Consider the following 115343-nt stretch of genomic DNA (forward strand, 5'->3'; position numbering starts at 1 on the left):
CGCAAGGAGAGCCGGAACTTCCTGCAGCCGCTTATTGGAGCGATTCTGGAGCAGCGCAGCATCCGGACGGTATACCACTCGCAGTCACGCAACGCCACTACAGCGCGGAAGATTGATCCTTATTATCTGATCCCGCGGGATCAGCGCTTTTATCTGATTGGCTATTGCCATCTGAAGGGCGCAATTCGTACGTTCCGGATCAGCCGGTTTGAGCAGGTCGAGATGACGGCTTCCACTTTTGATAAGGGAAATTTCAATATTAAAAAATATCTGAAAAATACCTGGTCGATCAACCGGGGGACCCGGAATGTCACGTTCAAGGTACGGTTCGATCCGGAGGTGGCGCGTTACATTAAGGAAGAGGAGCTGTTCGTACAGCCGCGGATGAGCGAAGAATGCGATGGAACGCTGCTGTTCGAAGTCACCGTTAATAATGAGAAGGAGTTCATCAAGTGGATTCTGCAGTATGGCCCGAATGCTGAGATTCTGGAGCCGGAGTCGGCCAGGGAGCGCTTGAAGGAGCAGCTGGAGCAGTGGCTGGATGTGTATCAGCAGTAGCCGCAGACTACAATATTACATAATATGGAATAAAAATGTCGAAAAGGTTAGATTGAATAGCTCAACTGGAGAATAAAGGCTTTTTTAGAGATATATATGTCGGGAATGAATTGACCGGAGCGGTGAAGCAGGTTATTATTGGAATATAATGGAATGATAGGAGGCAAGATAGAAATTGCTGGAACTGGATGGGATGAATGAAGACTCTTTGACAGACATGCTTAAAGTCTCGTTCTCATGGGAGAACTGGACGGCAATTCTCGAGATTTCAGACAAGCTCTTTGAACTTGCAGTTCTAACCTACGGCTCCCATCGACAGGGTGCAAAGAAGTATTATTTGAAAAAAAATATAGCGTATTATCTCGGCTACAGTGCGTGCATGAAGGGGATTGCCTATCAAAAGCTCGGTAACCTCGCTGAATCAAGAAAGTGTATAGGCTTGTATTCGGATTTGAGCTGGATCACGGATGTGGATCAGGAAGCTGCCGTAGAAGTGGAATACTACAGGAACATTGCGATTGCCAACACCTTCGTCATTGATCTGCTGGAAGGAAAGGTAGAAGTTCTCCCTGATTATGTTGAATTCATTCGTACAGGGGACCAGGAGGAACTGCTTGCCTGCTTGATTACTGTGCTGGAATCGGCCATTAAGTACAACTTTTCTATCGACTGGGTACTGGATGAATTCAATGAGCCATTGAAGGAACTAAGCTGCAGAGAGAAGCAGGAAGATATCAGATACTACATAGACTACATGCATCTTAGTGCAATTTATTTGTATAAAAGGGAGAAAATTCATGATGCAATTAATCTGACTCTCTATATTTTGGTAATAAGTAGTAAACTTTATGACGGGACAGGCTTTAGGAAGATTGTGTCGTTTTATGAACATATCCGAAGCCATGCGACCGCAGAACAACAAGAATCTTATCAAAATGTAATGAAAAATATCTTAGAGAGGGAGTTTTTAAAAGATGAAAAAGGCGATCTCGTTATTAACAGCCGTATTGCTGATTAGTGCAAGCGTAGTGGTAACAACGGCAAGCGCAGGCGGCCACTTATCCGCATCCTCTGGCAATATCTCTATTAACAATCACGGAGCAGGCCACTAGTCTAAAATCTCTCTGTCTCATGAATCTGGAAATATAAGCTGCATATCATGCAAAAAAGGGGTAAGCGACGATGCTTATCCCTTTTTTGCTGTGGATAGAGGTTACTCTGTTACAGCCAAACCCAGTCCTTCTGCAATTCGCCGGCCAAACTCCGGATCGGCTCGGTAGAAGTGGCCAATCTGGCGGAGCTTGATCTCCTCGGACTCCACTGGAGTCATCGCGCCGACAATATTGCTCACGAGCCGGGCACGCTCCTCTTCACTGAGCAGACGGTACAGGTCACCCGGCTGAGTGTAGTGATCGTCATGGTCATAAGACACGCTGTCCGCCTGGCCGGAGACTTCAAAAGCAGCCGCTTTATGCGGCGCTGACTCGGTAGCCCCGCCGGCGCTGTTGGGCTCGTAGTAGACGGAGCCTCCCCCGTTATTCGTAGCATTCATCGCGCCGTCGCGCTGATTATTGTTGACCTCTGCGATAGGCCGGTTAATCGGCAGGTGGTTATGGTTCGCTCCTACCCGGTAGCGGTGGGCATCCCCGTATGCGAAAAGGCGGCCCTGAAGCATTTTATCTGGAGAAGCTTCTATGCCTGGAACGAACGAGCCGGGGGAAAAGGTAGCCTGCTCCACTTCGGCGAAGTAATTCTCAGGATTGCGGTCCAGCACCATGCGGCCTACCTCAATCAACGGATAATCCTTCTGCGACCATACCTTGGTTACATCAAATGGATCGAAGCGGTAGGTGTCGGCATCCTCCACAGGCATAATCTGGACATGCAGCCTCCAGGCCGGGAAGTCTCCAGTATCAATGGCGTTGAACAAATCCTCTGTATGATAATCCGGGTTCTCCCCGGCTAGCTGTGCTGCCAGCTTAACATCGAGGTTCTTGACGCCCTGCTCTGTCTTGAAGTGATATTTCACCCAGACGGCTGCACCTTCGGCATTCACCCACTTGAACGTATGGCTGCCGAAGCCATGCATATGGCGGAGAGTAGCCGGGATGCCGCGGTCGGACATCAGAATCGTCACCTGGTGCAGAGACTCGGGGGAGAGGGACCAGAAGTCCCAGACGGCATTCGGGTTCTTCAGATGGGTCTGCGGATGGCGCTTCTGGGTATGGATAAAGTCAGGGAACTTGATGGCATCACGGATGAAAAAGACAGGCGTGTTATTGCCGACCAGGTCGTAGTTGCCTTCCTCAGTGTAGAATTTCACAGCAAAGCCGCGCGGATCGCGCACAGTATCGGATGAACCCAGCTCCCCGGCTACGGTAGAGAAACGGATGAACATCGGGGTGCGTTTGCCGACGCCCGACAAGAAGGCAGCCTTCGTATATTGGGAGAGATCATTGGTGACTTCAAAATAACCATGGGCACCGGCGCCTTTGGCATGAACGACACGCTCAGGAACACGCTCACGGTTGAAGTGGGCCAGCTTCTCCAGCAGATGGACATCCTGCAGCAGCACGGGGCCACGGGCACCGGCGGTCATTGAATTCTGGTTGTCACCTACGGGGGCGCCCCAGCTTGTCGTTAGCTTGTTGTTATTATTTGTGGTCATGAACACAATCACCTCGTATAGGATTTGATTTTAGAATAAGTATAAATATTATAATAGCAAGAATTTAAATAAAATCAATCCTTTTTTATAATTATTATAATTAAGTGTATGCGGGAGAAGATAGATTCATGATATGAGCGATGGTCTGCGGGTGAGAAATAAAGCTCCATTAAGAGCAGCGTGAAGATGGGCAGAATGAGGCCGGATGAAGCTACAAGTAGCGGTATGGGAAATGTCAGGAGGGCCTAAAAAACTCCCGCCCGCAGCAGCGGACAGGAGGGGGATTCGTGAACAGTAACGGAGCAGCAGCAACTGGATGCGGGTGACAGGAGCAAAAACTACTGTAAGTTAGATTGGGATATACATACGGTTATAGTATTCATCCAGCATGCGCTTGGTGGCGAACTCGGTGCGGGTGGTCTCGATGCTGCGGTGCATCATCTGCACCCACTTGGCCTGATTCTCATAGAAGACCGGGAGGACGCGGTTCAGAAGGGTCTCGTACAGTGCATCGCTGTCATGCTGGTCAAGCACCGCAAAGTCGGTAGTCTCGAAGCCGTCACCGATCTGCCAGCCGTTCTCGCCGTCGATGCAGGCCTCCGGCCACCAGCCGTCCAGGATGGAGCAGTTCAGAACGCCGTTCATGGCGGCCTTCATTCCGGAGGTTCCGCTGGCTTCGAGCGGTCTGCGCGGATTGTTCAGCCAGATGTCAGAGCCGCGGGTCAGCTGGGCTCCGATGGTCATATCGTAGTTCTCCAGGAAGACTACGCTCTTCGGATATTTGCGCATCATGGCTACAAGGTTGCTGACGATCCGCTTGCCGTTGTCGTCCAGCGGGTGCGCCTTGCCGGAGAACACAATCTGAATCTTGCCGCTCTCCAGGTACGGCTCTATAATATCCGGCCGGGAGAAGATCAAGTCACTGCGCTTGTAGGGAGCGGCGCGGCGGGAGAACCCGATCAGCAGATGCTCTGGATTCAGGGCGATCCTGGAGCGTTCTTCGATGAAGCTGATCAGCTCCTGCTTGATCTCCTTGTGGACGGCCCACAGGTCGCCGCCCTCCTCAAAAGCACGGGTCATCCGCTCATCTACCCAGGTAGGGGTGTGAATCGCATTGGTGATGCCGATGATCTCGGATCTGCCGGCGACTTCCTTCCACATCTTGTTGGCAGTATCGGCATGAAGCTGGGCGACCGCATTCGAGATCCGCGACAGCCTTAGACCAGCGACGGTCATATTGAACGGCTCCCCGCCGATCCGCTCCATCTGCGCCCGGGTTAAGCCATTAAAGGCCCCCATGTACTCCAGCCGGTCCAGCGGATGGGTCTCGTTGCCTTCCTTAATCGGTGTATGTGTAGTGAACACAACCTCTTCCCGTGTAGCCTTCCAGGCTTCTTCAAAGGTACTGCCGCCTGACATCTTCTCCCGGATCAGCTCGATTGCAGCGAGCGCCGCATGTCCCTCGTTGAAGTGATAGACATCGATCTTAATTCCTAGAGCGCGCATGGCTTTGACGCCGCCGATGCCCAGCACGATCTCCTGGGCAATCCGCTCCTCCCCGAACCAGCCGTAGAGCTGGCCGGTAATCCAGGCATCACTGTTCTCCGGGATATCGGTGTCGAGCAAATAGAGCGGACGGTTACCGAAATGGTCGGTTCTCCACACTTTGCAGACCACATCGGTCTTTCTGACTTTTACCGTGACCTTGACGCCCGTATCTTCCAGGAAGTCGTACACATAGTTGTGGTAAGAGTCGTAGGGGTTGCCGTCCGCATCAATCTTCTGGTCCGTGTAGCCCTGTTTCCATTTGAGTCCGATGGGGACGATGGGTGCCCCGATATCCTGCGCGCCCTTGATGTAATCTCCGGCCAGAATGCCCAGGCCTCCGGCGTACATTTTGAAATCGGAATGCAGTCCATACTCCATGCTGAAATAAGCTACTGACGGTAAATGGTTCTCGCTCACGTGATAAGCCTCCTAAATGCGATTTAGATAATAACGAGTTGCTGCAGGCTGTATCTAAGATGCAAACGTTTGCCCCATGAGGCAGGACGGGCTCTGGAAGCGATTGCACCATCATTCTAGCATACTTATTCTTAAAAAGCACAGCGGAGTTTCGGTGACAACTGGCTGCCTGCGGAGCCGATAAATAAAATTTGATAAACCTGCCGGAAGGCCATAAGATAAGGGGAGTAAAAATGTACAAGCTTCATCTAAACCATAAAGCAAACAATAAACCAAGTGGTGGTGTAAAGGATTGAGTATAGTCGTAATTGGAAGTCTGAATATGGATATGGTCGTGCGGGCAGAGCGCGCGCCGGAGGCGGGTGAGACCTTGTTCGGTCAGGGGTTCGCTCTGTCTCCGGGCGGAAAAGGGGCCAATCAGGCCGTTGCGGCGGCCAGGCTGGGCGCGGATGTGACGATGATCGGCAGAGTGGGAAAGGATGCTTTTGGCAGCGGGCTGCTGGAGATTATGGAGCAGGAGCGGGTTCATACCGAGTATATCTCGCTAAGTGAATCCCAGGCTACAGGGGTGGCTTCCATTGTGGTCGACGGGTCCGGTGAGAACCGGATCATCGTAGTGCCTGGCGCGAATGTGGAGATGAAGCCGGAGGATATTGAAGCACTTGAGACAGTGATCAGCGGAGCCGGGATCGTGGTGATGCAGCTGGAGACGGATCTGGCGATGTGCGAGGCTGCCGCAGTCCTGGCGTACCGGCATGGGATTCCGGTGATTCTTAATCCGGCTCCGGCCCAGCCGCTGAGCGATGAGCTGCTGCACCATATTACCTACCTGACTCCGAATGAGACAGAGGCGGGGATTCTGGCCGGTATCGCTGTGGAGAGTGTGGAGGATGCAGAGCGTGCGGCCCGGATAATGTTGTCAAAAGGGGTCCGGCACGTCATTGTAACGCTGGGCTCCAAAGGGGCGCTAATCGTGGACGCTGCCGGAAGCCGGCATGTTCAGGGGTTCCCTGTGCAAGCGGTAGATACGGTGGCAGCCGGAGATTCCTTCAACGGGGCGCTGGCCTGGCAGCTGACCTGCGGCAGGACGCTGGAGGAAGCAGTCCGCTTCGCCAATGCAGTGGGTGCGCTGGCGGTGGGCAAGACGGGGGCGATTGCTTCTCTGCCCAGACTGGAAGAGGTGGAGCAGTTCCTGCGGACAGCTGCTAATGCAGAGCCACAAGACCTGTAGATCCCAGTAGATTGCGTGTGTGAGATAGAGGAAGCACTTGCTATATAAGACGCACTAAAGAAATTAACGAAAAGCAAAAAGAAGCGGAGGGGAAATTTGGAACTGTAGGAGCGGTAGCGTCCGCCTGAAAGCTTTCCGAAGGAAAGCTCGCATCGTAAGCATCAGCTAATCAACGGATTTCAACCGCGAGTAGCGGATTAAATCAAGAAATCTGGTGACAACAGCGGCCGGAAGTCCAAATGTTCACCGCAGCGACGACCAAGCTTCGAGTTCAAACCTTAAGTGCGTTTTATATAACAGACAAATTAAGCGGGGAGCGTCAGAGGAAGCTCTGAGACTCCGGGTCCGCTAAGGAGCTGACACGTTTGAGCGGTACAGTAACCGTCAAGAATATAACCCTCGGAGAAGGGATGCCCAAAATCTGTGTTCCGCTGGTCGGAACGACGCGGACGGAGCTGCGTGAAGAAGCTGAGGCGCTAGTCGCACTGGCGCCGGATGTGGTGGAGTGGCGCAGTGATTTCTTCACGGAGGTGGAAGATATTAATGCCGTAACTCAGGTGCTGGAGGACATTCAGCGTCTGCTGCCGGAGATTCCGCTGATCTTCACCTTCCGCAGCACCAAGGAGGGCGGGGAGAAGGAAATCTCCACCGCCTATTACTTCGAGTTGAACCTGGCTGCGGTAGAGAGCGGACTGGTGGATATTGTGGATGTGGAGCTGTTCCATGAGGAAGCGGAAGTCCGCAAGCTGATTGCCGCAGCGCATGGGCAGGCGGTGTTCGTGATTGTCTCGAATCATGATTTCCACGGGACACCGTCCGAGGAGGAGATCGTATCCCGGCTGCGCCGGGCGCAGGAGCTGGGCGGCGATCTGCCCAAGATTGCCGTAATGCCGCAGGGTCCAGCCGATGTGCTGACCCTGCTGGCGGCGACGAACCGGATGCAGGAGCAGTATGCGGACCGTCCGATTATTACGATGTCGATGGCCGGGGAGGGCGTGATCAGCCGGCTGGCGGGGGAGATTTTCGGCTCGGCGCTGACCTTCGGTGCGGCGCATAAGCCTTCGGCACCGGGGCAGGTGGCAGTCGCCGAGCTGCGCGGTGTGCTGGAACTGCTGCACCGCAGCTTGTAGCGGCTGCCGGTTCAGACGCAGAAGAAATGAAGATGGACAGGGGTGTTTCCGGCCGGTATTACGGTGGAAGCACCCTTTTGCATATAGAGAGAGATAGCAAATAGCGGGCGGAGTTTGAAACTGTAGCTGCCCATGGCCTACAATGGAGGCAACCAAGTAGAAGGGGCGGAGCGCCGATGACAGAATTGATTCTGGTGGTGGAGGATGAGGTGAGAATTGCCCGTCTGCTGCAGATTGAGCTGGAATGCGAGGGATACCATGTGTCCATTGCCGGGAGCGGCCATCAGGGGCTGGAGATGTACCAGGAGCAGCAGCCGGATCTGTTATTGCTGGATGTGATGCTGCCTGGATTCAGCGGCATAGAGCTGCTGCGGCGAATCCGGGCGGGTGATCCCGATACGCCGGTGCTGCTGCTTACAGCCAAAAGCTCTGTAGAGGATAAAGTATCAGGCCTGGACCTTGGGGCCAATGATTATATTACGAAGCCGTTTCAAATTGAGGAGCTGCTGGCGCGTGTCCGTGCTGCGCTGCGGCTGGCCTCGGGGCGGAGGAGAGAGGAAGCCGTCAACCTGCTGATGGCAGAGGATCTGGAGCTGAACGAAACTACGCGGGAGGTGAAGCGGGCAGGCCGGAGCATCGAGCTGACTCCCCGGGAGTTCGACCTGCTGGTCTACCTGCTGAAGAATAAGCGCCAGGTGCTGAACAGGGAGCAGATCATGGCTGCCGTCTGGGGATACGATTATTACGGCGATACGAATATTGTGGATGTCTATATCCGCTATGTCCGCAAAAAAATTACGCTGGACCACCAGCCTGAATTGATTCATACCGTGCGGGGCGTTGGTTATGTGCTGAAGGATGCCCCATGAAGCTGCGGAGCACCATTCATCTGTATTCCAGCGTGCTGTTCGCCGTGCTGCTTATTCTCATGAATCTGTTCATCTACGGCGTGTTCAGCCGGATGTCACTAGACAGCCAGCTCGGGCAGGCATCTGCCGAGACGGCCAGAATTGCTGCCGCGATGAAAAAAACGGGAGACGGGGTAACGGCACCGGAGCTGCTTCGGGCATATGTGCCGGTGGAGGGAATGCTACGGCTGCTCACTGTGGACGGGGGCGGACCGGCACCGGTTACCTCAATTTCCGGGCAGGAGATCAGCCGGCTGAAGCCGGTCTACCATCCCGGGAAGCAGGCGGAGCGGGTCCGGGTGGACGGACGCTTGTATGCGTTCGTGAGCGTTCCCGTCATCTGGACGGACGGGAACGTCCTGAATGTCCAGATGACCAAAAGTCTGGAGGGCACGATGGATACCTTGCGGGTGCTGCGGCTGGTCCTTGCAGGCGCTACGCTTGCGGTGCTGCTTCCGCTGCTGCTCTCCGGCCGCCTGTTGTCGGGCCTGATTATGCGGCCCATCGTCCAAATGACGGCGACTATGCGGGAGATTCAGCGCAGCGGGAAATTCCGCAGGCTTCCGCTGAAAGCACACTCGAAGGATGAGCTGGTGGAGATGGGGCATACCTTCAACGACATGATAGGCCTCTTAGAGAGCAATTATGTGAAGCAGGAGAAATTCGTGTCGGATGCCTCCCATGAGCTGCGCACACCGCTGACGGTTATTGAGAGCTATGCCAGTCTGCTGAAGCGCAGAGGGCGGGATCACCCGGAGCTGTTCGATGAATCGGTTGAGGCCATCCATTCCGAAGCTGTGCGGATGAAGGAAATGACGGAGCAGCTCCTGCTGCTGGCGAAGCACCCGGAGCAGTGGGATCTGGAGCTGAAGGTGATGGATCTGGAGGAGCTGGTGCGTTCTTCGGCGAAGGCTTTTCATAATGCGTACGGGAGAGAGGTCACGGTTCAGGTCAAGGGGTCACCCGAAGGCTACAGCGATGAAGCGAAGCTCCGGCAGCTGCTGTTCATCTTCCTGGACAATGCCCGCAAATACAGCGATGAGCAGATAACCGTGCGTATTGAGGCTGCCGGGCAGGAACGGATGATTGTGATTACCGACCGCGGCATTGGAATTCCGCCGGAGGAGCTGCCGAAGATATTCGACCGTTTCTATAGAGTGGATGAGGCGAGAACCCGTGAGAACGGAGGGGCAGGCCTGGGGCTGTCGCTAGCCGCAGAGATCGCGGGGGCGATCGGAGCGGAGCTGTCCATGGATAGTACGGTAGGCCTGGGAACCTCGGTGACGATCCGCATGGCTGCGGACCGCAGGGGAGGTGGACAATGAACCAGCATCCAAGGAATAAGAGCAAAATGTACAAGGCAGTCATAGGTATGGTGGTCTTCCTGCTGCTGGCTTGGGTTGCCTTCCGGATATTCGGGAAGGATTCGGAGCCGCTGTTATCCAGAGATCAGGCGGAGCTGGCTGTGCTGAGCGAATATGCCGGTAAGGTAGACAGTCTGAAGCTGCAAGCCGGAGCTTATATAGCGGTGCTTCAGACGGAGCAAGGACGGTATGAGCTGACGCTGGACGGAGTTACCGGCGAGATTCTCTCCATCGTGCTGTTGAAGCGCACGGACGAACCGGCGGTGCAGCCTACGTCTGCCGCTACTCCAGCTCCATCTGGCGGAGCTGCCGTTACCCCGTCACCAGCACCTACCCCGTCAGCGCAGAGCGTAGTCTCCCAAGAGGAGGCTGTCAGTCTGGCTTTGCGTGAGGTACCGGGGGAGCTGGACGATGTGGATACGGGAATTGATGCGGCAGGCGCTTATTATCTGGTGGAGATCCATACTTCAGACGGGCGGGAGGCCGTAGTCCAGGTGAATGCCATCTCGGGCCATATTATGTCTGTGACCTGGGAAGAGCCGGATGGGGACGATTCCTAGGGTATCTGTTTTTTTCTCAGCGAATTCTAATGTTACTCCCGCTGTTCTCTCAGATTGTAGCGTTATAGTTACTACATGAAGCAGCGAAGAATGAACTTAGGAGGCGTTAACATTGAAGACAAAGATATGGAGCGGTATCACGGCGGCAGCACTTATTCTCGGAGGCGCTTATGGTATAGGCGAGCTGAAGGGCAGTACGGCAGATGCAGCCGCAGCAGTGAAGAGTCAGAGCAAAACGTTAATTAGTGTAAGCAAAGCCGAGCAGATTGCCCTGAAGGCAGCTCCGGGACAGGTGGAGAGCATCGATCTGGAGAAGAAGGCCAGCGGCACGTATTACGATATCGAAATTCAGCAGACCAAGCAGGAGATAGATGTCCGGGTAGATGCCTATTCGGGAAAAGTGATCAGCGTGCGCAAGGATGCAGACGATGATGACTCTTTCAAGGCAGCCCCAGCCTCAGGCGGGAAGCTGATTACTGCAGGCAAGGCGGCTGAGGTGGCTCAAGCTGCTGTGAAGGGGACGGTCACCGAGATTGATCTGGACCGGGACCATGGAGGAGCTGTCTATGAGGTTGAAGTCAGGAACGGGCAGGTCAAGACAGAAGTAGGTGTCGATGCGTATACTGCCAAGGTTGTGTACACCGATACGGATTCCGACGAGGATGATGATTGATATGTAAAAGAGAGGCAGCCGGATTGAACGGCTGCCTCTTTGCTATGCCAAACGATTACGTCTACTGCTTCGCTCCAGTATACACATGCACTGCATCCCGCAGGAACGCGGCCATGCCGGGGCGGCGCTGGTCGTAATAAGCGGTGAAGCGCTCATCATCGACATACATCTGGGCTACGCCTGCATGGGCTTCCTTGGTGTACGTATCCCAATAGAAGCTGATCCATTGGCGGTGCAGATCGGCGGCCTTTTGCGCCAGTTCGCTTGCCGAGTCGCCTTCCTCCATCGCCTGCTCCAGTGACGCGAACATATCGGCCTCCAGCTGTTGAAGGGCAGCGTACTGCTCCTCCGTCATATGGCTGAGCTTGCGGTTCGACTGCTCCACAGCTTCCGCGCCGTATTTCTCCCGGATCTCCTGGCCGTACTTCTGCTCGTTATCGTCAATCAGCTTCTGCTTGAAGCCTGCGAATTTCTCCTGATTGCTCATTATACTTCTCCCTTCTGTGTGTGCAATGGTCTGCTCGACGTTCGCGATGAGCCGGTCCAGCTGCTGTCTCCGCTGAAGCAACTGGTCATGGTGCTCGCGCAGGGCGCGGGCGCCGTCGAAGGAGGGCGAATGGACAATATCTCTGATCGCCTCCAGGCCGAGGCCCAGTTCCCGGTAGAAGAGAATCTGCTGCAACAGGTCTACCTCAGCCTGGCCGTAGATCCGGTATCCCGAGGAACTGATTCTGGCCGGCTTCAGAATGCCGAATTCATCGTAATACCGCAGGGTCCGTGCACTGATCCCCGCGAGTGTCCCCAGCTTCTGCACCGTATATTCCATGGTCCAATCTGCCTCCAATCTGTCTTGGTGTATACAGCAGAGAACGGATTCAAGGCGTTCCCGCCGGGTAAGCGGCCGCTTACAGATCTAACTGTATACTTTGACGTAACGGCAAGGTCAACTCTTAATTTGTATAATAACCAGACAGCAGGGCGGGTAACCGTGTGCTGGAAAAGCAAACAGCGGCAACCGCCCAGGCTATGCCTCGGGAGATTGCCGCTGCTGCGCGGGCATATGGGGTTATTTCTTGCTAAGCTGGGCGGTGAAATACGCCTTAAGCTCTGCCAGCTTCCGGGGGTCCGCCAAGGCATCCTCCGCAGGGAAGTAATGCTCGGCGACCAGCTCCCAGGTGGGGACGATTTTTTGGGCGGTCATGGCTTTGATGGCGATCTTAACCGTCTTGCGTTCCCTTGCGTTCGAGAAGGTATCGACATAGTGCTGGGCACGGCCGAAGTCCAGCTCGCTGAAGACTGCGCGGAAGATCTCCGCCGTCATCTTGGCATCGTCCAGCGCGCGGTGGGCGGAGCCGGAAGGCTCCAGGCCGAAGAGGGCCATGGCCCCTTCGACGCTGATGTCGTTACTGAGGCCGCGGGCGCGCAGGACGCCCTTGAGCAAATCGAAGTAGGTGGCCTCCATCCAGTAGGCATCATCCATCTTGTGCATCCGCACATCCTGGATAATCCGCTTCATATCCTCGCCGCCCCAGGTTAAGAGCAGCACGCCGTCAGCGCTCTGGTCAAGCCACGCTCTGAAGGCGGTAATGACCTTCGGGAACCGGCTGGCGACGTCGATATCCTCTTGGGGGATGCCGGTTTTTTTCTTGATGAATGAATTCAGGGTGGAGAAGTATATGGGTCTGATTAAGGCTGAGAATTCATCCTTAACCTGCAATGAAGCGTCTAACCGGACCGCTCCGATCTCAATGACCTCCATAGGATGCTCGCTGGCAAATTTGCGGCCGTTGAATTCGATGTCCAGAATAATATAATCCACAGGTAATGCCTCCGTTTCAGTGACTGGCGCCAGGATTGCATGGAAATGCGCCGACCCTTCTATTTTAGCAAAAAAAGAGCTGTACAGATACCGGATGCTCTGTATCCGCACAAATTTGAATTTTCGGCCGGGGGAACGGGTTGATTTCTGGGAAATCGGGTAATGAACTAGATAATCTGTCGAATAGAGTTATTGAGGTAAGGAGGGAAGGCCATGAAGCTGTATGTAACCGTCAAAAGCCTGGGTAAACGCAGGCCGGTGCTGGAGCGTAAGGAGCTGCTGCTTGCTGACCGTCCGCAGACGCTGCGCGCGTTGATCTCGGAGATTGTAGCCGGGCAGGTGCAGGCGATGCTGGAGCGGCAGGAGCGGGGAGATCTAATCCCTTACCTGACCGCAAATGAAATTGCGGAGCAGGGCGATAACGGCAAGGTCGGATTCGGTACGGTGTACGGTGAGACGAAGCCTGAGGTAGAGCAGGCTACGGCTGCAGCACTGCTTGCTTACGAAGACGGATTGTACAAGGTATTCGTGCAGGAAGCGGAATGTTCCGCGCTGGATGAGCCGCTGAGGCTCGAAGAGGGCGATGAGCTGACGCTGATCCGGTTCACGATGCTGGCAGGAAGACTATGGTGAGGGAGATGACAGGATGAAAATCGGAAATGCAGAGTGGGAGACTCAGTGGTACGCGGATGTTGAGAGCAAAGCCCATGGGCTGAAGGGGGAAGGCGCGGAGCTGGCAGGCCTGCTCGCGGAGTTCAGCAAGAACCGCTACCTTCATGAAGGGGAGGATTCGCTGGACCGCTTCCTTGTTATCATGGATGATCGCGCTGCTGCGGCTCAGGCTGATTTTACCGGATACTGGGAGCCGCTGATGGGGATCATGCAGCAGCTGTACAGCACACATACCGTTGAGCTTGCCCGTTACATAGTTAAGCATGCAGTGGAGTACCCTTATTCCATAGGGTATCTGCGCCGGCCGTTCCGGACCCGGGAGGTTCAGGCGCACCGGATGCAGATCCTCCGCAAAATCAATGCCCTGATCTATATGGAGTTAATTGAATTCTCGTTACCGGAGTACCTTAAGGGGGATTATGAAAAGGATTACAGTATCTCTTACCGTGTAGATGTTGCCGTTCCCGATGTAGTCGCCTATGAGCTGGACCGCAGCGGCAGCGGAATGGAGGAGCTGCTTAAGGATGCGGTGTACGGGGACAACCAGGGGGCACTGCTCAGCCGCAATATGATAAAAGGTGCATTCCTCAGCCGTAACCAGGCCGCTGTTCAGATGATTGGCGAGCTGCTGCTGGCTGCCCGGCTGCAGGAGGGACTGCGCCAGTCCATTATGGAGACGATGGATGAGGGGACGATAGAGAACAACCTGTATATGCTGAAGGTGATTCTGGACAATGATCTCGTGCGCTACAGCTCGGTGGTGCGTGCCCTGGGCGTATGGACGGGGATGGGCCTGGAAGCCCAGAACCAGCGGGTGGCGAAGCAACTGATTGAAGGAGCCTATCAGGTGCTGACGGATGAAGCGCTGCGGGCTGACTGGCTGACCAGCGAGAATGCCAACCATGTCTACCTGAGCCTGTGGGGGACGGCTGTCTATGAGGAGAATGAGCTGATCGGCAAGGTGGATGTCCTGATGGAACAGGGCCAGTCCTACCAGAAGATTGTAGCAGAGTATGTACTTTCCGGCAGCCAGAACCGGGAGGTGCGCCTGAGCAGCGCCCGGAAGTATCTGAAGGAGCAAGAGCCGGAGCTGCTGTACTGGATTCTGACGAATTATAATTATGATTATAACCGGATGTGGAGAGGGCCGAAGGATAATGGGCCGAAGATCGAGGTCGTAACCAGCCCGCAGCTTGAGGATAAAAGCGAGCGGCAGCGCGACTTCAGCCTGCTAATGAATATCTTCCTGAATCCGGACAGCCGGGAGCTGACCGGTACCTCTAAGGTGCTGGATTTCCTGCAGGTCAACTACACCCGTGATCTGCCGGTCCAAAAGATGCTTTATCTGATCTCCTATGATATGGACCCGGCCTGGGTGAATGAATTGCTGGCGCTGAAGGACAAGCTCAGCACGGACATACGTGGGGAGCTGCTGAATTACTTCGTGCAGCATACGGAGGATACTGTGCAGCGCGAATTCATCTTCGCCAGCCTCTCCGACAAGAGTATCAAGAACCGGGAGCTGGCGCTGGACCTGGCGCAGGGGCTGACCCTGGCGGAGGATGAGCTGCTGATGGCCGAAGGGCTGCTGAAGCTTAAGACCGGTACGCTGCGGCAGAGCGTGACCCGGATGCTGCTGAATCAGCCGGATGAAGCGCTGAAGGAGTCCGTCCACAGACTGGTGCAGGGCAAGAATGCCCTGCAGCGGCAGGCAGGGCTGGAGATTATGACCGTGTTGTTCCAGGATGAAGAACGGCAGGCACTCTTTGAAGCGGTCCGTCCGCTGGCGGAGGCGCTGGAGAAGCCTTCCGACCAGGAGCGAGAGCTGATCGCGAGGCTGAGCCAGAAGAATGAGTATACGAAGGCTAATGGCTTCGGCTTGTTCGATCCCAAGCAGTCGGAGGAGTGGCTGACGCAGGGGCCGGTACTTGACGGATTCGCCTGGGATCAAGTGTTCAAGCTATCCTTGGAGCAGATCAAGACATTCCTTAAGGGACTGGACAACACGATCCACAAGCACCGCGACGTAGAGTACGAGGTTGAGTATTACAGCGGCTATAAGGACACGGTGCTGATCGGCACCAACCTCAGACCGTTGCAGGGGTACTTAATTAACGATGAGGAGACCGGCAAATCCGCCCTTGAGCAGTACCCGCTGCATGAAGCATGGGCTGAATATTGGGACAAGAGCGGCTGGAGCGCCCGGGATCTGATAGAGTTGAACTTCTATATCAGCCTGGAAGAGCTGGATGAGACCCTGGATAACTATGACGGTTACGACACCTTAGGAATTGATGATAAGGAACTTAGTAAGCAGAAGCTGCTGTCCGGGTGGCGCAAGGAGTTCGCGTCAAGGGTCTACCCGCTGGAGCAGATCGAGGCTGTGTTGAAGCTAGTAGACAAGCTGAAGTACAGATGGCAGGTAGAGACGCTGCTGGATGCGTACCGCGCGGACCACAAGAGCCCGGAGGGCTTCCGCCAAGTGAATGGTGCGGTGAATGCGCTGATGGCTGCGTTCCCGGAGGAGAAGCTTGCGGCGGACTGGCCTTTCCTGTCTGTGCTGGCTGATCCGTGGGTCGATATGGTGCAGAAGCTATGGAACGGAGCAGAGGAGTTCAAGGAGATGTTCCGTACCTGCTACCGGTTCGAGGGGATCAGCGGAGGCGAAGAGCGGGACAGCATCATCGGACTGAAGCACTACGTTGAGGCCTTCACCGGTGGAATCATCCGCGAAGAGACGCTGCTTAAGGAGCTGCTGCTGAGTAAGGATGCACGCAACCATATGAGCTGGATCAGTTCACGCAGATATGATTGGATCGAAGACAGTCCGCAGATGGTTGCGCTACGCACAAGGATCATCGACCGTCTGCTGGCGGTTGAGCTGGGACGCGGCGACCTGCCGACTGAGGTGACCGGCATGACGATGGGGCTGCAGCGGATAGAGGGCCTGGAGTATTGTATCCGTATCCTGTCAGGGCTGAACAAGGATACCTTCGTGCGCGGGTACGTGTATGGCTATGGCAACAATATTACGAAGAAGGAATCCTTCAGTCATCTGCTCAAGGTATGTTATCCGCGTGAGGGCGATAATGCGGAGCTGCTGAAGACCTTGCTGCAGGAGTACAAGCTGTCCGATCAAAAGCTGCTGGAAGCCGCCATGTACGCCCCGCAGTGGATCGAGATCATTGCCGAGTATCTGGGCTGGGAAGGGCTTCGCAGCGGGGCCTGGTACTTCCACGCCCACATTAACGAGAGCTTCTCGGCCGAAAAAGAGACGGTGGTGGCGCATTACTCGCCGATCACGCCGCAGGAGTTCAACGACGGCGCCTTCGATGTGAACTGGTTTCAGTCCGCCTACAAGGAGCTTGGACAAGAGCGGTTCGAGCTGCTCTATGACTGTGCCAAATATATCTCTGCCGGTGCGAACCACCGCCGTTCCCAGCTGTTCGCCGATGCCACGCTCGGCAAGCTGAACCTGGAAGAGATGAAGCAGTCTGTGGAGCAGAAGCGGGGCAAGGATCATCTGCTCAGCTATAGCCTGATTCCGCTGGGAGAAGACCGCGAGCAGGATATCCGCGTACGTTATGAGTTCATCCAGCGCTTCCTGGCGGAGAGCAAGAAGTTCGGCGCACAGCGCCGCGCCAGCGAAGGCCAGGCCGTACAGATTGCTCTTGGCAACCTGGCACGCAATGCCGGATATGCCGATGTCACCCGCCTGATCTGGGATATGGAGGCGCGCAAGCTGGATGATTATGCTGCGTACTTCGAGCCGTATGAGCTGGACGCAGAGACCTTCGTCTCGCTTAGTATCGATGAAGAAGGGCAAAGCGATTATGTGGTGACCAGCAAGGGGAAGGCGCTGAAGTCGGTGCCCGCACGCTTCAAGAAGCATGAGTGGATTGAAGCGCTGAAGGAGGCCAAGAGCGAGCTTACCGGGCAGTTCCGGCGCGCCCGGGCTGAACTGGAGCGGTCGATGGAGTCCGGCAGCGGCTTCACGCCGGCAGAGATTGCCGGGCTGAGCCGGAATCCGGTGCTGGCACCGCTGATTAATAAGCTGGTGCTGATGAGCGGCGATGCGTTGGGATATTACGATGCGGATCAGGGGGCGCTGGTAAGTCCTGCGGGTGAATCCACGGCCCTGAGCGGGGAGACTGTGCTGCGGATTGCCCATCCGCTGGATCTATACCGCAGCGGACAATGGAGCCTGTACCAGAAGGATCTGTTCGACCGTCAGCTCCGCCAGCCGTTCAAGCAGGTGTTCCGCGAGCTGTATCTGCCGAATGAGGATGAGCTGGCCCATGGCGTGCTGTCCCGCCGTTATGCGGGCCATCAGGTGCAGCCGAGCAAGACAGTCGCCCTGCTGAAGGGGCGGCAGTGGACGGTCAGCTATGAGGAAGGGCTGCAGAAGGTGTTCTATGCCGAGAACCTGATCGTCCGGCTCTATGCCATGGCGGACTGGTTCTCACCGGCCGATACCGAAGCGCCGACATTGGAGACGGTGCAGTTCTTCGACCGGAAGACGTACAAGGGCGTGCCGCTCGATCAGGTGCCGCCAGTGCTGTTCTCGGAGGTGATGCGGGATGTGGATCTGGTCGTTAGCGTGGCCCATGTCGGCGGCGTCGATCCGGAAGCGAGCCTGACGACTGTAGAGATGCGCCGGGTCATCGTCAGCGAGTCGCTGCGGCTGCTGAAGATTGAGAACGTCCGGCTGGACGGCAATTACGCACGGATTGACGGTACACTGGGCGAGTATGCTGTGCATCTGGGCAGCGGCCAGGCGTACAAGCAGGCCGCGGGCGCCCTATCCATTATTCCGGTGCATTCGCAGCACCGGGGGCGGTTGTTCCTGCCGTTCCTGGACGAGGACCCGCGTACAGCGGAGGTACTCTCCAAGGTCGTGCTGCTCGCTGATGATACGAAGATCAAAGACCCGCAGATTCTGGTACAGCTGAGCAGATGAGCGGCTGCGCGGGTGGGGGAACGGATTGTGCACGGACGGGACACGGCTTACCGCAGCCGTATATAGAGCAATGCCACAGGCACCGGTGCTGAATTTCAGCGCCGGTGTTTTTGTCGCGGGAGGAGGAAGGTGAAGCTGCCTCTTATGGCTAGACGGGGATGCGTGGGCGGAATGTAATCGAAAAACCGAACACATTTTGCTGGTGGGGGGTGCGAGAGCGGAATGTAATCGAAAAACCGATTACATTTGGCTGGCGAGGGGTGCGTGGACCAAATGAAATCGAAAAACCGATCACATTGGGCGGCCGCATAATCTGGGTCACGCTAGATATCGCGGGAAGGCAGTTGAATGGAGATCAGAGAGCGGCGGGCGAGTTGAGCAGATTATTAATTTCGCATTCGCGCATATTTTTGCCCGGATTCCCGGTCAATAATACTGCGTTTGTAGAATGGAAAGCGGGAAAAGCAGGGAATGGGTCCTGCAATGGCGAATTTTGGAGGGGAAAGCGAGGAATAAGCAATGAAGAACAAGCTCCGCCGAAATCTGCAGTCTTTGCAAGACGCATACGCATCATTATGCGGATTGACAATTATTATTACCGATCAAGCGGACAAACGAATAACAGAACCCTCCGGCTTAACCGAGATGGCATCTCTGTTGTTCGGTTCTCCTTGTGCAACCGCTGAACATGCAATTGCGAACCTGCTGGAGAAGGTCAGGAATGTATCGAAAACTATTGTCTATGAAACCCGCTCCGGGCTGAAAATGCTGATTACCTCCATCGGGATCTGTAAGCAAAGGCCCTATTATATTCTGACAGGCGTCTGGGTGGACGGTTGTACGAAAGAGCTGATTACCGGCAGGATTCATGAAACCGTTCCCCCCGGAGAATGCGAGGACTGGATTCAGGCTCTGGATAAGGTACCGGTATTGGATCAGGAGGGCGTCGCCAGGATTATCAGCCAATTGGATATACTGGCTGATACCGTGCAGGCTCTGCTTGAACGGGAGCAGGGCGGAGAATATTCTGCGTATGACCTGCAGCTTATGAATCTGATTTATCTGCTGGACCCGGCGAGCCCGGAGTGGCTGCAAGGAATACTGGGCATTGTGGTACGTATTCTGGGAGTGGAATTTGCGGGCTATGCCAGTAATGCTGCAGACGGGGACCAATTCACAGTGGTGGAGACAACCGGTATGCCGAAGGATAACTCCCTGCAGGGGGCTTCTTTTTTTTACGGTGAGGGATTTCTGGGACAGGTGGGGCTCTCCAAGCAAATGGGGTACTGGAGGAATGCTGACCGCGATCTGCGGATTTCTTTTTTTGCTGCGCATGGGGTAAGGCCAAAGGTGCTAATCTGCTATCCCATCAAATACAAGGACAAGCTGTATGGATTATTGTATGCCGGAGACCCGGTCCGCCCGGAGCTGACGGAGGAGCAGGCTGATATGGGTATGCTGGTGGCCCATCAGCTCGCTGCTTCCATGTATCATATGGAGAGCGAAGCGCTGTATGAACGTCAAAGGAAGAGGCATGATGCCTATAAAGAAATTGTCCAAGGGATTCTGGTTACTCAGGATAAGGAGGATTACCTGCAGCTGTTCATTGAGTTTTTCCAGCAGCAGCTAGGCAGTCCGTTCATGTGCTTGTTATTACATACGCCTGACGAGGCCGGACTGAGGATCTATTCTTCCTCTTCTGCTCCAAATGAACTGTACACCGTCTACGCAGAAGATGCTGAACAGATCTATTTCGCTGACGGGATACCGGGGTTCAACCTGCTGAACAAGCCGATCCGGCGGGAATGGAAGAGCTGGCAGCTGGTAGAGCATCCTATGGTATTTGAACAAAGGCTGCTGGGGTTATTCACGGTCCAGTTCAGTGATGAGGGGCAGCGGCGGGAATATGAAACGATTTTTCATATGACCAATGTGCTGCTAGTGACCAAGCTGCTTGCCCAGCAGCCTCAGAACACGCCCTCCGGAACTGACTTCATGCGGCTGCTCCAGGATAATCTGCTGATACAGCAGCCGGTAGTACATAGCAGAGCTGCAGATATCCGAAGGCTTGCACAGGACTTGTTGGAGCCGTTAAGTCACTCTGCGGAAGAGATGGAATGGATTGGCCAGGCCGCGCTCCTTGCTCCATATCCTATAGGGCTGCTGATCAAATACCTGGGTGATATTCCTGCTGTATGTGTTTTGCGCCATATGCACTATTACCTGACGGATTACAATGGGCAAGAGGATGTAGGAGAAAGTTCCCATCTGTACTTGGCGAAGGTCTTGCTTATGCTCACGAAGTATACGGAGCAGGGCGGCAGGCAATGGAAGGAAACACTTCCTATACCCGTGCCCGAGCCACTTATGCGTTCCTTTGAGCAACTGATAGCTCCTCCGCCGGTTGCAGTGCAGCAAGAGGGAGGCGTACGTTTTACTACCCGGGAAAACGATATCCTGGATGGTCTGCTGACAGGCCTCAATAACAAGCAAATTGCGGAGAAACTGTTTATCAGTACGCATACTGTCAAGAATCACATAACCAAAATCTACGAGAAGCTTGGTGTGCATAGCAGATCACAGGCGATCTCGCAAATATATCAAGCTACCGGCAAAAAAGATTCTTTATAAAAGCAATGATTACGCAGCATGTAAGCGTACATTGCTTTTTTTGTGCAAATATAAGAATTTATGGGTTTCACGCTATACATTATCCTTCTATTCCTCGCTGAAACGGTACCGTCCTTTAAAAGGACGGCAAAGCCGTTTCCACTTGATAAAGGAAAGAAGGCCTGTAGAAAACAGGAAGATTATGTCGAAACTTAGGAACCAATGGCGATAGGCGCAGAGGCCTTACGTTATACATAATAGGGGAAGCTTTGTAGGCTCGACAAAATACATATTGAGGAGTGCTTCATTTGAAACTAAACATCCGCACCAAATTGTTGGGAGGCTTTCTGGTTATTGTAGCGTTGCTTATATTTATCAGCGGGCTATCGATTATGAAAATGGCGGGCATGAACAGTAACTCTGTACAGATGCAGAGCTACAACTTCCCCGCGCTCGTCAATATTGCTGAGATCCGGACCGAGCTGTACAAGCTGCGCGGTGATCTGTTCAAGCTTATCCTCGAAACCGATGATTCGGTGAAGGAGGAGATTCAGGCAGTTATTAAAGCGGATCAGGACAAAATTGCTGACCGGATGAAGGTCTATGGAGAGCTCGCACTGAATGCGGATCAACGGGCTGCGTTAGAGATCATTAAGCAGAGCGTGGATAACTATAACCAATCCGTACCCAAAGTCAATGACCTGCTGGATAAAGATCAGAATACGCAGGCCTACGGCGTCTTAATCGACGCACTGCCTGATTTGCAGAAGGCTCAGGATACCGCCGATCTGGCCGCCAGTAATGTAATCGAAGGTGCAGATGAACGGATCGACTCTACGGTTGCCAGCTATACCACGGGAAGATTGATGATCCTGATCATCTCCATCTTTGCGGCACTTGCAGCCATTGTGCTGGGCATCGTGATCTCGCAGGGAATTGTGGGTCCGGTGTCCAAGCTGCTCGCTGCGATGGTCCGCATGGCAGATGGTGACCTCAGGGAGGAGATTGCGATCAAGAACCGGGATGAGTTCGGCCGGCTGGCCGCAGCAGCCAATGAGATGATTACCAGCCTGCGCAAGCTGATCGGCGGGACGGTCGAAGCGGCGCAAAGTGTCGCGGCCTCCTCTGAGGAAATATCGGCAACCACCGAAGAAATCGCCAGCGGCAGCCAATCCCAGGCCCAGGCGGCGCAAAATATCAATCAGCTGGTTCAGGATCTGACCCGGGGCATCGATGAGGTTGCGAAGAATGCCGAGCAGGCATCGGAGCTGTCGCTGCTGACGCGTCAGGGTGCTGAGGAGGGAAGCACTGCGGTAAGAGAATCCGGCCTTGGTATGAGTAATCTGTCGGAGAAGATGGAACTGCTTGAGCAGGATTCCCAGAAGATCGGCGAAATAATCGAGGTGATTGATGAGATTGCCGAGCAGACCAATCTGCTGGCGCTCAATGCAGCGATTGAGGCAGCGCGTGCCGGTGAGCAGGGACGGGGCTTCGCCGTTGTCGCCGATGAGGTCCGCAAGCTGGCTGAACGGAGCAGTGAAGCGACCAAACAGATTGCCCTGATCATCCGGGTGATGCAGAAGAATACGGTTCTGAGTGTGCAGGCTGTCAGTGACGTATCGGCCCTGTCCGAGCGTACAGAGCGGCTGATCGATGGTATCGTTACCCGCGTCAATGATACTACCCAGCAGATTACAGGCATCGCTGCGGCTTGTGAGGAACAGGCGGCGCAGACGAACGAGGTGCTGCTCTCGATTGAATCCATTGCGGCCGGAAGCCAGGAATCCGCCGCAGCAGCCGAGGAGACGGCCTCCTCCTCGCAAATGCTCGCCTCCTTGGCGGATGAACTGAATAGCTCGGTGTCGGTGTTCAGATTGTAGAGGGGGAGTAAGCCATGCTGGCTGCACGAACGGAGCAGTACATCATCTTCCGGCTGGTCCAGGAGAAGCTGGCCATCGATATCCGGGAGATTAACGAGATTATCAAGATGGAGCCTATCACAGCCGTGCCTAACAGCAAGTCTTTTATTAAGGGCGTGATTAATTTACGCGGCAAAATTATACCGGTGGTCAGTCTGTGCAGGCGGTTTGGCCTGGCAGAATCTATACCGGATACCCGGTCTAGGATCGTTGTGGTGCATTACCGGCAGGAGGCCATAGGGATTATGGTGGATTCTGTAGAAAAGGTGGCTTCCTTTCATGAGGTAGAGCCGCCTCTGGAATCGCATGAAGTGCAGGGCGTGCAGTACATGGACGGGATCGGCATGTGTGCCGGGGAGCTGATCAGCATTCTGAACATCGGGCGTCTGTTAAGTGACGGGTGAAGGGTGAAGGCCAACGCATGAAGGCGGGGAGGAGAACTGAGATGAACGAGTTTCATAATATGGTGTATTTGGGCGTTTTTCTGGATGAAATGGACGAGCAGCTGCGGTATTTGGATGAGGCCCTGCTCATGCTGGAGAGCAAAGGGTATCAGAATGACCTTATTCAGAGGCTCTTCCGGGTCGCACATACGCTCAAGGGCTCATCAGCAGTCATGGGCTTCAAGCAGCTTAACCGGCTGACGCATCAGATGGAAAGTGTGCTAGAGCTGCTCAGGGGCAGACAGCTGGACGTAACCTCCGAGTTATTGAACATTCTCTTTGATTGTGTAGATTTCATTAAGGAGCTTCGTCAATCCATTCTGAGCGGTGCGCTGGAGGAAGGGGACATCTCAGAGCTGTTGCGCCGGTTAAAAGAGTTGCGGAAGACAGCAGCCGAGTCTCCCGCTCCTGCTGCAGAGGGGCTTCCGCAGGGAGAAGCGGGGCCTGTGCCGGATATGATCTTCGATGATATCCGCAAAGAGCAGATCCAGGCAGCTATAGATCAAGGCTCTGCGGCAATGGCGGTTCATATTCAACTTGCTGCTGAGGAGCCGATGAAATATGTCCGCGCGAAGCTCGTAGAAGCCAAGCTGCGGGAAACGGGCGAGGTTATTGCCACCTTCCCCGAGCTGGAAGCCCTCGAGAGGGATGCGCAGTTCTCCGGTACTATTGCATATATTCTGCTTACGCAGCAGTCCCGGCAGGATATGATGGCCTGTCTGCAGGAAATCTCACAGATTGAAATTATACATACAGATCCTATTACGAAAGCAAACCTCGACACCTTCACCGAAGGAAAAGAGGCTCAGAAAAATAACGGCTATGCGGCCCAGACTGTCCGTGTGGATGTGGAGCGGCTGGAGGGACTGCTGAATCTGGTAGGAGAGCTGATTATAGATAATACCAGGCTGCACAGTGTCCGTTCCAGATTGAGTGAGCAGTTCAAGAACAACAGTGATGTTCATCTGCTTAATGATATCGCAGGACATTTGAATATGGTCATCAGCGATCTTCAGGAGGGGATGATGAAGACCCGGATGCTGCCGATGGAGCATCTGTTCGGCCGCTTCCCCAGGATGATCCGGGATTTGGCGCAGAAGTCGAACAAGGAGATCGAGTTCATCATTGAGGGCAATGAGACCGAGCTGGACCGCAGCCTCATTGAGGAGATCAGCGATCCTCTGATCCATATTCTGCGCAACGCCGTGGACCATGGGCTGGAGCTGCCGGAAGAACGTGCAGCTCTCTGCAAGCCGCGGAAAGGGACCATTACTCTGCGGGCAAGTCATCAAGGGAACATGATTGTCATTACGGTATCCGATGACGGCAGGGGCATTGATACCGGCAAGGTCAAAGAAGCCGCTGTGCGTAAAGGCTTCGTCACCACTGATGAAGTGAAGCGTATGACGGACAAAGAGCTGGTGATGCTCATTTTCCGCTCTGGCATCTCAACAGCCCGTACGGTCACAGATTTATCCGGCCGCGGAGTGGGCATGGATATTGTCAAAGCACATATAGAGAAATTAAATGGCATTATAGATATTGAGACGGTTCCTGATCAGGGGAGTATATTCACGATCAAGGTCCCGCTGACGCTTGCCATCATCCGTTCCCTGCTGGTTAAGCTGGGGAGCAGTACCTTTGCCATTCCGCTGATTAATGTCATTGAAATATTCAGAATGAAGGCGGAGGATATTGTTACCATTCAGGGGCGGGAGGTCTGCCAGTTCCGCGATCAGGTGCTTCCGCTTGTCCGTCTGCACCATATGCTGCAAGTGGAGGAAGGCGAGCATACGGTGAACGGCCGGCTGTTCGTTGTCATCGTCGGCTTCGCGGATAAGCGGGTCTGTCTGGTAGTAGATCAGACGATCGGCAACCAGGAGATTGTCATCAAGTCACTGGGAAGTTACATAGGCAACGTTTCTTATATCGCAGGCTCAACCATACTTGGCGACGGCCGAGTGGCCCATATCCTGGATATAGGCTCGATTGCAAGGGAAACAGGCTCGGCCCACGATGCACTGCTCCAAGAGAACACAGTTACGGCAGGGGATCAGGATAGTCAGAGCGAGAAATATATCACCTTCAAGCTGGAGAAGCTGGATTTCGGGATTCCGATCCGCCAAATGAAGGAGATTGTACCTGTTCCTGAGATTCATTCGCTGGTGTCTGCCCCGGCTCATGTCCTGGGAATGATCAATCTGCGCGGATTGCTGTTCCCGGTCTATGACATACGGCCCAAGCTCGAAATGGACAGCGGTGAACAGACGGCCGGCTCCCGGATTCTGATCTGCGAGGTATCCGGACAGGAGGTAGGGATATGGGTGGATCAGGTGTCAGCGGTGCAACTGCTCGCAAGGGAGCACATGGATGAGGCGCCGGATCACATTCTCCAGCATCCAGAGGTGCTGGATGCCGTCTATAAAGACAACCATCAGTTTATTCACTTGCTGAATTTGGAGAACCTGCTGGACCTGCACACCTGCTGCATTACCGGTCCCGTATCACATGACCGATCCCCGGAGTGATCTCGCTGAAGCCGGCCATGTGGCGGGACTGATAGGGAATCGGCCGGGCGCTGGCGGTCATGAGGATATTGCGCAGATCGGCGGTCCCTTCTGCCGGGAGGGCGAAGGTTCTGGTATATGGATATACTTCACGGAGTGTGGTATGAATAGCACTGATGAAGCGGTCATTGCCGCTGCGGCCCATCAGATTCATGATGATCTGGCCGTGTCCGTTCAGCTTGGCACGGGTTAGGCGGAAGAACTCCAGCGTGGTGAAATGAGGCGGCGTCCCGGCAGCGGTGAAGGCATCCAGCAGGATATAGTCATGGCCGCGTTCCGGCGCGGCTTCCAGCAGGCTCCGGCCGTCACCGATCAGGATGTTATCCTGCGTGTAGCCAAAGCGGGTTCTGCTGTATTCCACCACCTTCGCATTCACCTCAGCCACCGTAAAATGCTTCTCTGCGAAATAACCGGCAATCGTACCAATCCCGTGTCCGATCAGGAAGACACGCTCGAAATGCGGATTGCCCGCCTCCATCAGATGAATCATCGCCCGGGGATACTCGAAGATCACCCGGCGCGGATGGTCCAGATCCAGTGCGCCCTGAACAGCTTCCCCCGAGAATTGCAGTACCCGGAACCGTCCGGTCTCACCATATAGCTCGGTTGTATCGTAGACCTCGATGTCCTGAGAGTCGTGGTTAGGATGGGATGGTGCGTGCAAGCGGATCAGACTCCTTCTGCAGATGGGATTCGTTCGGTACAACCTTCATAGTAACATAAAGCAGCCGCAGGAAGGGCTTCCTGTGGCTGCTTGTATTTCTCAAAAGGGGCTTAAGCCCCCTTAATGAACCAAACTCTCCAGTTCGGGCTGGAGCTTGTGCCGCAGGGCGTACAGCATGGCGGCACCGACCAGGAAGGCAGCGGCATCGGCAATGACCAGCGACCACACCACTCCATGGAAGCCATTCGTCCGGTTGGCGAAGAAGAGCACAGGAATCAGTGTGACCCCTTGAATAATCGACATTACGAATGCGGCCGTTCCCTGCGCGGTAGCCTGGAAGATCCCCATGAATAAGGTGGTCAGCCCTGATATGAATAAGGACAAGAAGGTGACATGCAGAATGTAGCTGCCCATTTGAATCATTTGCGGATCTCTGGTGAACAGACCGATCAGATGGTCGGAGATCAGATAGACGACGATGCCGAATACGGCAGCCATGGCGGCCATCGCTTTTACCGTGAATCCGATGGTATGCTTCATGCGCAGCTTATCCGCTGTGAATGAGAAGGCAATGAGCGGCACGACTCCCTCGCACAAGCCCATCAGAATAAACTCGGGGAATTGCAGCAATCTTGAGGATATCCCGTAAGCGGCTACAGCCGCATCCCCATATTCGATCAGGAACAGATTGAAGATCAGCGACATGGCTCCCAGAAAGACACTCATGATGAAGACCGGAACGCCGATTTTGAACACATTGCTGAGAATATCCTTGGTGGCCTTGAACCATTTGAAGGAGACTGTGAGGAATTGGCTTTTGTAGCCCATATGGAAGGCATAGTAGGCACTCGCAACCATGTTGGCCACAACCGTTGCCGACGCTACGCCAATTACACCCCAGTGGAGCACGAAGATAACCAGTGCATCGAGCAGGATATTAACCACCACGCTGAGCATCATACCGATCATGGAGACGATAGCTGCACCCTCGGAGCGGACCATATTCTCCAGCGTAAAGAACAATACGACAAACGGCGCGCCAATCAGCATGACTGTGACATAATCCTTCGTGAATCCATAGGAATCCGGCGTTGCCCCCAGACTGTGCAGGATGGGGCCGATCAGCGGCAGGCCCACGGCCATCACGAGGAGGCCAAGCACGAGACTGCTGTAAAAGGCGAAGGAAGACACTTGCTTCACTTCGTCATATTTGTGCTCACCCAGCAGCCGCGAGATATATGTTCCGCTGCCTATGCCCACCAGATTGCCCAGCGCCATGATGATGGCGAACAGCGGCAGGGTCAAGGCGAGTGCGGTCAGCATGGCCGTATTGTGGAGAGTGCCCAGGAAATAGGCATTCAGAATCGAATAGATGACGTTCATGGATGTGCCTAACATCATGGGCACGGCGAAATGGGCGACGGCTTTGGTGATGGGTGCTTTTTCAAAATAATAAAGGTTTTCGGTATCCATTAGGGATCACTTCTTTCACTGATTTTTGTCAATCTAACGGCGTTAGATTGAATCTTACAGTGTTAGATGATATCATGAACCTAAGAGACTGTAAAGCATAAACTTACACTGTTAGATAAAAGGGCGGATAGCGATGAAAAAAGCACAACCTCAAATCTCGGAAGACCGGATTCTGGAAGCTTCATGGGAGCTTCTCAGGGAGGGGGGAATCGAAAAATTCAGTATGCGGCGTCTGGCTGACCGGCTGGGGATTCAGGCTCCCTCGCTGTATTGGTATTTCAAGAGCAAACAGAACCTCTACCAGCGGCTGGCCAACCACATCTCCAGAGTCATCCTGGAGGAGCACCGCCCGGAGGGCGACTGGAAGGAACAGCTGACAGAATTTGCGGTAACGGTACGGAGTGTACTCAGCCGGTATTCCTGCTCCACACAGCTTATGATGATGACACTGCCCCACGAGCCGGATATTATCCGGTTTAACAACCGGATGCTGCACTGCGTGGAATCCACGCCGCTTGAGGAGGCGCAGAAGGTGCAGGTGGTCACTACACTTGTGAACTTCGTGTTCTTCTTCGTGCTGGATGATTATGAGCATGAGCGTAATGTCTCCATGATGGCTAAGGAACAGCAGGAGCCTCCGGGCGAGGAACTGCTCCGCCTGATGGACTCCATGAACGAGAAGGAGGTTGGGTTATTCCGCAGGATGTTCAAGAATGGACTGTTCGAGCTGCTGGGGACCGATGGGGCTTTTGAATTCGGCCTGAGGCTGATTCTGCTTGGGACGGAGCAGGTGATTAAGGAGCATGAGCATGGAACACGGAAGAACACTTAACGACAAAATCAAACAATGATATAGATAACAAATAACATATTGCCAGCCCGGGTTGGAGGCTCCAAGGAGTCACCCTCATTCTACCGGTGAGATTCGTTTGAATTCATTCGGTGTTACACCGACAACCTTCTTGAACAGCTTGTTGAAATAAGCGGGATCGGGATAGCCGACTTCAACGCCGATTTCATGGATTTTGAGGTCCGGTGCATTCTTCAGCAGTTGCTTGGCCTTGCGGATACGGATTTCGATCATGTAATCGGTCAGCGTGAGGCCGGTTACCTGCTTGAACAGCTTGCTTAGATAGCTGGGTGTAAGATAGACCATCCCCGCCAGGGTATTCAGATCTGCGTGCTGGTTGTAGTGGGCCGAGATCCAGCGCTTGACCGTCTCAATAGCGGTGCCGGACAGCTCGAGACGCTGGGCGCGGATACTGATCAGGGCGGCTGAGAAGGAGGCTGCGAACAGCGTCTCCATATCTGCAAACCGCATACAGTCCGCAATCTGCTCTTCCAGACTCAGCGCAGCGCCCTTGCGGTAGACCGCCTCGAATTCCGGCAGCTCCTTGCGGGCCAGCGCTTCAATCTCCCGGCAAATGCCGGGAATCTGCGCGGGCGATACACGCTCTTCCGCAAGCCCCGAGAACAGCTGGTGCAGTCCTGCCTGGATGCCTTCGATATTCAGGATTTGCAAATCATGGACCAGCAGATCGCGGTAAGCGGCAACCGGCTCAGCCTTAGTCTTCTCCGGCAGCATCAGCTCGTCCACCGTAGCGTAATACAGCAGCCGGGATTGATACATTCCCTGATCACAGGCCATCCTGGCCTCCAGATAGGCATCCCCGAGCCGGGCAGCGTCCGCATAGGGGCGGCTGATCCCCACATGAAGGATATGCCCTGAGGCGGCAGTGTGCAGATGCTCCCGGATCTCCTGCAGCTGATCCGGTGTCAGCGGCTGCGCAGCGTACCAGACCCAGGCCTGGAGTCCCCGGCGCAGCTCCAGCACATCGAAGCACTCCGGCTTGTGCTGCCGCAGATGCTCTGCACAGGCCCGGACGGCTTCGGGCGAGTCTCCCTTAAGCAGCAGCACCGAGAAATAAGGTGCGGGCAAATGAAGGCTGGCGAGCAGCAGCCCCGGGGGCTCCGCCATATGCAGGATAGAGAGCAGCATTCCGGTGCGCTGCCGTTCCTCCTGCTCACGCAGCAGCGTGCGCTCCTTGTCCAGCTGGTACAAAATCTCGAACAGCTGCTCTTTATTGATCGGCTTCAGCAGATAATCGACCGCTGAGCTGCGGATTGCTTCGCGGGCATAATCAAATTCCACGAATCCGCTCATCAAGAGGGAACGGACCTGGGGGCGGCTGACTCTAAGCAGCCGGATCAGCTCCAGGCCCCCGGTCTGCGGCATGCGGATATCGGTAATTACAACATCGAACTGGAGGGAAGGCAGCTCATCCAGCAGATGCCTGCCGTCGGCATATGTACGGATGATATGAAATTCAGGGCTCTCCCTGCTGATCATCCGGGCCAGCCCCTCGCGGATCAGGACCTCATCATCTACGATTATTATACGCAGCAAGCCGCTCTCCCCTTTCCCCGAAATTGTGTGCTACAAGATCCCGTTTCCGGTTACTCTTCCTTGTGCAGGCCGGGAAAAATCTCAATCCGCAGAATGACCCGCGTGCCCCGGCCGGCCTCGCTCTCCACGCGCAGTCCGAACGGGCTGCCATAATCCATGCGGAGCCGCTCGTTCACATTGCTGAGGCCAATGCCGAACCGCTCCCCGTCCGCTCCGCAGGCCAAGCTGTCGTTCAGCGTATGCAGCGTATGCTTATTCATGCCTACCCCATCATCCTCTACGCAAAATACAGCCTGATTCCCCTCGGCCCGGCCGGTGACTCGGATCGTGCCCGGACCTTCCTTGGGCTCCAGGCCGTGAAAGACGGCATTCTCCACAATCGGCTGGAAGACCAGCTTAATCACAGGCAAGGGCAGCAGGTTGTCCGGCACCTCAATCTCCAGGCTGAACTTGTCGGGGAAGCGGATCTGCAGCATATCCAGATAATTGCGTGTATGATCCAGCTCTTGCCGGATGGTTACTAGTTCTTCGCTGCGGACAACCCCGTACCGCATTTGTATGCCCAGCAGGTAAGTCAGCTTCGCCACGCGCGGATCATCGCTGCCCTCGGCCAGCATGCGGATGGATTCCAGGGTGTTGTAGATGAAATGCGGGTTGATCTGGTTCTGCAGGGTACGCATATCGGCTTTTTGCTTGCGCTTCTCCGTCAGTGTCACCTCCTCAAGCAGGCCTTTGACCCGGATGATCATGCGGTTAAAATGACTGCCCAGCATGCCGATCTCATCATTGAACCGGGGATTTACCCAGACATCCAGATTGCCGTGCTGCACCTGCTTCATCAGGCGGACCAGAGATTTCAGCGGCTTCGTCAGCGCGTGGGAGATGAAGGTGGCGACAATCAGGGCGAAGGCAATGATGACCAGCGTCGTAAGCATCTGAGCATTCCGGGTCTTCGCTACGGGAGAAAGAATCCTCTCCAGCGGAATGGACACCAGCGTGGTCCAGCCTGTTCTGCGCGATACGGTGTATACCGCAAGGTATTCCTTGCCCTCCAGCGAGAGCTGAAAATGCCCTTCGGGACCCTTCACCTTCTGCAGGAACTGGTCGGTGTAGTCCTCCAGCAGCCGGCTGCTGCCATCTGCCTGCGGGCTGGCATACATGACTCCGCCCCGGTCATCGACAATCATCGTGCTTCCCAGGGTAACGGCATTGACGGGATCGACGATGCCTTTGAACAGGCTGATGCTAATATCGAAGACAATGATGCCGATCTTCTGCAGGGAGCTGACCGAGCTGACATTCCGCAGAACGCTGAATACCTCGCGGCTGTCACCGGCATTCACACGGATCGTATGCCTGCCCTGAATCACGGGGGTTACCCCCTCCCGGGTCAGGCTCTGCCACTGCGCCAGCCGTTCAGCCGGGAACAGCTCGCTGATCCCCGAAGCCTTGTCATAGTAGACCGATCCGTATTTGTCCACCAGGTAGACGGCAACGATCTCTTCCTTCGTATGGCTCAAATAACTCAGGAACATCGACATACCGGTATTCTTGTCCCAGTCGGTATCCTGCTGCTCCAGATAGAACTGGACATCCGTGTTATATAGCGGAAGTGCGGTATAGCGCTTAAGGTCAGCCACATACCGGTCAATAGTGTCCGAGGCGCTGCCGGCCACCTGCCCGGCGCTTGAGGTAGCATTAACCAGTACGGAATGGAAGGTGGAGCGGGACGACAGGTAGCTGACATAGGTGATCGGCAAGGAGATCAGAAATATAAATACTACAATCAGCTTGCGCTCCATGGGCAGGTTGGCCAGAAACAGCCAAAGTGTCCGCGGAGATCTCCGGATATAGGATAACACGGTTGTTGTTCCTTTCCGTACAGCCCTACTTTACCGCGCCGCTCGTTACACCTTCAAAGATATAACGCTGCAGGAAGAAGTAGAGAATGACTGTGGGCAGCAGAATCAGCAGAATCGCCGCACAGATCAGATTCCACTCGCCGGAATTCACCCCCTGAAAACGCATGAGGATCGTCGTAACGACACCCAGACTTTGCTTGGGCATATAGAGGTATGGGATGTACATGTCATTATAAATGCTGATTGTTTTCAGGATAACCAGCGTAGCGGTAGCCGGTGTGAGCAGCGGGAAGATGATCGAACGGTAGATTTTGAACAGGGAAGCGCCTTCGACCATGGCATTCTCGTCGAGATCAAACGGAATATTGCGGATGAACTGCAGATAGAGAATAATTTGAATCACATCGGCCCCGATATAGAGCACAATGGGAGCGCCGAGTGTGTTGTAGAGACCCATGTTTTTGATGATGCCGAAGGTGGCGACCTGGGTAGTGATGCTCGGTATGATGGTGGCGATCAGATAAGCGCCGAACACGACTGGCTTCAGCTTGAAGGAGAACCGGCCGAGTACATATGCCACCATTGTGCCAAACAGAATGTTCAGGGTCAATGTAATTATAATGATAATGAGCACATTGCCGAAGCCGCTGAGCAGGCCGCCGCGCTGGAACACAGCAATGAAGTTGTCAAAGTTAAGGAAGCTGTGCGGCAGAGCCATGGAGCTGCTGCTGTTGAACTCGTCCGTGGATTTGAAGGCGTTGACGATGACGACATAGGGCGGGAACAATACCACGAATACCCCGATCAGCAGTGTGAAGTATTTGAACAGGTCTTTAGGACGGAATCTGAAGGGTTCCATGGCTATTTATCTCCTCCCCGGCTGAGAACAAGTTGTTGGACTAGCAGCACAATGACTACGAAGAAGAGCAGGATGATGCTCATTGCCGAAGCCAGGCCGTAGTTATTGAAGGCAAATGCCGTATCGACCACACGCTGTACATAGGTCTGGCTGGCGCCTGCAGGGCCGCCTTTGGTCAGCACGAACGGCAGATCGAACACTTCAAGCGCACCAGTAACGGTCAGGAACAGATTGAGCTGAATGACGGCTTTCATATTCGGCAGGGTAATTCTCCAGAGCGTCTGCAGAGAGCCGGCTCCGTCAATCTTGGCCGCTTCGTAGATATCGCGCGGGATGGCTTGCAGCGAGGCGATGTAGATGACCATATTGTAGCCCATGAACCGCCAGAAGCCGGTGGAGGCGAGCGAATAGTTCACCAGTCCTTCGGTGCCGAGCCAGCTGGTCTGTCCCAGGCCGCTCAGGCCGATGCTGTTCAGGAATAAGTTCAGCGAGCCGTTAGTCGTGTCGAACACATATCCGAACATGAAGGCGACGGCCACACCGTTCATAATGTAAGGCAGGAAGAGCAGGATGCGAAAAGCATTTCGGCCCCGCAGCCTGCTGTTCAGGACCACCGCGAAATAGATCGCTGCGAGATTCTGCAGAATACCCATGACGAAATAAGCGAAGTTATGGGTGAATACTTTGAAAATATCGGGCGTACTGAATACCTCACGGTAATTGGCGAGGCCGACCCAAGGCTTCTCGGGGCTGTAGCCGTCCCAGTTCGTGAAGCTGTAATAGATCAGCTTGAGCGCCGGATAATATGTGAAAGTGCCAAGGAGGATCAGCGGAATCAGCAGGAAGGAGACAATGATAATCGTCTTCTGCTTGTTGTAGGATAGGGTTCCGAACAATAGGTTGACCTTCTTTCATGTGAGCTCGGCGGGATTGACGACAAAATGGATTATCCGGGAAGGCGATAATCCATTTGTACGTCAGAGGGTACGTCCGGCTGCCTGTGGAAGCAGGGTGAATTGTTTTAGTAGCCGAGGTCTTTCTTGGCCTTGGCCCAGGCTTTGTTCCATTTGTCGAAGACCGTCTGCGGGTCCTTGGCCAGGACGAATTCCTGGGCCATAGCCGGCAGGTCAAGCTGCGCCTTGTTGGTGATTTCTGTAACCTGGGCGTTGTCTACCGTGCCTTCCTGCAGTACTACGCCGGTGGACTGGAATTCCTTAAGCTGGGTCAGCTTGGATTCCCTGCCCTTAAGCGGAGAGATGAAGCCGGCGAAATCCTCATACCCGGAATCTTCAATCATCCATTTGACGAACGCTTTGGCGGCATCGACATTCTTGCTGTTCTTGGCTACGGCATAAAAGAAGTCAGGACTGAGCGGAGCCGTCAATGTACCTGAGTTGTCATAGGGAAGCGGGAAGAAGCCTACGTTGTCGGAGGTGGTTCCGGCGCCGATCACCTGATTGATGACCCAGTTGCCCAGGAAGTACATAGCGAACTTGCCGGAGGCGATATCCTTCTTCGATTGCTCCCAGTTGGTGGAGTTGATGTCTTTCTCCAGATAGCCCTTCTCATTCAGCTCTCTGAGCAGGCTGAGCGATTTGCCGTATCCGTTGTCCATGGTGAACGGTGCATCCTCTGTCAGCTTCTGGTTAGGAAAGTCAGGGTTGCCGGCAATAACGCGGGGGACTGCGTATACCCAGTCGTTAAGCGGCCATTTGTCCTTGAAGTTGGAGGCGAGCGGTACCACGCCTTTGGCTTTGAGCTTCTCGCAGGCAGCCAGGAATTCATCCCAGGTCTTCGGAACCTCTGTAATTCCGGCATCGGAGAATGCCTTCTTGTTGTATACAATACCGGAGGTGGAGTTCCCGGTAGTGATTCCGTAGAGCTGGCCGTCAAAGGCCTTGAAGTCTTTGAAGGTGAGCTGGTCGTTCAGTCCCAGATCATCCAGCGGGGCGAAATATTTCGGCAGGTCGGAGTTGGGAATATTGGGAACGAACATGACGTCAGGCAGCTCGCCGCTGGCCATGCGGACCTTGGCTTGCTGGTTGTAGTCCGTCTGGGAGGCTTCAAATTCTACTTTGATATTGGGATATTTCTCATTAAAGCGTTTCACATATTCGTCATACTCTTTGCCGATCATGTCGGTTCTGTTGGTCAGGAAGATGATCTTGCCGCTGATGTCGGCTCCGCCCGGGGCTGCCGGCTCCGCGGTTGCAGCCGCTGCATCTCCGCCGGTGCTCTCCGGAGCGGCGGTGGCTGCTGCCGGTTCATCTGTGGCTTTTGCGGCATTGCCTTTATTGTTGGAGCCGCAGCCGGTCAGGGATAAAGAGAAAATCATGATAATAACGAAAAATAACGATAATAACTTATTCCTCATTGTTTTGTCCCCTTTTCGTTAAAATGTTAGCGTTTACATCAATATTATAGCGCTAATTTATTGATGTAGAAATGTATTCAATTATTATTTATTGTCTTTATTTGTTCTGTTTCTCCGATTATAATTAAGTTATTGCTAACAATAAAATAACAAAATACAATGATGGCAGCTAAAACAAAACTTTTAGGAGGATTTATGAATCAACAGCAAAAGAACTTGAACCACTGGGAATTCAGAGCCTGCGGAGATGAAGAATGGCTTACGGCTGTTGTACCGGGAACGGTGCATACGGATCTGCTGCGCAATGGCGTTATCGATCAGCCCTTCTATGGAACGAATGAACATGAGCTGCAATGGATTGATAAAAAGGACTGGGAATACAGAACCGGATTTGTATTAGAAGAGATATGGCAGACGCTGGCGGTTACGGAGCTGGTGTTCGCCGGGCTGGATACGTATGCCGATGTGTATGTGAACGGCGTTCACGCCTTGTCCGCAGATAATATGTTCCTGTCCTGGACCGTGAATGTGAAGGGGCTGCTGCGGGCGGGTGAGAATGAGATCCGCATCGTCTTCCGCTCGGTGGTGACCGAGGATCTGCCAAAGCTGGCGGCACTGGGCTACAATCTGCCTGCGCCGAATGACCAGTCTGAGTTAGGTGGTCTTCAAGAGCAGCGGATCAGCGTATTTGCCCGCAAAGCGCCGTATCACTACGGCTGGGACTGGGGTCCCCGATTCCTGACCAGCGGGATCTGGCGGGAAGCTGTGCTGACAGGCCGTAACGTTGCGGCGATTGAGGATTTGTACATTCGCCAGCATGCGGTGAATGAGCAGGAGGCCCGGCTGACAGCCGTGATTGAAGCGGACGCACCGGAAACGTGGAGCGGGATGCTGCGGTTAAGTGCCGAAGGGCAGGAATGGATGAAGGCGGTTACGCTCACTCCGGGCAAGCAGACGCTAGAGCTTGAGCTGGTGATTGACCGCCCGCGCCTGTGGTGGTGCAACGGCCTGGGCACGCCGGAGCTGTACCTTTTCCGTGCAGAGCTGCTGCAAGGAGCGGAGGCTGTAGCAGTATCGGAGGTAACGACGGGGCTTCGGGACATTAAGCTGGTGCGTAAGCCGGATGCGCAGGGGGCGTCGTTCCATTTTGAGCTGAATGGGGTGCCGGTCTTCGCCAAGGGTGCCAATCATATTCCGAACGACAGCTTCATTACGGAGGTTACGGAAGAACGTTACCGCCATGAGATTGCCACGGCCGTGGAATCCAATATGAATATGCTGCGGGTGTGGGGCGGCGGCTTCTATGAAGAAGAAGTGTTCTACCGGCTGTGTGATGAATACGGGCTGCTGGTCTGGCAGGACTTCATGTTCGCCTGCAGCATGTATCCGGGCGATGAGGCGTTCCTGAATAATGTCCGCGCAGAAGCGGTATATAATGTCCGCAGATTGCGTAACCACCCTTGTATCGCGCTCTGGTGCGGGAACAATGAGATTGACTCGGCCTGGTCGCAGCATGAGGAGTACATGGGCTGGGGCTGGAAGGAGAAGCTGAATGCTGAGATTCGCCAGAGCTTATGGACTGCCTATGAGGAAATCTTCCACCGGATTCTGCCGGAAGCTGTGGCCGCGAACCATCCGGGTATGGATTACTGGCCGTCCTCGCCGCTGCGCGAACTCACAGGTGGTCAGGATCAGCATGCCACGCGGATTATGGGTGACGGAGATATCCACTACTGGGGCGTCTGGCACGCCAAGGAGCCGTTCGAGAACTATAATCTCAAGGTAGGCCGCTTCATGAGCGAATACGGCTTCCAGTCCTTCCCGGAGCTGAAGTCGGTGCTGAGCTATGCAGAGGAAGAGGAGCTGGCGCTGGAATCGAAGGTCATGCTGGCCCATCAGAAGAATGGAGCGGGCAATCAGCTGATTAAGGAGTATATGGATATGTATCTGCCGCAGCCGAAGGATTTCCGGGGCTTCCTGTACATGAGCCAGGTGCTTCAGGCCGAGGCGATCCGCATGGCTATGGAGAGTCACCGCCGTAACAAGCCTTATTGCATGGGCACGCTGTACTGGCAGATGAATGACTGTTGGCCGGTAGCCTCCTGGGCGGGCATGGATTATTACGGGCGCTGGAAGGCGCTGCAATATACGGTGCGCCGCAGCTTCCAAGAGGTGCTGCTGTCTGTAGACAGCACGGATGGGGAGAGCGTCAAGGTCTATGGGGTGTCTGACCGGCGGGAGGCATTGGACGCAGAGCTGGTTCTGCGGCTGCATGATATCAGCGGCCTATTGCTGCGCGAATGGTCACAGCCGGTAACCCTTGCTGCGGATTCATCGGCTGTGGTCTTCACACTGCCGCTGGCCGAAGTGTTAGAGGGCCGTGAACCGGCCAGTGTGCTGCTGGCGGCTTCGCTCCTGGAGAGTGGGCAGGCGGTGGAGCAGGGGCCGGGGACAAGGCAAGTGCTGGAGCCGGAGACAAGACAGGTATTGGAGTCTGAGACACGGAAAGTGCTGGAGCGCAAGGAGCATTACTTCGCCCGGGCGAAGGATATTCCGCTGAGCAAGCCGGTCATCACGGTGACAGAGGCACCGGGAAGCGGCGGTCAGAGCTTCACGCTAAGCAGCGATGTGCTGGCGCGGGGCGTGCACCTGACGGTGGAAGAAGAGGGTATCTTCTCGGATAATTACTTCGATCTGCTGCCGGGTGAGCCGAAGACGGTGGAGTTCTCGATTCGGGGCGGGAGCAGCGGCGGAGGGGCAGACTTCACCCCTGCCGCGCCGACAGGACTCGTAGTCCGCTCGATGGCGGATTATATCTAATCACGAACTCTCACGCAGATGAGGATACTTCCGTAACCGTGGACTTGCCTGCAACTGTGATTCCGCCGCAACTGTGATTCTGCCGCAACTGTGATTCCGCCGCAACTGTGATTCCGTCGCAGCGGGGATCCCGCAGTAGCATGAATTCACCTCTGGAGTCGTGGCTCCCCTGACCCACAGCCGGTTTGCGGACTGACATGACCTTATTTGCTCATAAACTAACCTGATTTCTGTTCTTGCGGACTCAGAAGACTTTATTGTCTTCCGGGCTGGCCGTTTCAAGGCGAAATCGCACGAATAGGGGCCACTGAGTCCGGATGACAGGGCCAAAGCGGCTATTTATGCGGAATAGCGGATTCTCAGTCCGCATTGGCAGCATGATTCGGTATATGGGCATCATGTTTCGGTATAATCCAACAAAGAGCGGTCCCCCGTCATCGGAGGATCGCTTTTTGTTGAATACGGCCGCTTTCAGGCCGGTTCGATGAACATCTCACCCAGGATCTGCCCGGTGCGATATGCATGCTCGGGAAGCGCAGCGGCGGTGAAGGCCGCCACATCCTCTGGCTTGATATCGTACATGGCTTCAATTTCTCTGGAGAAGAGAAGTTGTCCTTCCGCAAGCAGCTCAGGCATAGCCGGGAGAGCAGCAGGAGCAAGCGGCTCAGGAATAAGCTGCTGCAAGGCATCTACGTAGTTTTGCAGCGTACGGGACCCGACGAGCTTGATGCCTTGGTTCTCTTCATTGACCATGACAAGGGTCGGGAAGCCGCGTACGCCGAGCTGGGCCACCTTCTGGAAATCTTCCTCCAGCAGCTCCTGTGCCGCTTCCAGTCCTGCGGCCTGAACGATGTCATCACCGGGTAATCCCAGACTATTCACAATATCCGCGAGGACCTCGTCTTCTCCGATATTCCGGTTGAAGACGAAGACGGCTTCTCTGGCGCTCCGCAAGTAGGCCAGTTCCTTCCCCGGATGTCTCTGCTGGATCACCTTGAATACTCTGGAGGGCGGATAAGAGGACATGACCGGATTGTTCAGCCATAGGGTGCCGTCAATGGGCATGCGGTAATGCGCTCCGACTTCCTTCCAGTGACCCGCTACATCGGCTGGCTGCTGTATTCCATTTGCCTTGTCAGCGAAGCCATTCCAGCCGGCTAATAATCCGCCCATCAGAGGCTGTAAATCAAAGTACTTTCCATATTGTTGCATAAACCGGTTCAGGGTAGGCTCGATGGCCCAGCAGTGTGAACAGATCGGATCAGTCGCATAATAGAGAGTAACTTTGGGCTGCTGCTGCGGATTGAAATCTATAATTTGTGTATGCTCCTCGTCGCTTACCCCGCATACACCTGTCTTCAGATCACAGATCATAGGATTTGTATTCATAATAAGGGGTTACCTCCTCCGTTTCTACTTGTAGTATGATTATAATATCTGGCATCAGATTAACAAGTACTATTGTTTTTAATACCTGGTATATAAAATATACTAATGGAGGGATCACCTATGAATTATGAGGCTGACTTAACGCAGATGTGCCCAGCCACCTTTGCCTTTCATGTCATCGGCGGGAAGTGGAATCTGCCCATCCTCGCTTTACTGAGCGAAGAGGGGCCGATCCGGTATAACGAACTAAAAAGAAGGCTGAACGGCATCACCGGAACAACGCTAACGAACTGTCTCAAGGATCTTATCGACTACGGGATTATCCACCGTGAGCAATATCCTGAGGTGCCTCCGCGCGTCGAGTATTCCCTTACCCCCTCCGGGCAGGAATTGGTTCCGTTAATTGAAGAGATCGTGGCTTGGGGAGCGAATAACATTCATGCCTTAGGCGGACAGAAGGTATAGGATTTTTTTCCCGGTGAATCCGTTCCCTCCGGTTGACTTGCGTATGACCCGCCCCTATGATGATAAATAATATGTAACATTAACGCTCGCATAAAGCTCGCACACAGAGGAGAGAAACAGCATGGCTATGGAGATTGAACGCAAATTCCTGCTGCCGGAATACCCGGAGCGGCTGATTGAAGAAGGACAGCTGAAGGTGCTGACCCGTCACAGTATTGACCAGACGTATCTTGCGATTGAGGACGGGCAGGAGCTGCGGGTGCGGAAGATCACGGATCTGGACACAGGCGAGGTTACTTACACGCACACGTTCAAGGATGGCAAGGGCATCAGCCGCCAGGAGATTGAATATTTCATTTCCGCAGGCTTGTATAACCAGATGATTGAGGCTGTGAAGGCGATCCCGCTGGTCAAAACCCGCATTACAGGCGTATGGAACGGTACAACGGTGGAGATTGATCTCTATACCCAGCTGGAGCTTACCGTGCTTGAGGTTGAGTTCGATTCGCTGGAGGAGGCGGAAGGCTTTATAGCCCCGGAATGGTTCGGCCTGGATGTCAGCACAGAGAAGAAGTACAGCAACAAAACCGTCTGGAAAGAGCTTCAGGGCAAATAGCCCCGGTGAGCCTTAATCTTATAGAATCAGCGGACTTTAACGCGTAAACGTGGTACTATGTACAGTAAATAAAGAGGGGTTCAGGAGGATGAGACGGGTATGGAGTATATAAGCACAAGAGGCAAGGTAGCGGCCAGAGGCTTTATTGATACGGTTCTGATGGGGCTGGCGGATGACGGCGGGTTGATGGTGCCGGCTGAGATTCCGGTGATTTCCCCGGAGAAGCTGGAGGAATGGAGAAGCCTGAGCTTTCAGGAGCTGTTCCTTGAGATTTTCTCCTACTACACCAATGACGAAATTCCTTATGAAGATCTGCGCTCGATGGTCTACACCAGCTATGGCAGCTTCCGCGCTCCGGAAGTCACCCCGCTGCATCGGGTAAACGATTCTCTATACGTGCTGGAGCTGTTCCACGGGCCGACGTTTGCCTTCAAGGATGTGGCGCTGCAGTTCATGGGCGAGCTGTATTCCTACATTGCCAAGGTGCGGGGCGAGATTATCCATATTCTCGGGGCTACCTCCGGCGATACCGGAGCGGCTGCGATTCAGGGTGTGCGCGGCAAGGAAGGCATCAAGATCTGTATCCTTCATCCGCACGGCAAGGTCAGCAAGGTGCAGGAGCTACAGATGACTACCGTAGATGACAGCAATGTGCTGAACCTGTCCGTAGAGGGTAACTTCGACGACTGCCAGAAGATTATCAAGGAACTGTTCGCCGATCTCGACTTCAAGGGACGGTATCACCTGCGGGCGATTAACTCCATTAACTTCGTGCGCATTCTGGCGCAGACGGTCTATTATTTCCATGCTTATCTGCAGCTTCCGGGAAGCGATCAGAAGAAGGTCAATATCAGCGTGCCTTCGGGTAACTTCGGCAATATTTTCTCAGGCTACCTGGCGCAGCGAATGGGCCTGCCGATCCACAAGCTGATCATCGCCACCAATGAGAATAACATCCTCGAACGGTTCGTGGTCACCGGCGAATACAAACCAGGCAGCTTCACGGGCACCTACAGCCCGTCGATGGATATCCAGGTGGCGAGCAACTTCGAACGCTATCTGTATTATCTGCTGGACGAGGATGCGGATAAGCTGTCCGGGTACATGGCAGCCTTGCAGAGCGAGGGCGCGATTAAGGTGGACGGCGAGCTGCTGGCCCGGGTACAGGCGGATTTCTCCGCGCTGGGCGTGAAGAATGCACAGTGTCTGGAGATCATCAGCAAGTACCAGCAGGAATCCGGCTATCTGCTCGACCCGCATACGGCGTGCGGCGTAGCGGCCTACGAAAAGTTCAGCGCGCCTGATGAAGTTAGCATTGCTTACGCTACAGCGCATCCGGCCAAGTTCGACGAGGCGATTGCCTTGACCGGCATCAAGCAGGAGTTCCCGGCTCAGATCTCGGCCCTGTTCGAGCAGCCGCAGCATCAGGTCGTGGTCGATCATGATAAGGCGGAGATCGTGCGCCAGCTTGTAGCTTTTTACGGGTAAAATAGGTGCGTGTCCAGTGGGGCCCGCGCAGGATGAAGACAGCCCCCGCCGGGATAAGCGGGGGCTGTTTGCTGTCGCTCGAAATGTGGGACACTGGATAGTACATGTACCTAACTGCCCAGTGCTAACTGCCAACTGCCCAATGCCCTACTGCCAACTGCCCAGTGCTAACTGCCATTGCGCGCTGCTCACCGCTACTGCGCCTAACCTGCCTCCGCCAGTCGGGTGATTGCATTATGTACAATAGAAAGTCCCCAAAACACCTCTAAAATCAATTCTGTTGTATTTGATACAGCAGATTTATGGGGGGAGGCCTGCTACAGGCGCAAACTCCAAATTCTGTTGTACGAAATACAGCAGAATGGCAAAATGGGAGCTTTACACCGGATTCTATTGTACGAAGTACAATTGCAGGCTGGGTTGTGGGAAATGCAAGGCTAAGTTGGAGTGAATGTCTCTGTGTGGGATGCAAGGTAAGTTAGAGTAGAGTGGATCTGTGTGGGATGCAAGGTAGGTTAGAGTGGAGTGGCTCTGTGTGAGATAATGCATGGCCCCCAGAGGTAAAGGCTGGACGAATGGCCCCATGCTCTGATGGGCGGTGTTGCCGAATGAAGGTGAATCCTGTGCCTATTCTCAGGTGCTTTTTTTCACAATCGAAATCTAGCGGAATTTGTCGGAAATTACGGTATATAAGTGGACATACCTATCATGGAATGAGAAAATAGCAGTTATAGCTTATATATTTAAAAAAGGACGGGATCATTCATGACTATTCGTTTCGGGGTTGTAGGGACTAACTGGATTACAGACCGCTTTGTGCAGGCGGGACTTGAGAATGAGGAGTTTCTGCTCACGGCCGTGTATTCCCGCACAGAGGAGAAGGGACAGGCTTTTGCCGCCAAGTATGCCGGGGCTTCGATCTATACGGATCTGGAGGCGATGGTATCAAGCGCAGAGGTGGACGCGGTCTATATCGCCAGCCCCAACTCGATGCATGCGGAGCATTCATTGATCTGTCTGAACCACGGCAAGCATGTGATCTGTGAGAAGCCGGCGGCCTCCAACAGCCGGGAGCTGAAGGCGATGATTGAAGCAGCGCGCAGCAATGATGTGCTGTTCATGGAAGCGATGAAATCCACGTTCATGCCGAATTTTGGCGTGATCCGGGATAACTTATATAAGCTGGGTCAAGTCCGGCGCTACTTCGCAGGTTATTGTCAATACTCTTCGAGATATGATGCTTACCGGCAGGGGACGGTGCTGAACGCGTTCAATCCTGAATATTCCAACGGCTCTCTGATGGATCTGGGGATCTATTGCTTATATCCGATGGTGGCGTTGTTCGGCAAGCCGGATTCGGTCAAGGCCGTTGGGCTGATGCTCGCTTCAGGGGTGGACGGGGAAGGCAGTATGGTCATGCGTTACCCGGACATGGACGCGGTGGTTATGCATTCCAAGATTGCCGATTCCTATCTGCCTGCTGAGATTCAGGGCGAGAATGGAACGATGGTGATCGACAAGATTAACCAGCCCTATCAGGTCAAAATCCACTACCGCGACGGAACCGTCGAGGAGCTTACGCTCCCGCAGGTGTATGAGGCGATGTACTATGAGATTGAGGAGTTCATTCATCTGCTGAAGAGCGGGCAGCGGGAGAGCGCGACCAACAGCCACGCCAATTCCCTGGCGGTGGCAGAGCTGATGGAAGAGGCGAGAGCCCAGATTGGCCTGCGGTATGCTTCGGATCTCTAACGTAACGGGCAGCCTGGCCTGCATTATATATTGAAATGGGGAGCGGAACTTGAAGACGTTCAAAAAGGTATACATCGAGATCACAAGCGTCTGCAACCTGGCCTGCAGCTTCTGTCCGCCCACGGAGCGGCAGAAGAATTTCATGAAGCTGGAGACGTTCAACACCATTCTTGATGAGATCAAACCGCATAGCAATCATATCTATCTGCATGTCAAAGGCGAGCCACTGCTGCATCCGAAGCTGGGCGAGCTGCTGGATGCCGCACATGCCAAGGACTTCAAGGTCAATATTACGACCAACGGCACGCTGATCCGTAAAGCGGGGCCGAAGCTGCTCGGCAAGCCGGCACTGCGGCAGATGAACTTCTCGCTGCACAGCTTCGACGGCCATGCAGGCTCGGAGAACCGTGAAGGTTATCTTACAGAGATCATCCAGTTCGTCCGGGAGATCTCCGCCCAAGGTGTCATTGTCTCGTTCCGGCTCTGGAATCTGACGGAGGACAACCGGACGAATCTGGAGAAGGAGCGCAACCGTGAGACGCTGGCTCTGCTGGAGGAGGCTTTTGGACTGGGCTACAGGATCGAGGAGAAGGTCGTCCCCGGCAGCGGCGTGAAGATCGCCCCGCGTGTGTACCTGAACCAGGACCACGAGTTCAGGTGGCCGGCGCTGCATGAGCCGGAGGATGACGGGAAGGGCTTCTGCCATGCGCTGCGCAGCCAGGCGGCGGTCCTGGTAGACGGCACCGTTGTGCCGTGCTGTCTGGATGGCGAAGGGGTGATCAACCTCGGCAATATTCATGAGCAGCCGTTCTCCGAGATTGTCGAGGGGGAACGGGCGAATAATCTGTTCTATGGCTTCTCGCGCCGGGAAGCTGTTGAGGAGCTGTGCCGTAAATGCGGCTACCGGCAGCGGTTCGGCACCTAGCCGGAGCGCGGAGCCGGAGTGGGGGATGGTGTCGGTGCATACCGGCAAAGCAGCAGGGTGATGCTACTGGGAAGACAGAAATATTTATAAGGCCGGATCATACGAAAAGAGGGAATAGATGCCTACTATACTTGTTGCAGACGACGATGCGAATATCCGCGAGCTTGTCTGCCTATTTCTGCGCAATGACGGATTCGATACCGCTGAAGCGGCAGACGGGCAAGAGGCGCTGGCGGTCTATGCCAGAACGCATGTGGATCTGGTCATCCTGGATATTATGATGCCGGTGATGGACGGCTGGGCGCTATGCAAGGAGCTTCGCAGAGCAGACCCGGAGCTGCCGCTGTTAATGCTGACGGCGAAGGGGGAGACCTGGGAGAAGGTGAAGGGATTCGAGCTGGGAACCGATGATTATCTGACTAAGCCCTTTGATCCGCTGGAGCTGACGGTCCGGGTCAGAGCCTTGCTGAAGCGCTCGGGAATCGGCAAGTCGCATACGATCCGTATCGGAGAGGTAACGCTGGACCGGCAGACCTACAAGGTGATGAACGGGACAGAAGCGCTGTCCCTGCCGCTTAAAGAGTTCGAGCTGCTGTATAAGCTGGCCGGAACACCGGGGCAGGTCTATACCCGCGAGCAGCTGATCGACCAGATCTGGGGCATTGATTACTCGGGGGATGACCGGACGATAGATGTACATATCAAGCGCCTGCGTGAACGGTTTGCGGCTTCGCCGGATTTTCGGATCGAGACTGTCCGCGGTCTGGGATACCGGATTGAGGTTACTGAATGATCAAGTCCTTATATACCCGTGTGGTCCTGACTTATCTGATCTCCGTAATTGGGGGGACAGTGATCTCCTTCAATCTGGCAATCTGGATATACAAAGATGAATTGAACGAGAACCTGCAGTTTCAATTGCTGCGCTTCGCACAAGATGTCGTACAGATCTATGATGCCTTTCCGCTGACGGAAGCTGACAAGTTCGTAAGCGGCATGAAGCAGCTTGAGACCTATCATGTGCGGATTTACGATGCGAACGGCGGGGTTCAGTCTTATGGCGGTCCAGAAGGAATGAAGCTGGAGACCGTGACTGAAGCGCAGGTGCAGCAGGTGTTGGCAGGCGGAATTGTGCAGGTCAATCCGTCAGGCATCTCCATCAGCCTGCTAGGGATGCAATTAACTACGGATACGGGAAAAAAAGCATTGTTCGTAGAGCCGGTCGGTCCCCCCTCCTCCGCTTTTGTGCTGAAATGGCTGGTGAATTTCGTGGTGTATTCGCTGGTCTCCGGGAGTCTCGTGATCTTGGTGGCGGCCATGTTCGTGGTCCGGCCGATTAAGAAGCTGACCAACGCGACGCGCAAGATCGCAGCCGGGGACTTCAACGTGAAGCTGAATATCAAGCAAAAGGGAGAGCTGGGCGCCCTCGCGCGCAGCTTCGAGGAGATGACGCATGATCTGCAGCAGCTGGAGCAGATGCGCCGTGACTTCGTGTCGAATGTATCTCATGAGGTGCAGTCGCCGCTGACCTCCATCTCCGGCTATGCCCTGGCGCTGAAGCAGATGAATATTCCTGAGAGTGAACGGGGCCGCTATATCGATATCATCATCGGGGAAGCCGAACGGATGTCCAAGATGAGCGACAGCCTGCTGAAGCTGAGTCTGCTTGAATCGCAGTCCCAGCAGCTCCGGTTCACCACCTTCAGCCTGGATGAACAGATCCGGCGCGTGATTGTTGCTCTTCAGCCGCAATGGTCGGCCCGGCGCATCAACTTCGATCTTCAGCTGACGGCTGCCACGCTGACGGCGGATTATGACCTGTTGAGCCAGGTATGGACGAACCTGCTGGGCAACAGCATTAAGTTCTCCGGGGATGGGGGAGTAATCAGTGTCCATACGAAGCAAGATAATAAAAGTGTAACCGTTCGTGTATCCGACACCGGCATCGGGGTCGCTCCCGAGGACCAGAAGCGGATCTTCGAACGCTTCTTCAAGGCGGACCGCTCCCACAGCAACAAGTATAACGGCAGCGGGATGGGGCTGGCCATCGTGAAGCAGATCGTCCTGCTTCATCAAGGCGATATCCGGGTCGAGAGTGAGCTAGGCGCAGGCACAAGCTTCATTGTAACGCTGCCGCTGAATACACCGGCAGATTAGATTATTACACCGTTCATCCACCGTTCATATTACCGTCACGGAGAGTACATTTTCATTATATATACTATCCTTAGCACTTCATCAAGGCAGTACATCCGATTCATAAGGACAGGTGATTGTATAATGAAAAAAGGACTCAGAATCCTGCTAAAGTCTATAGCGGCATTGTTGATTGTGATCGTATTGTTTTTTGCCGTAGTATTTGTGGTCAATATCATCAGCAGCAAAGCGGAGCTGAAGAAGATTGATCAGTACGGGCAGCTTGTGCCAGTCGATGGCAAGAAGATGAATGTACTCATCCAGGGATCGGGTGAGGAGACTGTGGTGTTGCTGACGGGGTATGGCACCGGGGCACCGGCGCTTGATTTCAAACCGCTGGTAGACGAGCTATCTCCTAACTACAAAGTAGTCGTGGTGGAGCCGTTCGGCTATGGCTTAAGTGACCGGACCGATAAGGAACGGACCTCGGACAATATCGTCAGTGAGATTCATGAAGCATTGCAGCAGCTTGGAATCAAGCGTTACACCCTCATGGGGCATTCCATCGCCGGAATCTACGGGCTGGATTATGTGAACAAGTATAAGGATGAAGTGACGGCCTTTGTGGGAATCGACAGCAGTGTGCCGAACCAAGGGGGCTTGGACGATGAAATACCGGTGGGAACGCTTAAGTTCCTCGACAAATCCGGCATTGTGAGATTGTTCCAAAAGATAGGCGGCGACCCGTATGCCGGGCTTTCGTTCGACGAGCATACCAAGCAGCAGATGAAGATGATCGCCACCAAGAACTCAAACAATGACACTGTCGTGAATGAGAGTAAGTATTTCAAGGAGAATTTCACAGCAGCCCAGGCGCTGACCTTCCCCAAAGAGCTTCCGCTGCTGCTCTTCGTACAGTCAAATAATACCGATGTTGAGGGCTGGATGCAGCTGCATGAGGAACAGGTGAAGGATTCCGTGTACGGTAAGCTGGTGCCGCTCAATGGCGGACATTATCTGCATCATACGCTGTCCAAAGAGATTGCCAAGGATTACAGAGAATTCATGGCAGGTGTGAAATGAGAGGAATCTGATTCCCGGCCAACTATCTGATACAATTGAACAAGAGCTCTTCGCAGCCGCAGGCTTCTATAATAGAAGCTTGCGGTTTGTTCCATTCCGGGGACACTCTGATTCAAACCTGAAGCACATGGGCTATTGTATATAGATTGCTATTACATAGGGAGGTATGCAAATGCTGAAATCATTACGGGCTATAGAGGCGTATCGTGAAGGAGAATGGCCTGCCGGAGAAGGCTATCCGTGGCTGGAGTACATCGTGCAGGCAGAGCAGACGATTGTGAACCTGGAGCGGGTAGAATCGCTGCAGTCGCTTGCGCAGCAGAATCCGGTGCTGGATTATGTAGAGCGGAGTCTGCGGGTGCTGGACAGTCTGCCGCTGTCGTATTGGATCAAGGAGCTGGCTGAGGAGACGCTGATCTGGTCGGAGACGGCTAAGGGCGGGACTCTCCGGCAGCGGCGGAGCTGGCAGGAAGAGGGTATTAATATTTTCGTTCATAATATCGGCTCCGCAGAATTGTACCGGAGGTATGCAGAAGGGATGAAGCAGGACGAGGCAGGCTCTGCGGAGAAGAGACGGGTCATACATACGCTGATCGAGACGCATGGGCTGATTGGACAGCAAATCCGCGGCGAGGTTCCGCCTTCCGTCAATCTTCCGTTGTCCGCACTGGTGGAGCAGGGACTGCTGGGCGCAGAGGAGCTGGAGCGGCTGCTGTTCGCACTGAATCACTGCATCATTGCTGCGGTATCCCCGGAGCTGTGGCAGGAGGTCCGCCTGCAGGTCATGGAGCTGATTGCTGTAATTGCTTCAGGGAATCTGCAGCCTGAAGTCCCGATGAAGGAACGTCTGCGGAGAATGCGCGCCGGGTCCATTGCGCAGGGGGAGGATTACGAGACGGAGTGGGACGGGTTGGTGCAGGAGGGCTTCCTCCCAGCTGCGCTGGAGCCGCTGCAGCCTGCCACCTTCTGGTATGTGGAATCGGCGCTCCAGACCTTCTCGCTGGAGCAGTTCCTGAAGGTCATGAGTCTGGTGGCCGGCAGCGGCCCGCTTCAGCTAAGCCATCTGAGCCATCTGAGCTTCGAGGCGGTCATGAACAGTATTCATTATGACTATAAGGGCAGCAAGAAGATCAACGTCTATAAGAAACGGATTATTGAGAAGTATCTCTCGGAGCTGAGCTGGGAGGAGATCTACAGCGGCGTGAAGCCTTCCGGCAGCAACCCGCATCTTACGCACAGGCTGCGGGGTAAGGAGCATCTGCCGGATACGCTGTTCTTCCAGTTCGAGTTCTCAGCAGCAGCGGAGAAGCTAATTGAGTTCTGTATGGAGGCCGAGAAGTCAGCGCTGTATGAACGGGCGGTCCTGCTGCTGTTCGACCTGTTCGATCTGCGGCGGGACGCTTTCGACCGCTTCCACAATGAGGATACGTACTTAAGCCAGATGAATGATACGGCTGACTATAAGGCAGTGATTCTGGACTACGTTACCGGAGGGAAGGTGCTGGACATCGGCCCCGGCGGCGGGGTGCTGCTCGATCTGATTGAGGAGCGGATGCCGGAGGTGGTGCCAGTGGGGATTGATATCGCAAGCAATGTGATCGAAGCGCTGCGGCAGCGCAAGCAGCGGGAGGACCGCCGCTGGGAGGTGCTCCAGGGCGATGCGCTGAACCTGAAGGATTACGTGGAGCCGGGCACGGTGGACACGGTGATTTTCTCATCGATTCTGCATGAGCTATACTCCTATGTGCCGCTGGACGGCCGGAAGTTCAATCATGGCACGGTGGCGGCAGCGCTGACCAGTGCCTTCGATGTACTGGCAGATGGCGGGACGATCATTATCCGCGACGGGATTATGAGCGAGCCGGAGGAGGAGCGGCGCAGAGTGCGGTTCCTGGAGGCGGACGGGATGGCGTGGCTGGAGCGGTACGCGAAGGATTTTGCCGGACGGAATATCCGTTATGAACAGCTGGGCGAATACGAGGTTCTGATGCCGGTAAACGATGCGATGGAATTCCTCTATACCTACACCTGGGGGGAGGAAGCCTACATTCATGAGGTTCAGGAACAGTTCGGCTACTTCACACCTTCGCAGTACACCGCATTCATTCAGCAGACGCTGGGGGACCGGGCCAAGATAGAGGTCTTGCGTCATTACCTGCAGGAGGGCTACACGGAGGCGCTGGAGAACAGAGTGGTTATGATGGACGATAACGGGCAGGCGGTGCCTTTGCCGGACAGCACCTGCTTTATTGTAATTCGTAAAGACGGTGGGAGGAATTCCGTGCTTGCTGGCAGGTAATGGGGATGTAGTGTTAAGTAACTTGCCTATACTCTAATGCTCAACGTTTGGCTATTGCACTTTGTGCAATAGATGTCTCTGAAATCGACGGGAAAGTAGCTTCTATTGCACTCTATACAATAGAATTCGCCGGAAATGGCCTTCTGGAGCCTAAATCCAGTAATCTACTGTATGAAATACAATAGAATGCGTTCTAGGGCAATATAGAGCGGAATCTATTGCAGAAAATGCAATCAGGGAACACAAGAACACAACGGAGTGGCCATCGCCGCGTCCACTCCAGTGCTGAAACCCATCTTATGTAATTAAAAGGCTGTCCCGCGTAGTCATATTCATGACTTATGGGACAGCCTTTTGAGTTATAAAGTATGGTTATACTTTGAACTTGCTCGGCGTTATTTAAGCGTGATGATCAGCTCGCTGATTTTGCCGCCTTGTACCTTGAATTCATGGGTGAACTGCTGCGGGGCGGGAACACGGTTCTTATTGAACTCCCCCTCCATCTCAGCGGTCACTGCAATGCGGCCCTGGATTTCTTCAATTTCCATAATAGTAAAGCGGACCTTAGCAGAGAATAGCTCGGATTCTGCCCAAGCCGCTATAGCCTCTGTGCCTTCGGCCGACTTCCCGTTATCCTTCACGGTAGCGCCGGGTGCGAACAATTCGATCAGAGCGTCAGGCTGGTATTGGTTCACTGCATTGTAGAAGTCCTGTACCTCAATTGGCAAGGTTACATGCTGATTCATGAATATCTGCCTCCTGTAAGTAGATTAGTGGGGAACGGCATGTCCACCGGAATGAGCCATTAGGCCACCGCTGAAGCGGCAGGTGCCGTGGTCATCCATACCCTAACTTAAACGTATCCGGGCAACCGTAAGCAGGAAAAAAGAATGGGGCGGGGTCCAGCCTACGGATAAAGCTGGTTCTGCCCGGTGAAGGGACTGGCGTCCTTTCGGAATTCTGAGGGCGAGCAGTTCATGACTTTGCGGAACACTTTGATGAAGTAGCTGACGTTGTCGAAGCCGACATCCATGGCAATATCGGAGATTTTGCGGTCTCCCTGCTTCAGCAGGGCTGCGGCCTGGCGGACCCGGTAGGAGTTGATGTAATCGACGGGCGTCTTGCGGGTCATGCTTTTGAAAAAACGGCAAAATTGCCCTTCGCTCATCGGAATCAGCCCCGACAGGTCTCGGGTGCGGATCGGCTCCTGGTAGTTGTCTTGGATATAGAGAATTACCCGCTTCAGGCGGTCAATCTTCGTGGGCTCCGCGCCTTCGGACTGGCTGTGGTTGACGAAGCGCCCCGGCTGCGCAATCTGCGAGAGCATAATCAGCAGGGTTCCTTTCATAAAAGCTTCGAATCCGGGCATTTGTTGCTCATACGCGTTCATCATCCGGTTCAGATGCACCAGCAGCTCCGCCTGCCAGGGAACAGAAGGGGTGAGGTGGCGCGGAAAGCTCTGGCGTTTCTCCTGAAGCGGCAGAATAACACTCTGCTGGATAGTATCATATTGGGCGCTGGCCAGCAGGTCGGGGTGGAAGACAAGGGCGCAGAAGCGGCAGGGGGTCTCCGTAAGCGCGTATGCGGCATGGATATCCCCTGATTCAATGAACACGGCCTCACCCGGGCGAAGCGTGAAATAGTCGGTGTCTACCTGAAACAGAATCTCGCCTTCCAGCAGCAGGAAGAACTCGGCTTCCTCATGCCAGTGGGTGTCCAGGACATGCGCTCCGGCGGGAAGGTCGATCCAGTAGGCAGCCAGGGGGAACATGACATCCCCGTGTTCGCGGTCTTCTTTGAGCAAGCGCTGCGAGGTACGGTCCATTAGGGGCCTCCTTGTCTGATGACGTCAAAATAGTGTTATAAATAAGCTATATATTATTAGTTTTGAGCTTTTATTATCGGTATAATGCAACTATATACACCAAATCGAAGGGTGGCAAGTGCACATATGAAATTTACAGACGGCTTATGGCTGGTTCGTGACGGAATTACAATCAATGGTGCAGTGCAGAACTATGTTGTAGAGAAAACAGAGGAAGGCCTGACCGCCATCACGCAGACTACACCCATCACGGGACGTTCGGCGACACTCAACTCCACACTGCTGACGGTGAAATTCCACTCCCCGCTTCCGGGCGTGGTAGGAGTCAAAATTATTCATAACGACGGCGTGATTCCACGCGGACCTTCGTTCGAGCTGACTGAGGGAACCGGCGATCATGTGGAGATCGAGGAGACAGAGACGCAGACAGTGCTGATCAGCGGCGGACTCCGTGTGGTCATTAACAAGGGCACCCACTGGTCGGTGGACTTCTACCGCGGGGACGAGCGAATTACCGGCAGCGGTTACAAGTCGATGGCCTACATCACGGATCAGGACGGCAACACCTTCATGCGTGAAGAGCTGGACTTAGGCGTCGGCGAATTCGTGTATGGTCTGGGCGAACGCTTTACGGCTTTTGTCAAAAATGGCCAGGTGGTGGATCTGTGGAACAAAGACGGCGGTACAAGCTCCGAGCAGGCGTACAAGAACGTTCCGTTCTATGTGACGAGCAAGGGGTACGGTGTATTTGTGAATCAGCCGGAGCTGGTATCGTATGAGATTGCGTCTGAGAAGGTGAAGAAGGCCCAGTTCAGCGTAGCCGGAGAGAGCCTGGAATACTTCGTGATTGAAGGACCGACGATTAAAGAGGTCATCACGAAATACACCTCCCTGACCGGCAAGCCTGCGCTGCCTCCGGCCTGGACCTTCGGCCTGTGGCTGACGACTTCGTTCACTACAGATTACGATGAAGCTACGGTGAACTCCTTCGTGGAAGGGATGGCGGAGCGCGATCTGCCGCTGCATGTGTTCCACTTTGACTGCTTCTGGATGCGCGAATATCAATGGACGGATTTCCAGTGGGATTCCCGTGTGTTCCCGGACCCGGTGGGGATGCTGAAGCGTCTGCACGACAAGGGGCTGAAGATCTGCGTATGGATCAACTCCTATATCGGACAGCGCTCCCCGCTGTTTGAAGAAGGCCGGAAGAACGGTTATCTGCTCAAAAAAGCCAACGGTGACGTCTATCAGACGGACCTCTGGCAAGCGGGAATGGGACTGGTCGACTTCACGAACCCTGCGGCTTGTGAATGGTATGCCGGTTACCTGCGCGACCTGGTGGATATGGGCGTAGACAGCTTCAAGACGGACTTCGGCGAGCGGATTCCGACGGATGTGGTATACTTTGACGGCTCCGACCCTTACAAGATGCATAACTATTATACCCAGTTGTATAACAAGGTTGTATTCGAGGTGCTGGAAGAGAAGCTCGGCAAAAATGAAGCTGCCGTGTTCGCACGCTCCGCTACCGCTGGCGGCCAGCAGTTCCCGGTTCACTGGGGCGGCGATTGCTATGCCGACTATGAATCCATGGCAGAGAGCCTGCGCGGCGGCCTGTCGCTCGGCCTGTCCGGCTTCGGCTTTTGGAGCCATGACATCGGCGGGTTCGAGAACACCGCTCCGGCGCATGTCTTCAAGCGCTGGCTGGCCTTCGGCCTGCTCTCCAGCCACAGCCGTCTGCACGGCAGCACCTCGTACCGTGTGCCTTGGGCGTATGACGATGAAGCCGTGGACGTTACCCGCTTCTTCACCAAGCTCAAGTGCAGCCTGATGCCGTACCTGTATGATGTAGCCGGACAGGCACATGAGCAAGGCTGGGCCTCGATGCGGGCCATGGTGATGGAGTTCCCGGAAGATCCGACCTGTGAGGTGCTGGACCGCCAGTACATGCTTGGTGATTCCCTGCTGGTCGCTCCGATCTTCCAGGAGAACGGCGAAGTGAAGTACTACCTGCCGGCCGGACGCTGGACACACCTGTTAAGCGGTGAGACCGTACAGGGCGGAGCATGGCGCAAGGAGAAGCATGACTTCTTCAGCCTGCCACTGTTCGTTCGGCCGAACACTTTGCTGGCTGTGGGCAGTGAGGACAGCCGTCCGGATTATGATTTTGCCGATGGCGTGAAGTTCGGCCTGTACTCCCTGGAGGACGGGAAGTCTGCTGCAGCGACTGTGCGTGATATCCACGGGGCTTCTGAGCTGAAGGTGGAAGCGGTTCGCAGCGGCAGTGCTGTAAAAGTAACTGCCGAAGGCAGCGGCAAAGCATTCACCCTGGCGGTGAAGGATCTCGGCGCTATCGCTTCCGTGGAAGGTGCGGAGCAGGTAGATGAGACTACAGTGAGCGTGGGCGCGGGCGAGAAATCCGTATCGTTCACGATTACGCTGAAATAAGTGAACTATAGACGGAATTAACACACACGCAAGACTGAATTAACACAACTATAGCCGAATTAACACACCTGCAAGACTGAATTAACACAACTATAGACCGAATTAACACACCTGCACGCTGGCTTAGCCTATGGCGGCCCTTAAGTAACCAAGCTCTCTGATGACAGGGGACATTAGTCTCCTGGATCGGGGAGCTTTTTGGGGATTGGCGGCGATGGGGAGTGCAATGGCGCACACGATGAGCCACAACGGGCTAATTGCTGCCAGAAATGCAACAATCCCCGCAGCAGGAGCAGGGCTATGGCGAATTGTTGTCAAAAATGCAGCATTTCAGCTTCCTTGGGCCAATCAGCGGCAAAATTCCTGCATTTGGTGCAACATTGCACCGGAACACCCGATTTTACGGGCATCAGTGTTGCAGATAGTGCAACATTAGAGGTTTCGAACGAGCGCCAAAGGAGTGCTGAAGGAGTGCTGAAGGAGTGCTGAAGGAGTGCCAAAGGAGTGCTGAAGGAATGCTGGAGGTGTGCTGCAAGGGTTGCCAAGTTACTGTTAATTTAATGGTATAGCGTCAGCCGTACCAGTCGCCGCAGCCCATCAGCCAGAGAAACAGCACCAGAATAAAGGAGTCGATGACTATGAACAATATTGAGAATAACGGGACAGTGAACGCTGGAGAGGAAGATTGGGGGAAGGTGAGTAGTGGGGAAGAGAGTGTAGGGAAGGCTGGCTGCTCTAAGGAGAACGAGGAGAACAGTTCAAGCGGAGTGCTGAGCCAGCCGGAGTTCAGCTCGGCCACCGCGCTATCTACAGCCGCCAACTACATTATGAACGCGCCGGAGCCGTTCACCCATACGTACCGCACCTATATCCGTTTGCGAGAGAACGGCAGTTTGACGCTGAAGTTCTGGCACAGCAATGCTGTGGATTCGACCTGGGACCTGGGCGCGGATGCCATAGCCAGTGAACAGGGCGGCGAGTGGAGCATCGAAGCGGCATATGTTGCCGATGGCGGAGCCGCGCCGGATGGCAGCATTGTGCCGGGCTCGCAGGTGCCGGTTACCTTTGGCGGCGAATTGTCGCGGCGAGTGGAGCCGGGTGAGCAGTTCTGGAGCGACGAAGCGCTTCTGGAGCTGCCGGAGAACCACTTGTTGGCCTTCACCTGGACCTTGAAAACGGCTGGCGCAGGCAAGTCATTCCCCTTCAATGTGGAGGGAATGCTGGTCTCCGGCTACGATGCGCCGGGCACTTTGGCAGCTCAGGAGTCTGCGGCTGATTTCAGCGAATCGGACAAGCTGCAGGTTCTCCCAAGCTTCCTGGGCTACAAGAAGGATGTAACGAAGAAGCTGGTTTTTCTGGGTGACTCGATCACGCAAGGGGTACGGACTGCCAAGGATCAATACACACACTGGGCGGCAAGAATTGCGGAGGGGCTGGGTACAGAGTATGGAGTGTGGAATATCGGCTCCGGCTGGGGCCGGGCCTACGATGTAGCCACGGACGGTCCCTGGTTGCATAAGGCACAGCAAGGTGATGAGGTGCTGATCGTGCTCGGCGTGAATGATCTGGATATCGGCCAGCGCACGGCAGAGGAATTGCTGGGGGACGTGGCGTACATCATATCCCGGATCAAGGAAGCACAACCGGAGACAACAGTAATTCTCAGCACCGTGCCACCTTTCAATTTCGAGGGCGAGCGTGAGACCCATTGGCGTAAAGTGAATGAATGTATCCGCATGAGTCCTCCGGCCGGAGTGGACCGCGTATTCGACATGGCCGCCGTCCTCTCAGTTCCGGCTCCTGCAGATCACCGGATCAAGCCGGAGTATATGAGCGACGAGTTCGACCCGCATCCGAACGGTGCGGCGGGCAAGGCAGTGGCGGCGGCTTTTCTGGCGTGGTACAGAGGTTAACGAAATTTAACAGCAAACGGACGGCAGCAGTTAGTAGAGCATCAGAATTAAACAAGTGAGTTCATTCCATAAATGAGGTAAGGGATGAAGCTGCGTTCGTAGCGAAAAAACAGGGATAAGTGTATTCTGTGCAACTAAAAACAGTGAAACGGATGGACTTCCTCTTCTAATTGTATTTTGTGCAACTAGATTTGCCCGGATGGACGAAAATCCAGGTATAGGGGCATTTTAATTGCACGAACTACATCTAAACGGAGATATGACGGCACATCGGAAGATTTAGTTGTACGAATTACAATTAAGCCTCCCCCTTGCCCCCTAATTGGGGTGAAGTAACCACTCAGCAAGCCATTAGTTAAAGTAATTTTCACACGTTCAGAGCTGATGAGCTACTAGTAGAGCATCAGCTCTTCATCTGTGGATGGGTGAAGAGCCATGGAGGACTAAAAGGGTGAAGTAACCGGAGCAAATGTAGGCGAAAAACCGAACACAATGCACCGTCGCGAGGGAACACGGCCGAATGTAGGCGAATAACCGAATACATTCTCCCCCAGTAATCAGCATTCACATACCACCCAGACGGAGCTTAATGCTCCGCCTGATCCCGGTAGTCTTTCGGCGAATGGCCGGTGTGCTTCTTGAAGACCTTGCTGAAGTATTTGACGTCGTGGAAGCCGACCATTTCCGAGATCTGGGCCAGCTTGAGGCCCGGATTCTGCATCAGCAGCTTGGCCTTCTCGATGCGGACGCTGACGATGTAGTCGGAGAAGTTGATGCCGTATTCCTGCTTGAACCGGCGTGAGACATACTCGCGGCTGACCTGGAATTTGCCCGCCACCTCCTGAAGGGAGAGGTCGGAGGGGTAATTCTGCTCAATGTATTTTACGATCTCCGTCATCGGGTTCCGCTCTTTCTGCTGCTTGTCCGTGAGCGCCCGGGATAACTGCTGCATGAAGGCAAGGGACCAATCGCGCCAGGTGAACAGGGAGAAGGAATAGCCGCTGGGCTGCGGAGAGGGGTTCTGCTGGTCCCCTTGCTCAAGCTCAGCCAGCACGTTAGCCGCCTGGCTGCCAAGCGCCTCCCGGACCAGCCGGGAGCGAAGCAGCAGCGCATCGGCCCTCCAGTTGTTCAGCATCTGCGGGGTAACCACCCCCCGGCGGCTCAACTCCTGGGTCCAGTGCTGCGCTGCTGCGGTCAGGGCCTCGGGCGTCCCGCTGATGACTGCCATCCGCCAGTCCTCCTGGACATCGGCGAAGCTCAGCGGGACTGCAGTCTCCCGTTTATCGCGCGGCTTCCCGCCGGGTATCGTCCCCGGCTCCCTGCCCGTCACTGCGCCAGCACCATTGCCAGTCACCCACCCCGGCCCCGCACCCGCACCTGACTTCCGGCCAGTCACCTCGCCCGTTCCCGAGCCAGTCAATCCGCCTGTCGCCGCACCCAAGCCTGGCTTCCCGCCCGTCATCACACCCACATCAGTCTCCCCGCCTGCCACCGAGCCCGCTCCCATGCTTGTCCCCGCGCCCGGCAGCGCCTCCTCTCCCGCAAAATGGCAGTAATCCTCATGCCTGAGCAGATTCCGCCGCAGCAGCGCTTCGGCGGCTTCGGCGCGTCCCGCCGGCAGATGCGCGGGGAAAGCGCCCGGCGTGCTGATTCCGAAATGCATGCGGAATTGCAGCGTCAGGAAGATGCCCTGATTCATCCGGCTAATCAGCGAAGTGACGGATTCATGCGGCTCCCAGAGCAGGATGGCAATCTCCGGCGGCCCGCCCCAATAGCGGAAGGCGATGCCCGTGCCCTGCTGCTGCAAAAATTCGTTGCAGATGTTCACGATGGCATAGTAGAGCAGCTCGCTGTCACCGCCGAAGCGCCGCAGCAGCGGATTGTTGCCGCTGTCCGTCTGCACGAGGAGCAGACGCGAAATCTTAATGTCCGGCGGAATGATGCCGTCATGGATCAGGCGGCGCAGCGAGGCCTCGGCATTCACCTTGTCGTCGATCAATGCGGACAGCAGCTTCTCCCCGAAGATCGGCTTGATCTCATTCAGCCGGAGGTTCTGGTGCTGGCGGTGGCTGCGTTCCGCCTCCTCGGCCCGCCAGGCGGATACTGCTTTGGAGACCGCGCTGTTAATCATATCCGGGTCAATCGGCTTCAGGATATAATCGATGCCGCCATGGCGGACGGTCTGGCGGACGAAGTCGAAATCATTATGCCCGCTGACCACAATGAACTTGGTGCTGCCTGCGAATTCATCCACCCAGGTCATCAGCTCCAGGCCGCTCCCGGACTCCATCATCATATCCATAATGACCAGCGCTGGCTTCTCCTGGCGGATTAGACCGATGGCCTCATTGCCGTTACCCGCCTCCAGAATCTCCTCAATCTGATGGGCCTCCCAGTCCACCAGCAGGCGGACGGCCTTCCGGACTCTTGCTTCGTCATCTACAATCAGTGCCTTCATATCCGTTCACTCTCCACTACAATATCGATTTCAAGGCGGATGATTACCCCGCCTGTCTTCAGATTATCCACGGTCAGCAGGGCGTTATCGCCGCAGACCAGCCGCAGCCTGGCCAGCACATTGCCGAGGCCGATGCCCGCGCCCGGTGCATCGCGTCTGCTGGGGCTGTCCTGTCCGGCATTCTGCAGGAGCTCCCGTTCTTCAACGGTGCTGGACTGCTCCAGCTCCTTGCGCAGCGCCTCCAGCCGTCCTGCCGGAATCGGGAGGCCGTTGTTGGCGATGCTGATCTCCATCCGCTCCGGGGTTAGCGCGGCCACGTTAATCTCCATGTATCCGTCCTGGCGGTCAAGCTGGAAGCCGTGCTTGAAGTAATTCTCCACAATCGGCTGCAGGATCATTTTGGGCATCAGCGCCTGAAGCAGCGGCTCCTCCACCTCACAGCGGAAGCTGAACTTGTTCTCAAAACGCTCCTTCTGCAGCTGGATATACGCTTTGACATGATCCAGCTCATTCTGGACCGTCACCACCTTCTCATCATTGTACATGCTGTAGCGCATCATTTTGGCCAGAGCCGACAGCAAGCCGTAGATCTGCGGCACCTTCAGCTCCAGGGCCAGCGTACCGATAATCTGGAGAGTGTTGTTCAGAAAATGCGGATTAATCTGGGACTGGAGCGCCCTCAGCTCATTGGTCCGGCTCGCCAGCTCCAGTCTGTACTCCCGCAGAATGAGATTGTTGATCGTATCCATCATACTGCGGAAATGCTCGGTGACTACCCCGATCTCATCGTTACCTGCCGGGCGGATCTCAATGTTGAGATTCCCGGTCTGGACCTGATTCATATACCGGGTCAGCTGCTTGATCGGCGCGGTAATCCGGAAGGAGACAAGGATCGTCAGAACAATGATCGTTACCAGCAGCAGCGCCAGCAGCAGAAGGTTGATCGCGGCGGCCTCCTTGGCTTCGCGGAACAGGTAGGAGACGGGAATCTGCTTGACGAGCGTCCAGCCGAGGCCGATGCTGTCGATTTTTTGATAGATGAATACAGAGCTGTCCTGTTCAAAATAACCCTGCAACTGCGTACTGTCCGCAATCTGAGTGTTATACCAATCAGCATTCAGCGGTTTGCCGAGCAGCCCGGAATCATGGCTGTAGACCAGCCTGCCGCTGCTGTCCACCAGGTAGAGCTTCTCCTGATCCTGCTCGTACAGCTGGTCCACAATCTCACTGAGGGCAGCCAGCTTCACATCAATTGACAGATAGCCTAGCGCCTGCGAGGTAGGGATACGCTCAATTCTGCGGTGCAGCGTAAAGACCGGCTCCGGTATAAACTGCGTTAAGGGCAGCCTTAGCCCGTAAGCATTGCTCAGATGTGTACTCTGCACGCTTACCGGTGAGCTTCCGCTCAGACTGGACTGGTGGTAGGGGGCATTAGCCAGCCAGCGCTTGGGTGTTGTATTGTCGGTAATCAGCGTAGCCTTCGAGTCTTTCACACTGTATAAGTACACCTGTGAGAGGTGGGGCAGCGAGGTGGAGATATAGCTGAGCGAGTTATAGATGGCAATATCGGAGGACAGATCGTCGTACCCGGCTTCCAGCAGCCGGTAGAAATCGCCGTCGGAATAAACGTTCAGCGATAGACGGTTAATCTCCTGCAGCAGACTGTTAATGTTCTTGTAGCCCTGATAGAGCAGATTCTTGTTCTCATCGACCGCCCGGTCCCGCAGCGACTTGGTGGTGTGGGAATAGCTGACATACATCGTAGCCATAATGCAGATTAAGGTGGGCACAAGCAGGAAGACAATCAGCTTCGTGCGGATACTGGTCCATTTCATGGGGCGGGTCACATCCAGGTCAATATTTTACACCCTAAAGATCACTTGCGTAGGTGTAAGAGGCTCTGCAAAAAACAGATAATATCTTTAGATCATAAACAAGTGAGTGAGTAAAAGAAAGGGGGGCCATACATGCGCGGCAATAAATTGTCCCAATTTGGTCAGCAGGTATTTTTCGTTGGCCCGGCATTATTGTTTTTTACCTTGATCATGATTGTTCCGTTTCTGATGGGGATGTACTACTCCTTCACGGATTGGAACGGCGTATCCGGTAATGTAAGCTGGGTCGGCTTTGAGAATTTTAAAAGTATTTTTACAAATGATCACGATTTCTGGTCATCCTTCTGGTTTACCGTTAGATTCACCGTGCTGGGTGTGATCTTGACTAACGTAGTAGGCTTCTTCCTCGCCTATCTTTTGACCAAACCCTTGAAGACACGGAATATGCTCCGGACCATTTTTTTCATGCCGAATGTGATCGGGGGCCTGCTGCTCGGGTTCATCTGGCAGTTCATCTTCATCAAAGGCTTCGCCACTATGGGCGATCTTACAGGCCTGTCCTTCTTCAACCTTCCTTGGCTCGGGGATGCGACCACCGGCTTCTGGGCAATTGTCCTGGTCTTCATCTGGCAGTCCTCCGGCTATCTGATGGTCATCTACATCGCTTCGCTCAGCAACGTCTCCAAAGAGGTGCTTGAAGCTGCCGAGATTGACGGCGCCTCCCGGATGCAGGTGCTGCGTAACATCATCCTTCCGCTGATTATGCCTGCGGTTACGATTGGCCTGTTCCTGGCGATCTCCTGGTCCTTCAAGATGTTCGACCTGAACCTCTCGCTGACCAAAGGCGGACCGTTCAAATCGACGGAATCTGTAGCGATGAACATCTATAACGAAGCCTTCCTGAACAACCGTTATGGTCTGGGTACGGCTAAGGCGCTGTTATTCTTCCTCATTGTAGCGCTGATCACTGTCATTCAGGTTCGTATAACGAAGAGTAAGGAGGTAGAAGCTTAATGAATGCCAAGACCAAAAGCAGATGGAATATCGGCATTGAAGTGATTATGATCCTTCTGGCGCTTTTGTTCCTCTCTCCGTTCTACTTCCTGTTGGCGAATTCGGTGAAATCCTTCGGCGAGATTCTGAGCGACGCGGCAAGCTGGCCGCAGAGCTTCATGTGGTCGAACTATACGAATGCCTGGAAGCTGGCCCGGTTCTCCGAGGCCTTCCGCAACTCGCTGATTATTACGATCATCAGTGTAGCGCTGATCTCGCTGTTCAGTGCGATGGCGGCGTACCGCATGGTGCGTGCCAATAACCGGTTCAACCAGATTCTGCTGCTGCTGATGGTAGCGGCGATGGTGGTTCCGTTCCAGACGATTATGATTCCGATCTTGAAGGTTGTGAACGTCCTGGGCGTGAATAACTCCTTCACAGGTCTCATTATCTCCCATCTCGGCCTCAGCATTCCGATGGCGATCTTCCTGTTCCACGGCTTCATCAAGTCTGTGCCGCTGGAGATTGAAGAGGCGGCCACGGTGGATGGCTGTAACCCGATCTCCGCGTTCTTCCGGATTGTATTGCCGCTGCTCAAGCCGATGCTGATGACCATTATCGTGCTCAATGCGCTGGGAATCTGGAATGACTATCTGTTGCCGTCTCTGATTCTTCAAGCACCCGGACTGCGGACGATTCCGCTGGCGACCTTCTCCTTCTTCGGCCAGTATACGAAGCAGTGGGATATGGCGCTTCCGGCACTGACCATCGGGATTGCCCCGATCGTCATCTTCTATCTGTTCATGCAGCGTTACATTGTTGAGGGAATAGCGGCTGGCTCGGTGAAGGGTTAATTCACCGGGCTCCCGTTCCACATAAGAAGCAGTTAAATTATTCAAGGGGGAAATATCTAATGAAGAAGAAACATTCTGCACTGATGATGTCATCCGTAATGCTAATGTCAGTAGTGCTCGCGGCTTGTGGCGGCAATGCCGATAAGTCTGCCTCAAATAATGCTTCTAATGGAAGCGCTGGCAACAGCGGCGCTGTGAAGACGGTTAAGATTTTCCAGTTCAAGACCGAGATCGTGGAAGGCCTGAATGAGCTGAAGGTGGAATTCGAGAAAGAGCATCCTAACATCAAGCTGGATATCCAGACGGTGGGCGGCGGCGCAGACTATGGTGCAGCGCTGAAGACCAAATTCGCTTCCGGCGATGCTCCTGATATCTTCAGTAACGGCGGGTATGCTGAAATGGCACTGTGGCAAGACAAACTCGAAGACCTGTCCGACCAGCCTTGGGTGAAGGATCTGATTCCACTTGCAGCAGAACCTATGACCAAGGACGGCAAAACCTACGGGATGCCAATGAACCTTGAAGGAATCGGTTATGTATACAACAAGGACCTGTTCGCCAAGGCCGGGATTACAGAGACGCCAAAAACCATTTCCCAGCTTGAAGAAGCAGCTAAAAAGCTGCAGGCGATTGGCGTAACTCCGTTCGGCAACGCTTATCAGGAATGGTGGCTGCTGGGGATTCAGGGGATTAGCGTAGCTTTTGCCCAGCAGGATAATGTGGATGAATTCATCAAGGGTCTGAACGACGGAACTGCATCCATTGTGGGGAATGAGAAGTTCAAGGATTGGAGCAACTTGCTGAACCTGACAGTAAAATACGGCCAGAAGAATCCGCTGACCACGGATGCTAACACTCACCTGGCGCTGTTCGCCAAGGGCGAAACGGCTATGATGCAGGAAGGCAACTGGGCACAGACCCTGGTGGATAACATTACGCCGGACATGAACATCGGGATGTTCCCGATGCCAATCAACGATGATGCGGCGATGAACGATAAGCTGTCGGTGGGTGTTCCGGCGAACCTGGTAGTGAACAAGGAATCCGGCTCCAAGGAAGAAGCGAAGACGTTCCTGAACTGGCTGGTCACTTCGGATATGGGGAAAGAGTATATCGTGAAGAAATGGAAGTTCATTCCTGCGCTGTCCACCATTCCGGCAACCCCTGAGGATATCGGTCTGCTGGGTGCGGATGTCTGGAATTATGTAAAAGAAGGCAAGGTCTACGGGCTGCAGGCGTCCAAATTCCCTGATGGCGTTACACAGGAATTCGCCAGCTCCATTCAGGAATTGATTGCCGGCAAAGTGGATGAAGCCGGCTGGGAGAAGGGCATGCAGGCTGCCTGGGATAAGCTGAAGAAATAATCTGAAAGGGAACAGATTGGATAGAGTGGTTTGGCCGGGACGCTCATGCCCATCTCAGTGAATGAGGTGAGGCGGGGCGTCCTTTATGGTTTTCGGCTAACTGGTGATTGAGGTATACTCGAATCAAAGTCTTGTACATTACGATAAGAGGGAGCTGGGCACAATTCGGGAGCGGAATGATTACAGCAACGTGCAAATCGGTGTCGACTATTATCCTGAGCATTGGGACGAGTCCATGTGGGAGAAGGATATCAAATTAATGAAGGAAACCGGGGTCAAGGTTGTCCGGGTAGCGGAATTTGCCTGGAGCCGGCTGGAACCTTCGGACGGCAGCTTTGACTTCGCCTGGTTGGACCGGGCGCTGGATTTGTTCCATGCGTACGGGATTCAGATTGTGATCGGGACGCCTACAGCAACACCGCCGCGTTGGCTGACCTCCGCTTACCCGGATGTGTTGCCTATACTCGCGGATGGCGGCGTCTTCCATCCGGGCGTGCGCGGCCAGCGCTGTTATAACAGCGCTTCCCTGCGGAAACATGGCGGCCGGATTATTGAGGCGCTTGCCCGCCAGTACAGCAGCCACCCTGCAGTTATCGGCTGGCAGACGGATAACGAATTCAGTATGCTGGATTGCCGCTGTGACAGCTGCAACCTGGCGTTCCGGGACTGGGTTCAGCAGAAGTACGGGACGCTGGAACAGCTTAATTCGGAGTGGGGAACCGTGGTCTGGAGCGGAAGCTACAGCAGCTGGAGTGAACTGACAGTTCCTTATGGCGCTTCACCTTTTCAGAACCCTTCGCTGCTGCTGGACTTCCAGCGGTTCCAATGGGATTCAGTGATTGCGTTCCAGAAGTCGCAGATTGATGTGCTGCGGGCGATCTGCCCACATCATTTTATCACCCATAACTTTCACAGTTATCCGCAGCGGCTGGACATGCACGGGCTGGCAGAGGAGCTGGATGTGGCGGCCTTCGATTACTATCCGAATCCTTCGCCTAAGAAACAGGCCACTGCACCATACAGCGGGGCCTTATCCCTGGATCTGACCCGCGGGATTAAACGCCGGGGCTTCTGGATCATGGAGCAGCTTAGCGGCCCTCCGGGCTGCTGGTTCCCGATGTGGCGCACTCCGTATCCCGGACTGATCCGTGCATATGCCTGGCAGGCGATTGCCAGAGGTGCGGATACCGTGGTGCATTTCCGCTGGAGAAGCGCAGCCGCTGGAGCAGAGCAGTTCTGGCACGGCCTCATCGACCACAGCAATGTGCCCGGGCGGAGATTTGCCGAATTCGGGCAGCTGTGCAGTGAGGTGAATGCTCTGGCTCCGCTGTTGGAAGGGACACTGGTCATGAGTCAGACGGCTATCCTGTATTCGCACGAGCAGTTGGCTGCGCTGCGGATTCAGCCCCAGGCGGAGGGGCTGGACTATTATGATAACATCAAGCAATATCACCGGGCGTTAACCAAGCGTGGCATCAGTTGTGATGTGGTGGACTGGCGTCAGCCGCTGGAGGGCTACAAGCTGGTTATCGTCCCGAGCCTGTACCTGCATGATGAAGAGGCGGCACAGGCGCTGGAATCCTTTGCGGAAGGCGGCGGCACAGTCATTCTGATGAGCCGAAGCGGTGTGAAGAACATGAATAATATCTGTGTAATGCAGCCTCTTCCCGGGCTGTTCTCACGTGCTGCCGGCATAACGGTGGAGGAGTATGATCCGGTTGGAGACGAGGTTCATACGCTCCGTGATGCTGAAGGGAATCTGTATGCATGCAGCCATTGGTGCGACATTCTTTGTCTGGAGGGAGCGGAGCCGATCGCCTGGTATGAAGATGATTACTATGCCGGAGTTCCTGCGGCTACACTGAACCGCTTCGGGGAGGGCAAGGTATATTATATCGGAACCGATCCCGGGGAGGATTATTGGCTGAAGCTTTTGGGTGATATCGCGCTGGACGCAGGGCTTGAGCAGTTCGCGGCATTACCGGAGGGCGTTCAGGCCTTCAAGCGTACAGGAGAGAACCGGGAGCTGCTGTTCCTGCTGAACCTCAGCCGGACGGCTCAGAGCATCCGGCTGGAGAAGCACTACCGCAGCGCGCTAACCGGCAATCTGGAGACTGGAACCGTCATGCTTCCGCCTTTTGCTGTTCAGATTTTGCAAGCTGTAAGCTCTGGCCTGCAGGAAGCTGGAGTCAGGCAGTAGGGTGACGTCTCTTCTCCTGCATGCGGGAGGCCAGGGAGACCACAGGAGCTTTCGGCTGTGGCTTCCGTCTTTCGGCCTGCTGCTTCTGCGCCGCCATAAGCTCCTCTTGGCGGAACCGGCTTAGGAGGTCATGGACAGTTCTGATTTCACTTGTACCGATAGCTATTTCTATGCCATCCGGATTACCGGGCAGCTGGAACTTCCACTTTTTGTTTTCCACTGCTCTCACTCCTAGCCATTTTTTAGTCGGGGTCTCGCATTCCTGTTATATTTCCATCATAAACGGTGTATCGGATCATGTATAATGAAGGGAAATGATGGAGGCCATCACTGCGGCTGATGGGTGATCCGGGGGGAGCGATACGGCGTGGATACGGGTCTTCTCAAAGTATTTCTGGCGGTTGCCGAAGAAGGAAGTATCTCTAAGGCAGCCCAAAGCCTGAACTATGTGCAGTCCAATGTAACGGCAAGAATCCAGCAGCTGGAGCAGGAGCTGAAGACTCCGCTGTTCTACCGGCATAGCCGGGGAATTACCTTGACCTCGGCCGGACGGACGTTCATGGAGTATACGGTCAAGATTCTTAATCTGCTGGATGAGGCGAAGCTGGCGGTGCTGGATTCGCCAGTGCCCACAGGCTTGATTACCATCGGCTCGGATACGACGGCGGCAGTGCGGCTGCCTGCTATCCTGTCCACTTACCGAGGATGCTACCCGGAGGTGGAGGTGCAGCTGCAGGTCGGACGGGCGGGGGAGCTGATCGAGTCGGTTCTGCAGCATCAAGTCCAGGGGGCGTTTATGGACGGGCCGGTGGAGCACCCGGAGATTGTCCAGGAGCTGCTCATCCACGAACGGATCGGGCTGGTGATTCCCGATAGTATGGATTATCAGGGCATCCTCTCTGTTCATGACAAGACCCTGCTGATGCTGAATGCAGAATGCCTGTACCGGAACAAGCTGGAGAGCTGGCTGGCGGAAGAGGGCGGACGGCTGGGTAAGATGATGGAGTTCGGGACGATGGAGGGATTACTCGGCTGTGTAAGGGCGGGAATAGGGTATGCGGTGCTGCCGTTATCCTATTTCACCCGGATGAATGTCACGGAGGGGATAAGGATCTATCCGTTTCCCGAGAAGTATGCGGAGGTGCCGACGGTATTCATCCGGCGGCGTGACCTCTATATGACGAGCGCGTTCCGGGAGTTCATCGAAGAGCTGAAGGCAGGGCTGCCGGAAGCGGTGAGCGGGACAGACAGGATGCAGAACAGCAGCGGTCCTGTGGAGTAACGGGCAGCAGTGAAGTCATAAACGTAGGATAAGATCCTATATTCGTGCCGCAAAAGACGGATACCCCACTTAGGTGGATGGTATCCGTCTCTGTATGTTCAGGGGTTAGTGCAGCTTCCTGAACTGCTCCGGCGTAACCGCCGACTGCTTACGGAAGGTGGCTACGAAATGGCTGACATCGCGGAAGCCGACCAGCTGCGAGATGGCCTTAACGGTAAGCTGGGGATTCGCAACCAGCAGCTCCTTGCTCTTGCGGATGCGCAGCCGGACGAAATAAGCATAGGGCGATAGCCCGAAGGTCTGCAGGAACAGGCTGTTCAGATATCTGCCGGACACCTCAAGCCGGGAGGCGAGATCACGGAGGCCTACCTCGGGATCACCATAATGGCTGTCCATCCATTTCAGCAGCGGTTGAAGCTTGTCCACATTGCGGGAGATGGCCGTGTTGTTATGCAGCTGCCCGTATTTGTTCAGGGTCAGCAGGAAACGGTAGGCATCGCTGGATTCCCCGAGACTGAACATGTCATTCGAAGTATCGTGGCGGTCCAGCATCTCCTTCAGCATCGAGCTCAGCGGCGCCCCGCTCTCCCAGCGGTAGAACAGGCTGGTGTTCATCCCGAGCGAATCCAGAATATGCCGGGCTGAGGTCCCGCCGAAGGTGAGATAATAGGTGCGCCAAGTCTCTGAGGAGAGTGCTTCATAGCGGTGCGGTGTCCCCGGCATCAGCAGAATGCCGCTGCCCTCGGTGAGGGTGAGCTTCTTGTTGTCGAAGTGGATCATCCCATTGCCATGCGCCGTCTGCAGCCAATGATAGGTGTGATAGCCTTGCGGCCGGGAGACTTGTTCCTGATCAGGGTTATAACCCATACTGTCGAGGGTGATGGGGAGCAGCTGGCCGCTCTCCTGGGCGAATACGATTCTGCGGACGGTATCCAGTGACATTCCGGTTCATCTCCTGCTGTTCCATATTATTATATTTCAATTCATTAATATTATATTTATAGCGATTGAGGTAGCGATTAAAATAAGAATATACTTATACTATAAAGGATGTGCGTAGCGTGATCAACGAGAAATTACCTAAGATCTGGTACGGTGGAGATTATAACCCGGAGCAATGGGAGGCCCCGGTCTGGGCGGAGGACGAGCGGATGTTCAAGCTCGCGGGCATAGACGTAGCCACCATTAATGTGTTCTCCTGGGCGCTGATTCAGCCGTCTGAGGATACGTACGATTTCAGTGGTCTGGATGAGTTAATCGACCGCTTATATAAGAACGGCACATATGTATGTCTGGCTACGGGTACCGGGGCACATCCGGCCTGGATGGCTCACCGCTATCCGGAGGTAACCCGCGTGGATGTTCAGGGCCGGAAGCGTAAATTCGGCGGTCGCCACAACTCCAACCCGAACAGCGCAGTCTACCGCAAATACGCGGCCCTGCTGGCCGGTAAGCTGGCTGAGCGCTATAAGGATCACCCGGGCCTGGTAGCCTGGCATATCTCCAATGAATACGGCGGATATGATTATTCCGAGCAGTCCGAGGCGGCTTTCCGCGTCTGGTTGAAGGAACGTTACGGAACGCTGGATGCGCTCAACAAAGCCTGGAACACCCGGTTCTGGGGCCATACCTTCTATGACTGGGAGGAAATCGTTGTTCCGAATGAACTCAGTGAAGAGTGGGGCGGCAACCGGACCAACTTCCAGGGAATCTCTCTGGACTACCGTAGATTCATGTCGGATAGCCTGCTGGAATGTTACATTCTCGAATATAAGGCAATCAAGGAGCACAGCCAGGATATTCCGGTTACAACCAACATGATGGGCTTCTACCCGGAGCTCGATTATTTCAAGTGGGCGAAATATCTGGATGTAATCTCTTGGGACAACTATCCTTCCTTGGACACGCCGGTCAGCCATACGGCGATGACACATGATCTTATGCGCGGCCTGAAGAACGGCCAGCCGTTCATGCTGATGGAGCAGACGCCAAGCCAGCAGAACTGGCAGCCGTACAATTCCCTGAAGCGTCCCGGCGTCATGCGCCTCTGGAGCTATCAGGCGGTAGCGCGCGGTGCTGACACCGTGCTGTTCTTCCAGCTGCGGCGGTCCATCGGCGCTTGCGAGAAATACCACGGAGCGGTCATTGAGCATGTAGGGCATGAGCATACCCGCGTATTCCGCGAATGTGCTGAGCTGGGCCGGGAGCTGAAGAGCTTGGGCAGCGAGCTGCTGGATGCACGCAGTGCGGCGCAGATCGGGATTATCTACGACTGGGAGAACCGCTGGGCGCTTGATCTCTCCAGCGGCCCGTCTGTTGCACTGAAATATGTGGACGAGGTCCATAAGTATTATGATGCGCTCTATCAGCAGAATATTGAAGCGGATATGATCGGCGTAGAAGAGGATCTGTCGAGATACAAGATTGTCATTGCACCGGTGCTGTATATGGTGAAGCCGGGCTTCGCCGAGAAGGTCGAGGCCTTCGTCCAGGCCGGCGGCACCTTCATTACGACTTATTTCAGCGGGATCGTCAATGAGAATGATCTGGTTACGGTTGGCGGCTACCCTGGAGAACTGCGCAAGGTGCTGGGGATCTGGGCCGAGGAGATCGATGCCCTGCTGCCGGGCATGAGCAATGAAATCGTAATGAATAAGGAATGGGGGGCTCTGAACCGTTCTTATGCCTGCGGCCTGCTCTGCGACTTGATTCATCCCGAAGGCGCAGAGGTACTCGCTCAGTATGGTGCGGATTTCTATAAAGGTATGCCTGCCCTAACGGTGAACAGCTTCGGTGCTGGTAAGGCTTATTATGTGGCCACCAGCCCGGATGCGGCCTTCCTGCGCGGCTTCCTGGCTAACCTGTGCGCCGATAACGGCATTGCGCCGCTGGTCAGCGCGCCGGAAGGCATTGAGTCCGTTCAGCGTGTGAAGGACGGCGTATCCTATCTGTTCCTGCTGAACCATTCAGCAGAGGAGCTTCGTGCGGATATCGGTACCCTAGAGCGGACCGATCTGCTTACCGGGAAGAAGTTCAGCGGCTCCACTCCAGTTCCCGGGCGCGGAGTGCTGATTCTCTCAGACAAGCAGTAAGGCACGACAAAGCTGTCCCGAAGGCCGTTCATTAGACACGGCTGCTGGGACAGCTTTTTTTAAAACAGATTCTTAACGGGATTACCCTATTGAGTGAAGGAGCCGAAGTCCGTAATCTTCAAATCAACCGTGACATGAATAGGAGTCTGGCTGAACACCTCGTCCCAATGATCCTCCAGCTTCTTCCATAAGGCGGGTTCCTGGATGCTGAGTCTGGTGGAGAATCCGCCCACATCTGCTTTGTAATCCGACTGCAGCTTGTGAAGCATACTCTTCATCATCCCCTCCAGCCGCTCCTTGAACAGCTTCTCTGCTTTTTGGGGAAGATGGGTGGCCGCAGGGTATTCCTCTACGTTCCAGGTTTCGCTTAGCCTTCCTTCCGTTACAAGCTTGACGTCGAAGGACAGCTCGCCGCCGTCTGCTTTGGCAGTGATTTTACTCTTCATGGACTTGAGTTCATAGGTAATCGGCTCATTGCTCCAGTCGTAGGTCTTGATGACCCCGCTTTGCCCCCCGTTGGTCAGCCAGCTCAGACATTCGGTTTCCTCCTGATTCAGCGGGCCCACCCAGTGCCCGGTATCTCCCTTGATCACTCCGGCTCCCGAGAATTCTACCTCCCCATTCGCCGTTACCAGGTTCTGCAGTGCATAACTGCGTTTGGAGTGCATATTGGCATCCATTTTCGATAAAATAACAGGGTCCAGCACCTTGCTGGTTCTCTTCTGATTGCGCAGCATATCTCTGATGTGAAAGGCAGGAATTTCATTTTTTTGCTTCGCGACCATAGTGTCTGCTGCGCGGCCTTGGCTTATGAACACCATCGTGCTGGGACGGATATCATTATCCCGAAGGACGAAATCCATTAACTGGTTCATCCTCTGCTGCTTGAGCAGTTCACTGGAGATCACTATAACCTTGAGGTGGTGGCCGATGATCGGCCGTTCACGCAGAATCGAATATTGACGGAAGATCTCCAGCACAGAATCTCCGGTTCCGGTTACATTCATATAGGGTGGACTGCTGCCGCTGCTGCCGCCTTGTTTATCTGTCCCTCCCACGGAGTTAGCCGGAACCATCTGCACAGTGGCGGTGATTTTATTCTTTTTATAATAAGTAGCGCCCTTGTCCTCCAGCTCCTGTTCTGTGGGCGAGAACTCTCCGACATCCAGAGCCAGCCCTGCGTATAGGGCCAGATCCTCAATCTCTTTACTGCTCCAGCAGGAGGTCAGTGTGGCAAGGATTAGCAGACTGCACAGCACCACCAGGATTCGTCTACACATGCTGCTTCAGCCCCTTCACCCGGATGAGCCAGACGACAGAGAGCAGGACAGGCACCAGCAGGAACAGCACCAACCCCATCTTGCCTATGGTATCTCCGAGTGCGAACAGATCGCCTAAGGATTTGGGCAGCATCGCCGAGATGAACAGCAGCGGAACCAACGCATAAATAATCGGGTGCACCTTAAGCTTGAAGATCTGTGAGAGACCCAGCGTGGACTGGAAAAAGAAGCTGCTGAAGTTGCAGAACATCTGCATCAGCCAGATGACCATGAACGGGAATTCCAGACGCTCGAAGAAAAATCCCGGCACCTCGAAGCTGCGCAATAGATCAATAGTGGGCCAGGTGCTGGTGATGGCGGAATCAATAGAGATGCCTCCGATCACTATAATGATGGTCAGGAAATAGATGGACAGCAGGATGGCCACGCCGCCAAGCATAGCTTTGACAGCCTTTTTGGGGTCCTCCATGAATGCCACAAGCGTCATAGTGACTTCACAGCCGGTGAATACAAGCACGGTGGATTTGAGCCCGGCGAATACGGGGGACCATCCCTTGCCGAGTACAGGACGCAGATTATCGATATCGAACATCCGCAGGCTGAGCACGAAGGAGATGAGCAGAATCATAATGCTGATCGGAAAAACAATGGTGTAGACACGGGCAATAGAGTTGATGCCTCCGTATACGAGGTAGGTGCTCAGCCAGAGAAAAGGAAGGATTACTGCCCAGATCGGAGTCCCCTCCAGCAGGAAAAACAGGGTAACCTCAGCCAGTGTACGGATCTCAAAGCCGGCGATAGTGATGAAATACAGGATTAACAGCATGGACAGAATGCCGCCGATGAACCGGCCGGTCAGCAGCCTTGAGTACTGAAAGACGGTTTTTCCCGGAAATTGCTGGCTGATCTTCACCATAAGGAGGACAACCAGCATCACAATGGCCCCGCCGAGCAGGGTGGAGATCCAGCCATCCGGAGTTCCGACACTCTTGCTTACGCTGCGCGGCAGTGTGAGCACACCCGCGCCCAGCAAGGTATTGTTCAGGAAAATGGCCGTTTGTGTAGCCGTGATTTTATCATCCGTGCGTATGAACATACTGCATTCCTCCTTATACCAGGCGCGGTCATGATCTTCGTTTACTCTGCTTAGTCTTCATCATTTTTGGTCTGCGCTTCATCAGTGCCATCGGAGCGCGCAGGAACAGATCCTTCCAGTCACTGAGCCGGAAAGGGGAGAGCGGGGTCAGATAAGGCACTCCGAAGCTCTTGAGCTTGGTCAGGTGGCAGCAGATCAGCAGGAAGAACAGAATGGTCCCGTACATTCCCAGCACCGAGGCGAACAGCATACCGGCGAAGCGCAGCATCCGCAGGGTGATCCCGGCGCTGTACATCGGAATGGAGAAGGAGGAGATGGCAGTTACGGCCACCGTAATGACCAGGAACGGGCTGACGATCCCCGCTTGAACCGCTGCATCGCCGATGATCAGACCGCCGACGATGCCCATCGCCGGACCGATCGGCTTCGGCAGCCGGATGCCCGCTTCCCTAAGAATCTCGATGGCGACCTCCAGAATCAGCACCTCTATTAGAGAGGGAAAGGGCACACCCTGCCGGGTCTTAATGATCGTGATCGCCAGCTCTGTAGGAATCAGCCCCGGATGAAAGGAGATGAAAGAGATGTACAGGGCTGGAGCCATCAGGGCAAAGAAGGATGCTCCAAAACGCAGCAGCCGCAGAAGTGTTCCCGGCAGCCAGCGCTCATAATAGTCTTCCGGCGACTGCAGCAGCATGCTGAAGGTTACCGGTGCGATTAGTACAAAGGGTGTGCCGTCCAGCAGGATGGCAACCCGTCCTTCCAGCAGGGCACTGATCACTCTGTCCGGCCGTTCTGTATTCTGTAGCTGCTGGAACGGACTGAGATAATTATCCTCAATCAGCTGCTCGATGTAGCCGGATTCGGCCAGGAAATCCATATCGATTTTGCAGATGCGGTTCTTAATCTCCTCCAGCAGGTCGGGATTGACGATATCCTTCATGTAGGCCACAACGATCTCCCTTTCAATAGCGGTCCCTGCCCGGAAGGATACCATCTCAAGCTGATCGTTAAGGCCCTGGCGGCGCAAAATAGAGGTGTTCTCGCTGAGCACCTCCGTGAAGCCTAGTCTAGGGCCGCGGAGCAGCGCTTCGGAGACCGGCTCGTCCGCCTGGCGGCTGGGAGCACCTGGCATCTCGAGCAGGAGCCCGCAGCGCAGCCCATCGATCAGCAGGGCTGCATGGCCGAAGAGGACAGACTTATTGAAGTCCCTGATATGCTCTTCCTCTCTAAGCTCGCTGAAGGGAAGACGATGCCCGGCCATTTCAACAGAAGACTGTGGCCCGGCAGGCATCTCATACATCAGGTATTGCATGACTTCCATACTGAGCAGCCGGTCACTCTGCATCCCGTCGACATGGATGACGACTCCTTGTGCACCTGTTTTCGCATTTGTGAATGCTCTGAAATGGACATCGCTGTTGTTGCCGATGCCGGATTTAACCGCCTGCAGGTCATCCTTAAGATCACCGGTAAACCGGGCGGAGGATTCCTCTGGAGCCAGCGGCGGCGGCCCCTGCGCAGGAACGGTTCTTGCGCCGTACCCGATCTGGCCGCGTCCGCTGCCTACCAGCTTGTAGAGCGATTTATAGAGATAGGCCAGGAGCAGCGGAACAAGCATAGCCACACCCGCTTGGGCGAAGATTGCCCAGCCGGGTATATAGGAAAGAATCATACCGAACAGTGTAATCATCCCCAGCTTTTGAATTTGGGTATAACGGAGTACGAGTTTTCATCTTCATGCAGTTTTCCAAACTTTATCTAAATTTACTCGTAATTACCGAAAATAATTTGGTACGGTGGGTCCGGCTTATATGCTCCCCGGGTCCGGCAGCCCTGCCACGCGAAATAAGATATAATGCATAAAGTACAGGTTGTCCCATACATTTCGGAATGAAGCAGTCAGGAGAGAGGCGCAGCACATGAAGACTTTACTGGTCACAGGCTACCGGGCCCATGAGCTCGGCATTTATGACAGCAAGCATCAGGGCATTCCCTATATCAAAAAAGCACTCGCCAACCGGATCATTCCGCTGGTGGAGGAGGGACTGGAATGGGTCATTACTCCCGGGCAATATGGTGTTGATCTGTGGGCCTGCGAGGTGGTGCTGGAGCTGAAGCAGCAATACCCCGCGCTGAAGCTGGGCATTATTACAGCCCATGCCTCACCGGAGGAGAAGTGGAAGGAAGAGAAGCAGAATGAATACCGCCGCATTGTAGCCGGTGCTGACTACTACGGAGCCGTTAGCAATGCTCCCTATGACGGGAGCTGGCAGTTCAAGGCCAGAGATGATCTGCTGCTGCGTAAAAGTGACGGGATTCTGTTGTTCTACGACGAGGATGCGGCGGAGAGCAGTGCGAAGTTCACCAAAGAGCGGGTCGTGAAGCTGCATGCCGAAGGCGATTATGAGCTGCATCTGATGCATGCAGAGGAGATTCAGAGCATTGCCGATGAAGAGAACCGGCATGACTATGATTGAGAAGGGGGTGCGCAGCTGCGGGCTGCGCACCTGGAGCCTGTCCCATGTTGGCATGAAGCGGGATCAGATGAAGCTGCGGAGTGAAGGCGGCTTGCGTACCTTATAGTTCTGCTCATAAGCATAGGCCAGTCTGATAAGCACCGGTTCTTCATAGGCCCGGGCGGAGAAGGTTACGCCGAAGGGCGCACCGGCTGAGGTATAGCCTGACGGCACCACGATCGACGGATATCCGGCTCTTGAGGTAATCCGTGCGCCGAAGTCGGCCGGGAACAGCAGGGCATCAAGCTGATGTTCGCGCATGGTGGCGTCGATCCCCTGCTCCTTGCAGAGTCTGAGATCCGTCATGCGGTCACGCAGATATTGCGGCTCAGTGAAGGTGCCGGAGGTTGTTAATTCGGCATCGAGCAGGGTCGCTTGCCCGAACTTCAGCGTCTGGACCGGATGGGCATGATTGAAATCAATAATATCCTTCAGGGTGCGCATCGGTGCACCCGGACCCAGGCGGGCCAGATAGGCGTTCAGCGAGGTTTTGAATTCATTCAGCACCACAGATGAATAGCTGATCTCCCGCGCCGTTGTAATCTCGGCCGGATCGATAATGGTCGCCCCGAGCTCCCGCATTCTCTCCACAGAGGCATTGAACAGCGCAAGCTGCTCCTCCGTCAGCTCCTCGAAGTAATAATCGCGCGGAATTCCGATTCTTGCTCCCCGCAGACCGTCTGCATCCAGGAAAACCGTATAATCCTCATGAACCTTACCTCTGTTCGTACCCATAGCCGCATCTCCGGCATCCTGACCGAGCAGAGCGTTCAGGAGAAGGACGGCATCCCGGACCGTTCGTGCCATAGGCCCGGCGGTATCCTGCGTGCTGGAGAGCGGCAGAATACCGGAGCGGCTGATCAGCCCCACCGTGGGCTTAATACCGATAATAGAGCCAAGATTGCCGGGATTGAGGATGGAGCCGGAGGTCTCTGTTCCAACGGAGACGGTGCAGAAATTACAGGCCACCGCTACTGCAGACCCGGCGCTGGAGCCGCCTGTCGGCGTGGAGATGTTATAGGGGTTAAGCACCTGCCCGCCCCGGGAGCTGTAGCCGGAGGGCATGCCATTCGTCATGAAGTTGGCGAATTCCGTCATATTAGCCTTGCCCATAATGATAGCTCCCGCCTCGCGCAGCCTCCTGACGATGAAGGCATCCTCTCCGGCAAAAGAGTCCGCCAACGCGAGCGAGCCCGCGCTGGTATGCATGTTATCCCCGGTATTAATGTTATCCTTCAATAGCACCGGTATGCCGTGCAGCGGTCCGCGCGGACCCTGAAGCTGGCGCTCTACGTCCAGGGATTCAGCGATGAACAGCGCATCCGGGTTAATCTCCAGTACAGAATTCACCGTCAGACCGTTTTTGTCATGATCCGCTATGCGCTCAAGGTACATCAGGACTAATTGTCTGGAAGTGATCTCCCCGGAATCCAGAGCGGCTTGAATGTCAGACAGGGTAGCCTCTACGATTTCAAAACTCATGCGGGTCCACGCTTCTTTCCCTTTGGATTATAGTAGTATTCTCCATATATAAGCACAGTTTTGCCTGTCTTCATAGCATTCTTTTAACACCCGGACGACCATGACTTTGGATGTAACTTTTAAACGGCTGATTAAAAGGGGTGCTCCTGTGGTTAAATACATCACAAGATTTAACAATACTACTTGCTAACATCACTAGGAGGAATCGAACTTGAAGAAATGGACTACGATATTTATGGGTGTTATGCTGACTGTTGCCTTGGCTGGCTGCGGCAATAATGAGGAGCTCAAACCATCGGAGGGCGCTGCAACAGCTGCACCTGCAGGAAGCGCGGCTCCGGAAGCCTCCGCATCGGCAGCGCCTGCTGAACAGACATCAGACGGCGTTCCAACGGTGGATGAATTGATTCAGAAGTCGGTTGCCGCATCGGGTGATCTGAAGAGCTTCGCGATGGAATCGCAGGTGAAGCAGAAGATCAATGTGAAGACGGCACAAGGGGACAATGCGCAAGATACCGATATGACCACGAAATCCAAGTTCATTAAGGAGCCGCTGATGATGCATCAGGAGGTGCAGATGAAGACGGCCCAGGGCGACCAGAAGATTGAGCAGTATGTGACTAAGGACGGCTTCTATTCCCAGGTGAACGGGCAATGGATGAAGATGCCTGCTACGATGGGTGAACAGGTCCTAGCTGCTATGCAGCAGTCCGCGAACCCTGAGAAGCAATTGGAGCAATTCAAGGCGCTTACCGAGAAGACCAAAATCACCGAGGAAGGCGATAGTTATCTGTTGTCTGCCGAGGTATCCGGCGATGACGTCAAGGAGCTGGCGAAGTCTTATATGAACCAGGGCGGCAGTGCCGATCCTCAGATGGCTGCCATGATGGAGCAGATGAATATCAAGAGCATGAATATCGCCTATGCGGTGGATAAGAAGACCTATTTCCCAACCCGTACAGATGTAACCATGGTCATGGATATGACCAGCAATGACCAGACGATATCGATTGATATGGATATGAAGGCGACTATCAGCGATCACAACAAGGTCGACGAGATCAAGGTTCCGCAGGAAGCACTGGACGCGAAGGAAGTTGAAATGCCAACAACCCCGGCAGCTCCTACAACTCCGTAACAGGCTTACCGGGCTGAATAGAAGTGCAACACATGGAAACGGCGCTGCTGTCCTGATTAGGACGGCAGCGCCGTTTTTGGCGTGAATTGTTTTGCGGGGTGATTTTATAAATTAAACGAGTTGCTCAGCATACCAAAGGCTGCACCGGCAATGACGGAGGTGATCAGCTTGTAGAAAATATATCCGGTCACAATGTTGGCGATGGCAATCGGGTATAAGGTGTCAATGCCCCGGCTGCCGCCGGTGTTCAGCGGATATTGGAACAAAGCCGTATTCATGCTGATGAAGACGAACAGGAAGGACAACGCCACCAGTGTGGTCGAGAAGGAGTACAGGCTGACAAGTAGTGTGAGAATCGCCAGCACCAGCAGCGCCACGGCCGGAACGAGCAGCGTTCCCATCCGGGTAATCAGCAATTTAAAATCGAAGCTGACCTTCTCCAGCCGGAGAACTGCATAAGTGGCTCCGCAAGCAACGGCAAGGCCTACCGCCGTCAATAACAGCGGCTTCAGGAAGCCGGGGCCGAAGATGGCCGAGACATCCCATTTGATGAACAGGGTGAGGAAATATAAGGCCGTTAACAACGCCGTAAGGCCCATGGTGATCAGGCTGTTCATGAAATGGGCCACAGGAATTTCCCTCATTGTACTGTACGGGCGGGTAAGGGCTCTCAGGTAAAAGCTCCAATACTGCTTGCCTACTGCCTGTGCCTGCTGTACACGTTCATCCTTGAGCAGATTATTGAACTGCTCGGATACCTTACGCTGGGGCTGCGGTTGCCCAGGTTGGTTGTTGGGTCCCTCAGGATTCGTGAAGGGTGTTCCGCCTTCCGGGTTGTTCATTGTGATTCCTCCTTGTGAAATATATGGAAAATGCCACTGGCTTTAGTATAAGGGGACTCAACGGGAAATTCTATAAATTTGCCGGAATATGCAGAAATTCATGCGAAAAAGCCCGTAAATCGTCGATAAACGTCGATTTACGGGCCGGGACCCATTCTATTCCTGTAATTCGTCTGCCACCCGGGCAAACCCCTCTTCAGCGAGATATTCCTCCGCTTCAGCGACCGTCTCGAAGGCCATCTCAAGCTGTAGTCCGGCATAGAGATACCACAGATCCTCCTCAAATCTCAGGCTCAGCGTATGCCCGTCCTCATTCTTCCACAGCGACTGCGCTTCAGCTCCGCCCGTCTGCGCTTTTTTCTTTTTTTTGGAAGGGGCCGGGGCCTCGGGAATGTACATCAAGAGAGAAGTGATAGACGCATCCAGCAGCTCGCGCAGTGCAGCCTCCGAATAATCGCGGATATTGACCAGTCCCTTATCATCCGTCTCATAGCCCCGCAGCAGCCCGGCATAGACGAAGCCGTTCCCGTTCGGGTGAATATGCGAAGCCACGGTCTTCTTGTCGTGACGGCTCTGCTCCAGGTGATAATTCACCCGTCCCAGTGAGACCTTCCGCGCCTCCAGCTGGGGATAGGAATCAAGAATAGCTATTTTCTGTTCAAAAGTAAGCATATACAGCCTCCGGTTCACTTGAAATATAAAAATGTATAGGTTTCACGCTATACATTATCTTTCTATTTCTCGCTGAAACGGTACCGTCCTTTAAAAGGACGGCAATACCGTTTCCGCTTGTAGTCAGTTGATTATACCACGCAGCGGGGTGCTGGACTATAACGCGCTTCCCCGGTTCATTACTCTGCCAGCGGGAGCCGCAGCACGAAGGTGCAGCCCTGCGGCGGATGGCTGCCCAGCTCCAGGCTGCCGCCCATCGCCTCGGCCAGCAGTCTGCTGAAGGTCAGGCCCAGCCCGAGTCCGCGAAGCAGGCTCTGCTTGCCCGAGCTGCGGTAGAAGGCTTCGAAGATCCGTTCCCGGCTGTCCGGGTGGATGCCCGGCCCGTTATCTGTAACGGAGATTTCGGCCTGCCCCTGCGGCGTAGCCGTAAGTTCAAGCTTCAATTGGAGATTGCAGTCCGGCGTCTTCGCCTGCAGACTGTTGCCCAGCAGATTCACAATAATCTGCTGGATGCGCAGCGGGTCTCCCCGCAGCACAAGCGGGTTCTCCGGCAGCAGCAGGATGGGCTTATTAACCTCCCCGTTCTGGGTCAGCATCCATTGATAGAGGATTTCCTCCAGCAGCGGGGCCGCTTCGAGCTTATCATGACGGACGGCAACCATGCCCGCTGTCAGCGCATTGTAGTCCAGCAGATCGGCGACCATATGCTGCAGCCGCCCGGTCTCAAGCAGAGCGATATCGAGGAATTCATTGGCCTCCTCGCCTTCGACAACGCCCTCGCGGACCGCATGGAGCAGTCCTTTGATTGAGGTGACCGGTGTCTTGAGCTCATGGGACACGCCGGCCAGCATGATGGCCCGCGACTGCTCGAACTGCTGCAGCTTGCCCGCCATCTCCTGGAAGGAGACGAGCAGCTCGTGAATCTCACGTTCTTTGGCCCCGGTCTCAAGCGCGATATTATATTGGCCGCTGCTGATCTGCGCGGCGGCGGCGGCCACCCGCTGAACTGGCTTGGCCAGCTTGATCGACAAGAGATAGATCGTCAGCCAGCTTAGGATAATCAGGAAGACGATGATAATGGAGAAGAAGGTGATCTCCTCTGTCGGAATATGACGCAGGGAGCGCTTGGACTGCATAACCAGCACCTGCCCCAGCGTGCCCTGGTCCCCCTGGATCTGTGCGGCGGCGGCCTTGTATTCAGAGGTTCGCGAATCGGTCAGGCTATCATTGAGCTTGTGTCGCATTTCCTCGTCTGTCATCGGGGGCTGGGAGTATAACAATTCGCCTTCAGGTCCGGTGATGATTACGCACATCTCCTCAGTGACCTTGAAGAAGCGTTTGCGGTCCTCTACCAGCCTATTCAGGCCCCCGGTAATCGCTAATTGACCGTCTGTATCCACGCTCCGGTCAGCGATCTCCTGCGCCAGCAGGCCAGTCGTCTGCATCCGGTTGCTCATCGCCTCCTGCTGCATCCACCAGAGGGTGAACAGCGCCGTCACCAGCAGCCCGATGCTGATGATCAGCAGATACCGCAGCGTCCAGTAAGTGAGAATGGAGGTAGTCTTCTTTTTCCTGCTGCTGTTCTTCTTACTCTTATTTATGTTGTCCATAATTGATAACCTGTTCCTCTCAGTGTGCGGATCTCGCCCTCGTCCTCCGGCCAGTGCGAGAGCGCCTGGCGCAGTCTTTTGATGGAGAGATCAACGGCACGGTCGCTTCCGTCATAATCCATCTCCCACACATGCTCCAGGAGCTGGTCGCGGGTGCAAATCTGGTTCGGCCGCTCGGCCAGGAACAACAGCACCGACATGTCGCGGGGGCTGAGGCTGACCTCCGCCCCGTTCAGAAAGATGCTGCGCGCCGAGAAATCGATGAACAGACTGCCGTAATGGCGCTTGCGGCTGCCGTCCGACCACTGCGAGGGGCGGCGCAGCACCGCCTTCACCCTTGCAACCACTTCCTCGGGGATGAAGGGCTTCGACATATAGTCATCCGCCCCTCCGTCCAGACCCGCCAGCCGGTCCTTGATCCCATCGCGGGCGGTGAGCATGATGACCGGGCAGCTGCTCCGCTCACGGATGAGCTGCAGCAGCTCGAAGCCGTCCATCGCCGGCAGCATGATATCGAGCAGGACCAGCGAGGGAGGCGCCTCCTCGAAGGCGTCCAGAGCACTCCGGCCGTCTGCGGCCCGGGTGACGTGAAAGCCTGCTTTTCGCAGATAGGCACTAAGCACCCGGGCGATGGCTTCTTCATCCTCTACGATTAGTATCGATTGCATGAGCTTCAGTCCCTTAACTAAAATTACGACAATTCTAACACATTTGCAGGCTAGTATGCTTTGACTTATTCCCGACATATTGCTCTGGTAGAATGAGATTCAGCTGGAACGAGCAGAGACAGAAAATGGAATGGAGGAGATCGTATGAAGAAGAGAACAGTCGCTATAACCGCAGCCATTGTAATTATTGCAGGAGCCATCACTGCCTTCATCTTAGTGAATAACAGCCTTGGCAATAAGGTGGAGATTGAATCGGTGATTCCTGAGCAGGCGCAGAACAGCGGAGCGCAGAAGGAAGGAACTGCCGATGCGGCGGCGGCCGCTGCTGCTGTAACGCCGGAGCAGTTGAACGGAACCTGGAACATTGCAGAGCCGTCCAAGGTCTACTGGTCCGTGACCACATCCAAAGAAACGGTTAACTTCGTAGATCCTTCCGTGAAGGGTACCTGGAAGGTGAATCTGGAGGATGCCTCCGCGATGACCGGCGAAGGGTCGGTCGACATGAGCGCGCTTGATTCGGGAACCGCCCAGCGGGACGAGCATGTCAAGGGAGCGGACTTCTTGTCCGTAGCGGAGTTCCCGGAGGCCACCTTCACGGTGAAGTCCTTCTCGGAGATGCCAAAGGAATGGACAGAGGGGACGGCGGTGCCGGTACAACTGCAGGGGACGCTGACCGTGAAAGGCATCGAGAAGGAAGTGACGTTCGACTCGCAGGCCGCATATAGCGGCGGAGAGCTTAAGCTGTCGGGTACGACTACCGTAACCTTCGAGGATTTTGGCCTCAGCAATCCGCATTCCATCGTGCTCAGTACCGAGAACAATCTTGAGGTGCGCCTGGAGCTAGTGCTTAAGAAATAATATAGGGTTGGGGATGACCCTCCCCGTCTGCTGCGGATTCGCGGCTGGCGGGGAGGGTTTTTGCTGTGACTGGGGCTGGGGCCAAGGCGGTGGGCCAGATGCGGATGTATGCGAAAAAGCGAACACATTGGGCTGGCGCGGGGTGTACGGCCGGAATGTAATCGAAAAACCGATTACATTGGGCTGGCGCGGGGCCTATGGCCGAAATGTAATCGAAAAACCGATTACATTGGGCCGGCGCAGGGCGTATGGCTGGAATGTAATCAAAAAACCGATTACATTGGGCCGGCGCAGGGCGAATGGCTGGAATGTAATCGAAAAACCGATTACATTGGGCTGGCGCAGGGCGTATGGCTGGAATGTAATCGAAAAACCGATTACATTGGGCTGGAGCGGGGTGTATGGCCGAAATGTAATCGAAAAACCGATTACATTGGGCTGTCGCAGGGCGTATGGCTGGAATATAATCGAAAAACCGATTACATTGTGCTGGCGCGTGGTGCGTGCTCCACAGCCCGTGACTTTTTAGAGAAATCCTGCAAGATGTGCAACAATCTATCCATGCAAGCGGTCGGTGAGAGAAGACTCTCAGAACTGGCGAGGGGGAGGCTGAGCATCGCCATGAAAGCATCTTTCACCCGGTAGGGTGTTTTTTTGTGACGGTACAAATCCCCGCCTTCAGGTTAAGTATAAGAGATACATAATTATTCAATAGGACCATCAGGTAAGGAAGGGAGCTAAGATACATGGATCGTAAGGCCAAAACTATACTGCAAAAATCGTTCTGGAGCGCCAGCGGCTGGAAGGGGACATACGGGCCTTTTTCCGGTGAAGAGTTCGACTATGCGAAGAGCAAGGGGGTCATGTTCGATCCCCTCACGATCACCCATGATGAGCTGGTGGAGAAGCTGCGGGTGCTGCACAGCGGGAGTGTGACCCGGGAGAAGGTGGCGGCGGCTTTTCTGCATAGCCTATCTACCCGGAAGGTTCATCTGCGGAGCGCCTTGTCCAGTTGGGCTTTGACTTCGGAGCTGGCTGCACATGCCTACGCCCAGCCCCCCGCCGAGCAGCCAAGGTATAGCAGTTGTGCTGCTTGTGATGCCAGGCACCTGATGTCTGATCAGCAGTACAACGCTGTGGATCTGAATGTGCTCAATTTCGAGCGGGTCAAATGGGGCGGCATCCGCCTTAATAAGCTGCTGTATTGCTGGCTCGATCTGGAGCTGTTCAGCCGGGAAGAGGAGATGGAGGCTGCTCCGCAGGATCTTCGTATTTTGCAGGATATGGCCGAAGCCGTGAAGCTATGCGGCAGCAAGGATGGTGCACGGAAGCTGGAGAAGCATTGGAAGGATATATTCCCCTCGAACCGGCATGAACGGGATGTGGTGATGGAGATCTGGGGATATGCTGGAATTCTGGTTCCGCAGGAGGAGCCGCGCCAGGGGCGGGGCGGAGACAATGATTTCAACGCTGTAGCCAACTGGCGCGGGGAGGACGGTTATTCGAAGGAACGCCTGAATGTGTTGTTCGGGCTGTAATACACACTTGTCTGGAGCTGGAGGGTCCTGCCGGTCGGCGGACATATACACACCAGGGAGATTTTGATAGAATCAGAGGGACCTGAGCTTCATTACGAGGAGGATATTACTATGGCAGAAGATAACGCTTACACGATAAAATGGGGCATTCTCAGCACAGGCTGGATCGCCCATCAGTTCGCCACGGATCTGGCCCACGCCAGCAATGGGGTGGCCTATGCAGTCGGCTCGCGCTCGCAGGAGAGCGCGGATAAATTCGCAGCCGATCACGACATTCCTGTCGCATACGCCACCTACGAAGAGCTGGTGAACGATCCTGATGTGGATGCCATCTATATTGGCACACCGCATCCGTTCCACCGGGAGAATGCGCTGCTGGCTTTGCGGGCGGGCAAGGCTGTGCTGTGCGAGAAGCCTTTTACCGTGAATAGTGCTGAACTGGAGGAAGTCGTGGCTTATGCCCAGGAGCATAAGCTGTTCCTCATGGAAGCGATGTGGAGCCGGTATATCCCGGCACATGTGAAGGTGAGGGAATGGCTGGCCGCCGGGCGCATCGGCGAGGTGAAGCTAGTGAAGGCGGACCTTGGGTTCCGTTCTGACTGGAAGCCGGAAGGGCGTCTTCTGAATCCGGCCCTTGGCGGCGGTGCGCTGCTGGACGTCGGCATCTATCCGGTCTCCTTCACCTCAATGGTTCTCGGACCTCATCCAGAGTCGATCGCCAGCACCGTTCATATCGGGGAGACTGGCGTGGATGAGCACTTCTCGCTGCTGCTGTCCTACGGGAATGGCGTATCTGCTTCACTCCATGCCGGCATCCGCCTTAATCTGGACGATGAAGCCTATATCTATGGAACGGAAGGTCGTATCGTGGTCAATGGCACCCTGGTTAATCCGAAATCAGCCGAGCTCTACGTAAACGGCGAATTGGCGGAGAGGTTCGAAGATGATCGCGCTTCGGTCGGGTACTGCTTCGAGGCGGAAGAGGTAGGCCGTTGTCTTCAGGCCGGGCTTACCGAGAGCCCGGTGATGACGCTGGATGAATCCGTAGCCCTGATGAAGCTGCTGGATGAAGTCCGGGCGCAGTGGGGACTGAAGTATCCCGGCGAATAAGTGCGGGCAGGAAGCTTCCGGAAAGGGGGAGACCAAGTGACATTGACTGATGACCGTTATCAGGGCTGCCTGCAGGGGCTGGCCGCCGGGGATGCGCTGGGCACAACTGTAGAATTCCAGGCACCCGGAACCTTCAAGCCAATGACAGATATTGTCGGCGGCGGGGTATTCGCTCTGCAGCCGGGTCAGTGGACAGATGACACCTCGATGGCGCTCTGTCTTGCGGAGAGTCTGCTAACCGTTCAGGCCTTCGATCCGGCGGATCAGATGCAGCGTTATGTGAAGTGGTACCGGGAGGGAGCACTGAGCAGCACCGGCAGATGCTTCGACATCGGCAACGCAACGCGCGAAGCGCTGCACCTGTATGAAGCCAGCGGGGAGGCGTACAGCGGTTCAGAGGACCCGTTCTCTGCCGGGAACGGCTCCATTATGCGTCTGGCTCCGGTGGTGATGTACTACGCGGAGCAGCCCGCTGAGGCGATCCGCTATGCAGCAATGAGTTCAAGAACCACGCACGGGGCCGCCGAGTGTCTGGCTGCCTGCCGCCTGCTCGCGGCCTATATTCTCGCCGGGCTGCACGGCTGGAGCAAGCAGGAGATGCTGGCGCCGGATGCTTTCTGCGAATGGCTGGATGAGGATGTCCTTACGCCGCATATGCTGAACATCCGGCAAGGCTCCTATAAGCTGAAGGAGCCGCCGCAGATCCAAGGCTCGGGCTATGTCGTAGAGTCGCTGGAAGCAGCGTTATGGGCATTCCACAAGTCGGACAGCTTCGCAGAAGGCGCGCTGCTCGCCGTGAATCTCGGCAATGACGCTGACACCACCGGAGCTGTCTACGGCCAGATCGCCGGAGCTTACTACGGCCTCAGCGGCATCCCGCCCGATTGGAGCCGCAAGCTGGCGATGCGCGGGTTGATCAGCGACTACGCCGGGCGGCTGTTTACGGAGCGGGTGCAGTAAGCGGAGGTAGTTAAGCTGCATGTGGCAGGCGGGGCGCATGGGTCACAGGGCACCCCGCCTGTTTGTTGTGCAGGATGATGCGGAGTTTCGCGTGTGAACTCATGTGAACTATAGAAGTGGGTTATTGCATTAACGCGGTAATGTACGAGGCGACGTTTGAAAGACATTCTGAGATAAGTGTATTCTGCGTAATTAAAAACCGCAAAATGGCAAGCATTCCTCTCCTAACTGTAGTCTGTACAACTAAATTTGCCTGAATGGTTGAGAACTGGGGTATGGAGGTATTTTAGATGTACGAAATACAGCTAAACTGCGATTCGATGGTACATCAGACGTTTTAGTTGTACAGATTGTACTTAAGCTAATCGCTTGTACCTTAATGGAGGCATGAACGATGATATCAGGCAGATCCTGCACCCATCGCCGACTTCTACGCTTGAATTGAAAGTAGCTGATTGTATTTCCTGCAATAGAAAACTCGTATTTGACCATGAAATGAGATTCTATTGTATTTCGTACAGTGGAATGCTGCGTATTGGGCGAAAAATGGCTTTTATTCAAAATTCAAATGTACCGAATGCAATAGAATCTATTTCGATGCCCTTTTTACAGCATTCCATTGTACAAAATACAGTTACTACTGTTCCAGCGCCTACAGCATAGGAGCGCCCTTTCGCTGAAGCATTCCACCAGATTCTCATCGGGACAATCCGGGAAAAAAGGAATGCCCTTCTCCTTATCCGTTTAGAATCCATCCCACCATGCCCCCTCGTCCCGGAAAAAAGAGTCCAGCATCCTCAGCGTGTCCTCATGGCTATAAATCGTTTCATCGTTCATTCTTCTCAAGGTCTCCCTTCCTGTTAGCTTGCGGTAAACCCAAAGTACGATTATGAGATAATCCAAACGGTAACTCTCCTAAATTATGTTATAATATTCCGGAAATATGTTCTGTGCGGTTGGTTGCAGGGAGCGGAAATTCTATGAGGGGGAGGGAAGTGTGTGCTATGGACGGCAAGTCTATCCAGTCTGCTGCTGAAGCCGGACAACCGGCAACGGCACAATGAATTACTTCGTGAAATTGGCAGCTATATCAGCACGCACATTCTGAATCACCCGCTGCTTGCGGAGGATTGCGGGCATATCAGCATCCTGCTGGATGGATCAACGGCGCTCGGGATTGTGGACGACAGCTCGGATATTGATCTGATCCTGGTCTGCCGGGATGAATGCTATGAGCCGATTACGAGCCGTTTCGAACGGGCAGAGTTGATCCCGGAGAGAAGCAGCTTGTTTGTAGATGTGCATCTGCCCAGCGGCAAAACAGGACACTACACCCTGCTCAAATTATCGGAGCTGGAGCAGGCGCTGGAGAAGGGACAACTGGATTGGTTGTGGAATGCAGCAGTCGCCTGTCTCTATCATGACCCGTTGGCTCTGAAGGCGCTGTTTGCGCAAGCGGTTCCGCTGCCTTCAGAACATTTGATGAGTCTGCGGAAGAAGACATACATAGACCTTCGGAGTGCTGCCAAAAGCCTGGATAATCCCGTGCGCCGGGGAGAGGCTTTTCCGATTCTTTTTCAGGCGGTGGAGGTGTACAAGCAGGCCTTACGCTGTGCTATCACAGTGGAGGGCCACCCCTATCCGTATGATAAATGGCTTGTACAGGTAGCAGAGCACCTTCCAGTGGGGATAAGGGTGCTTGATTGCATGAAGGACTTCCGGCAATACCTATCAGAAGATCTGTCCTATGCGCCAATGTATCAGGAGGATAACAGCTTTGTGAAGATGGAGAAGCGGGTCCGCCGGGTGCTGCTGGAGGAATTCCGCCTGCGCGGCGTAGATGAGCCTTGGCTGGTGGAATGGTGGAAGTACTTTGAGGAATAAATGGAATAAGAAGTCACGCTGGCGCAGACAATCCGCGCTGCCGAAGTTCGTCTACCAGACGATGATCCGTAAATGAAATCTTCAAGTTGCATTCTCCTGCAAGCTACAGTCTATTGATGAAAGGGGCTCAACCCATGGCCAAAAGCTTTGAAGTAACCCTCCAAAAAGTAGTCGATCACTCGTACTCTATTGAAATCGGTGAGCATCTGTTTGCCTCAGTAGTCCGAGATTTGAAGCAGGGGCTGATTACGGGAGTCAGCAAATATGCTATTATTACAGACTCTACGGTGGAGCCGTTATATGGCCGTCCTTTATTGGAGCTGCTGCGGCGCGAGGGATTCCAGGCAGACTTATTCTCTTTTCCGGCGGGGGAGAGCTCGAAGACCCGTGAGACCAAAGCGCTGCTGGAGGACCAAATGCTAAGCCAAGCCTACGGCAGAGACTGTTGTATTATCGCGGTAGGGGGCGGAGCGGTGACTGATCTGGCAGGTTTTCTGGCAGGGACCTTTGGCCGGGGAGTGCCCTCCCTGAATTATGCTACCACCTTGCTGGCAGCAGCAGATGCCTCTGTTGGCGGCAAAACAGGCGTGAACACACCCGTCGCCACCAACCTGATAGGCGTCTTTCACCAGCCCCGTAAAGTATACATAGATTTGGCCGCTTGGCGGACACTTCCATCCCGTGAATTCAGAAGCGGTCTGGCCGAGACCATCAAGCACGCTTGCATGAGTGATGAGGAGTTCTTCAGCTATCTGGAAGCGAATATGGACAGAATTATTACGGAAGAAGGGGAGCTGATCCTGGATGCCGGGGTATGCGAGCATATTGCACTGACGAATTGCCGGATCAAATATGAAGTGGTAGAGCAGGACGAGCATGAAAGTAATCTGCGGCAGATTCTGAACCTGGGGCATACGGCAGGCCGGGCGCTTGAGGCGCTCAGCGGTTACCGGCTGCTGCATGGCGAGGCAGTTGCAGTGGGGCTGGTCATCCAGGCGAAGCTGGGTGTGAAATTTGGTTATATGACGGAAGAGCAGGCTAACCGTGTGGTGGCTTTGCTGAAGAAGGCAGGCCTGCCAACAGAGCTTCCAGAGTACATTTCAAACCGGGCACTAGTGGACAAGATGTACACAGACAAAAAAGTACGCAATGGCCGCATCCGCTTCGTCTTCCAGGACGGTATCGGGAGAATGAAGCGTTTTGCCGACGGTTCTTATTCTGTTCCAGTTGAAGAATCGGCAGTCATGAAGCTGCTAGAGGAGCTTCGCGTGAACCCGGCGACTTAAATGTTATATATTCTACCATAATATATATTTTTCTTTTAATTATGTGATATTATCTTCCGTATTTTTATTGACAAGTCTTTATATTTATCTATAATGATGTATAAGCGGTGGGCACACAGGCGATATAGTTGCTTACAAGTCACATTTCATAACATAATCTATTGCAGCAAAGGTGTGATCGCTAATGATCGCTTCCGCCGGACAATGGAAACAGGATATTCTACGGATTTACAACGAAATCAACAAGAAGCTGTTCAACGCCGGCGTTAAGCAGCAGAAGGTCGACTTCGTGGGCAACAAGATTATTATTTTATCCATTAATAGCCGGGTGCCCGTACTTAAGGTGCTGGATACCCATGATCCTGCGGCAAGCCGCCAGATGAATCTGGTGCTGCATGAAGTATTCAAAGCCGAGATCAAACAGGCATTTCTGGATGAATTTCAAGTCAATATTAAGGCCGTTCTTAAAGATTATGATGTGGAGACCGAGTATTCCGGTACGATCATAATTTTGGAGAAGGACCTTGAGCATTATCTGAACGCTACGTTGGAACTCTGATCTTTCGGAGAGCCGGCCTGCCGTCAGTTTTCGGACATTTCCCTGCGGGGCTGTGTCCAGAACTGGCGGCTTTTTGTTTATGGTCATTATTCTATTACTTTCTTAAGGAGCTGATTCTATGAAAACCAAAATTGAGATTGCCGGTGTCAGCAAGTGGTTCCGCCGTGACGGCCAGGAGATTATGGCCATGCAGGAGACGAATCTCTCCATAGAACAGGGCAGATTTGTCAGTATTATCGGCCCCAGCGGCTGCGGCAAGTCCACGTTGTTCAATATTATCGCGGGCCTGATTCCGCCCTCCACCGGCCGTGTGCTTGCAGACGGAGAGGATATCGTAGGGAAGACCGGATATGTCGGGTATATGCTGCAAAAGGATATGCTGCTGCCCTGGAGGACGATACTGGACAACATTATTCTGGGCATGGAGATCCGCGGGGTGCCGCGCAAGGAAGCGGTAGCCCGGGCCAAGCCCCTGATGGACCGCTATGGACTGAAGGGCTTCGACGGCCATTACCCGGCAGAGCTGTCCGGCGGGATGCGCCAGCGGGCAGCGCTGCTCCGTACGCTGCTGTATGAGCGCGATATTATATTGCTGGACGAGCCCTTTGGCGCACTGGATGCCCAGACCCGGCTGACTATGCAGAACTGGCTGCTGGAGCTCTGGGAAGACTTCCGCAAGACAGTGTTATTCGTCACCCATGATATTGATGAAGCCATCTATCTGTCTGACGACATCTATGTCTTCTCCGGGCGGCCGGGACGGATCATCTCGAAGATCTCTGTAGATATGCCGCGTCCGAGACACCAGGAGGATACGGTATCTGCTTCATTCATGGAGCTGAAAGCCCATTTGCTGAATCTGCTGTCAAGCGGGGACCAGGAGCCAGCCACCCGTATCTCTTAGAACTCATAAACTGTTGAAGGAGAGGACAACCATGGAGAGTGTACACAAGAAAGGCTATGTCATTCACAAGCTGGAAGCTGCCCCGGTCTATTCAGTCAAGCCGGACAAAATGCAGAAAGTGCCCGTCATCATTGATGAAGAAGCCGCCAGACGGCGGACGCGGCGGATCATCGGGATTGGACGGCTGTCTGTGGCGCTGCTGATCGTGCTCTGCTGGGAGCTGTTCACCCGGATCGGCTGGATGGACCCGTACTACTGGAGCAGCCCGCTGCGGATTAAGAGCACAACCTGGACTCAGATGACAGAGGGGACGCTGCTGGAGGATATCGCTTATACCTCAAGCTCGACGATTCTCGGCTTCATCGGCGGAACGCTGATTGGCTCGTTGCTCGGCTTGTCCTTCTGGTGGTCCCGCAAATTTGCCGGCATCAGTGAACCGTTCCTGATCCTGCTCAACGCCATGCCGAAGCTGGCGCTTGCCCCGGTGCTGGTGATTCTGCTGGGCATTGGTTTCTTCTCGAAGGTGGCGCTAGCTTTTGCCATGACTGTGGTTGTGGCGGCCTTGTCGGCGCATAGCGGCGTGCAGAGTGTGGACAAGGATATGGAGAAGCTGATGTATTCGCTCGGGGCCAAGCGGCATCAGGTATTTACCAAAGTAGTCATTCCCTGGGCGATGCCCTGGATGATCAGCAGTCTGCGGATTAATATTGCCCTCTCGCTGGCCGGTGCGATTGTCGGAGAATTCATTGCTTCGAGCCATGGCATTGGCCGTATGGTCATCTACGCCGGTACTATTCTCGATATTAATCTGGTCTGGGTAGGCGTTGTCGTTCTGTCTGCGCTGTCGATGGTCATGTATGCGGGAGTGGTGCTGCTGGAGAAGTGGTTGTCTAAGGGATATGGGATGAAAAAGGCTTAAGAAGCGGGCAATCATGTCAACAAGATAGAGGAGAGAAGCCAATGAAGAATGTTACTACAATGAAGCTGTCGGCCGTCCTGCTGGCCTCTGTAATTCTGCTGTCCGGCTGCGGCGGTAAAGGCAATGCTGAAGTGGAAGCGGCCGCTGCCGGGAACGGTACGGAGAAGCTGAAGAAGCTGGTTATCGCCGAGCCGCTGCATTATACAGGTTATTTGCCGCTGTATGTGGCGCAGAGTGAGGGGTATTTTGCCGAGGAGGGTCTTGAGGTGGAGATGCTTCAGGCTGCGGGTGGCACGCATGTCACCTCGGTGGTCAGCGGGGATGCCTGGGCCGTCATCGGCGGGCCAGAGTCCAACGCACTAGCGAATATCGGCAACTCAGACCCGATTGTCTCGGTCAGCAATGTGGTGAACCGGGCGAATGTCTATCTGATGGCCAAAAAAGGGACAGCCCCGGCAGGCAGCTCAGATGAGGAATTGGCAGCCTTCCTGAAGGGCAAGAAGCTGAATGCCGGACGGCATGGCGGAACGCCGAACCTGCTGACCCAATATCTGCTGCTGGAGCTTGGGCTTGATCCGCAGAAGGATGTGCGGCTGCTGGAGCCTGCGGATGGCTCCACGGTGGTGGCGATGGTCCAGCAGGGGGCCGCGGATATTGCGAACGGCGCGGAGCCGCAGATCAGTGACGGGATGAGCAAGGGGGTGTGGGATGAACCTTTTTACAAATTCCATGATCTGGGTGACTATGCTTACTCGGTGCTGAGCGTGAAGAAGTCTACCCTGGAGAAGGACCCGGAAACGGTACAGAAGGCGGTGAATGCTGTCGTCAAGGCGCTGAAGGTGATCCAGGAGGATAAAGAACTGGCGATGCGTGTCTTGAAGGCGGAATTCCCTACACTCTCCGATGCTGCTGCCCAAGCTGCGCTTGACCGGGCGTATGACGACCAGCTCTGGAGTCCGGATGGAGTGATCTCGCAGGAGGCGCTGGATAAGGATATGGATGTAATGATCAAGACCGGAATCTACAAAGGCGAGTATACCTATGATGACCTGGTCGATATGCAGTTTGTGAATAAAACAGCAGCAAAGTAAGCTGAGACCCACAGGTCTTCAAAATCGAAAGAGGTGACCAAAATGGAGTTAACTGCCGATCTGATTATCCCTGATAAAACGGCGCTTATTATAGTAGATGTTCAGAATGATTATTGCCATGAGGAAGGCGCGCTGGCCGCTGGCGGGAACGATGTGTCAGCCGTCGGTGAGATGATGCCGCAGCTCCACGGGCTGATTACAGCGGCGAGAACACAGGGAGTGCCGATCATTTACATCCAGACCTATCATGAAAAAGCGACCGATTCCCAGGTCTGGACCTCCCGCTCCGGGCGGGGCTCGCTGAGTGTCTGCCGCCGGGGGAGTTGGGGGGCTGAATTCTACGAGGTATCCCCGCTTCCGGAGGAGATTATTGTAAATAAGCACCGGTACAGCGCTTTTATTAACACCCGGCTTGATTCGGTGCTGCGTTCGCTGCGGATCGAAACCCTGATTATGACTGGAGTGAGCACCAATGTCTGCGTGGAGTCGACCGCAAGGGACGGGTTCATGCTGGATTATCAGATTGTGATGGTTCAGGACGCCTGTGCCTCTTATTCCCGGGCGGCGCATGACATGACGCTGGAAAATATGAAGGGATACTTCGGCGTGGTTGCTTCAGCCGCAGAGATTGAAGCGGGCTGGAAGATCTGGAACCAGCCTGTGCTGCAGCAGCTGTCGTGAGCCTCACGATGCCGTCACCGGAACGGGTCGTGAACCTCACGGCGGTTAAGGTGGTCATCTGTCTCGGGGCGTTCCTGTCCAATCTGTCCGCCGGGATGTTCAATATATCGCTGGTTGATATCTCGGCTGATCTCCAGATTCCCGTGGCCTCTGCACAGTGGGTGGTCAGTATCTATCTGCTGGTCATTTCAGTGCTGCTGCCTGTGATGGGGAGGCTGGGGGACAGATTCGGCCGCTGTAAGGTGCATAATCTGGGACTGTTCGCCTTCGCAGCAGGGGCGCTGGGCTGCGCGCTCGCCCAGAATGAAGCGATGCTGCTGGGCTTCAGAGTCTTGCAGGGAGCGGGAGCCTCCATGTATCAGGCAACCAACATGGCCTTGATCGTCTCGCTCTTCCCGGCGGAGCAGCGGGGCCGGGCGCTGGGGCTGATGAGCACCTTCGTGGCTGCGGGTTCGATGGCAGGTCCGGCCTTAGGCGGCTTCCTGGTCCAGTGGTTTGCCTGGGAGAGCAACTTCTGGCTGCTGGCCGTTGTTGCGGGAGCCGTGGGTGTGCTCGCGCATAGGCTGATTCCCCGGGATACAGAGACCGCCGGAGGCCGGATGAATCTGGCCGGAGCAGCCTGGATGGCTGTCTGTCTTACTTCGCTGATGGTGGCCTTCGATCTCGGCAGCCGCTCCTCATTCCTGTCTGTACCCGTACTGCTGCTGCTCGCGGTCTCGGTAGGGCTGGCAGCGGGTTATACAGGATATGCCCGTTTCGCTCAGCGCAACTCCCCGCCCGCGGAGAACGGCTTCAGCCTGTTCACGGACCGGAGCTTTGCTGCCGGAATTGTGATTACGGTTATCACGTATATGGCCGCTTTTGCCGCACAACTGGCGTTGCCATCGCTGCTGCGCCTATCCGGAGCTGAGCCTGCGTGGGTGGGGCTGATCATGATCGGCTATCCGCTGGCGCTGGTGGTAACTGCCCCTGTCAGCGGGAGTATCGCAGACCGCAAAGGACCGCTCGGCATTCTGGCAGCCGGCCTGCTGCTGATGAGTGTCACGCTGCTGGCGCTGGGCCTTGGCTCCCCTGCTTTGAGAGCAGGTGCGATGGTGCTGCCGGTCGTGCTGCTAGGCTGTGCTATGGGAATGATTACTTCGCCTAACACAAGCATCGTTATGGGTTTGGCGGCAAAATCGCAGCTTGGCCGGGTCAGCAGTATACTGGCGTTATCCCGCAACATCGGCATGATGTTCGGAACGGCGGCCGGCGGTCTGATGATCAGTGGGGGGAACAGGCCGAACGGAAGCTATGTGGCAGTGTTCGTAGCCTGTGCTGCGGCAGTGGGTCTGTCTTCCGTCTGGCCGCTGTATTCCTTCCGGCACAGCAGCAAGCGCAAAGGCGCGGAGCATCTGCACATACCGTAATAGAGTAAAGTTTCAGGTGAGTTGAATCCCGCTCCCTCCATTCTGGGTAATATAGAGAAAGAGAGCTTAGGAGGGACGACATGGGCAATCCGTTGAAGGAATTCAAGAGCAGCATCGATGGGCTGAAGCAGTCACTGGACGGGGTAAAGCAATCCGTCGATGGACTGAAGGCGCCGGTGGATGAGTTCAAAGCGAATATGCAGGAGACGGTGGAGGCGGCGAAGCTGCGGAGTGACGGAGTGAAGTCGGAGCTTGGGCGGATGAGGCAGTCGGTCAAGGACACTCAGGAGGTGCTTGGCGAGGTGAAGGAGACGCTGAGCGCATCGGCGGAGGTGCTGTCTACCCGGAAGCGGTATCTCCGGCTGTTCAGCCGTAAGAAGGGACGTCTGATGGCCGCTAAGGGCCGCCGTTCGTGAACGATAACCACGCATCTCCGCGCGTCAAAAGAAAACGCAAGAGTCAGGGCGGCATACATCCCGTGTGACTCTTGCGTTTTTGTGTTCCGTTTTGGGATTTTCGGTCCATGCGGACTGGAAGGCCGCTATTTTTGCTATTTGCGCTATTCCGGTAATCTATCCGGACTCAGAGGTCCTTAACCAACCTGTATCGCCTTATTTTCAGCGTCACCGCACCTTTTAACGCCTTCTCAGTCCGTGGCGGGCAGAAAAATTGTCTTTTTGACCAGATAGGGTCCTCACAGTCCGCGGAGCATCCAGTTTGTCCGCCATCACGCTACAATTACGCCACCACAACGACATCATTCCGCACACCGCACACTGCACATTATCCCACACACCGCTCCACCACACCATTCTTTGATGCTTCACTGAAACGTGCAACACCCGGCGATGACACCGCAGCCATCCCTCAGTGACCTGTAATCTCTGTATTCCGCACATCAAGGCGACGTCAGGCTTAAGCTCTGGGCCGAATCGACCACAAACACAGGCACCGTCTGCACCCCAAGCTCCGTCTCCACCTCTCCGAATTCATTCGCGAACTGGCCGCTGACTGCGGCAGATCCGGTCATTAGCGGCACCTCGCCCTGAAGCAGCAGCTCACGTCCATTCGAACGCGCAACTGCTCTTCCGGCAGCATCAAAGTAAATATCGCAGGACAGCATCACCTTCTCATAAGGAAACAGCTCAAGCTGTGTAGCATCTATAGGGGTGTAAGTGAACTCCTGATAGAGTTCCGAGAATTCATATGCCCCGTTCACTTGGCGGAAAATAGCGGTTCTGCCGGCAGCACCATCGGCCAGATCCGTGTTCATTACGCGGATGGAGCCATCCTCCGCCATCAGCTCATAGCTGCTGCCTGTGAAGCTGAACAGCAGGGAGATTCCTTCCGGCCGGATGGTATAGCCTGTGAAGATGCTGCGTCCGTCAGCCTCACCGCCGTTAGCTACAACTACGGGTACTTCGGAGTAAGCAGACAACGCTTCGTCAAAAGAAAGAGCGCTCAGCATCCCCGAACCCGGAATCACCTCCCCGGTCCGGGTGGAGACCGTGCCGTCCCCGCTCATCTCGGCGTAGACCAGCTTGCCGCCAGCATCTACTCCGGCTACGGCTACCTTGGCACCGTACTTGTCAGTGACGGAGGCTGTAAGGGAGTAGCTGCCCTGCACTTCTCCGCCCGGCAGCAGCCGGAGCGGCTCGGCCATATTCCAGGCAAGCGTTGCGGCAGCAGTCTCTCCGGAGGTGTCCTGCACCGGGGCCAGCTCCGCATAGAGCCTGATGGCATCCGCATACCGGCCGCCGCGCACATGGCGCGCGCCCTCGCGGAGCAGCCGGGCGATGCTGTTGTCGATCAGCTTCAGCACCTTGGAGCTGGTGATGCCGGCTGATGCCGCATAGCTGCGGTAGCGGGCGGCATGTCCGGCGAAGGCTGCGGTGAGGTCACCGTCCAGATCCTTGTTCAGGATGAGCGAAGCGCTCTCCTGAACCTGCTTGCTAAGCCAGGGTGCGGTATAGCTATGATTCTTATAAGCTTCTTCCATAGAGAGGGCGCTCTCCAGCATAGGCCCGAAGCTTCCGGCTGCGGCCAGAGCCTTGAGCCTAGCGGTATCATGGGCCTTGAAGCTCGCAGCCAATAACTCCTCTTTGGCGGCCGCCCCTCCGTAATAGTCTGCCGGAATCTGCAGCAGGCTCCATTTGAGATTGTCCGTACTGTCGCTGCCTGTCCCCGAATCTGCCCCCTTAGACGAACCTGCGGCGAGTCCCGCCAGATACTCCTCCTTGAACAGCCTGAACCCCGCAGTCATCTTATCAGACAGACCTGAATCCGCCGAGAGCTGGCGATAATAGACTTCATAGGGTCCCCCCGGCGTCATATACTTGCTCTTCAGGCTGAGCAGGGAGGCATAGCTCTCCATCATCCCTGCGAAATCCTTCACAGTCAGCTGGTCCGCAAGCGTTAAGGACAGTCTGCTCAGACTCGTGCGGATGCTCGTAATAGGAGCCAGCTCTGTCAGTTTCGCCGAAATTTCTTTCTCTTTATATAGAATCGAATGATTGGCCGCTGCAAGACGGTACTTGTTCTCGGCAGCGATAAGTTCCCCGGCAGCATACAGTTCTCCAGCTTCTTGTACATCCTGAAGCTTATTCTTAATCCCCAGCGCCTTCTGTCCCAGCGGGAGCAGCATCAAAATACACAGAATAATCATAATATTCCGCAGGGTTATAGCCCGTATGATCGTCATATAATATAGCCCCTTTATTGATAGATAAGGATTAGAGCGGCAGTAGGCTTCTAACCTTATACTTCAGGGTCCCAGCGGTACTTAAGCTCACGGATCTCCTCCACCTTGACATCCAGGCCGTTCCACGGCTCATAGGGATTCGCGGCAATCAGTCTGGATAAGCGCAGGAACCGGTCCTTGGGCAGCTCCTGCACATAACGGCCGATCATGCCGGAGTAGAGCAGCGCGTATCGCTTCATGCGGACCGCAGCACTGGCAACGGCGGTCATAATGACCAGCCCCTCATCCATTTCGAGAATCTGCACCTCGTAATTCTTGACATAGCGCAGGGTGCGGTCTTTGATCAGCTCGGGACGGACCCTGGCGATCTCGCCGATATATTCTGCCAGCAGCGGCTCGAAGTCCTTCAGCAGCAGCTGCTCCAGCTCCAGCGTCATGTCCTTGCGCAGCTGGAAGCCGTGCAGCAGGGCGACACGCTGGCGGGAGATCCGGTCTCCGCGCAGCAGTACGGAGATCTCGCGCAGCTTCTCATAAGCGAGCACATCATTCTCACGCAGTACCGTCACAGCTTCCTGGCGGTTCAGCTCCAGATCCTCCTTGATGCTGAAAATATTACGGCCAAGCAGTTTGTTCAGCGCATACAAATTTTCGTTCTGCCGTACTTTCCGCTGCGTATAGTAGACCAGTCCGGCTATTACGAGACCGCCTGCGCCGCACAGCACCATCTGCTGCAGATTCTGTCCGAAATAGATTCCGGCCAGGGTCAGCAGGAGGATAACGAGCAGCCGGGTCTGGACCTTGCGCCCGGCCTGGGACACTGCATACTTCTCCACCGGAGTCAGCGAGGCGCGGCCGCAGCGGGTGCAGCGTTCCTCGCCCAGCGCGGTGTAACGGTGACAGCGGCGGCAGATGCGCAGCTTCTCGAAGGCGTAACGGGGGGCTTTGAAGGGACGGAAGATGACGGGTTTCTTTTTACTCACGGGCCGTATCCCCTCCGTTCAATGCAGCCAGCAGGCGCTCGTCGATATCCTCACGGGTGAGCGGCTTCCGCTGGCGGGAAGCATATAGAATGATCTGAATCACAGCATAGAGAAACGTTATCCCGAGTATGGCGTATGTAATCATGGAACTCTTCCTTTCTGCTCTGGTTACGGTCTTTTAATCAAATATTCAGGATTACGGCGTATACTTAGAATAGTCTATCCGGCTCAGGATGGCGATTGCCACTAGCGGAAGTGCCGGTCCATCGGTCACTATGTTGAAGTTTACAAGGTTTAATTATATCATAATGGCATGCTATTGACAGAATTTAGCTATGCGTTACGGATCTGCCATATCCGCCTAATTTCACACAAGAGGAGCCCTATTTATGCTTCGTAACGAACGTAATTTCAGTAAGGCCAAGAATAGACTGCAGCGCATATTGCCTGTATTGCTCATGATTCTATGTATCACTGTATCTCCATATGCTGCTTCGAGAGCCAGCGCGGCTTCGGCCGCACCCTCACATATTGACGCTGTGCTGCTGATCGATGTCAGTAACTCGATGAACAATAGCGACAAGAACAAGATTGCCAATGAAGCGATGAAGATGTTCATAGATATGCTATCCACCCAAGGCGATAAGGTAGGCATTGTGGCCTACACCGATAAGGTACAGCGCGAGAAGGCGCTGCTTGGCATCAAATCCGCCGGCGACAAGGAGGATCTTAAGAATTTCATCGACGGGCTTAGCCGCGGACCCTACACAGACCTGGCGGTCGGGATGAAAGAGGCGGTGAAGGTGCTGGAGAATGGCAGCGATCCCGGCCATGAGCCGATGATCGTCATGCTGGCGGACGGCAACAATGACCTGAATGAAGCCAGCGGCCGGATGCAGTCCGATTCCGACAAGGAGCTGAAGGCGGCAGTAGAGGCTGCCAAGCAGAAGGGGTATCCTGTATATACCATAGGGCTGAATGCGGACGGCAAGCTGAACAAGAATATTCTGGCCGGACTGTCCAGCGAGACAGGCGGTAAGGCGTTCACTACGAATTCCGCGGATGATCTGCCGCAGATTCTCAGCGAGATTTTTGCCAGCCATTTGAAGCTAAAGGTGGTGCCAGTGCCGTCCATTACGGCAAACGGCGATTATCAGGAAGTTACGGTCAATGTGCCTAACGGCAGCGTACTCGAAGCGAATATCTCCATCATGTCCTCGAAGCCGGTGACCGCGAAGCTCAGTAATCCTGCAGGGAAGGAAGTAGCGATCCCCTCCGATAAAGTGCTGTTATCCAAGTCGTCCAGCTATACGCTGATCAAGCTGCTGTCGCCGGAGGAGGGAGACTGGAAGCTCCAGGTCAAGGGTGTGCCGAAGGACAAGATCGATATTAACCTGGTATTCAACTACGATCTGGAGCTGAAGCTGGATGCTCTGCCCTCCAAGTCTTACGGCAAAGGCGACACGGTGGATATCTCCTCGCATCTGTTCAGCAATGGAACAGAGGTAACTGAGAGCAGCCTGTACCAGGATATGAAGGCCGTATTGCTGGCTACAGATAAGGACACCGGCCAGGTGCAGGAGATTCCGCTGGATAACTCGGGTGCCGAGTTCAAGGGTGCTTTTGAAATCAAGGATAATCATGAATACGAGCTGAAGGTCCGGGCCGAAGAGAGCAGCTTCTATCGGGAGAGCGATGTGCTGACCATCAATGCCAAGACCGGAACCGTGGCGACCACCCCGCCGTCAGCAGGCACTCCTGCGGGCGAAGAGCCTGCCGAGGAGAAGACCTCGAACACGCTGTACTATATCATCGGCGGCATTGTACTGCTGCTGGCTGCTGCAGCCGCATTCTGGCTGCTGCGCAGTAAGGCGAACCGGGGGTTCGTCGGACAGATGGTGGTAGAGGTGCTGGACAACAACACAGGAGAGAAAACCTATCCGCAGTACAAGAAGCTCTCCGGCTTCCGCGGCAAATTCACACTTCACCAGCTGCTGCAGCTGGCCCCGGAGCTGAAGGAGAGCGAGAAGCTGGTCTTCACGCCGGGAACGAATGACCGCCTGCTGCTGCGCAGCGGCGAGGGCATTACTGTAGAACGCTCAGGCCGTGCCGCCGATACGTCGCGGGGCCTGGAGATGAAGAGCGGGGACCGGGTAACGGTCTCTCTGCAGACGGTAGACAAGACGATTTCTTTGGAATATCTGATCTGATAAGCAGGCTAAGTGTATGCTCCCGAAGCGATCACGCGAAGTGATTCGGGATGTGTAGGCTATCACAACTTTTGGGGGAGAACCTATGAAACCGGTAGTAAGAGAACATATTCAACAGCTGGATGTATCGCTTGGCGGAGGAATCGTCAGCGACAAGATCAGAGTGGATACCATCGACAACCCGATCCTCATTATCGGGCTTGGCGGCACGGGCATCGATGCCCTGCTGCGGCTCAAATACCAGATTAACCGCCGCTTCAAGCTGCCTGAAGATCCGTTGTCCAAGAAGAAGCGGGATAAGCCCGACAACGTGGAGTTCCTGGCGTTCGAGACCAATGAACAGGACCGCGGCAAAAAATACAAGGGCATCGGCCTCGACCCGCAGAATGAATTCGTGCTGCTGGCCAATGCCGAGATCGGCGGACTGCTGCAGAACCGCAGTATCCTGGATTCTTACATTACAGACTGGCTGTCGCCGGAGCTGAGCATCACAGACGGGATGAACGGAGCCGCCGGGGTGCGTCAGGCCGGACGCTTGCTGCTGTTCACGAAGATCAACCAGGTGGTTGCCGCCATCGACAAGAAGATCAAGACGCTGTCTGTCGGCACCAGCAAGAAGCTCATGGTCTTCCTGCTCACCGGTCTGTCCGGCGGAACCGGCAGCGGGGCGTTCCTGGATATTGCCTATATCGTGCGCGGCATTATTGAACGTGACTACGGCGCAGCCGGGATAGACCGTGTCAATACGCTGGGCTATCTGTTCACACCGGACGTCAATCTGTCCAACAAGAGCCTCAGCGAGCATACCCGCGAATATATCCGCAAGAACGGGTATGCCGCGCTCAAAGAGCTGGACTACTGGATGAACGTGGACAGCCGGGGCGAACGCTTCCGCCAGAAGTACGGCAATATTCTTAGCGTCAACTCGCCGCTGCCGCCGTTCAATCTCTGTCATCTCATCTCCGCAACGAATACGGAAGGCAAGCTGCTGGAGAACGCCTACGATTACTGCATGAACGTGACGGCTGAGAACATCACCAACTTCATGGCCAGTGAAGAGAAGGCCTCCGGCGAGGAATTCGCCATCCATGACTATATCAGCAACATCCGCACGAACATTGCCCAGATGAACAAGACCTATCCTGCCAACTATGAATACAACATTATCGGAGCATCCTCGGCCGTGCTGCCGATTGAGGAAATGACAACTTACCTGGCTTACCGTCTCTTCGACAAAATGGACAAGATGTTCCATCACGCCCCGAATCAGGAGGATGTGGAGAAGATGGCGCGCAAGCTCGGCATCGATCTCGATACGATGATCAAGACGTTCGAGTCCCGTGTGCCGGAGCCGCTGCCGGGTTATCAGAACAGCGAGCGCCTCAGCCATGCCAATGTCGTCAAGAATCAGGTCGTCAGCATGGATACGGAGCTGGAGCAGAACTTCCTGGCCCGTGCGCGTGAGGAATATATCAAATCCAAGAAGCAGCTTCCGGGTGAGATTGCCGGACGGTTCGGCGAAGAGCTGGAGCGCATCTTCCTGCATCCTGAGCAGGGTCCGTTCTATGTGTCGCGGCTGCTGTACACCGAGAAGGGCTTCTGCATCCTGAAGCTGATCCAGTCTTATATTGAAGCGCTGCGCGAGAGTCTCTTGCGCCTGCCGCGTGATATTGAGACCGCACAGGAGAGTGCAGAGGATAAGCTGGGCGATGCACGGAGCGCTTTTGTGTCCAAGGAGAAGAAGAAGAACGCCTATATTGAAGCCAAAATCAATGAATACTGGCTGCATGCCGATGTGGAGCGCACCGAGCAGATGATCCAGTTCTATGAGGATCTGTATGAGCTGTTGAATGAAGAGAACAGCCGGATCTACGGTGTGTTTACCGAGATTCTGACCGCGCTCAGCTCGATCTTCGAGAAGAACGGCGACATTCTGATTAACGGCGAAGAGCAGGCCGACCACAAGGGCAACAAAACCTACTATTGGAATATCGTCAACGTGCCGGATATCTCGGCGACCATCTCCAAAATCATGGACCAGAAGGACGGCGATGATCTGATCCGTGACTTCACACGCGAGATGCTGAAGCATTCCGGGCGCTGGGTCAGGGAGCAGGAGATTGATATTGTCCGCTCCATATCCGAGTTCCTCAGCGACAAGTTCGGGGACCTCATTACCCGCTCGATGGAGGATTTCCTGGTGATGAAATACGGGCGCGAGGAGCCGCTGGATAAGTTCGTGGAGCGGATTATTGCCGGACGTCTGGATGAGGATGCGGTGCCGATTTTCCACCTCAGCAACAGCTCCGGCAGTCTGCACTTCCCGTCCTGGGGCTTCGTCTCTGTGCCGGTGAAAGCGCCGGGGATTCTGAAGGGTGTGCGGAATTATCAGAACAATGCACTCGGCAAATCGCAGTTCACGATCAAGGAGAGCGAGGTCAAGAACCGTATTTTCTGGCTGAATACACGCAACGGGGTGCCGCTGTTCGTATATACGCCGCTGCGGGTGTATGAGGAGAACTACGAGCGGACCATTCTCGATAAGGAAGGCATCGGCCGCCATCTGGTGATGACCGATAAGGACAACTGGACCTATCTGCCTTCGCCGATCCCGGAGAAGTCCTGGGGCGATACGTATGCGAATCCGCGGGTTCGCGAGTACAATGCCAGAGTGCGGGCAGATTTCGGCCGGGCACTGGAGTCCGGTGTGATCATAGAGAAGGGTGTGGACGAGAACACCAGCAGCCGCTTCTCCGTGATCTTCACGAAGCCGCTGGATCTGGGCAAGCTGCTGGGTGCTTATGATCTGCAGCTGGATGCGCCGCGTCCGAATCTGGGTGAAGTGCGCAAGGCCGCTGAGGAGCTCAAAGCACTCCGCACAGCAGGTATTGAACGTGAAGCCGTGAAGGATATCTTCGGCAGTATTAATCTGGAGCTGGCCCAGGAGAACCTGATCCGTTCCCCGCAGCTCATTGCCCGTGTCCGTGAGGAGCTGGCGAAATACGATGCGCTGGCGGCCAAATCTGCGGAACTGGAAGCGCTGGTGCATCAGCATCTGGATGAAGACAAATGGCTGGACCAGTTCATTGAGGCGCTGTACACCGATACCATTACCAAAAAAGGCGCGCTCTATGTCTATGACCGTGACGAGGACGAGGATGCCTGGGAGCCGTTCGCGAATCTGATGAAGGAACGCAGCTATGTGGAGTATGCCGTCTACCGCCATTTCCGTGAGCTGGATGAGAAAAGCCGCAGTCTCCTGCTCCGCAAGGCAGCGCGCCGGGCCGGAGAAATGACGGCAGCTGAAGATGTAACTCCGCTGCTGTATAAGCTGGAAGGGATGTATGTCTCGTTCCTGGAGGCACGTGACGCTCTGGAATATGAGCGGGTAGAGCATGCCAACGGAGATGAAATGTACGGCTTCTACAAGAGCCTGACCGGCAAGCTTGGCAGCATCCGCAGAAAGCTGAAGTAGGCCTATGATCAGAGATCAGGCCTTACAATATGCTGAGCAATACGCTACCCAGGAGGAAGCACAGCATAATAAGGGGGATGGGCGCAGCAGTATCCATTACCCTGCGCTGTTCCTGTTCCTGGGCGATAAGGTGACCCCGGCCATCGGTCCGGTGCTGGAACGCTGCCAGCGTAAATGGGACAATGCGGGCGGCGTGATGGCACTGCATGCTGGTTCGCATAACGGCAGCGGCAGTACGCAGGAGAAGGAGGGGGTCAAGGGGCGGATCGGCAGCGGTAACAGCAGTGTCCATGAACGCGTGATGCACATGACCCTGCCGGATACGGCAGGGCGTGATCCGCGTACGGTCCGGCGTGAGCTGTACCGTGAATTTCATGAGGATAGCCAGTATTTAGCCGGAATGAACCGGACGCTGCGCAGCTTAAGCAACAGCATAGCGGATTACGGGCGGCTGTATTCTTCTTTTGACGTCATCCATCTGTCTGTCATTACACGGGTCGATGACCCGCAGAATGTGCTGTTGCCGGAGATCGTGCTGCTGGCCCGCGCCATTCTCAGCCAGTCGTTCAAATCGGTACAGATTGATCTGTACGCGCTGATTAACGAACGTGAGCAGGGGGATAACTTCGGCTATTCCAGCTCGGTCGGGCTGGCTTGTCTGCGTGAGCTGGACGGGATGCAGGCGGCGGATTATGCCTTAAGCGCTCCGCTGCTGGTGACGGAGGAAGGGCTGTCCATTCCCGTGACGCATGGCCCTTCTCCGCTATTCGATCTGGTCTATCTGCTCTCCGACAAGAATGAGCGCGGACTGATGTCGGTCCATGGCATGGACGACAATTACGAGATTATCGCCCACATCAGCCTGCTGAAGAACCGGGTCCGGCCTGCGGCCGATCAGGCCTCCGGGCACGGCGGCTACAATAATATGACGTTCAAAAGCGGCATCCGCGGCAGCACAGGCAGACAAGGCTATGCGTCTGCCGGCTTCTCGGCGGTGCGGCGGCCGAACCGCCAGATTGCACTGGCGGTGCTGTACCATGCACTGCATTATCTGTCCGGGCGGCTGCGTGCAGGCCATACCCGGAGTCTTAAGGAGCGGCAGGCGATGCTTGGCCTTGGAGCGGATACCCTGCGGGACCGCGCGGCGGAATTGCTGCCGGAGCAGTCCGCTCTCGCCGAGATGACCGGGCTGATGAGCCACGGGCGTCCGTCCTATTCACAGCTGCGGATGCTCTCGCTGCGCGAGGCTGAGGAGCTGCTGTTCGGGGAAGGGGCGCAGGCTTACTTCCGCAGTAATTTTGCGGAGGTGTCTGCTCGTAGGGCTGCCGGGATTGATCCGGCCCGGGAGTGGGCCGGAGTGCTGGCTGCCGAGGAGGCGGGAGCCTCCCCGGTCACCTTCTACCAGCTGGCGGAATGGACCAGTGAGAAGACAGGTGAGGGAGGCAGCGTCCTGCAGGCCTTGCGCCAGCATATGGGCGGACTACGTTCCGCTCTGCTCTCCGGTCAGGAGGAGCTGGAGCGGCTCTATGCGGAGAGCGTGGAGCGCCAGCCGTTCCAGCGGGTGCCGCTGCTGGACAAACGGACGGTGCGCAATTTCATTCATTACCTGTTCGAGTCCGTCTACGGCAAGAAGTATGAGCTTCTGCTGCTGGAGAGCGAGCTGGCCCTCTGTCTCCGCTATGACGCTGCACTGGAGCAGCTGCACGCAGACAGCAAGACCAAGGTTGCGAAGATGGAAGCGCTGGAGGAGGAGCTGCAGAGTGTCGCTCTGGCCAGCATCGGCCGCAGCAAGGAGACCGTGGATCAGAACATCATGGAGTATTACCGCGGTGTGACGGATGAGGTGATGAAGGATATCGAGACCCGGCGCGGTGCGGGGATCTTCTTCAGCGAGCGGTTCATGGGCAGTCTCTCCGGGCTGCTGGTGAACGGAGGCGGCCAGGCGGTGGCCGAGCGGCTGATCGGGCTGTGCCGCCGGGAGCTGCTTACGGCGGGACCGTTCACGCTCCCGTTCGAGGAGGAGCTGCTGCGGCGCGCCAATGTTGCAGCCGCTTACGAGAACCGGGATATCGTCTCCAAGGAGGAGCTGTTCAAGCAGCTCTACCGCAGTCTGGAGGAGGAGGCGGCGATGAATGTCCGCCTGTTCGAGTACACGCAGGAGCACCGCCACGAGGAGAAGTACTTCTTCGGCGACAGCTCCTCCGAATTCTTGCGTTATGCCTTCAGTGCAGACGAGACCACCCGCATCTACCGGCTCGGCTTCGTACATGAGCAGCGCCGCAGCGGCGTGGAGAAGCTGAACCTGATGGGCGGCTTCCACCTGGAGGATCTGCTCTACTACCGCAACGGCAAGGTTTATTACGAGACTTATGCCGGCAACGGATACCAGCTCCACGGTCTGGAAGAAGAGCAGCTGCCGGAGATGAGATGAGTGGCGAATAGATGGGATGAGTGCTGATGAGCAGAGCCGGGATGAGATGAGCGGAGTGCTGATGAGCGGAGACTAGATTAGATTAGTGGAGTGCTGATGAGCGGAGACTAGATTAGATGAGTGCTATGACAAACTATTATATTAGGTCAGGCTATCACAACCATATTAAGTCAGGCTAACACAACCGCAGGATCTATAGTCCACGCGAGTTCGGCGGCTGACCGTGTGCTGCTGAAAGTGGGCCGGATGGGGGAAAGAGAGGGATAAATCCCTTTAATGCTGGTGGAAATGGGCCGGATGGCGGGAAAGAGAGGGATAAATCCCTTTAATGCTGGTGGAAATGGGCCGGATGGCGGGAAAGAGAGGGATAAATCCCTTTGATGCTGGTGGAAATGGGCCGGATGGCGGGAAAGAGAGGGATAAATCCCTTTAATGCTGCTGGAAGTGGGCCGGATGGCGGGAAAGAGAGGGATAAATCCCTTTAATGCTGGTGGAAATGGGCCGGATGGTGGAAAGAGAGGGATAAATCCCTTTAATGTTGCTGAAAGTGGGCCGGATGGTGGAATGAAGGGGGTGAATCCCTCTGGTGCTGACGTGTGTAAGTAATAGTGATCTCGATTTCGCCGTACGCGCGCCAGATGAGCAAATGAGGAGCACTAGTGCCCCTGATTTCAGCGAAAGTGCGCCGAACCACCAAATGAGGAGCACTAGTGCCCCTGATTTCAGCGAAAGTGCGCCAAACCAGCAAATGAGGAGCATTAGTGCTCCTGAATTCTCCCGAGAGTGCGCCGAACCACCAAATGAGGAGCACTAGTGCCCCTGATTTCAGCGAAAGTGTGTAAAACCACCAAATGAGGAGCATTAGTGCTCCTGAATTCTCCCGAAAGTGCGCCGAACCAGCAAATGAGGAGCACTAGTGCCCCTGATTACAGGGGGACGGCCGAAATCCGAGGGTTCGCCATAATAATGCCCAGGCTCCGGGTCTCGGACCTGGGTACGGGCCTACACTAACAGGCTTTGTAGGACAATTCTCATTCATTCTGCTGCCGGATGTGCAATAGAATGGAATGGGGAAGCGTGTGTTGATCAAGCTTTTCCCGGAAAGGATGAAATGCAATGCAGCGAAAAATCAATCTGCTCCTGCTGCTGTTCAGTCTGCTCGGCGCGGGTGTAGCGTTTGTGCTCGGTGAGCTGCTGCTGGACCGCAGGCCGTATGATTTACCTCAGATGGTGCTGGTCGGCATCTATTTTGCCATCTTGGCCTTATGTGTTGGAATAGGCGCTCTGGTGGCAGAGACCCTCTCGCCGAGGCTGAACGGACAGTCCTGGAAGCTGCGTTACCTGGGGACCTCGTGGAAAATGTTCCCGCTCATGGTCGTGCTGCTGCTTGGCGTGGGCACGCTGACCGAGTTCGTGTACGAGCTGAACTTCGGCGGCAGCAAGCCGGTTAAGAATGTCGTCATGGTGATTGACGATTCCGGCAGCATGATGCAGAGCGATCCGTCAGACCGGCGCTACGCGGCGGCCAAGAATCTGGTGCAGCAGCTCAAAAAAGACAATAAAGTCGCTGTAGTCACCTTCAGCAATGAGGCTTCCGTGGTCCAGCCGCTGCTCCCGCTCTCCAAAGCGGCGAACCGCGAGAAGGTCATGGAGGTCATCAGCAGTCTGAAGACGACCGAAGGCGGAACGAACATCAGCGGCGCGCTGGCCGAAGCGATGAAGGTGATTCATGAAGACGGCGCGGACCGCGGGGCGATGGTTATTCTTTTATCCGACGGTGTCAGCCAGTTCAATACCTCTACGGAGCTGACAGACTATGTGGCGCGGGGAATTAAAGTAAATACGATCGGGCTGGCCCTGGATGATCCGTCCGGCGCAAGTCTGCTGCAGAATATCGCCAGCGGCACCGGCGGACAGTATTATGATGTGGCCGATGCGAACCGGCTTGGCGATGTATTTCAGCAGATTTATGACCGTCTGGGCGACCGGACACTGCTGACCGAGCGCAGCGACCAGACCGCGGACAGCCCTTATTATGCTGTGGTGCGTGTGCTGGCCTTGATGCTGCTCGGCACGGCGCTGGGTCTGGGCCTTGGCATTGTGTTCGATAACCGCCATCTGGCCCGGAGCTTCAGTATCGGGGGCGCGGTATCGGGACTTGTGGCGGGGCTGATTCTGGAATCCGGCCTGAACGGCGACACGCTCTGGGACCCTATGACCCGGCTACTGGCGCTGCTCGTTCTGGCGGCTATTCTCACCTTGTTCACATATATCGTGCCTGTAGGGGAAGGGCGCTTGTCGCGCCGGGGAAGAGCTGCCGGAGCTGCTAATGCGCCTGCTGACAGTATTCATTCACCCCGCCGTAACCGCGGCAGTAAAGGGTTCTAAGCCAGATGCAGGGAAAGGGGCAGGTTGCCATGAAGTACGCCGAGGCAGACGCTGGAGCACCGGTGATTACCGAAGTTGTATCCGGAGTGGAGGACCGGTTCTGTACGCTGCGCTGGCGCTGGCCGGACGGTGTACAGGCGGTATATATTCATAAGGCCTCTGCGGAGGCACCGGACAGTCATGAGCATCCGCCTCCGGGCATGAAGCTCTATACGCGTGAAGAGTACAAAGCGAATAACGGGTACCGGGACCGGCTGGACGAGATCGGGATGGTGGCTTATACCATTTACGTGCGGCTTAGCGGGAATGGGGAGACACTGCTGGTCCGCCAGCAGGATGGCGGTAACCGGGCGCTCGTCAGCGCGGGTAAAGCGAGGATCTACTACGCGGTCCAGCACAAAAAAGGGTTATTCAGCAAGCTGAAAACCGTGCAGATGACGATTACTGCCGAGGTGCCGGTACCGAAGGAAGTGCTCTGCTACGTCAAAAAGCGGGATGCGCACCCATCCTCCAAGGAGGACGGCGCAAGGTTCCCGTTCGTCCAGGACTTCGCTCCCGGGCGCAACCAGCTCCCGCCGATTGAGGTCGGCAAAGACGACTTCATCCGTATTTTTTTCACCGATGGGCCTAAATACGGGACGTATTATGAGCTGGTTCCCGAGTGAGCGGGAGCAGCATACCGGGTGCTGACAACACCCTGAGGAGGATGAGAGATGTCTTTTTTTAGCCGTTTCATGAAGAAGAATCAGCCCGCAGCGAGGCCGCTGTATTACGATATTGTCTGCCCGTTCTGCTTCACTCGCTTTGAGCCGGAGGAAGTGGTGTTCCGGGCCATGCATAGCCGTGAGGATGATGAGAATTATGCGCTCGGTGAGGATGATCTGCTGAATAAATACCGGGAGCGCTTCGGCCTCGATACGGTGGATGATATGGAAGCGGTTCTGCATCCGGCGGATATCCCGGAGGAGTACCATCATTATACCGACAACGTGCTGACCGGGCTCACCGACCGCTATGGGGTGATGACCCGCAGACGGCTCTGTCCGTCCTGTCATAACGAGCTGCCTGTAACAGCCGGCAAGGTGCCTAGCAATATTATCTCGATTATCGGAGCTTCCCAGGTCGGGAAGTCTGTCTATATGACCTCGCTGATCCATACGCTCCAGCATACAACGGCAGGGCATTTCGACGCAGCCTGTATGCCGCTGAATGCCGAGATCAGCCGCAAATTCCGCACCCTGTATGAGGAGCCGCTGTTCGAGCGGGGGGACCTGCTGGCGTCTACCCAGAAGGAGAAGATGCAGGAGCCGTTTATTTTCCAGTTCGTGTTCAAGGATGAGTCCAAGCCCCCGCTGACGCTGGTGTTCTTCGATGTGGCCGGTGAAGGAATGGTGGATCAAGATTATCTGGGCTTGCACGGCCAGCATATCAAGAACTCCGCAGGGATTCTGTTCATGGTCGATCCGCTCCAGATCCGTTCGGTCCGGGAGAAGATCCGCATTAACTTCGGTGACCGCCCGGGAGAGTGGGTATCGCAGTATGATGAGCCGCGTGATGTGGTGCTGACCATGTTCGGTGACTTCATCGCCTATCAGGAGAAGAGCAAGACCGAAATTCCGACCGCAGTCGTCCTGGCCAAAAGCGATATGCTCCACTCCCTCAAGGATGAGGATGGCGACTATATCAAGTCGAACAGCAATGTGTTCAACAACTATGTACACCGCAAAACGCTGAACCTGAACGAGTTCCACAACATCGACGGTGAAATCCGGCGCTTCATTGAGAAGGTGGACCGGCCGTTCAAGGATACGATGGATGTGTATTTTGCCAATACGGGATATTTCGCCGTGTCTGCGCTGGGCAGCAATCCAGTCAATCAGAAGGTGGAAGGCGTGGTCAGTCCGATCCGGGTCGATGAGCCGTTCATCTGGCTGCTGCACAAGCTGAATTATATTGAGGGGAGCGACGGGCCGTGAACAGATTCTCAGGGTCCATGATCACCCAGCAGATGTATACCCGCGAGCGCCGGGGCGTATACCGGTCTACAGAGGGCTTCGATACGGTAGCGAAATCGGAGAGTCTCGATAATAATTTTGTCAAAAAAATTCTGCATCCCTTCTGCCTCTACGATGCCCCGGCTGAGCTTACGGCACGCGGCGAGAAGGATGAGGAGCTGTATCCGGCTGCGCTCCATCTGTTCCATACGGAGAGCAACGAGACAGTGATTGGAGAGAGCCGTTATCTGGCGGCGGATTTCACGGGTCAGCGGAGCGCTTTTTTTGCCCATAATTTCGTGGTGCCGCCTATCCGTTCCGAAGAGATTGTCGAGGGGTACGGAGACTGGCTGCATGCGGGGTTTGCCCGGAGCTATGAGGGGGAACCTGGCGGGACACTGCCTGAGCTGGAGTCGATTCCCGTGGCAACCCGCGAGCTGGACGAGCCGTCTGATCCGCGTACGGTGCTGTCAGGTCTAGGATTCACAGAAGAGCTGTTCAAAGCCCTGCTGCAAGCGGTGATGCTGTCCGTAGCCGGGAAGAAGAAAATCTATGTAGCGCTGGATGTGCCGATCAGTGAGTTGTCGCAGCATGCGGCCCGGCTGACGGAGGTCCTCTTCGCTGCGCTGCCGTATGACTTCCGCCGCAGGCTGGGAGTGATCACGTATGCCAAGGAGCCGCAGAGCCGCAAATACATTCACCTGACCTTCGTGGAGAAGGGCTCTCTGCGTCCGGGCGACCGCAATATCGAGAAGGATTATATCTTCGATCTGGCAGGCGCAAGGTTCCTGAATACCGACTTCGGCGAGTCGCGGCAGATCTATGCCGATCTGGCCTGGAAGACGCTGGTGGAGAAGGGCGGAAGCCTCCGTGATTTCGCTAAGTTTGCCGACAGCCTGCTGCTCGGGGAGAGTGCGGAGCGTAAGCTGTCGCTGGCGCTCTACAATGAGCTGGCGGTCTTTTATGAAATCGAGCAAGGTAATGAAGCCCTATATACAGACAACAAGAACGCTATACTCGGCGGCCTGCTGTCCTATCTGAAGCCGGAGGGGAAGCTGGATTCGCGGGTGCGGCTGAATGATATGTTCCTGGAGCGGTTCGACCGCGAATATGATCTGATCCGTAAGAAGGGGATTCCGTCAACGGAGATCCTGGAACAGTTCAAGGCGTATTACGCGCTGCCGGGCCATAATTACCGGGTGAAGATCGTCGATTACTTCATCAACGGGATGCTGAACTGCCAGTCCGGGGGCCGGGAGGATGTGCTGGCGGCGGCTTACGGGATTATTGAGAGCGATGCGGAGCTTAGTGAGGCGTTCTTCAAAAAAGTGCTGTCCCAATCTCTCTTCCGCAGGGCGCTGTTCGAGCCGTATCTGGAATCCCGGCTGGCTGCCGCTGCCGGAACGGCGGATATCCTCCGCCTCGTGGGCCACTTCGGCCGGAGTCTTCCGGAGGTGCTTCAGCAGGCAGCGGTACGGGATACCTTCAAGGAATATCTGCTGGAGAAGCTGCAGCGGGAATCCGATCCGGTAGCGGCGGTAACGGCTGTTCATGAAGCGGTCCAGCAGGCAGAGAAGCAGCGCCGCAGAGGCGGCGTATACCCGGAGGCCTTGTCCGTTATGGAGGAGCTCGGCACGGTTGCTGACCGCTTCCTGCTGAACCGGCTCTCGCTGGACGAGCTGACGATGGAGCAGCTGCTGGAGATCTCGTTCCTGCGTTACCGGGATACGGCAGACTGGCAGCCGCCGCTCGATGCGATTGCGAAGCGCAAAGCGAATGCGCTGCGCGCGGCCTACCGCTGGTTCGGGGAGGAGTCGCCGGACGAGGAGATTTTTGCCGGACTGACGCCCCGTGAGCTGGACGATGTGCAGCTGCTGGGCGCGCGGTGGCTGAAGGAAGCGCGGAGCCTGGAGCCGTTCGACCGGCTGCCGTTGGCCTTTTATCACAGCAGTGAACGTGAAGGCGGGCCGCTGGATTATGATGCGCTGCTGGATCTGGTGGTCCGCAAGGCGGGCAATGACAAGGAGACGGTGTACCGGTTCCTGAATTGGTCCCAGCATAGCTGGCTGTTCGCAAGCTCTGGCAAGAAGCTGTGGCCGAATTACAAGCGGGCTGTGCTGAGATATTTCCTGAAGAGCGACCGCGAGGCATTCAAGAACCGTGAATTCCGCAAAAACCATCTCGACACAGCAACGCCTGCCATGCAGACTGTCTACAATGAAGCCCGCGCCCAGCTGGCTTCGCCGCTGGCGCGGTGGGTCAGCCGCAGCCGATTTCAAATCCTGATCTCAGGGAGCATCCTCGGGATCATTCTGATTGCGGCGGTTATCCTGCTGAGCCAGCTAGGGGGACGCGGCAAGGATACAGCTGCGCCGGTGGCCAGCCCCAGCCCGCTTCCGGCAGAGACCGGACAAGCCGCTGTAGCGGCCCCGGTCTCTGTCCGGCTTATCGGCGGAGACGCGGGGACTGGTGGGAATAACGGCGGTGATGCAGGGACTGGCGGGAATAGTAGCGGTGATGCGGGAAGCGGAGAAGCGGGTAAGAATAACGGCGTTAAGCTGTTGTTCAGCTTCACTGATGCCGCGGAATGCTCCGCCTTCAAGCCGGAGCGGATCGGCGTAGAGTCCGCCAGCGGCGTTACGGACTACGAGGTTAAGGCAACGGTTAACAGTTGCCAGGTTGCAGCAGGAGCCGGAGTGGACGGCGGTGCGAAGAGTGAAGCAGGCGCCGGAGCGGACGGCGATGCGAGTGGTAAGGCAGGAGCCGGAGTAGACGGCGGTGCGAAGGGTGAGGCAGGCGCCGGAGCGGACGGCGGTGCGAAGGGTGAGGCAGGCGCTGGAGCGGACGGCGATGCGAAGGGTGAGGCGGGCGCTGGAGCGGACAGCGGCGCGGATAGTGGAGCCACCGCCACTCCAGCGGCGGCGGGGACTCCTCCGTCACGCGTCTACGAGGTGACGGTGGAGCTTTCAGCAGGCGCGAAGCTGGCAGCAGGTGATATGATCACCGCCGGAAGATACTCGCTGAAGCTGGCGGCAGATCCGGGCAGCGCCCCGGAGGCTACAGCCACAGCCGCGCCTAGTGCGGAGCCGTCCGCTTACGCAAGCCCGGAAGCGGACAAGGACGCGGAATAACACAGCGGAAACAAGCAGGCTGCGTAAGCTTTTAACTAACGCGATCGGATAATGCAATCGACTGACGCAATTGATTGCCGCTACCGGCCAACGCAATCGACTGACGCTACTGACTGATGCTATCGACTAACGCAATCGACTAATGCAATCGACCAACGCAATCGACTGATGCTACCGACTGATGCAATCGACCAACGCAATCGACTAATGCTACCGACTGATGCTATCGACTAACGCTACCGACCAATGCAATCGACTGATGCTACCGACTGATGCTATCGACTGATGCTATCGACCAACGTAATCGACTGACGCTACCGGCCAACGCAATCGACTGACGCTACCGACTGATGCTATCGACCAACGCAATCGACTAACGCAATCGACTGATGCTATCGACTAACGCTACCGACTAACGCAATCGACTAACGCAATCGACTGATGCTACCGACTGATGCTATCGACCAACGTAATCGACTGACGCTACCGACCAATGCAATCGACTAACGCTACCGACTGATGCAATCGACTGACGCTACCGACCAACGCTACGGACCAATGCAATCGACTAACGCTACTGACTCACTAAACCGACTGACGCTACCGA

The 115343-nt window shown here is 55.0% G+C and carries 86 protein-coding genes (1 of these 86 running past the window's edge); 56 read left to right on the forward strand and 30 right to left on the reverse strand.

Going from position 1 to position 115343, the window contains the following annotated elements; translation table 11 throughout:
- Positions 1-558, forward strand: partial view of a WYL domain-containing protein gene (locus NYE26_RS02685; protein WP_036731198.1) — the 3' portion only. The gene continues 396 nt to the left of window position 1, outside the view; the window shows 558 of its 954 coding nt (coding positions 397-954); its start codon lies beyond the left edge, outside the window; it ends in the stop codon at positions 556-558.
- A 175-nt stretch (positions 559-733) separates the two neighbouring features.
- Positions 734-1576, forward strand: coding sequence for a hypothetical protein (locus NYE26_RS02690; protein WP_051478491.1), 843 nt, complete (start codon positions 734-736; stop codon positions 1574-1576).
- Positions 1577-1771: 195 nt separating this feature from the next.
- Here NYE26_RS02690 and katA read toward each other — a convergent pair whose 3' ends face one another.
- Positions 1772-3226: a catalase KatA gene (gene katA, locus NYE26_RS02695; protein WP_339253677.1), complete on the reverse strand. Its 1455-nt coding sequence runs from the start codon at positions 3224-3226 to the stop codon at positions 1772-1774.
- A 348-nt stretch (positions 3227-3574) separates the two neighbouring features.
- Positions 3575-5191 (reverse strand): alpha-glucan family phosphorylase, encoded by a 1617-nt coding sequence (glgP, locus tag NYE26_RS02700; RefSeq protein ID WP_339253679.1) that lies wholly within the window; start codon positions 5189-5191, stop codon positions 3575-3577.
- Positions 5192-5483: 292 nt separating this feature from the next.
- Here glgP and rbsK point away from each other — a divergent pair, with 292 nt between their 5' ends.
- From rbsK to NYE26_RS02730, 6 genes are all read left to right on the forward strand, one after another.
- Positions 5484-6422, forward strand: a complete 939-nt coding sequence (gene rbsK, locus NYE26_RS02705; protein ID WP_339253681.1) for a ribokinase — start codon at positions 5484-5486, stop codon at positions 6420-6422.
- 365 nt (positions 6423-6787) lie between these two features.
- Entirely contained in the window at positions 6788-7552 is a 765-nt protein-coding gene (aroD, locus tag NYE26_RS02710; RefSeq protein ID WP_339253683.1) for a type I 3-dehydroquinate dehydratase, read from the forward strand.
- A gap of 176 nt (positions 7553-7728) precedes the next feature.
- Positions 7729-8421, forward strand: a complete 693-nt coding sequence (locus tag NYE26_RS02715; RefSeq protein WP_339253685.1) for a response regulator transcription factor — start codon at positions 7729-7731, stop codon at positions 8419-8421.
- The gene (locus tag NYE26_RS02720; protein ID WP_339253687.1) at positions 8418-9785 is read left to right on the forward strand and encodes a HAMP domain-containing sensor histidine kinase; all 1368 of its coding nucleotides are present in this window, start codon (positions 8418-8420) and stop codon (positions 9783-9785) included. Before NYE26_RS02715 ends, NYE26_RS02720 begins: the two co-directional genes overlap by 4 nt.
- On the forward strand, positions 9782-10384 hold the full coding sequence (locus NYE26_RS02725; protein ID WP_339253689.1) for a PepSY domain-containing protein: 603 nt from the start codon (positions 9782-9784) through the stop codon (positions 10382-10384). The genes NYE26_RS02720 and NYE26_RS02725 overlap by 4 nt, the downstream gene beginning before the upstream one ends.
- A gap of 112 nt (positions 10385-10496) precedes the next feature.
- Positions 10497-11057 carry a PepSY domain-containing protein gene (locus tag NYE26_RS02730; protein ID WP_339253691.1) on the forward strand — a complete coding sequence of 187 codons (561 nt, stop codon included), beginning with the start codon at positions 10497-10499 and terminating at the stop codon, positions 11055-11057.
- 61 nt (positions 11058-11118) lie between these two features.
- On the opposite strand, the gene NYE26_RS02735 is transcribed toward NYE26_RS02730, so the two are convergent.
- Both NYE26_RS02735 and NYE26_RS02740 read right to left on the reverse strand, forming a co-directional pair.
- The gene (locus tag NYE26_RS02735) at positions 11119-11883 is read right to left on the reverse strand and encodes a MerR family transcriptional regulator (RefSeq protein ID WP_339253692.1); all 765 of its coding nucleotides are present in this window, start codon (positions 11881-11883) and stop codon (positions 11119-11121) included.
- Positions 11884-12123: 240 nt separating this feature from the next.
- Complete coding sequence (locus NYE26_RS02740; protein WP_339253694.1) at positions 12124-12876, reverse strand: 3'-5' exonuclease; 753 nt, start codon at positions 12874-12876, stop codon at positions 12124-12126.
- A 213-nt stretch (positions 12877-13089) separates the two neighbouring features.
- On the opposite strand from NYE26_RS02740, the gene NYE26_RS02745 reads away from it, so the two are divergent.
- The 6 genes from NYE26_RS02745 to NYE26_RS02770 all read left to right on the forward strand — a co-directional run bounded on the left by NYE26_RS02745 (position 13090) and on the right by NYE26_RS02770 (position 26008).
- Entirely contained in the window at positions 13090-13509 is a 420-nt protein-coding gene (locus NYE26_RS02745; protein ID WP_036731220.1) for a hypothetical protein, read from the forward strand.
- 13 nt (positions 13510-13522) lie between these two features.
- Positions 13523-18508, forward strand: a complete 4986-nt coding sequence (locus tag NYE26_RS02750; RefSeq protein WP_339253696.1) for a DUF4132 domain-containing protein — start codon at positions 13523-13525, stop codon at positions 18506-18508.
- Positions 18509-19027: 519 nt separating this feature from the next.
- The gene (locus NYE26_RS02755) at positions 19028-21139 is read left to right on the forward strand and encodes a LuxR C-terminal-related transcriptional regulator (protein WP_339253697.1); all 2112 of its coding nucleotides are present in this window, start codon (positions 19028-19030) and stop codon (positions 21137-21139) included.
- Between the two features lie 287 nt (positions 21140-21426).
- Entirely contained in the window at positions 21427-22998 is a 1572-nt protein-coding gene (locus NYE26_RS02760) for a methyl-accepting chemotaxis protein (RefSeq protein ID WP_339253699.1), read from the forward strand.
- Positions 22999-23012: 14 nt separating this feature from the next.
- The gene (locus NYE26_RS02765) at positions 23013-23441 is read left to right on the forward strand and encodes a chemotaxis protein CheW (RefSeq protein ID WP_339253701.1); all 429 of its coding nucleotides are present in this window, start codon (positions 23013-23015) and stop codon (positions 23439-23441) included.
- 41 nt (positions 23442-23482) lie between these two features.
- Positions 23483-26008: a chemotaxis protein CheW gene (locus NYE26_RS02770; RefSeq protein ID WP_339253703.1), complete on the forward strand. Its 2526-nt coding sequence runs from the start codon at positions 23483-23485 to the stop codon at positions 26006-26008.
- Here the strand turns inward: NYE26_RS02770 and NYE26_RS02775 are convergent.
- Positions 25971-26711 carry a fused MFS/spermidine synthase gene (locus NYE26_RS02775; protein WP_339253705.1) on the reverse strand — a complete coding sequence of 247 codons (741 nt, stop codon included), beginning with the start codon at positions 26709-26711 and terminating at the stop codon, positions 25971-25973. The two genes, NYE26_RS02770 and NYE26_RS02775, sit on opposite strands and share 38 nt — an antisense overlap.
- 120 nt (positions 26712-26831) lie before the next feature.
- A complete protein-coding gene (locus NYE26_RS02780) occupies positions 26832-28184 on the reverse strand; it encodes an MATE family efflux transporter (protein ID WP_036731234.1) in 1353 nt (450 codons plus the stop codon).
- Positions 28185-28317: 133 nt separating this feature from the next.
- Here NYE26_RS02780 and NYE26_RS02785 point away from each other — a divergent pair, with 133 nt between their 5' ends.
- Positions 28318-29016 (forward strand): TetR/AcrR family transcriptional regulator C-terminal domain-containing protein, encoded by a 699-nt coding sequence (locus tag NYE26_RS02785; RefSeq protein WP_339253707.1) that lies wholly within the window; start codon positions 28318-28320, stop codon positions 29014-29016.
- Between the two features lie 75 nt (positions 29017-29091).
- Here the strand turns inward: NYE26_RS02785 and NYE26_RS02790 are convergent, their stop codons facing one another.
- The 5 genes from NYE26_RS02790 to NYE26_RS02810 all read right to left on the reverse strand — a co-directional run bounded on the left by NYE26_RS02790 (position 29092) and on the right by NYE26_RS02810 (position 35686).
- Positions 29092-30591, reverse strand: a complete 1500-nt coding sequence (locus NYE26_RS02790) for a response regulator (RefSeq protein WP_339253709.1) — start codon at positions 30589-30591, stop codon at positions 29092-29094.
- A gap of 50 nt (positions 30592-30641) precedes the next feature.
- Positions 30642-32393, reverse strand: a complete 1752-nt coding sequence (locus tag NYE26_RS02795; protein WP_339253711.1) for a sensor histidine kinase — start codon at positions 32391-32393, stop codon at positions 30642-30644.
- Between the two features lie 85 nt (positions 32394-32478).
- Positions 32479-33312: a carbohydrate ABC transporter permease gene (locus tag NYE26_RS02800; RefSeq protein WP_339253713.1), complete on the reverse strand. Its 834-nt coding sequence runs from the start codon at positions 33310-33312 to the stop codon at positions 32479-32481.
- Between the two features lie 2 nt (positions 33313-33314).
- Positions 33315-34208 (reverse strand): sugar ABC transporter permease, encoded by an 894-nt coding sequence (locus NYE26_RS02805; RefSeq protein ID WP_339253715.1) that lies wholly within the window; start codon positions 34206-34208, stop codon positions 33315-33317.
- Positions 34209-34333: 125 nt separating this feature from the next.
- Entirely contained in the window at positions 34334-35686 is a 1353-nt protein-coding gene (locus tag NYE26_RS02810) for an extracellular solute-binding protein (protein ID WP_339253717.1), read from the reverse strand.
- A 195-nt stretch (positions 35687-35881) separates the two neighbouring features.
- Here NYE26_RS02810 and NYE26_RS02815 point away from each other — a divergent pair, with 195 nt between their 5' ends.
- Positions 35882-38506, forward strand: coding sequence for a glycoside hydrolase family 2 protein (locus NYE26_RS02815; protein ID WP_339253719.1), 2625 nt, complete (start codon positions 35882-35884; stop codon positions 38504-38506).
- Positions 38507-38516: 10 nt separating this feature from the next.
- On the opposite strand, the gene NYE26_RS02820 is transcribed toward NYE26_RS02815, so the two are convergent.
- Both NYE26_RS02820 and NYE26_RS02825 read right to left on the reverse strand, forming a co-directional pair.
- The gene (locus NYE26_RS02820) at positions 38517-38705 is read right to left on the reverse strand and encodes a hypothetical protein (protein WP_339253721.1); all 189 of its coding nucleotides are present in this window, start codon (positions 38703-38705) and stop codon (positions 38517-38519) included.
- Positions 38706-38977: 272 nt separating this feature from the next.
- Complete coding sequence (locus NYE26_RS02825; RefSeq protein ID WP_339253723.1) at positions 38978-39895, reverse strand: DsbA family protein; 918 nt, start codon at positions 39893-39895, stop codon at positions 38978-38980.
- A 120-nt stretch (positions 39896-40015) separates the two neighbouring features.
- Here NYE26_RS02825 and NYE26_RS02830 point away from each other — a divergent pair, with 120 nt between their 5' ends.
- The 9 genes from NYE26_RS02830 to NYE26_RS02870 all read left to right on the forward strand — a co-directional run bounded on the left by NYE26_RS02830 (position 40016) and on the right by NYE26_RS02870 (position 50659).
- Positions 40016-40360: a helix-turn-helix domain-containing protein gene (locus tag NYE26_RS02830; protein WP_339253725.1), complete on the forward strand. Its 345-nt coding sequence runs from the start codon at positions 40016-40018 to the stop codon at positions 40358-40360.
- 121 nt (positions 40361-40481) lie between these two features.
- Entirely contained in the window at positions 40482-40976 is a 495-nt protein-coding gene (locus NYE26_RS02835; RefSeq protein ID WP_339253727.1) for a CYTH domain-containing protein, read from the forward strand.
- A 99-nt stretch (positions 40977-41075) separates the two neighbouring features.
- A complete protein-coding gene (thrC, locus tag NYE26_RS02840) occupies positions 41076-42464 on the forward strand; it encodes a threonine synthase (RefSeq protein ID WP_339253729.1) in 1389 nt (462 codons plus the stop codon).
- 765 nt (positions 42465-43229) lie between these two features.
- Complete coding sequence (locus NYE26_RS02845; protein ID WP_036731252.1) at positions 43230-44216, forward strand: Gfo/Idh/MocA family oxidoreductase; 987 nt, start codon at positions 43230-43232, stop codon at positions 44214-44216.
- A 49-nt stretch (positions 44217-44265) separates the two neighbouring features.
- A complete protein-coding gene (locus tag NYE26_RS02850) occupies positions 44266-45141 on the forward strand; it encodes a radical SAM/SPASM domain-containing protein (protein WP_339253732.1) in 876 nt (291 codons plus the stop codon).
- Positions 45142-45259: 118 nt separating this feature from the next.
- Positions 45260-45934 carry a response regulator transcription factor gene (locus NYE26_RS02855; RefSeq protein ID WP_036731256.1) on the forward strand — a complete coding sequence of 225 codons (675 nt, stop codon included), beginning with the start codon at positions 45260-45262 and terminating at the stop codon, positions 45932-45934.
- Positions 45931-47298: a HAMP domain-containing sensor histidine kinase gene (locus NYE26_RS02860; protein WP_339253734.1), complete on the forward strand. Its 1368-nt coding sequence runs from the start codon at positions 45931-45933 to the stop codon at positions 47296-47298. Before NYE26_RS02855 ends, NYE26_RS02860 begins: the two co-directional genes overlap by 4 nt.
- Before the next feature lie 123 nt (positions 47299-47421).
- On the forward strand, positions 47422-48360 hold the full coding sequence (locus NYE26_RS02865; protein ID WP_339253735.1) for an alpha/beta hydrolase: 939 nt from the start codon (positions 47422-47424) through the stop codon (positions 48358-48360).
- Between the two features lie 172 nt (positions 48361-48532).
- Positions 48533-50659 (forward strand): class I SAM-dependent methyltransferase, encoded by a 2127-nt coding sequence (locus tag NYE26_RS02870; RefSeq protein WP_339253737.1) that lies wholly within the window; start codon positions 48533-48535, stop codon positions 50657-50659.
- A 395-nt stretch (positions 50660-51054) separates the two neighbouring features.
- Here NYE26_RS02870 and NYE26_RS02875 read toward each other — a convergent pair whose 3' ends face one another.
- Both NYE26_RS02875 and NYE26_RS02880 read right to left on the reverse strand, forming a co-directional pair.
- Positions 51055-51405 (reverse strand): nuclear transport factor 2 family protein, encoded by a 351-nt coding sequence (locus NYE26_RS02875; protein ID WP_339253739.1) that lies wholly within the window; start codon positions 51403-51405, stop codon positions 51055-51057.
- A 161-nt stretch (positions 51406-51566) separates the two neighbouring features.
- A complete protein-coding gene (locus NYE26_RS02880) occupies positions 51567-52484 on the reverse strand; it encodes an AraC family transcriptional regulator (protein ID WP_339253741.1) in 918 nt (305 codons plus the stop codon).
- Between the two features lie 126 nt (positions 52485-52610).
- Here NYE26_RS02880 and yicI point away from each other — a divergent pair, with 126 nt between their 5' ends.
- Both yicI and NYE26_RS02890 read left to right on the forward strand, forming a co-directional pair.
- Positions 52611-54932, forward strand: a complete 2322-nt coding sequence (gene yicI / locus NYE26_RS02885; RefSeq protein ID WP_339253743.1) for an alpha-xylosidase — start codon at positions 52611-52613, stop codon at positions 54930-54932.
- Positions 54933-55570: 638 nt separating this feature from the next.
- The gene (locus tag NYE26_RS02890; protein ID WP_339253745.1) at positions 55571-56845 is read left to right on the forward strand and encodes an SGNH/GDSL hydrolase family protein; all 1275 of its coding nucleotides are present in this window, start codon (positions 55571-55573) and stop codon (positions 56843-56845) included.
- 586 nt (positions 56846-57431) lie between these two features.
- Here the strand turns inward: NYE26_RS02890 and NYE26_RS02895 are convergent.
- Both NYE26_RS02895 and NYE26_RS02900 read right to left on the reverse strand, forming a co-directional pair.
- Complete coding sequence (locus NYE26_RS02895) at positions 57432-59303, reverse strand: helix-turn-helix domain-containing protein (RefSeq protein ID WP_339253747.1); 1872 nt, start codon at positions 59301-59303, stop codon at positions 57432-57434.
- Positions 59300-61138 carry a histidine kinase gene (locus NYE26_RS02900; RefSeq protein ID WP_339253749.1) on the reverse strand — a complete coding sequence of 613 codons (1839 nt, stop codon included), beginning with the start codon at positions 61136-61138 and terminating at the stop codon, positions 59300-59302. Before NYE26_RS02900 ends, NYE26_RS02895 begins: the two co-directional genes overlap by 4 nt.
- A 132-nt stretch (positions 61139-61270) precedes the next feature.
- On the opposite strand from NYE26_RS02900, the gene NYE26_RS02905 reads away from it, so the two are divergent.
- The 4 genes from NYE26_RS02905 (at position 61271) to NYE26_RS02920 (ending at position 66549) form a co-directional block, all read left to right on the forward strand.
- Positions 61271-62152: a sugar ABC transporter permease gene (locus NYE26_RS02905; protein ID WP_339253751.1), complete on the forward strand. Its 882-nt coding sequence runs from the start codon at positions 61271-61273 to the stop codon at positions 62150-62152.
- The gene (locus NYE26_RS02910) at positions 62152-62985 is read left to right on the forward strand and encodes a carbohydrate ABC transporter permease (RefSeq protein ID WP_339253755.1); all 834 of its coding nucleotides are present in this window, start codon (positions 62152-62154) and stop codon (positions 62983-62985) included. The genes NYE26_RS02905 and NYE26_RS02910 overlap by 1 nt, the downstream gene beginning before the upstream one ends.
- Before the next feature lie 59 nt (positions 62986-63044).
- Positions 63045-64349, forward strand: coding sequence for an extracellular solute-binding protein (locus tag NYE26_RS02915; protein WP_036731279.1), 1305 nt, complete (start codon positions 63045-63047; stop codon positions 64347-64349).
- A 103-nt stretch (positions 64350-64452) separates the two neighbouring features.
- Positions 64453-66549 (forward strand): beta-galactosidase, encoded by a 2097-nt coding sequence (locus tag NYE26_RS02920; protein ID WP_339253757.1) that lies wholly within the window; start codon positions 64453-64455, stop codon positions 66547-66549.
- On the opposite strand, the gene NYE26_RS02925 is transcribed toward NYE26_RS02920, so the two are convergent.
- Positions 66539-66769: a hypothetical protein gene (locus NYE26_RS02925; RefSeq protein ID WP_076078884.1), complete on the reverse strand. Its 231-nt coding sequence runs from the start codon at positions 66767-66769 to the stop codon at positions 66539-66541. The two genes, NYE26_RS02920 and NYE26_RS02925, sit on opposite strands and share 11 nt — an antisense overlap.
- A 147-nt stretch (positions 66770-66916) precedes the next feature.
- Here NYE26_RS02925 and NYE26_RS02930 point away from each other — a divergent pair, with 147 nt between their 5' ends.
- The gene (locus tag NYE26_RS02930) at positions 66917-67831 is read left to right on the forward strand and encodes a LysR family transcriptional regulator (protein WP_339253761.1); all 915 of its coding nucleotides are present in this window, start codon (positions 66917-66919) and stop codon (positions 67829-67831) included.
- A gap of 105 nt (positions 67832-67936) precedes the next feature.
- Here the strand turns inward: NYE26_RS02930 and NYE26_RS02935 are convergent, their stop codons facing one another.
- A complete protein-coding gene (locus NYE26_RS02935) occupies positions 67937-68773 on the reverse strand; it encodes an AraC family transcriptional regulator (protein ID WP_339253763.1) in 837 nt (278 codons plus the stop codon).
- A 119-nt stretch (positions 68774-68892) separates the two neighbouring features.
- Here NYE26_RS02935 and NYE26_RS02940 point away from each other — a divergent pair, with 119 nt between their 5' ends.
- Positions 68893-70923, forward strand: coding sequence for a beta-galactosidase (locus NYE26_RS02940; protein WP_339253765.1), 2031 nt, complete (start codon positions 68893-68895; stop codon positions 70921-70923).
- An 86-nt stretch (positions 70924-71009) separates the two neighbouring features.
- On the opposite strand, the gene NYE26_RS02945 is transcribed toward NYE26_RS02940, so the two are convergent.
- Genes NYE26_RS02945 through NYE26_RS02955 form a run of 3 tightly spaced genes read right to left on the reverse strand, consistent with a single transcriptional unit; the run spans position 71010 to position 74980 of the window.
- Positions 71010-72203, reverse strand: a complete 1194-nt coding sequence (locus NYE26_RS02945; RefSeq protein ID WP_339253767.1) for a Ger(x)C family spore germination protein — start codon at positions 72201-72203, stop codon at positions 71010-71012.
- Entirely contained in the window at positions 72196-73299 is a 1104-nt protein-coding gene (locus tag NYE26_RS02950) for a GerAB/ArcD/ProY family transporter (RefSeq protein WP_339253769.1), read from the reverse strand. The genes NYE26_RS02945 and NYE26_RS02950 overlap by 8 nt, the downstream gene beginning before the upstream one ends.
- 28 nt (positions 73300-73327) lie before the next feature.
- A complete protein-coding gene (locus NYE26_RS02955) occupies positions 73328-74980 on the reverse strand; it encodes a spore germination protein (protein WP_339257300.1) in 1653 nt (550 codons plus the stop codon).
- A gap of 238 nt (positions 74981-75218) precedes the next feature.
- On the opposite strand from NYE26_RS02955, the gene NYE26_RS02960 reads away from it, so the two are divergent.
- A complete protein-coding gene (locus tag NYE26_RS02960) occupies positions 75219-75776 on the forward strand; it encodes a DUF1273 domain-containing protein (protein WP_339253770.1) in 558 nt (185 codons plus the stop codon).
- 63 nt (positions 75777-75839) lie between these two features.
- On the opposite strand, the gene NYE26_RS02965 is transcribed toward NYE26_RS02960, so the two are convergent.
- Positions 75840-77297 carry an amidase family protein gene (locus tag NYE26_RS02965; RefSeq protein WP_339253772.1) on the reverse strand — a complete coding sequence of 486 codons (1458 nt, stop codon included), beginning with the start codon at positions 77295-77297 and terminating at the stop codon, positions 75840-75842.
- Between the two features lie 211 nt (positions 77298-77508).
- On the opposite strand from NYE26_RS02965, the gene NYE26_RS02970 reads away from it, so the two are divergent.
- Positions 77509-78435 carry a DUF6612 family protein gene (locus tag NYE26_RS02970; RefSeq protein ID WP_339253774.1) on the forward strand — a complete coding sequence of 309 codons (927 nt, stop codon included), beginning with the start codon at positions 77509-77511 and terminating at the stop codon, positions 78433-78435.
- Positions 78436-78539: 104 nt separating this feature from the next.
- On the opposite strand, the gene NYE26_RS02975 is transcribed toward NYE26_RS02970, so the two are convergent.
- The 4 genes from NYE26_RS02975 to NYE26_RS02990 form a co-directional block, all read right to left on the reverse strand.
- Entirely contained in the window at positions 78540-79277 is a 738-nt protein-coding gene (locus NYE26_RS02975) for a hypothetical protein (protein ID WP_339253776.1), read from the reverse strand.
- Positions 79278-79433: 156 nt separating this feature from the next.
- Complete coding sequence (locus tag NYE26_RS02980; RefSeq protein WP_339253778.1) at positions 79434-79949, reverse strand: hypothetical protein; 516 nt, start codon at positions 79947-79949, stop codon at positions 79434-79436.
- A 179-nt stretch (positions 79950-80128) separates the two neighbouring features.
- A complete protein-coding gene (locus NYE26_RS02985; protein ID WP_339253779.1) occupies positions 80129-81559 on the reverse strand; it encodes a HAMP domain-containing sensor histidine kinase in 1431 nt (476 codons plus the stop codon).
- Positions 81547-82227 carry a response regulator transcription factor gene (locus NYE26_RS02990; RefSeq protein WP_339253781.1) on the reverse strand — a complete coding sequence of 227 codons (681 nt, stop codon included), beginning with the start codon at positions 82225-82227 and terminating at the stop codon, positions 81547-81549. Before NYE26_RS02990 ends, NYE26_RS02985 begins: the two co-directional genes overlap by 13 nt.
- A 144-nt stretch (positions 82228-82371) precedes the next feature.
- Here NYE26_RS02990 and NYE26_RS02995 point away from each other — a divergent pair, with 144 nt between their 5' ends.
- The 14 genes from NYE26_RS02995 (at position 82372) to NYE26_RS03060 (ending at position 95842) form a co-directional block, all read left to right on the forward strand.
- The gene (locus NYE26_RS02995) at positions 82372-83085 is read left to right on the forward strand and encodes a YceI family protein (protein ID WP_339253783.1); all 714 of its coding nucleotides are present in this window, start codon (positions 82372-82374) and stop codon (positions 83083-83085) included.
- A 7-nt stretch (positions 83086-83092) separates the two neighbouring features.
- Complete coding sequence (locus NYE26_RS03000) at positions 83093-83614, forward strand: hypothetical protein (RefSeq protein WP_339253785.1); 522 nt, start codon at positions 83093-83095, stop codon at positions 83612-83614.
- 217 nt (positions 83615-83831) lie between these two features.
- A complete protein-coding gene (locus NYE26_RS03005; protein ID WP_339253787.1) occupies positions 83832-84623 on the forward strand; it encodes a hypothetical protein in 792 nt (263 codons plus the stop codon).
- A 111-nt stretch (positions 84624-84734) separates the two neighbouring features.
- Positions 84735-85733, forward strand: coding sequence for a Gfo/Idh/MocA family oxidoreductase (locus NYE26_RS03010; protein ID WP_339253789.1), 999 nt, complete (start codon positions 84735-84737; stop codon positions 85731-85733).
- A gap of 36 nt (positions 85734-85769) precedes the next feature.
- Positions 85770-86693, forward strand: coding sequence for an ADP-ribosylglycohydrolase family protein (locus NYE26_RS03015; RefSeq protein WP_339253791.1), 924 nt, complete (start codon positions 85770-85772; stop codon positions 86691-86693).
- A 999-nt stretch (positions 86694-87692) separates the two neighbouring features.
- Positions 87693-88577 carry a hypothetical protein gene (locus tag NYE26_RS03020; RefSeq protein WP_339253793.1) on the forward strand — a complete coding sequence of 295 codons (885 nt, stop codon included), beginning with the start codon at positions 87693-87695 and terminating at the stop codon, positions 88575-88577.
- Between the two features lie 134 nt (positions 88578-88711).
- Positions 88712-89863 carry a 3-dehydroquinate synthase gene (aroB, locus tag NYE26_RS03025; RefSeq protein WP_339253795.1) on the forward strand — a complete coding sequence of 384 codons (1152 nt, stop codon included), beginning with the start codon at positions 88712-88714 and terminating at the stop codon, positions 89861-89863.
- Positions 89864-90047: 184 nt separating this feature from the next.
- The gene (locus NYE26_RS03030; protein WP_200869600.1) at positions 90048-90422 is read left to right on the forward strand and encodes a Na-translocating system protein MpsC family protein; all 375 of its coding nucleotides are present in this window, start codon (positions 90048-90050) and stop codon (positions 90420-90422) included.
- Between the two features lie 118 nt (positions 90423-90540).
- Positions 90541-91326: an ABC transporter ATP-binding protein gene (locus NYE26_RS03035; protein ID WP_036731326.1), complete on the forward strand. Its 786-nt coding sequence runs from the start codon at positions 90541-90543 to the stop codon at positions 91324-91326.
- A 31-nt stretch (positions 91327-91357) separates the two neighbouring features.
- Complete coding sequence (locus NYE26_RS03040) at positions 91358-92245, forward strand: ABC transporter permease (protein WP_339253798.1); 888 nt, start codon at positions 91358-91360, stop codon at positions 92243-92245.
- A gap of 41 nt (positions 92246-92286) precedes the next feature.
- Positions 92287-93336 carry an ABC transporter substrate-binding protein gene (locus tag NYE26_RS03045; RefSeq protein WP_339253800.1) on the forward strand — a complete coding sequence of 350 codons (1050 nt, stop codon included), beginning with the start codon at positions 92287-92289 and terminating at the stop codon, positions 93334-93336.
- Positions 93337-93378: 42 nt separating this feature from the next.
- Positions 93379-94017 (forward strand): cysteine hydrolase, encoded by a 639-nt coding sequence (locus NYE26_RS03050; protein ID WP_339253802.1) that lies wholly within the window; start codon positions 93379-93381, stop codon positions 94015-94017.
- Complete coding sequence (locus NYE26_RS03055; RefSeq protein ID WP_339253804.1) at positions 94014-95426, forward strand: MFS transporter; 1413 nt, start codon at positions 94014-94016, stop codon at positions 95424-95426. The genes NYE26_RS03050 and NYE26_RS03055 overlap by 4 nt, the downstream gene beginning before the upstream one ends.
- 80 nt (positions 95427-95506) lie before the next feature.
- The gene (locus NYE26_RS03060; RefSeq protein WP_339253806.1) at positions 95507-95842 is read left to right on the forward strand and encodes a hypothetical protein; all 336 of its coding nucleotides are present in this window, start codon (positions 95507-95509) and stop codon (positions 95840-95842) included.
- Between the two features lie 482 nt (positions 95843-96324).
- On the opposite strand, the gene NYE26_RS03065 is transcribed toward NYE26_RS03060, so the two are convergent.
- From NYE26_RS03065 to NYE26_RS03075, 3 genes are read right to left on the reverse strand one after another with little or no spacing between them, the layout of a single operon-like run.
- The gene (locus NYE26_RS03065; RefSeq protein WP_339253808.1) at positions 96325-98127 is read right to left on the reverse strand and encodes a hypothetical protein; all 1803 of its coding nucleotides are present in this window, start codon (positions 98125-98127) and stop codon (positions 96325-96327) included.
- A 56-nt stretch (positions 98128-98183) separates the two neighbouring features.
- Positions 98184-99107, reverse strand: a complete 924-nt coding sequence (locus tag NYE26_RS03070; protein WP_339253810.1) for a hypothetical protein — start codon at positions 99105-99107, stop codon at positions 98184-98186.
- A complete protein-coding gene (locus NYE26_RS03075; protein WP_155991665.1) occupies positions 99100-99252 on the reverse strand; it encodes a hypothetical protein in 153 nt (50 codons plus the stop codon). Before NYE26_RS03075 ends, NYE26_RS03070 begins: the two co-directional genes overlap by 8 nt.
- 244 nt (positions 99253-99496) lie before the next feature.
- Between NYE26_RS03075 and NYE26_RS03080 the strand changes: the two genes are divergently transcribed.
- The 7 genes from NYE26_RS03080 (at position 99497) to NYE26_RS03110 (ending at position 114736) form a co-directional block, all read left to right on the forward strand.
- Positions 99497-101317, forward strand: coding sequence for a vWA domain-containing protein (locus tag NYE26_RS03080; protein ID WP_339253812.1), 1821 nt, complete (start codon positions 99497-99499; stop codon positions 101315-101317).
- An 85-nt stretch (positions 101318-101402) separates the two neighbouring features.
- On the forward strand, positions 101403-104792 hold the full coding sequence (locus NYE26_RS03085) for a tubulin-like doman-containing protein (RefSeq protein WP_339253814.1): 3390 nt from the start codon (positions 101403-101405) through the stop codon (positions 104790-104792).
- A gap of 4 nt (positions 104793-104796) precedes the next feature.
- Entirely contained in the window at positions 104797-107223 is a 2427-nt protein-coding gene (locus NYE26_RS03090) for a transcription initiation factor TFIID (RefSeq protein ID WP_339253816.1), read from the forward strand.
- A 1116-nt stretch (positions 107224-108339) separates the two neighbouring features.
- The gene (locus NYE26_RS03095) at positions 108340-109611 is read left to right on the forward strand and encodes a VWA domain-containing protein (protein ID WP_339253818.1); all 1272 of its coding nucleotides are present in this window, start codon (positions 108340-108342) and stop codon (positions 109609-109611) included.
- A 29-nt stretch (positions 109612-109640) separates the two neighbouring features.
- A complete protein-coding gene (locus NYE26_RS03100) occupies positions 109641-110276 on the forward strand; it encodes a beta-mannanase (RefSeq protein ID WP_339253820.1) in 636 nt (211 codons plus the stop codon).
- A gap of 48 nt (positions 110277-110324) precedes the next feature.
- Positions 110325-111587: a hypothetical protein gene (locus NYE26_RS03105; protein ID WP_209877174.1), complete on the forward strand. Its 1263-nt coding sequence runs from the start codon at positions 110325-110327 to the stop codon at positions 111585-111587.
- Entirely contained in the window at positions 111584-114736 is a 3153-nt protein-coding gene (locus tag NYE26_RS03110; protein WP_339253823.1) for a hypothetical protein, read from the forward strand. The genes NYE26_RS03105 and NYE26_RS03110 overlap by 4 nt, the downstream gene beginning before the upstream one ends.
- Positions 114737-115343: the final 607 nt, after the last annotated feature.

This window comes from Paenibacillus sp. FSL P2-0136 (assembly GCF_037975325.1).
GTDB classification, from domain to species: Bacteria; Bacillota; Bacilli; order Paenibacillales; family Paenibacillaceae; genus Paenibacillus_AQ; species Paenibacillus_AQ silagei.

What these genes read in the sequence shown, in the direction of transcription:
- NYE26_RS02980 (WP_339253778.1), bottom strand. Translation starts at nt 79,949, where the DNA reads ATGCTTACTTTTGAACAGAAAATAGCTATTCTTGATTCCTATCCCCAG.
- NYE26_RS02860 (WP_339253734.1), top strand. Translation starts at nt 45,931, where the DNA reads ATGATCAAGTCCTTATATACCCGTGTGGTCCTGACTTATCTGATCTCC.
- NYE26_RS03045 (WP_339253800.1), top strand. Translation starts at nt 92,287, where the DNA reads ATGAAGAATGTTACTACAATGAAGCTGTCGGCCGTCCTGCTGGCCTCT.
- NYE26_RS02780 (WP_036731234.1), bottom strand. Translation starts at nt 28,184, where the DNA reads ATGGATACCGAAAACCTTTATTATTTTGAAAAAGCACCCATCACCAAA.
- NYE26_RS02915 (WP_036731279.1), top strand. Translation starts at nt 63,045, where the DNA reads ATGAAGAAGAAACATTCTGCACTGATGATGTCATCCGTAATGCTAATG.
- NYE26_RS02865 (WP_339253735.1), top strand. Translation starts at nt 47,422, where the DNA reads ATGAAAAAAGGACTCAGAATCCTGCTAAAGTCTATAGCGGCATTGTTG.
- NYE26_RS02950 (WP_339253769.1), bottom strand. Translation starts at nt 73,299, where the DNA reads ATGTTCATACGCACGGATGATAAAATCACGGCTACACAAACGGCCATT.
- NYE26_RS02725 (WP_339253689.1), top strand. Translation starts at nt 9,782, where the DNA reads ATGAACCAGCATCCAAGGAATAAGAGCAAAATGTACAAGGCAGTCATA.
- NYE26_RS03035 (WP_036731326.1), top strand. Translation starts at nt 90,541, where the DNA reads ATGAAAACCAAAATTGAGATTGCCGGTGTCAGCAAGTGGTTCCGCCGT.
- NYE26_RS02995 (WP_339253783.1), top strand. Translation starts at nt 82,372, where the DNA reads ATGAAGAAGAGAACAGTCGCTATAACCGCAGCCATTGTAATTATTGCA.
- NYE26_RS02870 (WP_339253737.1), top strand. Translation starts at nt 48,533, where the DNA reads ATGCTGAAATCATTACGGGCTATAGAGGCGTATCGTGAAGGAGAATGG.
- NYE26_RS02715 (WP_339253685.1), top strand. Translation starts at nt 7,729, where the DNA reads ATGACAGAATTGATTCTGGTGGTGGAGGATGAGGTGAGAATTGCCCGT.
- NYE26_RS02795 (WP_339253711.1), bottom strand. Translation starts at nt 32,393, where the DNA reads ATGGAGCGCAAGCTGATTGTAGTATTTATATTTCTGATCTCCTTGCCG.
- NYE26_RS02785 (WP_339253707.1), top strand. Translation starts at nt 28,318, where the DNA reads ATGAAAAAAGCACAACCTCAAATCTCGGAAGACCGGATTCTGGAAGCT.
- NYE26_RS02900 (WP_339253749.1), bottom strand. Translation starts at nt 61,138, where the DNA reads ATGAAATGGACCAGTATCCGCACGAAGCTGATTGTCTTCCTGCTTGTG.
- NYE26_RS02750 (WP_339253696.1), top strand. Translation starts at nt 13,523, where the DNA reads ATGAAAATCGGAAATGCAGAGTGGGAGACTCAGTGGTACGCGGATGTT.
- NYE26_RS02985 (WP_339253779.1), bottom strand. Translation starts at nt 81,559, where the DNA reads ATGGACAACATAAATAAGAGTAAGAAGAACAGCAGCAGGAAAAAGAAG.
- NYE26_RS02975 (WP_339253776.1), bottom strand. Translation starts at nt 79,277, where the DNA reads ATGAACAACCCGGAAGGCGGAACACCCTTCACGAATCCTGAGGGACCC.
- NYE26_RS02735 (WP_339253692.1), bottom strand. Translation starts at nt 11,883, where the DNA reads ATGGAATATACGGTGCAGAAGCTGGGGACACTCGCGGGGATCAGTGCA.
- NYE26_RS02745 (WP_036731220.1), top strand. Translation starts at nt 13,090, where the DNA reads ATGAAGCTGTATGTAACCGTCAAAAGCCTGGGTAAACGCAGGCCGGTG.
- NYE26_RS02810 (WP_339253717.1), bottom strand. Translation starts at nt 35,686, where the DNA reads ATGAGGAATAAGTTATTATCGTTATTTTTCGTTATTATCATGATTTTC.
- NYE26_RS02770 (WP_339253703.1), top strand. Translation starts at nt 23,483, where the DNA reads ATGAACGAGTTTCATAATATGGTGTATTTGGGCGTTTTTCTGGATGAA.
- NYE26_RS02935 (WP_339253763.1), bottom strand. Translation starts at nt 68,773, where the DNA reads ATGTCACTGGATACCGTCCGCAGAATCGTATTCGCCCAGGAGAGCGGC.
- thrC (WP_339253729.1), top strand. Translation starts at nt 41,076, where the DNA reads ATGGAGTATATAAGCACAAGAGGCAAGGTAGCGGCCAGAGGCTTTATT.
- NYE26_RS03090 (WP_339253816.1), top strand. Translation starts at nt 104,797, where the DNA reads ATGATCAGAGATCAGGCCTTACAATATGCTGAGCAATACGCTACCCAG.
- NYE26_RS02765 (WP_339253701.1), top strand. Translation starts at nt 23,013, where the DNA reads ATGCTGGCTGCACGAACGGAGCAGTACATCATCTTCCGGCTGGTCCAG.
- NYE26_RS02880 (WP_339253741.1), bottom strand. Translation starts at nt 52,484, where the DNA reads ATGGACCGTACCTCGCAGCGCTTGCTCAAAGAAGACCGCGAACACGGG.
- NYE26_RS02755 (WP_339253697.1), top strand. Translation starts at nt 19,028, where the DNA reads ATGAAGAACAAGCTCCGCCGAAATCTGCAGTCTTTGCAAGACGCATAC.
- NYE26_RS02800 (WP_339253713.1), bottom strand. Translation starts at nt 33,312, where the DNA reads ATGGAACCCTTCAGATTCCGTCCTAAAGACCTGTTCAAATACTTCACA.
- NYE26_RS02890 (WP_339253745.1), top strand. Translation starts at nt 55,571, where the DNA reads ATGAACAATATTGAGAATAACGGGACAGTGAACGCTGGAGAGGAAGAT.
- NYE26_RS02945 (WP_339253767.1), bottom strand. Translation starts at nt 72,203, where the DNA reads ATGTGTAGACGAATCCTGGTGGTGCTGTGCAGTCTGCTAATCCTTGCC.
- katA (WP_339253677.1), bottom strand. Translation starts at nt 3,226, where the DNA reads ATGACCACAAATAATAACAACAAGCTAACGACAAGCTGGGGCGCCCCC.
- NYE26_RS02990 (WP_339253781.1), bottom strand. Translation starts at nt 82,227, where the DNA reads ATGCAATCGATACTAATCGTAGAGGATGAAGAAGCCATCGCCCGGGTG.
- NYE26_RS02845 (WP_036731252.1), top strand. Translation starts at nt 43,230, where the DNA reads ATGACTATTCGTTTCGGGGTTGTAGGGACTAACTGGATTACAGACCGC.
- NYE26_RS02825 (WP_339253723.1), bottom strand. Translation starts at nt 39,895, where the DNA reads ATGAATACAAATCCTATGATCTGTGATCTGAAGACAGGTGTATGCGGG.
- NYE26_RS03060 (WP_339253806.1), top strand. Translation starts at nt 95,507, where the DNA reads ATGGGCAATCCGTTGAAGGAATTCAAGAGCAGCATCGATGGGCTGAAG.
- NYE26_RS03010 (WP_339253789.1), top strand. Translation starts at nt 84,735, where the DNA reads ATGGCAGAAGATAACGCTTACACGATAAAATGGGGCATTCTCAGCACA.
- NYE26_RS03080 (WP_339253812.1), top strand. Translation starts at nt 99,497, where the DNA reads ATGCTTCGTAACGAACGTAATTTCAGTAAGGCCAAGAATAGACTGCAG.
- NYE26_RS02835 (WP_339253727.1), top strand. Translation starts at nt 40,482, where the DNA reads ATGGCTATGGAGATTGAACGCAAATTCCTGCTGCCGGAATACCCGGAG.
- NYE26_RS03105 (WP_209877174.1), top strand. Translation starts at nt 110,325, where the DNA reads ATGTCTTTTTTTAGCCGTTTCATGAAGAAGAATCAGCCCGCAGCGAGG.
- NYE26_RS03075 (WP_155991665.1), bottom strand. Translation starts at nt 99,252, where the DNA reads ATGATTACATACGCCATACTCGGGATAACGTTTCTCTATGCTGTGATT.
- NYE26_RS02815 (WP_339253719.1), top strand. Translation starts at nt 35,882, where the DNA reads ATGAATCAACAGCAAAAGAACTTGAACCACTGGGAATTCAGAGCCTGC.
- NYE26_RS02960 (WP_339253770.1), top strand. Translation starts at nt 75,219, where the DNA reads ATGAAGACTTTACTGGTCACAGGCTACCGGGCCCATGAGCTCGGCATT.
- yicI (WP_339253743.1), top strand. Translation starts at nt 52,611, where the DNA reads ATGAAATTTACAGACGGCTTATGGCTGGTTCGTGACGGAATTACAATC.
- NYE26_RS02855 (WP_036731256.1), top strand. Translation starts at nt 45,260, where the DNA reads ATGCCTACTATACTTGTTGCAGACGACGATGCGAATATCCGCGAGCTT.
- NYE26_RS03005 (WP_339253787.1), top strand. Translation starts at nt 83,832, where the DNA reads ATGGATCGTAAGGCCAAAACTATACTGCAAAAATCGTTCTGGAGCGCC.
- NYE26_RS03095 (WP_339253818.1), top strand. Translation starts at nt 108,340, where the DNA reads ATGCAGCGAAAAATCAATCTGCTCCTGCTGCTGTTCAGTCTGCTCGGC.
- NYE26_RS02820 (WP_339253721.1), bottom strand. Translation starts at nt 38,705, where the DNA reads ATGTCAGTCCGCAAACCGGCTGTGGGTCAGGGGAGCCACGACTCCAGA.
- NYE26_RS02875 (WP_339253739.1), bottom strand. Translation starts at nt 51,405, where the DNA reads ATGAATCAGCATGTAACCTTGCCAATTGAGGTACAGGACTTCTACAAT.
- NYE26_RS03065 (WP_339253808.1), bottom strand. Translation starts at nt 98,127, where the DNA reads ATGACGATCATACGGGCTATAACCCTGCGGAATATTATGATTATTCTG.
- NYE26_RS03050 (WP_339253802.1), top strand. Translation starts at nt 93,379, where the DNA reads ATGGAGTTAACTGCCGATCTGATTATCCCTGATAAAACGGCGCTTATT.
- NYE26_RS03100 (WP_339253820.1), top strand. Translation starts at nt 109,641, where the DNA reads ATGAAGTACGCCGAGGCAGACGCTGGAGCACCGGTGATTACCGAAGTT.
- NYE26_RS03030 (WP_200869600.1), top strand. Translation starts at nt 90,048, where the DNA reads ATGATCGCTTCCGCCGGACAATGGAAACAGGATATTCTACGGATTTAC.
- NYE26_RS02905 (WP_339253751.1), top strand. Translation starts at nt 61,271, where the DNA reads ATGCGCGGCAATAAATTGTCCCAATTTGGTCAGCAGGTATTTTTCGTT.
- NYE26_RS02910 (WP_339253755.1), top strand. Translation starts at nt 62,152, where the DNA reads ATGAATGCCAAGACCAAAAGCAGATGGAATATCGGCATTGAAGTGATT.
- NYE26_RS03040 (WP_339253798.1), top strand. Translation starts at nt 91,358, where the DNA reads ATGGAGAGTGTACACAAGAAAGGCTATGTCATTCACAAGCTGGAAGCT.
- NYE26_RS03085 (WP_339253814.1), top strand. Translation starts at nt 101,403, where the DNA reads ATGAAACCGGTAGTAAGAGAACATATTCAACAGCTGGATGTATCGCTT.
- NYE26_RS02895 (WP_339253747.1), bottom strand. Translation starts at nt 59,303, where the DNA reads ATGAAGGCACTGATTGTAGATGACGAAGCAAGAGTCCGGAAGGCCGTC.
- NYE26_RS02830 (WP_339253725.1), top strand. Translation starts at nt 40,016, where the DNA reads ATGAATTATGAGGCTGACTTAACGCAGATGTGCCCAGCCACCTTTGCC.
- aroB (WP_339253795.1), top strand. Translation starts at nt 88,712, where the DNA reads ATGGCCAAAAGCTTTGAAGTAACCCTCCAAAAAGTAGTCGATCACTCG.
- NYE26_RS02720 (WP_339253687.1), top strand. Translation starts at nt 8,418, where the DNA reads ATGAAGCTGCGGAGCACCATTCATCTGTATTCCAGCGTGCTGTTCGCC.
- NYE26_RS02965 (WP_339253772.1), bottom strand. Translation starts at nt 77,297, where the DNA reads ATGAGTTTTGAAATCGTAGAGGCTACCCTGTCTGACATTCAAGCCGCT.